General features: G+C 36.9%; 104 protein-coding genes and 1 riboswitch (2 of these 105 cut by a window edge). Of the genes, 28 read left to right on the top strand and 76 right to left on the bottom strand.

The annotated features are described in order from the left end of the window. Together murB and ACORJQ_RS07065 are read left to right on the top strand one after the other, a co-directional pair. Positions 1 to 270: the end of a UDP-N-acetylmuramate dehydrogenase gene (gene murB / locus ACORJQ_RS07070; RefSeq protein ID WP_321323189.1), read on the top strand. It extends 753 nt beyond the left edge of the window; 270 of the gene's 1,023 nt are visible here — the last part of the coding sequence; the start codon falls outside the window, past its left edge; its stop codon occupies positions 268 to 270. 96 nt (positions 271 to 366) lie between these two features. Then, positions 367 to 984 (top strand): START domain-containing protein, encoded by a 618-nt coding sequence (locus ACORJQ_RS07065; RefSeq protein ID WP_321323187.1) that lies wholly within the window; start codon positions 367 to 369, stop codon positions 982 to 984. A gap of 85 nt (positions 985 to 1,069) precedes the next feature. Here the strand turns inward: ACORJQ_RS07065 and ACORJQ_RS07060 are convergent, their stop codons facing one another. After that, entirely contained in the window at positions 1,070 to 2,203 is a 1,134-nt protein-coding gene (locus ACORJQ_RS07060; protein WP_321323185.1) for a mechanosensitive ion channel family protein, read from the bottom strand. Then, entirely contained in the window at positions 2,204 to 3,274 is a 1,071-nt protein-coding gene (nagZ, locus tag ACORJQ_RS07055; RefSeq protein WP_321323184.1) for a beta-N-acetylhexosaminidase, read from the bottom strand. Positions 3,275 to 3,419: 145 nt separating this feature from the next. Between nagZ and ACORJQ_RS07050 the strand changes: the two genes are divergently transcribed. Further along, complete coding sequence (locus ACORJQ_RS07050; RefSeq protein ID WP_321323183.1) at positions 3,420 to 3,869, top strand: MOSC domain-containing protein; 450 nt, start codon at positions 3,420 to 3,422, stop codon at positions 3,867 to 3,869. A 182-nt stretch (positions 3,870 to 4,051) separates the two neighbouring features. Here the strand turns inward: ACORJQ_RS07050 and ACORJQ_RS07045 are convergent, their stop codons facing one another. Together ACORJQ_RS07045 and ACORJQ_RS07040 are read right to left on the bottom strand one after the other, a co-directional pair. Beyond that, a complete protein-coding gene (locus ACORJQ_RS07045; protein WP_321323181.1) occupies positions 4,052 to 4,780 on the bottom strand; it encodes a DUF4395 domain-containing protein in 729 nt (242 codons plus the stop codon). 177 nt (positions 4,781 to 4,957) lie between these two features. Continuing rightward, a complete protein-coding gene (locus tag ACORJQ_RS07040) occupies positions 4,958 to 6,874 on the bottom strand; it encodes a 5'-nucleotidase C-terminal domain-containing protein (protein WP_321323180.1) in 1,917 nt (638 codons plus the stop codon). A gap of 215 nt (positions 6,875 to 7,089) precedes the next feature. On the opposite strand from ACORJQ_RS07040, the gene ACORJQ_RS07035 reads away from it, so the two are divergent. Together ACORJQ_RS07035 and ACORJQ_RS07030 are read left to right on the top strand one after the other, a co-directional pair. After that, positions 7,090 to 9,402 (top strand): sensor histidine kinase, encoded by a 2,313-nt coding sequence (locus tag ACORJQ_RS07035; protein ID WP_321323178.1) that lies wholly within the window; start codon positions 7,090 to 7,092, stop codon positions 9,400 to 9,402. Next, entirely contained in the window at positions 9,399 to 10,007 is a 609-nt protein-coding gene (locus tag ACORJQ_RS07030) for a response regulator transcription factor (protein WP_321323176.1), read from the top strand. The genes ACORJQ_RS07035 and ACORJQ_RS07030 overlap by 4 nt, the downstream gene beginning before the upstream one ends. A gap of 13 nt (positions 10,008 to 10,020) precedes the next feature. Here ACORJQ_RS07030 and ACORJQ_RS07025 read toward each other — a convergent pair whose 3' ends face one another. Genes ACORJQ_RS07025 through ACORJQ_RS07015 form a run of 3 tightly spaced genes read right to left on the bottom strand, consistent with a single transcriptional unit; the run spans position 10,021 to position 12,266 of the window. Then, positions 10,021 to 10,821: an ABC transporter permease gene (locus ACORJQ_RS07025; protein WP_321323174.1), complete on the bottom strand. Its 801-nt coding sequence runs from the start codon at positions 10,819 to 10,821 to the stop codon at positions 10,021 to 10,023. A 36-nt stretch (positions 10,822 to 10,857) separates the two neighbouring features. Beyond that, positions 10,858 to 11,781: a nickel ABC transporter permease gene (nikB, locus tag ACORJQ_RS07020; protein ID WP_321323173.1), complete on the bottom strand. Its 924-nt coding sequence runs from the start codon at positions 11,779 to 11,781 to the stop codon at positions 10,858 to 10,860. Beyond that, entirely contained in the window at positions 11,778 to 12,266 is a 489-nt protein-coding gene (locus ACORJQ_RS07015) for a L,D-transpeptidase family protein (protein WP_321323171.1), read from the bottom strand. Before ACORJQ_RS07015 ends, nikB begins: the two co-directional genes overlap by 4 nt. A gap of 220 nt (positions 12,267 to 12,486) precedes the next feature. Further along, positions 12,487 to 12,568: riboswitch (cyclic di-GMP riboswitch) on the top strand. A gap of 111 nt (positions 12,569 to 12,679) precedes the next feature. On the opposite strand from ACORJQ_RS07015, the gene ACORJQ_RS07010 reads away from it, so the two are divergent. Continuing rightward, positions 12,680 to 13,393 carry a DUF2202 domain-containing protein gene (locus ACORJQ_RS07010; RefSeq protein WP_321323169.1) on the top strand — a complete coding sequence of 238 codons (714 nt, stop codon included), beginning with the start codon at positions 12,680 to 12,682 and terminating at the stop codon, positions 13,391 to 13,393. Between the two features lie 137 nt (positions 13,394 to 13,530). On the opposite strand, the gene ACORJQ_RS07005 is transcribed toward ACORJQ_RS07010, so the two are convergent. From ACORJQ_RS07005 to ACORJQ_RS06985, 5 genes are all read right to left on the bottom strand, one after another. Continuing rightward, positions 13,531 to 15,078, bottom strand: a complete 1,548-nt coding sequence (locus ACORJQ_RS07005) for an ABC transporter substrate-binding protein (protein WP_321323167.1) — start codon at positions 15,076 to 15,078, stop codon at positions 13,531 to 13,533. 48 nt (positions 15,079 to 15,126) lie between these two features. Next, positions 15,127 to 16,527, bottom strand: coding sequence for a TolC family outer membrane protein (locus ACORJQ_RS07000; protein WP_321323165.1), 1,401 nt, complete (start codon positions 16,525 to 16,527; stop codon positions 15,127 to 15,129). Continuing rightward, entirely contained in the window at positions 16,514 to 17,011 is a 498-nt protein-coding gene (locus ACORJQ_RS06995) for a CYTH domain-containing protein (RefSeq protein WP_321323164.1), read from the bottom strand. The genes ACORJQ_RS07000 and ACORJQ_RS06995 overlap by 14 nt, the downstream gene beginning before the upstream one ends. 72 nt (positions 17,012 to 17,083) lie before the next feature. Next, positions 17,084 to 17,977, bottom strand: a complete 894-nt coding sequence (gene cysM, locus ACORJQ_RS06990) for a cysteine synthase CysM (RefSeq protein WP_321323163.1) — start codon at positions 17,975 to 17,977, stop codon at positions 17,084 to 17,086. 81 nt (positions 17,978 to 18,058) lie between these two features. Next, the gene (locus ACORJQ_RS06985; protein ID WP_321323161.1) at positions 18,059 to 18,958 is read right to left on the bottom strand and encodes a prenyltransferase; all 900 of its coding nucleotides are present in this window, start codon (positions 18,956 to 18,958) and stop codon (positions 18,059 to 18,061) included. Between the two features lie 300 nt (positions 18,959 to 19,258). On the opposite strand from ACORJQ_RS06985, the gene ACORJQ_RS06980 reads away from it, so the two are divergent. After that, on the top strand, positions 19,259 to 21,781 hold the full coding sequence (locus ACORJQ_RS06980; RefSeq protein ID WP_321323159.1) for a methyl-accepting chemotaxis protein: 2,523 nt from the start codon (positions 19,259 to 19,261) through the stop codon (positions 21,779 to 21,781). 164 nt (positions 21,782 to 21,945) lie between these two features. Here the strand turns inward: ACORJQ_RS06980 and ACORJQ_RS06975 are convergent, their stop codons facing one another. The 5 genes from ACORJQ_RS06975 to ACORJQ_RS06955 form a co-directional block, all read right to left on the bottom strand. Further along, entirely contained in the window at positions 21,946 to 22,854 is a 909-nt protein-coding gene (locus ACORJQ_RS06975; protein WP_321323157.1) for a hypothetical protein, read from the bottom strand. Positions 22,855 to 22,879: 25 nt separating this feature from the next. Then, complete coding sequence (locus tag ACORJQ_RS06970; RefSeq protein ID WP_321323155.1) at positions 22,880 to 23,545, bottom strand: glutathione S-transferase family protein; 666 nt, start codon at positions 23,543 to 23,545, stop codon at positions 22,880 to 22,882. Between the two features lie 157 nt (positions 23,546 to 23,702). After that, positions 23,703 to 23,960: a YfhL family 4Fe-4S dicluster ferredoxin gene (locus tag ACORJQ_RS06965; RefSeq protein ID WP_321323153.1), complete on the bottom strand. Its 258-nt coding sequence runs from the start codon at positions 23,958 to 23,960 to the stop codon at positions 23,703 to 23,705. A 4-nt stretch (positions 23,961 to 23,964) separates the two neighbouring features. Beyond that, entirely contained in the window at positions 23,965 to 25,443 is a 1,479-nt protein-coding gene (gene yegQ / locus ACORJQ_RS06960) for a prephenate-dependent tRNA uridine(34) hydroxylase TrhP (protein ID WP_321326854.1), read from the bottom strand. Positions 25,444 to 25,606: 163 nt separating this feature from the next. Further along, positions 25,607 to 26,131: a DNA-deoxyinosine glycosylase gene (locus tag ACORJQ_RS06955; RefSeq protein WP_321323151.1), complete on the bottom strand. Its 525-nt coding sequence runs from the start codon at positions 26,129 to 26,131 to the stop codon at positions 25,607 to 25,609. 167 nt (positions 26,132 to 26,298) lie between these two features. Between ACORJQ_RS06955 and ACORJQ_RS06950 the strand changes: the two genes are divergently transcribed. Then, positions 26,299 to 29,025, top strand: coding sequence for an EAL domain-containing protein (locus tag ACORJQ_RS06950; RefSeq protein WP_321323149.1), 2,727 nt, complete (start codon positions 26,299 to 26,301; stop codon positions 29,023 to 29,025). Between the two features lie 100 nt (positions 29,026 to 29,125). Here the strand turns inward: ACORJQ_RS06950 and rimO are convergent, their stop codons facing one another. Continuing rightward, positions 29,126 to 30,499 carry a 30S ribosomal protein S12 methylthiotransferase RimO gene (gene rimO, locus ACORJQ_RS06945; RefSeq protein WP_321323147.1) on the bottom strand — a complete coding sequence of 458 codons (1,374 nt, stop codon included), beginning with the start codon at positions 30,497 to 30,499 and terminating at the stop codon, positions 29,126 to 29,128. An 81-nt stretch (positions 30,500 to 30,580) separates the two neighbouring features. Then, complete coding sequence (locus tag ACORJQ_RS06940) at positions 30,581 to 30,805, bottom strand: hypothetical protein (RefSeq protein WP_321323145.1); 225 nt, start codon at positions 30,803 to 30,805, stop codon at positions 30,581 to 30,583. Between the two features lie 235 nt (positions 30,806 to 31,040). Between ACORJQ_RS06940 and ACORJQ_RS06935 the strand changes: the two genes are divergently transcribed. After that, a complete protein-coding gene (locus ACORJQ_RS06935; protein WP_321323144.1) occupies positions 31,041 to 32,093 on the top strand; it encodes a carbohydrate porin in 1,053 nt (350 codons plus the stop codon). A 118-nt stretch (positions 32,094 to 32,211) separates the two neighbouring features. Here the strand turns inward: ACORJQ_RS06935 and ACORJQ_RS06930 are convergent, their stop codons facing one another. Then, the gene (locus tag ACORJQ_RS06930) at positions 32,212 to 32,634 is read right to left on the bottom strand and encodes a CopD family protein (protein WP_321323142.1); all 423 of its coding nucleotides are present in this window, start codon (positions 32,632 to 32,634) and stop codon (positions 32,212 to 32,214) included. A 434-nt stretch (positions 32,635 to 33,068) separates the two neighbouring features. Between ACORJQ_RS06930 and ACORJQ_RS06925 the strand changes: the two genes are divergently transcribed. Then, entirely contained in the window at positions 33,069 to 33,548 is a 480-nt protein-coding gene (locus tag ACORJQ_RS06925) for an FKBP-type peptidyl-prolyl cis-trans isomerase (RefSeq protein WP_321323140.1), read from the top strand. Between the two features lie 106 nt (positions 33,549 to 33,654). Here the strand turns inward: ACORJQ_RS06925 and ACORJQ_RS06920 are convergent, their stop codons facing one another. Beyond that, positions 33,655 to 33,867, bottom strand: coding sequence for a hypothetical protein (locus ACORJQ_RS06920; RefSeq protein WP_321323138.1), 213 nt, complete (start codon positions 33,865 to 33,867; stop codon positions 33,655 to 33,657). A gap of 189 nt (positions 33,868 to 34,056) precedes the next feature. Between ACORJQ_RS06920 and apbC the strand changes: the two genes are divergently transcribed. Then, positions 34,057 to 35,145, top strand: coding sequence for an iron-sulfur cluster carrier protein ApbC (gene apbC / locus ACORJQ_RS06915; RefSeq protein WP_321323136.1), 1,089 nt, complete (start codon positions 34,057 to 34,059; stop codon positions 35,143 to 35,145). Between the two features lie 211 nt (positions 35,146 to 35,356). Here apbC and hybE read toward each other — a convergent pair whose 3' ends face one another. From hybE to ACORJQ_RS06870, 9 genes are all read right to left on the bottom strand, one after another. After that, positions 35,357 to 36,013 (bottom strand): [NiFe]-hydrogenase assembly chaperone HybE, encoded by a 657-nt coding sequence (gene hybE / locus ACORJQ_RS06910; protein ID WP_321323135.1) that lies wholly within the window; start codon positions 36,011 to 36,013, stop codon positions 35,357 to 35,359. Beyond that, positions 36,013 to 36,528 carry a TorD/DmsD family molecular chaperone gene (locus ACORJQ_RS06905; RefSeq protein ID WP_321323133.1) on the bottom strand — a complete coding sequence of 172 codons (516 nt, stop codon included), beginning with the start codon at positions 36,526 to 36,528 and terminating at the stop codon, positions 36,013 to 36,015. Before ACORJQ_RS06905 ends, hybE begins: the two co-directional genes overlap by 1 nt. Before the next feature lie 225 nt (positions 36,529 to 36,753). Beyond that, on the bottom strand, positions 36,754 to 37,683 hold the full coding sequence (gene nrfD / locus ACORJQ_RS06900) for an NrfD/PsrC family molybdoenzyme membrane anchor subunit (protein ID WP_321323131.1): 930 nt from the start codon (positions 37,681 to 37,683) through the stop codon (positions 36,754 to 36,756). Positions 37,684 to 37,686: 3 nt separating this feature from the next. Continuing rightward, positions 37,687 to 38,517, bottom strand: coding sequence for a 4Fe-4S dicluster domain-containing protein (locus ACORJQ_RS06895; protein ID WP_321323129.1), 831 nt, complete (start codon positions 38,515 to 38,517; stop codon positions 37,687 to 37,689). Positions 38,518 to 38,529: 12 nt separating this feature from the next. Next, positions 38,530 to 41,334, bottom strand: coding sequence for a molybdopterin-dependent oxidoreductase (locus ACORJQ_RS06890; RefSeq protein ID WP_321323127.1), 2,805 nt, complete (start codon positions 41,332 to 41,334; stop codon positions 38,530 to 38,532). Between the two features lie 298 nt (positions 41,335 to 41,632). After that, positions 41,633 to 42,391, bottom strand: coding sequence for an Aq_1264-related membrane protein (locus ACORJQ_RS06885; RefSeq protein WP_321323125.1), 759 nt, complete (start codon positions 42,389 to 42,391; stop codon positions 41,633 to 41,635). A gap of 363 nt (positions 42,392 to 42,754) precedes the next feature. Beyond that, positions 42,755 to 43,198: a YcgN family cysteine cluster protein gene (locus tag ACORJQ_RS06880; protein WP_321323123.1), complete on the bottom strand. Its 444-nt coding sequence runs from the start codon at positions 43,196 to 43,198 to the stop codon at positions 42,755 to 42,757. Between the two features lie 54 nt (positions 43,199 to 43,252). Further along, the gene (locus ACORJQ_RS06875; protein WP_321323122.1) at positions 43,253 to 43,933 is read right to left on the bottom strand and encodes a TIGR01621 family pseudouridine synthase; all 681 of its coding nucleotides are present in this window, start codon (positions 43,931 to 43,933) and stop codon (positions 43,253 to 43,255) included. A gap of 100 nt (positions 43,934 to 44,033) precedes the next feature. After that, positions 44,034 to 45,110, bottom strand: a complete 1,077-nt coding sequence (locus ACORJQ_RS06870; protein ID WP_321323121.1) for a DNA alkylation repair protein — start codon at positions 45,108 to 45,110, stop codon at positions 44,034 to 44,036. A gap of 167 nt (positions 45,111 to 45,277) precedes the next feature. Here ACORJQ_RS06870 and ACORJQ_RS06865 point away from each other — a divergent pair, with 167 nt between their 5' ends. Beyond that, positions 45,278 to 45,724 carry a hypothetical protein gene (locus ACORJQ_RS06865; protein WP_321323120.1) on the top strand — a complete coding sequence of 149 codons (447 nt, stop codon included), beginning with the start codon at positions 45,278 to 45,280 and terminating at the stop codon, positions 45,722 to 45,724. Between the two features lie 104 nt (positions 45,725 to 45,828). Here ACORJQ_RS06865 and ACORJQ_RS06860 read toward each other — a convergent pair whose 3' ends face one another. Then, positions 45,829 to 46,734, bottom strand: coding sequence for a LysR family transcriptional regulator (locus ACORJQ_RS06860; protein WP_321323118.1), 906 nt, complete (start codon positions 46,732 to 46,734; stop codon positions 45,829 to 45,831). Positions 46,735 to 46,903: 169 nt separating this feature from the next. On the opposite strand from ACORJQ_RS06860, the gene ACORJQ_RS06855 reads away from it, so the two are divergent. The 3 genes from ACORJQ_RS06855 to ACORJQ_RS06845 all read left to right on the top strand — a co-directional run bounded on the left by ACORJQ_RS06855 (position 46,904) and on the right by ACORJQ_RS06845 (position 50,986). Further along, complete coding sequence (locus tag ACORJQ_RS06855; RefSeq protein ID WP_321323117.1) at positions 46,904 to 47,764, top strand: pirin family protein; 861 nt, start codon at positions 46,904 to 46,906, stop codon at positions 47,762 to 47,764. A gap of 154 nt (positions 47,765 to 47,918) precedes the next feature. Further along, complete coding sequence (locus tag ACORJQ_RS06850) at positions 47,919 to 49,769, top strand: cyclic nucleotide-binding domain-containing protein (protein WP_321323116.1); 1,851 nt, start codon at positions 47,919 to 47,921, stop codon at positions 49,767 to 49,769. Continuing rightward, positions 49,766 to 50,986 carry a GNAT family N-acetyltransferase gene (locus ACORJQ_RS06845; protein WP_321323114.1) on the top strand — a complete coding sequence of 407 codons (1,221 nt, stop codon included), beginning with the start codon at positions 49,766 to 49,768 and terminating at the stop codon, positions 50,984 to 50,986. The genes ACORJQ_RS06850 and ACORJQ_RS06845 overlap by 4 nt, the downstream gene beginning before the upstream one ends. Before the next feature lie 98 nt (positions 50,987 to 51,084). Here the strand turns inward: ACORJQ_RS06845 and ACORJQ_RS06840 are convergent, their stop codons facing one another. The 3 genes from ACORJQ_RS06840 to ACORJQ_RS06830 all read right to left on the bottom strand — a co-directional run bounded on the left by ACORJQ_RS06840 (position 51,085) and on the right by ACORJQ_RS06830 (position 52,932). Then, entirely contained in the window at positions 51,085 to 51,591 is a 507-nt protein-coding gene (locus ACORJQ_RS06840) for a GlcG/HbpS family heme-binding protein (RefSeq protein ID WP_321323113.1), read from the bottom strand. A gap of 51 nt (positions 51,592 to 51,642) precedes the next feature. Then, positions 51,643 to 51,966 carry a DUF4156 domain-containing protein gene (locus ACORJQ_RS06835; RefSeq protein WP_321323111.1) on the bottom strand — a complete coding sequence of 108 codons (324 nt, stop codon included), beginning with the start codon at positions 51,964 to 51,966 and terminating at the stop codon, positions 51,643 to 51,645. A 99-nt stretch (positions 51,967 to 52,065) separates the two neighbouring features. Next, complete coding sequence (locus ACORJQ_RS06830; protein WP_321323110.1) at positions 52,066 to 52,932, bottom strand: hypothetical protein; 867 nt, start codon at positions 52,930 to 52,932, stop codon at positions 52,066 to 52,068. Between the two features lie 314 nt (positions 52,933 to 53,246). Between ACORJQ_RS06830 and ACORJQ_RS06825 the strand changes: the two genes are divergently transcribed. The 5 genes from ACORJQ_RS06825 (at position 53,247) to ACORJQ_RS06805 (ending at position 58,333) form a co-directional block, all read left to right on the top strand. After that, complete coding sequence (locus tag ACORJQ_RS06825; RefSeq protein ID WP_321323108.1) at positions 53,247 to 53,900, top strand: class I SAM-dependent methyltransferase; 654 nt, start codon at positions 53,247 to 53,249, stop codon at positions 53,898 to 53,900. Positions 53,901 to 54,198: 298 nt separating this feature from the next. After that, positions 54,199 to 55,275 (top strand): alkene reductase, encoded by a 1,077-nt coding sequence (locus ACORJQ_RS06820; RefSeq protein WP_321323107.1) that lies wholly within the window; start codon positions 54,199 to 54,201, stop codon positions 55,273 to 55,275. A 517-nt stretch (positions 55,276 to 55,792) separates the two neighbouring features. Continuing rightward, positions 55,793 to 56,404 carry a DUF938 domain-containing protein gene (locus ACORJQ_RS06815; protein WP_321323105.1) on the top strand — a complete coding sequence of 204 codons (612 nt, stop codon included), beginning with the start codon at positions 55,793 to 55,795 and terminating at the stop codon, positions 56,402 to 56,404. A gap of 408 nt (positions 56,405 to 56,812) precedes the next feature. Beyond that, positions 56,813 to 57,463 (top strand): peroxiredoxin, encoded by a 651-nt coding sequence (locus ACORJQ_RS06810; RefSeq protein WP_321323104.1) that lies wholly within the window; start codon positions 56,813 to 56,815, stop codon positions 57,461 to 57,463. Between the two features lie 354 nt (positions 57,464 to 57,817). Further along, complete coding sequence (locus ACORJQ_RS06805; RefSeq protein ID WP_321323103.1) at positions 57,818 to 58,333, top strand: DsrE family protein; 516 nt, start codon at positions 57,818 to 57,820, stop codon at positions 58,331 to 58,333. A gap of 102 nt (positions 58,334 to 58,435) precedes the next feature. Here ACORJQ_RS06805 and ACORJQ_RS06800 read toward each other — a convergent pair whose 3' ends face one another. The 17 genes from ACORJQ_RS06800 to parA all read right to left on the bottom strand — a co-directional run bounded on the left by ACORJQ_RS06800 (position 58,436) and on the right by parA (position 75,192). Beyond that, positions 58,436 to 60,160, bottom strand: coding sequence for a bifunctional protein-serine/threonine kinase/phosphatase (locus ACORJQ_RS06800; RefSeq protein ID WP_321323102.1), 1,725 nt, complete (start codon positions 60,158 to 60,160; stop codon positions 58,436 to 58,438). 122 nt (positions 60,161 to 60,282) lie between these two features. Then, positions 60,283 to 61,092: a formate/nitrite transporter family protein gene (locus ACORJQ_RS06795; RefSeq protein WP_321323101.1), complete on the bottom strand. Its 810-nt coding sequence runs from the start codon at positions 61,090 to 61,092 to the stop codon at positions 60,283 to 60,285. A gap of 442 nt (positions 61,093 to 61,534) precedes the next feature. Further along, positions 61,535 to 62,233 carry a dUTP diphosphatase gene (locus tag ACORJQ_RS06790; RefSeq protein WP_321323099.1) on the bottom strand — a complete coding sequence of 233 codons (699 nt, stop codon included), beginning with the start codon at positions 62,231 to 62,233 and terminating at the stop codon, positions 61,535 to 61,537. A gap of 157 nt (positions 62,234 to 62,390) precedes the next feature. Continuing rightward, complete coding sequence (locus tag ACORJQ_RS06785) at positions 62,391 to 62,864, bottom strand: DUF2127 domain-containing protein (protein ID WP_321323097.1); 474 nt, start codon at positions 62,862 to 62,864, stop codon at positions 62,391 to 62,393. Positions 62,865 to 62,953: 89 nt separating this feature from the next. Next, the gene (locus ACORJQ_RS06780) at positions 62,954 to 63,496 is read right to left on the bottom strand and encodes a lipocalin family protein (RefSeq protein WP_321323096.1); all 543 of its coding nucleotides are present in this window, start codon (positions 63,494 to 63,496) and stop codon (positions 62,954 to 62,956) included. Between the two features lie 132 nt (positions 63,497 to 63,628). After that, a complete protein-coding gene (locus tag ACORJQ_RS06775; RefSeq protein ID WP_321323095.1) occupies positions 63,629 to 63,916 on the bottom strand; it encodes a hypothetical protein in 288 nt (95 codons plus the stop codon). A gap of 420 nt (positions 63,917 to 64,336) precedes the next feature. Then, positions 64,337 to 65,251: an alpha/beta hydrolase gene (locus ACORJQ_RS06770; protein ID WP_321323093.1), complete on the bottom strand. Its 915-nt coding sequence runs from the start codon at positions 65,249 to 65,251 to the stop codon at positions 64,337 to 64,339. Between the two features lie 288 nt (positions 65,252 to 65,539). Then, positions 65,540 to 65,920 (bottom strand): SpoIIAA family protein, encoded by a 381-nt coding sequence (locus ACORJQ_RS06765; protein WP_321323091.1) that lies wholly within the window; start codon positions 65,918 to 65,920, stop codon positions 65,540 to 65,542. Between the two features lie 197 nt (positions 65,921 to 66,117). Next, entirely contained in the window at positions 66,118 to 66,576 is a 459-nt protein-coding gene (locus tag ACORJQ_RS06760; protein ID WP_321323090.1) for a hypothetical protein, read from the bottom strand. 89 nt (positions 66,577 to 66,665) lie between these two features. Continuing rightward, the gene (locus ACORJQ_RS06755) at positions 66,666 to 68,015 is read right to left on the bottom strand and encodes an APC family permease (protein ID WP_321323088.1); all 1,350 of its coding nucleotides are present in this window, start codon (positions 68,013 to 68,015) and stop codon (positions 66,666 to 66,668) included. Positions 68,016 to 68,406: 391 nt separating this feature from the next. Continuing rightward, the gene (locus tag ACORJQ_RS06750) at positions 68,407 to 69,273 is read right to left on the bottom strand and encodes an AraC family transcriptional regulator (RefSeq protein ID WP_321323086.1); all 867 of its coding nucleotides are present in this window, start codon (positions 69,271 to 69,273) and stop codon (positions 68,407 to 68,409) included. 232 nt (positions 69,274 to 69,505) lie between these two features. Continuing rightward, complete coding sequence (locus tag ACORJQ_RS06745; protein WP_321323084.1) at positions 69,506 to 70,429, bottom strand: DMT family transporter; 924 nt, start codon at positions 70,427 to 70,429, stop codon at positions 69,506 to 69,508. A gap of 394 nt (positions 70,430 to 70,823) precedes the next feature. Then, the gene (amt, locus tag ACORJQ_RS06740) at positions 70,824 to 72,656 is read right to left on the bottom strand and encodes an ammonium transporter (RefSeq protein WP_321323082.1); all 1,833 of its coding nucleotides are present in this window, start codon (positions 72,654 to 72,656) and stop codon (positions 70,824 to 70,826) included. A 317-nt stretch (positions 72,657 to 72,973) separates the two neighbouring features. Next, positions 72,974 to 73,630: an oxygen-insensitive NAD(P)H nitroreductase gene (gene nfsB, locus ACORJQ_RS06735; RefSeq protein WP_321323080.1), complete on the bottom strand. Its 657-nt coding sequence runs from the start codon at positions 73,628 to 73,630 to the stop codon at positions 72,974 to 72,976. A 254-nt stretch (positions 73,631 to 73,884) separates the two neighbouring features. Further along, entirely contained in the window at positions 73,885 to 74,196 is a 312-nt protein-coding gene (locus ACORJQ_RS06730) for a hypothetical protein (RefSeq protein WP_321323078.1), read from the bottom strand. A 58-nt stretch (positions 74,197 to 74,254) separates the two neighbouring features. Further along, entirely contained in the window at positions 74,255 to 74,563 is a 309-nt protein-coding gene (locus ACORJQ_RS06725) for a hypothetical protein (protein WP_321323075.1), read from the bottom strand. Continuing rightward, a complete protein-coding gene (gene parA, locus ACORJQ_RS06720) occupies positions 74,560 to 75,192 on the bottom strand; it encodes a ParA family partition ATPase (protein WP_321323074.1) in 633 nt (210 codons plus the stop codon). Before parA ends, ACORJQ_RS06725 begins: the two co-directional genes overlap by 4 nt. Before the next feature lie 368 nt (positions 75,193 to 75,560). Between parA and ACORJQ_RS06715 the strand changes: the two genes are divergently transcribed. After that, complete coding sequence (locus ACORJQ_RS06715; protein ID WP_321323072.1) at positions 75,561 to 76,736, top strand: DEAD/DEAH box helicase; 1,176 nt, start codon at positions 75,561 to 75,563, stop codon at positions 76,734 to 76,736. 151 nt (positions 76,737 to 76,887) lie between these two features. Here ACORJQ_RS06715 and ACORJQ_RS06710 read toward each other — a convergent pair whose 3' ends face one another. The 3 genes from ACORJQ_RS06710 to ACORJQ_RS06700 all read right to left on the bottom strand — a co-directional run bounded on the left by ACORJQ_RS06710 (position 76,888) and on the right by ACORJQ_RS06700 (position 79,228). Continuing rightward, on the bottom strand, positions 76,888 to 77,361 hold the full coding sequence (locus ACORJQ_RS06710) for an HAD family hydrolase (RefSeq protein ID WP_321323070.1): 474 nt from the start codon (positions 77,359 to 77,361) through the stop codon (positions 76,888 to 76,890). A 182-nt stretch (positions 77,362 to 77,543) separates the two neighbouring features. Next, positions 77,544 to 78,053 (bottom strand): DsrE family protein, encoded by a 510-nt coding sequence (locus tag ACORJQ_RS06705; protein WP_321323069.1) that lies wholly within the window; start codon positions 78,051 to 78,053, stop codon positions 77,544 to 77,546. A 341-nt stretch (positions 78,054 to 78,394) separates the two neighbouring features. Then, complete coding sequence (locus ACORJQ_RS06700) at positions 78,395 to 79,228, bottom strand: mechanosensitive ion channel family protein (protein ID WP_321323067.1); 834 nt, start codon at positions 79,226 to 79,228, stop codon at positions 78,395 to 78,397. A gap of 563 nt (positions 79,229 to 79,791) precedes the next feature. Between ACORJQ_RS06700 and ACORJQ_RS06695 the strand changes: the two genes are divergently transcribed. Further along, on the top strand, positions 79,792 to 80,043 hold the full coding sequence (locus tag ACORJQ_RS06695; protein ID WP_321323066.1) for a hypothetical protein: 252 nt from the start codon (positions 79,792 to 79,794) through the stop codon (positions 80,041 to 80,043). Positions 80,044 to 80,464: 421 nt separating this feature from the next. Here the strand turns inward: ACORJQ_RS06695 and ACORJQ_RS06690 are convergent, their stop codons facing one another. Next, positions 80,465 to 82,657, bottom strand: a complete 2,193-nt coding sequence (locus tag ACORJQ_RS06690) for a TonB-dependent receptor (RefSeq protein WP_321323064.1) — start codon at positions 82,655 to 82,657, stop codon at positions 80,465 to 80,467. A 385-nt stretch (positions 82,658 to 83,042) separates the two neighbouring features. On the opposite strand from ACORJQ_RS06690, the gene ACORJQ_RS06685 reads away from it, so the two are divergent. Beyond that, positions 83,043 to 83,252 (top strand): cold-shock protein, encoded by a 210-nt coding sequence (locus ACORJQ_RS06685; RefSeq protein WP_321323063.1) that lies wholly within the window; start codon positions 83,043 to 83,045, stop codon positions 83,250 to 83,252. 116 nt (positions 83,253 to 83,368) lie between these two features. Here the strand turns inward: ACORJQ_RS06685 and ACORJQ_RS06680 are convergent, their stop codons facing one another. From ACORJQ_RS06680 to ACORJQ_RS06595, 18 genes are all read right to left on the bottom strand, one after another. Continuing rightward, on the bottom strand, positions 83,369 to 85,009 hold the full coding sequence (locus ACORJQ_RS06680) for a sensor domain-containing diguanylate cyclase (RefSeq protein WP_321323061.1): 1,641 nt from the start codon (positions 85,007 to 85,009) through the stop codon (positions 83,369 to 83,371). A gap of 438 nt (positions 85,010 to 85,447) precedes the next feature. Continuing rightward, positions 85,448 to 86,797, bottom strand: a complete 1,350-nt coding sequence (locus tag ACORJQ_RS06675) for a GGDEF domain-containing protein (protein ID WP_321323059.1) — start codon at positions 86,795 to 86,797, stop codon at positions 85,448 to 85,450. 17 nt (positions 86,798 to 86,814) lie between these two features. Beyond that, positions 86,815 to 87,624 (bottom strand): substrate-binding periplasmic protein, encoded by an 810-nt coding sequence (locus tag ACORJQ_RS06670; protein ID WP_321323057.1) that lies wholly within the window; start codon positions 87,622 to 87,624, stop codon positions 86,815 to 86,817. Positions 87,625 to 87,903: 279 nt separating this feature from the next. Further along, a complete protein-coding gene (locus tag ACORJQ_RS06665; RefSeq protein ID WP_321323055.1) occupies positions 87,904 to 88,032 on the bottom strand; it encodes a hypothetical protein in 129 nt (42 codons plus the stop codon). Positions 88,033 to 88,284: 252 nt separating this feature from the next. Beyond that, the gene (locus ACORJQ_RS06660; protein ID WP_321323053.1) at positions 88,285 to 88,953 is read right to left on the bottom strand and encodes a rhodanese-like domain-containing protein; all 669 of its coding nucleotides are present in this window, start codon (positions 88,951 to 88,953) and stop codon (positions 88,285 to 88,287) included. Positions 88,954 to 89,117: 164 nt separating this feature from the next. Continuing rightward, positions 89,118 to 89,327, bottom strand: coding sequence for a DUF3820 family protein (locus ACORJQ_RS06655; protein ID WP_321323051.1), 210 nt, complete (start codon positions 89,325 to 89,327; stop codon positions 89,118 to 89,120). A 216-nt stretch (positions 89,328 to 89,543) separates the two neighbouring features. Further along, positions 89,544 to 90,011 carry a hypothetical protein gene (locus ACORJQ_RS06650; RefSeq protein ID WP_321323050.1) on the bottom strand — a complete coding sequence of 156 codons (468 nt, stop codon included), beginning with the start codon at positions 90,009 to 90,011 and terminating at the stop codon, positions 89,544 to 89,546. A 358-nt stretch (positions 90,012 to 90,369) separates the two neighbouring features. Next, positions 90,370 to 90,702 (bottom strand): DUF1840 domain-containing protein, encoded by a 333-nt coding sequence (locus tag ACORJQ_RS06645; RefSeq protein WP_321323048.1) that lies wholly within the window; start codon positions 90,700 to 90,702, stop codon positions 90,370 to 90,372. 360 nt (positions 90,703 to 91,062) lie between these two features. Next, positions 91,063 to 92,103, bottom strand: coding sequence for a DUF2955 domain-containing protein (locus tag ACORJQ_RS06640; RefSeq protein ID WP_321323047.1), 1,041 nt, complete (start codon positions 92,101 to 92,103; stop codon positions 91,063 to 91,065). 8 nt (positions 92,104 to 92,111) lie between these two features. Continuing rightward, positions 92,112 to 93,179 carry an HlyD family secretion protein gene (locus tag ACORJQ_RS06635; RefSeq protein ID WP_321323045.1) on the bottom strand — a complete coding sequence of 356 codons (1,068 nt, stop codon included), beginning with the start codon at positions 93,177 to 93,179 and terminating at the stop codon, positions 92,112 to 92,114. An 8-nt stretch (positions 93,180 to 93,187) separates the two neighbouring features. Beyond that, on the bottom strand, positions 93,188 to 93,664 hold the full coding sequence (locus ACORJQ_RS06630; RefSeq protein WP_321323044.1) for a MarR family transcriptional regulator: 477 nt from the start codon (positions 93,662 to 93,664) through the stop codon (positions 93,188 to 93,190). Between the two features lie 304 nt (positions 93,665 to 93,968). Next, complete coding sequence (locus ACORJQ_RS06625) at positions 93,969 to 94,736, bottom strand: hypothetical protein (protein WP_321323043.1); 768 nt, start codon at positions 94,734 to 94,736, stop codon at positions 93,969 to 93,971. Positions 94,737 to 95,054: 318 nt separating this feature from the next. Continuing rightward, a complete protein-coding gene (locus ACORJQ_RS06620) occupies positions 95,055 to 96,158 on the bottom strand; it encodes a hypothetical protein (RefSeq protein ID WP_321323041.1) in 1,104 nt (367 codons plus the stop codon). 31 nt (positions 96,159 to 96,189) lie between these two features. Next, positions 96,190 to 97,047 carry a hypothetical protein gene (locus tag ACORJQ_RS06615; RefSeq protein ID WP_321323040.1) on the bottom strand — a complete coding sequence of 286 codons (858 nt, stop codon included), beginning with the start codon at positions 97,045 to 97,047 and terminating at the stop codon, positions 96,190 to 96,192. A 109-nt stretch (positions 97,048 to 97,156) separates the two neighbouring features. Next, positions 97,157 to 98,929: a dihydrolipoyl dehydrogenase gene (lpdA, locus tag ACORJQ_RS06610; protein ID WP_321323039.1), complete on the bottom strand. Its 1,773-nt coding sequence runs from the start codon at positions 98,927 to 98,929 to the stop codon at positions 97,157 to 97,159. A 12-nt stretch (positions 98,930 to 98,941) separates the two neighbouring features. Continuing rightward, entirely contained in the window at positions 98,942 to 100,276 is a 1,335-nt protein-coding gene (gene aceF / locus ACORJQ_RS06605; protein WP_321323037.1) for a dihydrolipoyllysine-residue acetyltransferase, read from the bottom strand. 168 nt (positions 100,277 to 100,444) lie between these two features. Continuing rightward, positions 100,445 to 103,105 carry a pyruvate dehydrogenase (acetyl-transferring), homodimeric type gene (gene aceE / locus ACORJQ_RS06600; protein ID WP_321323035.1) on the bottom strand — a complete coding sequence of 887 codons (2,661 nt, stop codon included), beginning with the start codon at positions 103,103 to 103,105 and terminating at the stop codon, positions 100,445 to 100,447. A gap of 493 nt (positions 103,106 to 103,598) precedes the next feature. Next, positions 103,599 to 104,090: an RNA pyrophosphohydrolase gene (locus ACORJQ_RS06595; protein ID WP_321323034.1), complete on the bottom strand. Its 492-nt coding sequence runs from the start codon at positions 104,088 to 104,090 to the stop codon at positions 103,599 to 103,601. Positions 104,091 to 104,458: 368 nt separating this feature from the next. On the opposite strand from ACORJQ_RS06595, the gene ACORJQ_RS06590 reads away from it, so the two are divergent. Further along, positions 104,459 to 105,112, top strand: coding sequence for a histidinol-phosphatase (locus ACORJQ_RS06590; protein ID WP_321323033.1), 654 nt, complete (start codon positions 104,459 to 104,461; stop codon positions 105,110 to 105,112). Between the two features lie 285 nt (positions 105,113 to 105,397). On the opposite strand, the gene ACORJQ_RS06585 is transcribed toward ACORJQ_RS06590, so the two are convergent. Both ACORJQ_RS06585 and ACORJQ_RS06580 read right to left on the bottom strand, forming a co-directional pair. Beyond that, complete coding sequence (locus ACORJQ_RS06585; RefSeq protein WP_321323030.1) at positions 105,398 to 107,785, bottom strand: Lon protease family protein; 2,388 nt, start codon at positions 107,783 to 107,785, stop codon at positions 105,398 to 105,400. Between the two features lie 222 nt (positions 107,786 to 108,007). Further along, positions 108,008 to 109,225: an ammonium transporter gene (locus ACORJQ_RS06580; RefSeq protein WP_321323029.1), complete on the bottom strand. Its 1,218-nt coding sequence runs from the start codon at positions 109,223 to 109,225 to the stop codon at positions 108,008 to 108,010. Between the two features lie 199 nt (positions 109,226 to 109,424). Here ACORJQ_RS06580 and ACORJQ_RS06575 point away from each other — a divergent pair, with 199 nt between their 5' ends. The 4 genes from ACORJQ_RS06575 (at position 109,425) to ACORJQ_RS06560 (ending at position 113,022) form a co-directional block, all read left to right on the top strand. Further along, positions 109,425 to 110,438, top strand: coding sequence for a 1-aminocyclopropane-1-carboxylate deaminase/D-cysteine desulfhydrase (locus ACORJQ_RS06575; protein WP_321323026.1), 1,014 nt, complete (start codon positions 109,425 to 109,427; stop codon positions 110,436 to 110,438). A 250-nt stretch (positions 110,439 to 110,688) separates the two neighbouring features. Beyond that, entirely contained in the window at positions 110,689 to 111,813 is a 1,125-nt protein-coding gene (locus tag ACORJQ_RS06570) for an NAD(P)/FAD-dependent oxidoreductase (RefSeq protein WP_321323024.1), read from the top strand. A gap of 142 nt (positions 111,814 to 111,955) precedes the next feature. Then, on the top strand, positions 111,956 to 112,342 hold the full coding sequence (locus ACORJQ_RS06565) for a DUF6858 family protein (protein ID WP_321323023.1): 387 nt from the start codon (positions 111,956 to 111,958) through the stop codon (positions 112,340 to 112,342). A 188-nt stretch (positions 112,343 to 112,530) separates the two neighbouring features. Then, on the top strand, positions 112,531 to 113,022 hold the full coding sequence (locus ACORJQ_RS06560) for a hypothetical protein (protein ID WP_321323022.1): 492 nt from the start codon (positions 112,531 to 112,533) through the stop codon (positions 113,020 to 113,022). A 202-nt stretch (positions 113,023 to 113,224) separates the two neighbouring features. On the opposite strand, the gene ACORJQ_RS06555 is transcribed toward ACORJQ_RS06560, so the two are convergent. After that, on the bottom strand, positions 113,225 to 115,343 hold the 3' portion of the coding sequence (locus ACORJQ_RS06555) for a bifunctional diguanylate cyclase/phosphodiesterase (protein WP_321323021.1). 146 nt of this gene lie beyond the right edge of the window; only the last 2,119 of its 2,265 coding nucleotides appear in the window; its start codon lies beyond the right edge, outside the window; its stop codon occupies positions 113,225 to 113,227.

Below are 115,343 nucleotides of genomic sequence, written 5' to 3'. Positions count from 1 at the left end.
TTTGAAACTCTTATTCAAGAATATCCAGAAATCCCTCACCATAAGACACTTGAAGGAAACTATAAAATTCCTGCTGCTTGGTTAATTGAACAAACGGGTTGGAAAGGTCGTACACATGGTAAATCAGGTGTTTCAATTAAACATGCTCTAGTATTGATTAATTTAGGCGGTGCAACAGGTACTGACATTGAAGAGCTTTATCATCTTGTTCAAGATGACGTAAACCACAAATTTGGAATTCATTTAGAACCAGAAGTTATTATTTTATAAAGACTTTTTAAGAGATTTTATATAGGTCTTATTGCCAACCGATAACTCTCTATGATTCTGAGTTGATGACCTATACAGGCAAGCAGGATAAATAAAATGAAATTTGCTACCCTATTCACCGCTCTATTTGTTACTAGTCTTAGTTACAGCAACCAAGTTTACGCATGGGATTTAGAACCTACAGATGAAGCAAGTCCTGTTAAAGTTTGGACTCAGAGTGTAGAAGGATCAAGCTTTAAAGAGTTTAAAGGGCAAGTAAACATCAATGCTCCAGTAAATAAAATACTGAACGTGATTCGTGATACCGACAACCTACCTAAGTGGTATTACAATACCAAACAAGCCAAACAGCTAAAAAAACTCAGTGATTCTCAAGCTCTTAGTTATACCGTTACCAAAACGCCATGGCCTGTTACAGACCGAGATTCAGTCACCCTCTCAACCCAATCATCATTAGATAACGGAGGTTATCTAATTGACTTACAAGCCCAGCCTAATGCGTACCCTAAACAACCCGATAAAATTAGAGTTCCTAAAATGCAAGGGTTTTGGAAACTTGAACCCGTTGCCAAAAACAAAACAAGCGTTACCTTACAAATTGCTGCAGAACCTGGTGGCGAAATACCAAGTTGGTTAGCAAATTCAATGGTGATTGATATGCCCTTTTACACCTTAACTAATCTTAAACAACGTATTGAACAAAATCCAAAATAAACCCTGATTATTTACGAGCTTTGATATCAACCTGCTTTAAAAACCATCAGGGCTCATTTATGTATATCACCAAAATGACTAAATATTACTGTTTATCGCTACTAACCGATTGGTTGTTTAATCCTTCCAATCCCTGAATAGATTCAAGATGTAAAGTACGGGTAGGAAATGCCATTTCTGCACCATGCGATTCAACAATATCACTCACCTTAAGCAAAACATCTTGTTTAATTTCATGAAACCGTATCCAGTCTGTTGTTTTGGTAAAGGTGTAGATAAAAAAGTCTAAAGAAGAAGCCCCAAAACCATTAAAGTTAACTATTAAGGTTTGATTATTATCAATATCATGATGCTCTTTTAACATGGTTTTCACATCTTTAATAATGTCATGCATCTTATGTACATCTGCATAACGAATCCCCATTGTCTCTTTAATACGACGGTTGCTCATTCTGGATGGGTTTTCAATTGAAATATTAGAAAATATGCCATTTGGAATATACAACGGGCGTTTATCAAAGGTTCGCACAATAGTCATTCGCCAACCAATTTTCTCTACGGTTCCTTCTATCTCTTTATCAGGTGAACGAATCCACTCTCCAACAGTAAAAGGCTTGTCCATATAAAGCATAAGCCCGCCAAAAACATTACCTAACAAGTCTTTAGCAGCAAAACCAATGGCAATACCACCTACACCCCCAAACGCTAACAGGCCTGTTAAACTGACTCCAAAGGCATTTAAGAAGAAAAGAATCGTAATAATAAAGGCAAGCAGTTTGATAATTTTGGCAAAGGCCTCTACCGTGACTTCATCTAAACGGTCATCTTGGCGAGCAACCACTTTTAAATTTTGCTCTAAACGCTGCACCAAGCGTATTACAAACCAACCGAATGAGAGCGTTAAAATCGTGGATTTAAAAGAGAGAATGTAAGGCACTAAGTCAGTATAAAAACCAAATTGAGAGATGGTGGTGGTTAAAGCTAAAATTAACCCTGTTACCCAAATAAAGAAAGATGCTGGCGCACGTGCAGCATCCACAATACTGTCAATCCAAACATAACCACTGCGTAATAACTTAACGTGAACAATTTTTAAAATATAACGCTGAGTAATATCGGCCACAATAGTAACCGTTAAGATAGATAATATAAGTAACAACCAAACTTGGCCACCAAATAAAGCGACTAAGTTTGTCCAAACATCAGTTAACCATTCCATTTAAATCAGTTCCTGTTGATCTTCTTGTTGATTCAATTTATTTACGGCCGATACTGCCGCTTGCCAAAGCGGTTCATATTGTAATTTAGCGTATTCAAACTTACCATGTGCATGTAATCGAATGAGGCGTGCATGCGATAAAATATCTGCATGCCAATGAACCTTCGATAATACTTCATCAGCAGCAATGGCATCATTACATACCAAAACCAAATCACAACCTGCTTGTAATGCCTTTAAGACTCTTTCAGCTGCAGTTCCATATTCAGTTGCAGCTTTCATACTCATATCATCACTAATAATCGCACCTTCAAAATGGCACTGTTTACGTAATACTTCTTTTAGCCAAAATCCCGAAAAACCTGCTGGATTTTTATCCATTTGCGGATAAATAACATGAGCCGGCATAACGGCATCAATGCTATTTTCAATTAAACGCAAAAACGGTTGAATATCGTGGCGCTGAATTTCAGTAAAAGGTCGATTATCTATTGCCACCTCTAAATGGGTATCAGCTTCTATAAAACCATGCCCTGGAAAATGTTTAGCTACTGATGCCATACCCGCTTTACGCATACCATTCATAACATGAAAGGCCAAATCACCTACCGCAATCGGATTAGCATGAAAAGCTCTATCACCAATCACTTTACTACCGCCATAGTCTAAATCAAGCACAGGGGCAAAACTAAAGTCTACACCCACCGCTAAAAGTTCAGCGGCAAGTAACCAGCCAATTTTTTCTGCCATCTCAAAACTGTATTTTTTGTCTTGTTCATATAATTCACCTAATACACGCATAGGAGGTATATGAGTAAAACCAGCTCTAAATCTTTGTACTCGTCCACCTTCGTGATCAACCCCAATCAATAATTTTGGGTGTCTTAAATCATGTATTTCATGGGTAAGTTTTATCAACTGCTCTACAGATTCAAAATTGCGGCTAAAGAGTATAACACCTGCAACCAATGGATCCATTAGGCGATCAATTTCATGGGATTGAAGTTCTGTGCCTTCAATATCAACCATTACACTGCCTAGAGACATGGATTTACCTGCGATGTGCTTCATAATTGCCCTTTAAAACGTTTTTATCATTCATGTGAATTTCAATTGCACATATCATACCCAAAAATGAAAATAGAAACACAAGCTTAACCGTATTGTCATATTCAATAATTATAATTTCTGAGATACAAAGAATAAGGATACATAGATGGCTAAACTGATTGGTATAGCAACACATAAAGAATCGAGAGGTTGCATCACCTCTCACGAAGAAATTTTTGTCTCTTTAGACAAAGGATTAGAAGGTGATTTTCAAGGGCAAAAAAACCCAAATACTCAAGTCACTTTATTATCTTTAAAAAGCTGGCAAAAAGCCTGTAAAGAATGCTTAACAGAAATTGATTGGGTAGAACGCCGTGCAAACTTATTAGTAGATGATATGGAGTTTTCAGATTCAATGATTGGCGAGCAAATACAAATTGGTGAAGTACTATTAGAAATCACCAAAGAGACCGACCCCTGTAACCGCATGGAAGCATTGCAGCCAGGTTTAAAGGCCGCAATGACTCCAGAATGGCGTGGTGGTGCTCGTTGTAAGGTATTGCGTCAAGGCTATATTAAATTGGGCGATAAAATCACTATTTTAAAACGTTTTTAACAAATCTGATCATATAGATCTGCTTATAAAATATAAACATCTACACCTAATCTACAAGCACTTTTCACTTACTAACTGCTTATTTAAATTTAATCATTTAACAATTTACCAGGCCTGGTAAGTTGCTTCTAACCATTTAATTTAATGAACAGCAACATCGACTTAATTGTAAAAGTTTAAACTTAATCACCAGAGGCATTCGATTGCTTATGCTTTTTAGCAATCTCTTCCCAATTAATATTATTACAAGCAACGCACTCCTCTTTAAGCAATCCCATCCACACTAATAATGAATGTAACTTACATCCCGCACAAAATCCTAGCGTCGCCTCTAACCACATAAAAGCGATACACAGCCAAACTAAGCTTGGAATCCAATTAGTTAGATAATTTTCTGTTTCTGGCAATAACTGACTGCCCCATAAACTGTTTATAGCAGAAGCAAAACTATCTGGATTAAAATACATAATGCATAGAAATATAATGGTTGCCCCAATACTCCAAGCAAAACGTTTTGGCACTAAAGGTTTCCATACGGGTTCTACATTTCTGGCTAAAAAGCTACTCAGTAAAATAGTCGGTGAAAATCGTGATGTAAAAATAAACATCCCTGCAATCATATCGAGTAAAGCAAAAAACAGTACCCAAGTTTGCAAAGTGTAATCGTAAGTTCGCTTAATCCCCTCAAGACTGTAAATAATGTGCCCATCAAAATCTGTATTATAGGTATCTACAATACTATTAGGATCAACAATCCATTTAGAGGTGTGAAGCACATCAAACAGGGTTAATCCCATATATAAAGGAACCACTAACATAATCCCTGCTCTAATTCGCACCGCAACTTCATTGATAAAAATAGCGGATTCATTTGTATCTCTAAACCAAGCTTGTTTAAATAGTTTTAGCATGATTCATCCTTTCAATAATTCTCTAAATCGTTTTTAGCGAATAATTTTCTCTGAACAAACTTTAATATTTGAGACCTTAGCAATATGTAATCACCAAGGACTGATGTGTTTTATTTTTAAACCTTGTTCAAATTAAATTCTGCTAATTCATATAGATAAAACTAACAGTTAACTAAATCAAGAAGGTACTTTAGTTGAATAATCTTCTATACCTGGGTTGCCATCTACACCATTTAATTTTGGAGTATTGAACTTTTTCAGCTTTGTATTTGCCTTATTGGCTCTTAAATAATCTGCTACAACATCCCATACAGGTCGACCACTCCCCATTGTTTCAACTTGGCCCCAACCAGCAACACTATAGGTTTTATTTAGCTCTATTTTTGTGCCATCGTCTAAACGCAAATCGGTAATTCGCTGTCCAAAAGGAGCTTGTGGTGTACAGGTATAGTCCATACCTCCAACACGCACCATATCGCCACCTGATTGTAAATAAGGGTCTTTTTGAAAAATGTTTTCGCTCACACCTTCTAAGATGTCTTTTATTTGAGCTCCCGTCATGTCAGCTTTATAGGTTTCGCCGTAAGTCATGGATGTTTCATCCATTACCCGCTCCATGGTAATCATTTCACCAGCCAATACCGACGTACCCCAACGAACTCCTGCAGATAAAGCAATTTGTGTTTTATGTTCGTGACGAAGAGCATTAACAATGATTTGATCCCAGGTTCCCATAAAATTACCTCTGCGATACAAGGTATCTTCAGCAACGGCTAACTCTTCACCCAAAATTTCCTCATAGGTTTTACCTAAACGTGAAGCATTAAATGCATATTTTGGATTACGTGACTCAATAATCGATTTGTCATAAACGGTTTGTCTAAGTCTATTAATAAACAAGTCCACCGATCTATCTGCAGGCAATAAATTAGAAAATACTGGAAGAAGCTGATAATGCACGCCAAGTAATTTTCCATCTTGAATGTCTAAATCCATACAACCAACAAACTTACCGTTAGAACCGGCATTCGTTACATGGCAAACCTTTCCTTCTGGGGTTTTTACCGGAATAGTTTGCGGTACACCATCATGCGTATGTCCGCCAAAAATGACATCAATACCACTTACACGCGAAGCCATTTTGATATCCACATCCATGCCGTTATGCGAAATCATTACAATAGCTGAAACTTTTTCTTGTTCACGAATTTGATTGACCGTGTCTTGTAAGGAATCTTCACGCAGGCCAAACGACCAATCAGGAAAGTTAGATTGCGGGTTAGCATTGGCTGTTCTTGGAAAAGCTTGACCAACAACGGCGATACGCTCACCGTTAATCACTTTTATCGTATATGGTTTAAAAGGAAGAGCTCTATCCTCATCATACAATCCTGTACCATCATAACGATTAGCCATATCAGAATATTCACCACCAAATAAGGCATCTTCTTTAATTCGAATATTCTGTGCAAGAAACTCACCATTGAATTTATGAACATTTTTTAACACTTGTTCTTCTGGATAAGTAAATTCCCAGTGGCCAGTCATAACATCAACACCTAAAAGGTTAGATGCTTCAACCATATCTTGGCCTTTTGTCCATAATGCAGTAGCAGAACCATGCCATAAATCACCACCATCCATCGTCAAGGTATTTTGCTGCCCTCCTGCCTGTTTTCTTAAAAGGTCTAACAAGGTTTTAATATGAGCAAAACCGCCCACTTTTCCATATTTATGAGCTGCTTCTTCAAAATTAAGAAAGGTAAAAGCATGTGCCAAAGGTGTATTTTCTTTAATACCCAGTTTTTTTAATGCTTTATGACCAACAATATGAGGCAACTTCCCATAAGCAGGACCTACTCCTAAATTGACATTGGGTTCACGAAAATAAATAGGCTTTAATTGCGCATGAGTATCGGTTATATGCAATAACCTAACCTGACCTTTCATTGGCACTTTATATAAGTCAGGAGATGATTTCGATTCATTTCCTACACTTGATTGTGGCTCTTGAGCAGATACAGACGTTGGTAACAAACCCGCAGCTGCGGCCATTGACATGATGTGTAAAAACTCACGGCGATTTAAAGACATATGAAGACTCCCTTGAGGTAAGTAATGTTGTTTCAAACTTCGGGGAGTAGTCTATTATTTTAAGTAAGGCGTGTTAATTCGGGTGGTTACTACAATAACTAGGGATAACCCTAGGTGTATTGGGGTTGGATATGTATTAGACTATTCAAATGTTAATACACTCTTACATATCTAAAAGAAAAAACCTGTTTATCTGGCAGGTAATGTGCATTTTTATGCTTGTTTTACCTATATTTAATAAGGCATGTGCAGATACCATTTCAATAGGTGTATTTAATCAACACAGCACAGCTTCGGATATTGCTTTTTGGAATAAAACAGCTAATTACCTTTCTACTCATATTGAAGGGCTTGATTTTGTCATTAAACCAATGGGGCGAGAATGCTTAGACAATGCAGTAGATAAAAAACAATTGCAGTTTATTATTTCAAGCCCTAACCACTTAGTGCAATTAGTCGCCAATGGCGCAAAACTTATCGCTACTTTACAAACAGAATACCATGGTAAGACACAAGATTATTACGCAGCCACCGTCATTGCCAAATCCGATAAAAAAACATTCAAAACCCTTTCAGACCTAAAAAATCTAAGTGTTGTAGCTACCTCGCCTTTTGAATTTGGTGGCTATCAAATGATGAAACGGGAATTCATGCTTACTGGTATAACGCCTGATAGAGATTTTTTTGAACTCCGTTTTACTAATGGTTCACAAAAGAATATTGTTCGAGCTGTTTTATCTAATGAAGCGGAGGCAGGAATAATACGCTCTGGCTTATTAGAAAAGATGATTCAAGATGGTGAGATAGAGAAAGATAAAATCAAAATTATCGGTACTAAAACAAACCCAAGCTATCAACTAAAACATAGTAGCTCTCTCTACGCTGAATGGGGAATAGCCACCCTTTTTAATACTGATGTTGCTCTATCTTTGAAAGTCGCAACCACGCTTTATTCTATGCCAAAGTCAACGTCTTCACAGGATTACATCAGTCACTATGGTTGGACAAAACCTGGCGACTTAACCACGGTAAAAGGCCTATTAAGAGCACTAAAACTGCCGCCTTATTCACCCGAAAATAAAATTAATTTAAAAACCTTGTTGCATGAATATGCGGTTGAAATCAGTCTAATTTTAGCTTTAATCCTGGTGTTAATTTTGTCGATTACCCGGGTCAGCCACATCAATCGTAAGCTGGCACAATCTCAATTAGAACTCGATCAACATAAAAATAACCTTGAGCAAGAAGTTATCGAACGAACCCAAGAACTATCACGAGTAAATAGAGAATTAGAAGAGGATATAAAGGCACGTGAAAGTGTAGAAGCGACTCTTAGACGAAGCCGCCAGGCCTTACAAAGTTTCTATGAGATTTCGGTTAATTACAGTTCAAGTTATGCCAAAAAAGTAGATCAATTAATGGTTTTGGCACGTATTCATTTTCAAATGGATGCCACCTTCCTTTATAAAGTAGAAACACCAAGCAAGGACAATCCGATGGGATTAACATTACAGTCTTTTGATGGTGACCGTCATTATGAAAAAGAAGCCTTAAATTGTCTGCAAAAAATTGATTATCAAGCCAATAACAACCAAATTCAAACCTATGAAAATACGCAGTGTAATAAACGTTTACAAAGCATTATGATCAATATCGATGGGCCTTCGAACAGACTTCTACTACTTATCGGTGACCTGATTAACCATTCAGAAATCAGCAGTGTAGACCAAGAGTTACTTCGCTTACTAACGCAATGGATTGCATCAGGGATTGAACGTCATGCAATTGAAGAAGAACGAGAAATTTATCGATCCCAACTTGGAAAAATTACGCGTTTATTTACCGTAGGTGAAATGGCAACGGGTTTAGCACATGAAATTAACCAGCCTCTTACGGCAGCGGTAAATTACATTAGCGGTAGTTTAAGACGTTTAAACGGAAAAGATTCTGAAGAAATAAAGCTAGGATTAACTCGATCATTAGAGAGTTTAAATCTAGCATCCAACATAATTAAACGCCTAAGAGAGTTTGTACAAACAGGCACGCCTCAACAACAAGAATTTGACCTTATTAGCTCAATAAATAAAGTTTTAGATATTCTTGGTGCCGAGGCCTATCAAAACACCATTAAATTGCTTGCTCCATCTTCAGAGTCCCAAATTATGGTCAAAGGTGATAAAACTCAAATTGAACAAGTCATATTAAATCTTGTTCGTAATGGTATGGAAGCGGTTAATAGCAAGGATGGCTTTGTTAGTATTGATTTAAAAATTTTAAATCACGATGTAGAAGTTAGTGTCATTGATAACGGCTCAGGTGTAAATGAGCAAGAAATGCAAAATATATTCAATGCCTTTCACTCATCAAAAACAGAAGGTATGGGACTTGGTCTGGCTATCTGTCGTAGTATTATTGAAGCACACAACAGCCAACTAAAAATACAAAACAATCACCCAGGTTGCCAGTTTATGTTTACCCTGCCACTCGTCTCTAAAAGCAAAACCCTAATAGAGGAAAGTAACACATGATAAAAACATCTGTTTATATTGTGGATGATGATCAGCAAGTACGTGAATCACTCGCCTGGTTATTAGAGTCGGTTCAGTTAACCACACAATTATTTGCTAATGGTCATGAATTTTTAGAACAGTTTACGCCAGGTTTATCTGGTTGTGTTGTGTTGGATGTGCGAATGCCAGGTATAAATGGCATGGATTTACACAAATCAATCAAAGAAATTGATGAACACTTTCCCGTCATCATTGTCACCGGACATGCCGATGTACCAATGGCTTTGCGAGCTATGAAAGAAGGTGCATTCGATTTTATTGAAAAGCCCTATAATGACCAACATTTACTTGAGCGTATTCAAGCAGCGATTCATCATTATGATGATATTCAAAAACAACACGAGAAAGACCAAGAATTAAGTACGCTATTTAATCAGTTATCAAAACGAGAACAACAAGTTTTAACTGAGATACTAAAAAGTGTTCCCAATAAACGCATTGCAGAGAATCTATGCATCAGCATTAAAACAGTTGAAGTACATCGTGCAAATCTAATGTCTAAACTACGAGTAAAAACCATCACAGAACTGGTTCGATTAGCCATTAAAGCAGACAAAGCTTAATTAAAAACGAACCCTACTTAGTTGTTCTGGTTCTCACATCTAAATAATCACGCCATTGATCACCAATCAAGTTCACGGCTAAAACAACTAACATTAAAGCCAAACCTGGTGCTAAAACCAAATGCGGTGCAACCAATAGATAACGAGTACCTTCTTTAATCATGCTTCCCCATGAGGCATCAGGCGGTTGTACTCCCAAACCTAAGAATGAAAGACCAGCCTCAGAGATAACCGCTCCTGCAATACCAAATGTTGCCTCAACCCCTAATGGAGCTAAAATCAGTGGTAAAACGTGCCTGTACAGCATAATAGGCACAGGAACCGCTAGAGATCTTGCTGCCAAAATATGTTCTCTATGCCTAATACTTAAGGTTTGAGCTCGTGATAAACGAGCGTAACCTACCCAGCCAACAACCACTAAGGCAAAAACAACATTTTCAATACCAGGGCCTAAAACTGCGGCTAAGGCAATAGCCAACAATAAACCTGGAAACGCCAAAAACACATCTATAATTTTGGTAACAACACGGTCAAACCAACCGCCTAAATAACCACTCAACACACCAATAGAGGTACCAATAATGGCAGAGAAAAACACCACTCCAATCGCTACAAAGAGTGAAGTCTGGGCACCTAAAATTACTCTTTGCAAAACGGGTCTACCAAGTTCATCGGCTCCTAACCAGGCCTGGTAATTTGGTGAGCTTAAAAAGAGATTAAGATGTACATTATTAGCTCCATCACCAATAAAAAAGCCCGCTAAAGCCATTAAAAGCCAAGCGGCAATAATGATATAACTTAATATTCTTAGCATAGGCTTATAACTCTAATTGCGAAAATAACACTCATGTTAATTTGCCACTCTAATTCTTGGATCTAACCAAGCGTAAACCAGCTCAGTTAGGCCGTTTATGGTTATGTAAGCAACACTAATAATTAAAATACAGCCTTGTACCACAGGGTAATCTCTACGCTGAATAGATTCAACCAACAACTGTCCTAAACCAGGCCAATCAAACACGACTTCTGTAATAACGGCTCCACCCAATAAAGTTCCTAACTGCAACCCTAAAATAGTGACTACAGGAAGTAACGCATTAAATAATGCATGTTTACCATAAACGATTGAAGACGGTAAACCTTTGGCTTGTGCAGTACGAATATAGTCTTCATGCATGACTTCTAACAAAGAGGCACGTAACATACGAGCAAGTATTGCTGCTAAGGCCGTACCTAATGTAATGGAAGGCAATACCCAAGAAAAAGGTTGTTCCGCCCCGCTGACTGGTAGCCAGGCTAGGCTCAGTGAAAACAATAAAATCAACATAGGACCTAACCAAAAGTTAGGAATAGAAACCCCTACTAATGAAACCGTCATTGAGAGATGATCAGGCCATTTACCAGAACGTAACGCAGCCCATAAACCAAGAGGAAAAGAAATCAAGATTGCAATCATTAATGCCATAACAGCTAGCTTTAATGTCATGGGAAAACGCTCTGCTATTAACTCAGAAACTGGTTGCTGAAAAAAGAGAGACTGACCTAAATCTAAATTTACCAGGCCTGTTAAATAATGAAGGTACTGAGTCCAAATAGGTAAATGTAAACCTAATTGCTCTCTTAGGGCGGTTTCATCTGCAGGACTTGCCCAGTCACCCAGCATGACAGCTACCGGGTCACCTGGAACAAGGTGAATCAAAAAGAAAACTAAGGTGCCAACTATCCAAGAGACAAATAAAACCGAGCCAATTAGCCGTAAGATATAAGCAATCAACAGATAATCTCCACAGGAGTTGAAACCTCAACTAAATCAAATAGCTCCATAATATCTTGATTACGCATTCTTATACAGCCATGTGACAATGGAATACCCATAGGTTCAGAATCTGGTGTGCCATGAATATAAATATAACGTTGCATAGTATCTACCTGCCCTAAACGATTCACACCAACTTGAGTACCAGAAAGCCATAATATACGAGTTAAAATCCAATCTCGATTTAGCTGAACATTGGCTAAACCTGGTGAATACACTTCACCAGTAGGTCGCCTACCAACAAATACGCTATTAAGCGGCTGGTCATGGCCTATTTTGGCTCTAATAATATGATGTCCTAAAGGTGTTTTACCAGAACCTTTATCACACCCAATACCATTCAATCCCGTGCTAATCACATAAGACTTAACAGGCGTTAAGCTTGCCGAATCAATTACATCAAGCGTTTGTTTGGAAATAGATACAACAACAGAATAGGTCAAAGGTAGTCACATGATGAGTTAAAAACGCCTCTATTCTACCTGTCATTGACATGGCTTTAAATCTCTTTAGGTGATTTTTTAATTTGATTTATCAGGATGCATTTAAAAGTTTTATGTAAAAAAGTCACATTTCACCCTAACAGGTGATATTTATTCACAAAATTAGATTCTAAACTAAGCCTAACTCAGCAAAAACACCAAACACCATTGCTGAGGTAAAAACTTGTTGTGCCAAACTTGTTGTGAAGCAAGGACGGAAAGCCAAGGGTCTTAATGATTAAATAAGACAGCCGGTTGCCAAATAGAGAGAAAAAACATCTGAATCTCTTCTAAAGTCCCTTCCCTCATTTTTGACCGTTAATTTCAGTATCAACTTATCAATAAAGATAACTAAGATATTAAAGAAGGTAAAAATGAAAACACCAATGATTAAAACCACTCTAATCTCACTTGCTCTTTTAGCCATGAGCAGTCCTTATGCTTTAGCTGGAAAGTGGAGCTCACAAAACTCAACGCAAACCAACCAAACAGCCACAACTTCAGCTTTAACAAGCTTTGAAGAAACCAGCCTAAAGTTTATGCGAGAAGAAGAGAAATTAGCACGTGATGTTTATCTAACGCTTTACGACGTTTGGGGAATGCCTATTTTTCAAAATATCGCTAGCTCAGAACAAAAACACACCGATTCTGTTGCGAACTTACTTGTCAAATATGGGATTAGCGACCCTGTAACCAATGACGCAATTGGTGAATTTACAGACCCTGCATTTACTGAACTTTACGCCGCATTAGTCAAAACTGGATCAGAAAGTTATGAAGCTGCATTAATGGTTGGAGCAGAAATAGAAGAGCTAGACATTGCTGACTTAAACAACCAATTAAATATTATTAAGAAATCAGACATTGTTAATGTTTACAACAACTTGCTTAAAGGTTCAAAAAACCATTTAAGAAGTTTTTATAGTTTAATTGTTAACGGTGGATTTGAATACACGCCTACACATATTAGCCAAGAAGAGTTTGATGCTATTGTTAATTCAAGTTCAGAAACTGAAAATACTAATACCTCTGAAACAACTAGTAGCACGACTAACACTACAACTAGAGGTGGACGTCGTGGCCGATAAATAAAAGCACCAGCTATTTGCATAGCTTTTATTTCTTTCAACTGAAACCTCTTTTAGTCACTAAACAATATGTGTTAAAAGAGGTTTTAATTTAAGCTACATTAATTGTAAATTTACACTGACTGTAAATGCCATTTTTACTGTTTTGTTAAATTTAACAGCCCATCTAATCGACCATCAGCATAGAGTTGATAGCCTTTCATATTGTTACGCATTACCGAATATTGATCTTCATACCAGAGCGGCATAGTTGCTAATGTTTTTTGCAAATAACGTTGTAACTCTTTATAGAGTTTTGCTTGCTCCTCTAGACTTTGAGCTTTACCTGCTAAACGGATAAGTTTGTCTGCATTGGCATCCTTGTAACGCCCCCTATTTGCCCCTTTTGGAGGAATTGCATCAGAATCAAACACATACTGAAAAATATCCGGGCTTTTAATTCCAACCCAAGCCAAACTATATAATTGAAAACGCCCTTTTTTAATATCGCTGTAAAAGGTACCCCAGTCATAACTTTGTATATTTAAATGAATCCCGATTTTTTTAAGTTGCGATTGGTAAATCGTAGCTAGACGAATTCGCGTTGGATCATTTGAGGTTTTATAACTTAACTCGATAATCGGGTCATTGTTTTCATCCATTTTTACCAGGCCTGGTAATTTGTCTAGGTCTAGTGTTTTAAGCAAGGATTTGGCTTTTTGTGGATTATATTCATACTGCGGCATATCTTGCACACCACACCAGTGTTCTGGTACCAATAAACCACCTGCCAAACGTGCATGTCCAGAAAACATCGCATTAATAATCGCTTGTCTATCAATGCCATGAGCAATGGCGGCTCGTAACGCAAATTGTGAAATTAGAGGATCTTCAAAGTTAAAACCAATATAACCAAAGTTTGTGCCACTGTGCCAATCAACCCTTAACTCAGGTTGCTTTTGGCAATATTGAACCAACTCAGGAGAGAGATCATTTTGTACAATATCTAACTCACCTTTTTTAAGCTTTAACACTCTTACTGTGGCATCTTTTACAGGAATAAAAACTAAATCTACTTGGTCTTTAAGTCGTTTTATAACCAGCCGTTGTTCTGTTAAGGAAACAAACACACAATCACCCGAACCAATCGGTTGTTTTTGAAACTCATGTTGCTGTTCAATCAACGACTTAGGCAAGATACCAATCACTAACCGACCTACAAAAAGAGCGTCTTCTTTATCTAAAACAAACTCAACTTGCTGCTCATTAAGCGATTTTACCGAGATAATACCTTTCAAAGATCCACGATGAGCAGAACCAAAATCTGGATCTAAAATACTTTGATACGTTGCTACAACATCTTCTGCGGTTAACGTTTGTCCGTCATGAAACTTAGACTGCTCTTGCAAGGTAAACACATATCGAGTACTGGTTATTTGTTGCCAGGTAGCTAAATCGGGGATGGTTTCAAATCGATCATTAAAATCGATTAGTTGACGATAAAGTAAGCGGTTAATTCGGCTAGATAATGCATCGGTGGCTTTACGAGGGTCTAACATTCTAGGGCGAGAAGTCACCCCCACAAGAATCTCATTTTTGGGCGGTGCTGAATAGCAAGCGGCCAGGCTGGACACAGATAATAAACCGCAAGATTTAAGCCCATTTTTAACAAATTGGCGGCGGCCAACGCTAAGTTGTATACCCAAGCTACACAACCTTACACATCAATTTTAAAACAGGTAACAACATAAAAATCAGTTAACCGACTTTAATAAAGGTTCGTATTTCATGATATCGTCAACCGTTAAATCACCCAAACTAGCTTGTAAGTTAAGCTCGTTAAGCACTTGATTATGAATGGCTTCTATTAAATTTTTATGAGCACTGGTTTGATTGGTTCTAGCGGTTAAGACTTCTAGCATACTTTTTAAACCAACCTTGTAACCTTCCTCTGCCGACTCTAAAAATGCATCGTTAGACTTTACCGCTTCACGAAGTGCCGCAATCAATTTATGGCCTTGCTCTAAATTACGTTTTTGAGTTCTTACGTTTAGCTTGGCACTCTCTTTTGCGTCTCTTAAAGCTTCTTGAGATGCCATAGTTTTGTATTTTGCCGCAGCTACTTGAGAGTTAGTCCCCCCGCCAGAATATAAAGGCATGGAAACGACAACACCAACAGAAGTGGTATTTTTATCATTAAAATTACTGGTATAAGTAGTATTGTAATCAGAATATGCGCTGTCTGAATATTTAGCCTGCAGAGCAACCGTTGGCCAATATCCACCACGCTGTACTTCAATTTCTTCAGCTGCACTAGATAATTGAGCCTCAGATTGCTTGACCTGAAGGTTGTTGGTTTCAGCCTGTTTCACAAGATCTTCTACAGAACGCGTTTCTTGAGGTAAAACCACGTTAGACATTAACTCTTTTAAACCGTGATTTTCAAAACGTGTAACGGGTTGTCCAGTAAGTTTAGATAAAGCTTCTAAAGCCACATTTAAACTATTTTCGACACTAATGGTTTCTGACTTTGACAGGTCATAACTTGATTTGGCTTGCAATACATCTACTTTACTCGAAAGCCCTAGTTCAGCAGAAGCCTGTGCGGTTTCATAGTTAGTGTAATCAGCTTTTTCTTTAGTTTGAGATAAACGTAAATTTTGCTGAGCTAATAAGACGTCAAAATAGGCTTTAGTAACACGTAAAATCAAATCTTGTTGAGCATTTTTTAAAGTGGCATCGGCTAAGTCGATACCGTATTTAGCTTGTTTATATCGAGCCCAAGATTCGTGCTGATAAAGAGATTGGTTCAAAGTTACCGACAAATCACGAGCATGGTTATCTGCAGCATCGAAGCTACTATCCGTTACAAAGTAGCTACCATCAGCAGTAATTTTTGGCAATAAAGCAGATCTTGCCGTAGCAACAGATTCAGAATCAGCATTAAATTGCGATTCGGCTTGAGCCAATTTAGCATCGTGCTGTAAGGCCATTTGATACACATCTTTCAAACCTAAGTCACTTGCATAACTTAAACTCGAGCTCAAAGCTAAAACAGCACCGACAATAGCTGAATAACGAAATTTAACCATTTGCTGTTTCAACACTTTGTGAGTCAAATTAGCTTGAACACCATTTAATTTACTGTTTTTCATCTTCGCTCCAATCATTAAAAGGTCGTTTGCTTAAACTAATGTTGTAAAAACGTACCTCTTCTGTCACTTCTCTGCCCGCCCATTCTGGAATAGTTACTCGGTCTGCTTCAGATTCCATCTCAACTTCACCAATTACCAGGCCTGCATTATCACCTAAAAACTCGTCAATTTCCCAAATATGGTTATCAACCTTTACTAAATGGCGGTATTTCTCAATAACTGGCCCAACAGCAAGTGTTGCCAACATTTTTTCTGCATCAGAGTAAGGAATATCATATTCATATTCATCACGGCTTAAACCAATCTCTAGGCTTTTAATATTCATATTGGCTTTATCACCTTCAAGTCTGACTCTAACAGAGCTTTTACCAGAAGTGTCGGCGATATCATTTAGATAGCCTTGAGCAAAATGCGTCTTTTTATAGGCCAATGCTTTCCAATCTTGATTTTTCATTAAGAACTTACGTTCTATTTCTCTTGCCATGTAACGGATTTCCTAGCTATGTTTTGAAATATTAATTTAACCGAGTATTTTAAGTGAATCAGAATACTTATCTTAGGAATTATACACACCTGTAGAGAGATAGCGGTCGCCACGATCGCACACAATTGTGACGATTACCGCATTTTCAACTTCATTAGCAACCTGTAATGCGGCCGCCAAAGCCCCGCCAGATGATACACCGCCAAAAATCCCTTCTTTTATTGCTAGTTCACGCATAGTGTTTTCGGCTAAGGTTTGAGACATATCAATAATACGGTCAACACGGGTCGATTCATAAATTTTAGGCATATATTCAGCTGGCCAACGTCTAATCCCTGGAATCGCTGCACCATCTTCTGGTTGTACTCCCACAATTTGCACATTAGAGCTTTGCTCTTTTAAGTACATTGATGTTCCCATAATGGTTCCTGTGGTTCCCATGGCACTCACAAAGTGAGTTACTTTACCTTCAGTATCATGCCAAATCTCAGGGCCTGTTGAATGATAATGTGCCAACGGGTTATCTGGGTTTGAAAATTGGTCTAATACAACTCCCTCGCCATTAGCGGCCATTCTATCGGCTAAATCACGTGCACCTTCCATGCCTTCTTCTTTAGTCACCTCAATTAATTGAGCACCGTATGCTGCCATAGAGGCTTTTCGCTCCATACTCATATTATTTGGCATGATTAATTTCATTTTATAACCCATCATTGCCGCGGCCATTGCCAATGCAATACCTGTATTGCCGCTAGTCGCTTCTATTAAAGTATCACCAGGAGCAATATCGCCTCTTAACTCAGCCTGTTTAATCATATTGACAGCAGGTCGATCTTTTACAGAACCGGCGGGGTTATTTCCTTCAAGTTTAGCTAATACAACACTATTGGTAGAGTTATTAACAATTCGCTGTAATTTAACAAGTGGTGTGTTTCCAACAAAATCCAATAATGTTTTATAGTGCATTTTTTTATCCTAATAATGATGAAGTTTGCAATATCTTAACCAACTTTAGTCATTTAAGTTGAGCAAGATTATTTCAATTTTTTACGTTTTAGCTAGCCATAAACCTACTGCAATAAGCATAGGTGTTAACAGATTTATTATGACATTCATTGTTAAGGCTGGCATAAGTTTATCGAGCTGTTGATAGTGTGTTAAAGCAATTATAATCATGGGTAAAGCTAAAATAAAACCAATCCCTCCAAGCAATAGAGTATCTGGCAGGTCAAAGTAAATCATAGATAAAATCAGGGTAAATAATGCCAGTAATTCAAATAAGCTAAAAATATACATTGATTGCTTTACACCAACTTTCATCAGTATATTAAAACGTCCTACTTTCTTGTCTGCCTGTAAATCTGGAACTTGGTTAAGTAAAAGCAAATTATTCACTAAAAAGAATGGAACCATAGATAACGCTAACGCCAACAATGAAAAGTGACCGGAAAAAACAAAATAACAACCCAATAGCATTATTGGCCCAAATGCCAGGCCTGGAGAAATCAAACATAGCCAAGGATATTGGGTAATCGTATTTGTATAAAATATAACCAGTACTATACCTAAAATTCCTAACGGTAATATTTGCCAACCAATGGCATAAACAATATACAAACCCACGACAAATAAAATAACCATTATAAATTTAAAGGTATTCAATACGCTTTTTGCCGCCTGAGGATTTTGTTGTAAAGAGCCACTGCCACCACTAAAAGGGGTTTTATGGGTAATAAAGTCAAGACCTGAGAGATTATCTTGATATTCATTTAATAAATTCACTGCAGCATGCGATAAAACGGCTGCTAACAAGGTTATTAAAAATAATGACCAGTGCCAAACAGCTCCTTCAAAATGTGCGATGGAGGCTGCAAGTGTTACTATAGACAGGCTTAATATTAAAAAACTAGGTCTTGTTGATAAAAATACCGTTTTTATATGGCTCACGCCTGCTTCCTTTGAGTGATTGGCATCAACTGTGCTTGCTACCAAATGAACAAAATGCCAAATTAAAATAATTCTTTGTCATTTTATAGTGATACCTATTTAACACAACCGAAATTGCACAAAACTACACTCATGATTTTAAAGGTCAGAAGCCATGCTTAATAACTACTCATTAAAAACAAAGGTTCTCGTTTTCTCCTATCTATTGGAGTTATAGCGTCTATTATTTTAGGAGTGGTGATTTACAACACCTCTATTGTTCCAATCAAAAAGAAAGAAGAGCAACGGGTTATTAGTCAAATGACCGGCTACATAAATGCTCAAATTAATCTAAAAGTTCAAGCCGGAATTTTAGGATCAACCGCATTATCAATAGAAAAAGGTTTTGTAGATGCCCTTGAGGTTGAAGAACGAGCGAACATTATTCCGGTTGTTACAAACATACGTAATCAGTTTAAAAACCAAACAGGTTACAAAAATATTCAAACACAGATAATTACCGCTGATGGTAGAGCTTTGGTTAAATCTTGGGATGCAAATAGTTATGGACAAAACCTCACTAACAACCCAATTATTAGAGATGTAATGAAAGAAAAGCAAGCATACGGTTCTCTAGGCATTGGTGCGAGAGGTGTTTCTGTTATAGCTATTTCACCTGTGATTCATGATGGTGAGTTTTACGGAATGATTGCCATGATTCAAGGACTGGCTTCAGTGCGTAAAGCATTTGAAAAAGACCATGAAGGCAAATGGGTCATGTTAGTGGATAAAGACTATATTAAAAAACGTTACGGTGATATGCCTGTTATCGATAACAATACGTCATTCTCTAAAAAATACATCTTAGCAAATAATAAATGGTTTCCTAAAGAGGTTGTTGATTTCGCTAAAAAATCCTTTAAACCTGTAGATGGCAAACATAATTCTGTCTATGCCGCTGGCAATGAGATGATTATTGACATCCCTGCTTTAGATGCAGCTGGAGAGGTTTTTGGACGTAATTTATTTATTATCGATAAAGCAAAATATGACGCACCTATTAATGCAGCCATTACATCAGCACAAATTTCTTTAGCTGGAATTATTCTTGCCATCTTATTACTCACTGTAAGTATTATTATGATTGTTAGCCGCTTAGTTATTAACCCTCTTAAAGCGGTACAAGAAACAACTGCAAATGTACTACAATCGGGTGATTTCAGCATCAGAAATACGGTTTCATCAAATGATGAAGTTGGTAAAACGTCTGAAGCAATCAATAAACTTTTGGATCAAATTAGTCTAGCGTTAAAAGATGCCAACCAAACCGTGCACGCAATCTCGCAAGGTGATTTCACTCATCGTATTACTGGTAGCTATAATGGTGATTTAGACGCCTTAAAAACAGGTATTAATTCAAGTACAGAAGCTATTTCATCGGTAATGAACCATCTTTCAGAGGCGATGCTTGCCATGAAAGAAGGAAACTACAATACACAGATTAATGTGGGTAATTCAAAAGGTAGTTACAAAGCCATGCTTGAAAATGCCCAACAAGCCTTTAGTGAAACTAACTTGGTTATTTCTGAAATCAATCATGTAATGATGGAAATGCAACAAGGTAAGTTTGATGCCCAAGTCCAAATTGAGGCTAATGGTGATTTAAATATTCTTAAAACCCATATTAATGAGTCCTTGCAGAGTTTAAATTCGGCCATTAAAGATATTTCACAGGTTGTAACAGCATTAAGCTCTGGTGATTTAACTCAAACCATTGTTAATCAGTATCAAGGTGACTTACTGTTACTTAAAGATGCCACAAACCAATCTATTAATAGACTATCTGGCATAGTTTCTGAAGCCGTGCAATCAGGTGTTGTGGTTAATAATGAAGCCAACAGCCTATCTCAAGATGCCACTGTTCTAAGTGAAAAAGTTCAACAGCAAGCAGCGGCTATTGAAGAGACTTCGGCCACTATGGAAGAGATGAATGCCGCGGTTCAAAACAATACAGAAAATGCCTTACAAGCTTCAGAAGTTGTTGAAAAAGTACAAACCGAATCTGAACAAGCGAGTGAGGTTATGAATCGCACCATTGAAGCCATGAACAGTATTCAAGCTTCAAGTAACGAAATTGCAGATATTGTTACCTTAATTGACAGTATTGCTTTCCAAACCAACTTATTGGCGTTAAACGCAGCGGTTGAGGCAGCTCGTGCAGGTGAACACGGTAGAGGATTTGCTGTGGTTGCAGGAGAAGTACGTGCCCTAGCTCAAAAATCAGCTGATGCGGCTAAAGATATTAAAACCTTAATTGATTCTAGTGTTCAGAGAATTGGCCAAGGAACTAAACTTGCCAGTGAATCCGGTGATGTTATTCGTGAGATTACACAATCAATTAATGATGTTGCAGAAATGATTCACCAAATTAACAGTGCATCACAAGAGCAAGCAGAAGGTGTTTCTCAGGTTCACCAGGCAATTAGTGATATCGATTCTGCCACCCAGGCTAATGCAAGTTTGGTTGATAAAACGACTATGTCAGCCAACAATATGCGTCAGCAGGCAAGTGATTTAAATAAAAACATGTCTTTCTTCAAAACAAACTTAACGGCAAGTAACATGGTTAAACCAGCTAGAGATTATGGCTCTGAAGAAGTGAAGTCAGTAAAACATACTCCAACTTCTATTGAAGCTAATAAGCCAAAATCACAACCTAAGTTACCAGAAGTTAAAGCAACTAAAGTAGATACGGCTAAATCAGCTATAAAGAGCCCTATGGACTCTAAGTCGAAAGAACATGACTCACCAAAAGGCAATAGTGATGAATGGGCAGAATTTTAAAAAGAAGAGAGTTTAAAATCTATGATTGTTTACTCACTTAAAGATTAAACCCATTTAATTAAGTTAAATAATAAAATGCCCTTGTTCTATTTCAAGGGCATTTTTGTTTGTAACCTCTTATTTCTCCAAATACTTTAATGAATAATCCATTCAAACTAAATAAGCTAATCAGTTAACAAATACCCATCTAAACGTGTAAACCAACCCCTTAACCAGCGTTGTTCATCTCTCTGTATTGGAGCAAGTTTCACCCTTAAACTCAAACGAGTTTTAGCAGACTTTACAAACTGTTGTAACAAAACCGTTGAGTCCTCATTTAAAATATTAGGTTGAAGTAGCATGTCTGATAAAACAGAAAACAGCCCCCATTGCTCACCTTGATATTGTTCTGAAGCATTACCCACGCCTTTAAAGTTAATGTAATCAATCACAGCAAACCGCCCTTCTTTAAAAGCAAATAACTTATTCAACATTTGCTGATAATCCTTAGCGTTTTTAGCTTTGCTACCCGTCATTTGTTCAAGTGCTTTGGACAGCCTAAGTTGAGATTGCTGAATAATAAACTCTGCTTGATAAGGTTGGGTTTCTAATAACCAAGTTCTTAACTCCTGCATTGGCTTATTTGACCAGGCCTGATAAAACTCATCCTTAGTTTGCCATGGAGCTTTAAACGGTTTTAATTGCGTTAACCAAACAGGCGGCGTTTTGTATTGAGAAACAAAAGCGACCATTTGAGGGAAGGTTTCTTGAAATGTCTGTTTTACCTGGCCTGGGTACCAAATAAAATGGCCTATACCCAATGATGGAAAATCCTCACCCTTGCCCCAATAGGTTAAATATTTTGGATTTGCTGCACATTCGTTTTGATAAATACGCTGACCAATCCAGGCCGATTCATCTTTTAAAAAAGACGAATGACTCACAAATAAATTTGAAAAAGCTTGGTTAGAAACTTGGTTATGCAATGAATCTTCTGCAAAACAAGTTTGTATAGGAGAAGTGAGTAAAACAGAGGTTAGAGAAAAAGACAGCAGAGGATATTTAATTAAGTGAGTTAGTGATAATTTGATCATCTGCATGTCTTTTTAAGAGTGTATTTTATTCTTTTAAAAGCGTGGCTAGATAACCATCCATATGTTTCATCATGCCTTTATACATTACCGGTAATTCAGGCACTACAGACTCTTTAACACTCTCCATAGCCAATAATTTTTTTGACCAATTAGCAAGCTTTGGTGTTTCAGCTAATACATCGACACCCGTAAGGTTTTTAATAAAGTCGATACGCATAAACATGGGAGCATAAGCCGCATCAATCATATTAAACTCTTCACCGTTAAAATAAGAGCCACCAGAATGCACCGCTTCGAGTTGTTGCAGTTTTTGTAAAACCACACTGCGTTTTTCATTTGAAATCGCCTCGTCTTTATGGGTAACCATTGAGTGCATTGCCATTAAAATATCGCCACCAAAACTAATCCAAGCACGGTTTTTGGCTTTAATTAATGGGTCATTGGGTTGCAATGAAGGCGGTGTGATTTCATCTACATATTCTTGAATTACAGAAGACTCAAATAGTACCTCATCACCCACTTTTAAAACCGGAACCTGCCCTAAAGGAGAAACCTCTTTAAACCATTCTGGGGGATTATTTAAGTCAATATAGGTAATATCGAAATCAATATTTTTTTGCTTTAAAACAATCACGGCTCTTTGAACAAATGGACATAGCTTAAAACTAATGAGCTCTAATTTAGGTGTCATGGCAATTCCTTGTATTTACACACTTTCAAGTAGTAATTTTTAAAACATCTTAACCGTTATGCAGATTCAGGTAAACCTTGCCGCATATTTAAAATAGTCAGCCTAATTTTAGACAAAAAAATGCCACATTAAATGTGGCATTTGATTTAGACATTTTTTAAATTTTATCGCTTTTAACAAGTTCAGTGAACTTCTCATAAAGCGTATCGTGATCTTCAACTCTATCTGGATCGGTAATAATGACATCCAAAGGACATACACTAATACAGGTTGGGTTATCATAAAACCCAACGCATTCAGTGCATAAATCAGGGTTGATTTCATAGATTTTCTCACCCATATAAATTGCTTTATTTGGGCATTCAGGCTCACACATATCGCAATTAATACAGCCTTTAAGAATCTTTAACGCCATGAAATTATCCGTTTGCCTTTGCCGCAGAGCGATTAATTAAATCTTTAGCTTCTTGCTCTTCTTTAACTTTTTTAGCGGCCGAATCACGCTTAACATCTCCACCCCAAGATTCATTACGCATCACTAAACAAAACTTAAGTACAGATTCATCCAAGTCTTTGAATGGGTTAGGAATTCTAACCAACCAACCAGAACCTTTAGCACAATCAACCACTTCATCATGGTGTGTTTGCATATGGTCTAATACCATAGAGACATTACCTGCAGGACTCATGATTTCAATTGAATCACCTACGCAGAATTTGTTTTTAACATCTACTTCTAAGAATGATTTACCATTACGTTCAACCACCCCTGTCACTTCACCTACAAAACGTTGGCGTTCTGATTTAGAGACACCATATTCATAGTTTTGGTATTCAGAATGCACGTGACGACGCAAGAAACCTTCGGTATAACCACGGCTTGCTAAACTCTCTAAATCAGTTAGTAAGGTTTGATCAAACTCTTTACCCTCAAGGGCATCATCAATCGCTTTACGATATACCTGGGCAGTACGCGCCACATAATAATGTGATTTGGTACGACCTTCAATTTTAAGTGAGTGAACCCCCATATCAACCAATTCAGGAATCAGTTCAACGGCGCGTAAGTCTTTAGAGTTCATGATATAAGTACCATGTTCATCTTCAAACGCAGGCATCAATTCGCCAGGTCGCCCTTCTTCTTCAAGCAACATGGCCACTTCTGTGGTTTCACCAATGCCCAATGTAGGTTCTTGCGTGACGGTTGCTTCTGGTGAATAGCTTGTTACTTCAGGTGCTTCACGCTCAGTACTACCAGTTAAGTCTGTGATATTGGCCACTTCAATGCGTGGTGTACCAACAATATCACCAGTTACATCTTCTTTCGCTTCATAGGTGTTGTAGTTCCAACGACAAGCATTAGTGCAAGTTCCTTGGTTAGCATCACGTTTATTAATGTAACCAGACAATAAACAACGACCTGAATAGGCAATACATAAAGCACCATGAACAAACACTTCAAGCTCCATCTCTGGTACTTTTTCACGGATTTCACGAATCTCTGCAATCGATAATTCACGAGACAATACCACACGACGTACGCCGTTTTGATACCAGAATTTAACCGTAGCCCAGTTCACTGCATTTGACTGAACCGATAAATGAATCTCTTGTTCTGGAAACTTTTCATGCACCATGGCAATTAAACCTGGGTCAGACATAATCAAGGCATCTGGCTTCATCGCTATGACTGGTTCAATGTCTTTCATGTAGGTATTTACTTTAGAGTTATGTGCGGCAATGTTACTCACTACATAAAACTTCTTACCTAACTCGTGGGCACGAGCAATACCTTTTGCTAAATTTTCTTCATCAAACTCATTATTTCTTACACGTAAGCTATAGCGTGGTTGACCTGCATAAACGGCATCTGCTCCATAGGCAAAGGCGTATTCCATGTTTTTAAAGGTACCGGCTGGTGATAACAGCTCAGATACAACTTTTTGATTTTCTGCTTCCAAGGCAAATCTCCAAAATAATAAGTTGATGAAAAAATTAGATTTGTAAATTTAGGTTATCAAATTTAAAGATTTGAGTGCTAAATTGATTAAGAGCGGTATTTTATACTAAATGAGATAGTTTTTCTTGCCAAAACAACTGTTTATCTTTAGTTGACATAGCGGCATTAGCAGGACTGGTTGATGGCAATACAAGATACTCAATATCCGAAGGAATAGATTGCTTGTTAATCACGTGCTGTTTAAAAAGTTGTTGGGCTTTTTTACCATTAAACACTACAGTTTTAAGGCTGGTAAAACGCTTAAATAGAGTTTCAAAATCATTAGCAACCGGTTGTTTAATCGCACTGTCCAAGCTACCAACCCTGTCACAACTGGCTAACACATCCCAAAGCACCAGGCCTGTTGTTTTTATCAAATTCACTTTATCGGCTTGGGTTTCAACTGACTTACTGGTTATGCTTTGCATAATAGGCCAAAAAAGATTTCTTGGGTGAGCATAGTAAAAGTTCTGATTAAGGGATTCAACGCTCGGCATTGTTCCCAATACCATCCATGTTGGTTGGTAAGAAACAATTGCTTTAAAAGATTCACAATACTCGGTGTTCGGTCTATTTGCTCTATTCATTTTGCTATGGCCTAAACATGCATCCTTATGAAAAACAAGAGATTAGCGAATTATTATATATAGAACATTACCTATATTCACCTAGTAAAAGTAAGGTATTATAATTCGCACATTACTAACTTTTCTTAAAATTTATTTTGTTAAGTCGATTTTATCAAGGCAATTCGATGTTAAAAATACAAAACTGGTTGATTTATACAATACTGTTTTCTCAATTAATCATACCTAGTCTTGCACACGCTACAGAAAAAGTTTCTATTGGTATTCTTGCATTTCGTCCTATACCGATTATTGAAGCAAAGTGGCAACCCTTAATTAATTACCTCAATCAAACTATTCCAAACGTTAAATTTGAATTAAAGGCATTCAACTATGGAGACTTAGAAGATGCCATAAAACATAAAAGCATCGATTTTGTTTTCACCAATTCTTCGCACTACATTCAATTAGCTCATAACACCAATCTTTCTGCGCCTCTTGCGACATTAATCAATAAAAAAAGTGGGCATGCTGTACGTAACTTTGCAGGCAGCATTCTGGTAAAAAATCATAATAAAAACATTCAAACCTTAAAAGACTTAATTGGAAAAACCATTGCAACACCCTCCACAAAATCGTTTGGTGGTTACAAGATGCAAGCTTATGAGCTCTTAAAATCTGGCATCAGAGTACCAGATGAAATTCATATCAAAACCACCAAAATGCCTCATGATAACGCCATTATTGCATTACTAAACGGTGAGGTTGATGCGGCTTTCGTTCGCAGTGGTGTTTTAGAAAGTATGGAAAAACAAGGTAAGATTCAACATAATGACTTGAAAGTACTTAATCTCCAGGAAAAAAGTGATTTCCCTTTTTTACACTCAACTCGACTCTACCCGGAGTGGCCATTTGCTTCAATGCCATATGTTGGAGAAGGCCTTGCAGCAAAAGTTGCCGGAGCACTCTTAGCTTTACCCCATAATGGTAAAGTAGCACAAGCAATCAATATTCAGGGCTTTAGAATCCCTGCGGATTACGAGCCTGTTAGAGAAGTATTAAGAACCTTAAAAGTCTACCCATATGACAATATTCAAGAAATTACATTTTATGACTTATGGTCTCAGCGTAGAACAGAAATTATCAGTTTAGCTTTATTAATCACCATAATTATTATTCTAATAATATTAGTATTTGCCACCAATAGACGCTTACATGAAAGCTATCAAAAACTCGAAAAAAACAATGAATCTTCAAAGATTGCTGCTGTCGCCTTCGACACTCAAGAAGCGATTTTTATTACCGACAAAGATCAAAATATTATCAAAATAAATAATGCTTATACACGTTTAACAGGTTACTCAGCACAAGAAGCAATTGGTCAAACCCCTAGACTCATTAAATCAGGAAATCACAATAATGAATTTTATAGAGAACTATGGGAACATTTAAACACCCATGGATATTGGCAGGGAGAAATTTGGAATAAAAGAAAAAATGGTGAAATGTTTCCTGTTGGTCAAACTATAACAGCCATAAAAGATGAAAACGATGAGGTAACCCACTACGTATCTACCTTTGATGATATTACCTCATCCAAAGAAAACGAAGAACAAATAAAAAAACTCGCCTTTTATGACCCACTAACAGGCCTAGCAAATCGTCGTCTATTGAATGATCATCTAAAACAGGCAAGAGCTTACAGTACTCGACATAACAGTTATTTTGCCCTTCTATTTATCGACCTAGATCATTTTAAAAACTTAAATGACACTTTAGGCCATGATGTTGGTGATTTACTGCTTATTCAAATTGGCGAGAGATTGGTTCAAGTTGTCAGAGAGGGGGATACAGTATCAAGAAATGGTGGTGATGAATTTGTCATTCTCCTCGAAGGTCTTGGCTTCAAGAGTGATGAGGCTGCTAAGCATGCAAAAATTACTGCAGATAAAATCCTTAAACAACTCTCTCAACCTTTCTTGAATAAAGGTACTGAATACCCTATCAGTGCCAGTATAGGCATAAGCCTTTTTACCGACAATAAAGAAAGTATTGAAGATATGATGATTCGTTCCGATTTAGCGATGTATCAAGCAAAATCAGAGGGACGTAATACTGTCCGATTTTTTGACCCCAGCATGCAAGAATCCATTAGAGTCCGAAGCCAAATTGAAAGTGAATTACGCCATGCCATACAATTTGAAGAGTTTGTCGTTTTTTATCAACCCAAAGTAGACATTCATGAAAAAACTGTCGGTTATGAAGCACTGCTGCGCTGGCAGCATCCTCAAAGAGGCTTATTACTTCCCAATGAGTTTATTCAAATCGCTGAGGAATCTGGATTAATTGTGAAAATTGGACAATGGGTTATTCAAAAAGCCTGTAAACAACTTTCAATATGGTCTAAAGATGAAGACACTAAACACCTAACAATTGCTGTAAATATCAATGAACAGCAGATTAGTCGTCATGATTTTGTAGAAATGGTTTGCCATGCTATCGATACCTATCAATGCCCTCCTAATCAATTAAACATAGAAATCACCGAAAGCTTGTTGATGAAAAACATGGATAAAGTAGTCGATAAAATCAATCAACTTAAAGAGCTCGGCATTACTTTTGCCATAGATGACTTTGGAACAGGCTATTCTTCATTGAATTATTTAAAACAATTACCTATCGACTGGCTAAAGATAGACCGTTCATTTGTTGGAGATATGCTTAAAGACTCCAATGATGAAGCAATAGTAAGAACAATTTTAGCCCTAGCAACAGCCTTAGGTTTAAGAGCGATCGCTGAAGGCGTAGAAACCAAACAACAACAAGACTATTTAATCGAATTAGGATGTCCAATCCTTCAAGGTTTCTTATTTGATAAACCTAAGCCTATTGAAGAACTCTCTTTTAATTCTTAATTTTTTTGAAAACAGACGATAATAAAAAGCCCTAGCCGACTGCATTAAAAGATAGTGCTTTATTAAGCTAAGCTAAATCTAACAAGCTTAATTAGAGTTCTCATCCAAGTTCAATATATGAACTCTCTTGCGCTACAAACTCATCTACTGGTTTTGCCCACAAATCATATTCATCGGCACCAATAATTTCTACCGTGACAAATTCACCCGGCTGTAAGTGAAAAGCATCATCAATAAAGACCATTCCATCAATTTCAGGAGCATCAGCCATTGAACGGGCTACCGCACCTTTATCATCAATTTCATCTACCAATACTTTCATGACCTTGCCAACTTTAGCCTGCATTTTTTCAGCACTAATACGTTGCTGTAATTGCATAAAACGGTCATAACGCTCTTGTTTAATCTCATCTGGTACTTGCTCAGCAATGTCATTCGCCACCGCTCCTGTCACTGGAGAATATTGAAAACAACCAACTCTATCTAATTGGGCTTCTTCTAAAAAGTCTAAAAGATCCTGAAACTCTTCTTCCGTTTCACCAGGGAAGCCAACAATAAAAGTAGAACGAATTGTTAAATCTGGCACAGCTTCACGCCATTTTTTAATACGTTCAAGAGTTTTCTCAACATTACCAGGGCGTTTCATCGCTTTTAAAACACGAGGATTTGCATGCTGTAATGGCATATCTAAATAAGGTAGGATTTTGCCTTCTGCCATCAGAGGAATCACTTCCTCAACATTTGGATAAGGATAAACATAATGTAAACGAATCCAAAACTCATCCACGCCACCCATTTCACCTAAGGCTTCAGATAACCCGACCATAGAAGTTTTGGTTGGACGTCCTTCTGCAAATTCTGTTTTGTATTTTACGTCTACACCATAAGCGGCTGTATCTTGAGAAACCACTAATAACTCTTTAACACCAGCTTCTTTTAAACGTTTGGCTTCATTAATGACATCGGCCACAGGACGGCTCACTAAATCACCTCGCATTGAAGGAATAATGCAAAAAGTACAGCGATGATTACAACCTTCGGAGATTTTTAAATAAGCAAAATGTTTTGGCGTTAATTTAATACCTTGAGCTGGTACTAAATCAATAAATGGATTATGTGCAGGCGGTGCAATAACGTCATGTACTGCAGACAATACCTCTTCATAAGCTGCAGGGCCAGAAACCGCTAAAACCTTAGGATGTACTTCGGTAATTTCATCTGCTCTAGCGCCTAAACACCCTGTCACAATGACCTTGCCATTTTCTTGTAACGCTTCGCCAATCGTATCTAAGGACTCTTGCACCGCACTATCTATAAAACCACAGGTATTTACAATCACTGTATCAGCATCTTGATAGCTATTGGTAAGCTGATAACCTTCAGTTCTTAACTGAGTCAATATACGTTCGCTATCAACCGTTGCTTTTGGGCAACCTAAACTAATAACGCCAACTGTAGGTTGTGATTTAGACATAACACCATTCTCTTAATTTTTTGAATGGGCGTATTTTAACTGATTTACCCAAATTAAGAAAAAATTGATTCGAGATATAGTCTATTGCAAAGAAAAATCAATATCTTTTAAAACAAAACGCACTGCTGGAGAATAACAAGTATCTCTGTGTTCACAACTTTGGCAAGCTTTGGGCACACTCATTTTTAAACAAAGCTTTTTTAACTCATTACGGGTTTCAATATCTAAACTCATGATATCGCAAGGCCTTAAAACTCCCGAAACAAGAAGTTGCTCTACCAATTCAAGACTTAACTGAATTTTCATAATTAACTCCTATTTAATACCGCTAAACAAATAAAAATAATTCTCATTTGTAATTGACAAAATAGTAGCGGATTCTTTACCATATGTAAATAAGAATCATTATTACCATTAAGTAGAAATTAATATGCTTTGTGCTGGCAGCCCACCTTTTTTCTTAAATACATGTAACTTAAAGTCAAAGTTAACCATCTTATTAAAATCAGCTATAGCCGCTTTAAGCGCCTTAGCTTCGCCAATGGTTTATAGCTTTCAACCAACAAGTATTGAAGGTGGCATTAACGTTATTCAACAATACGCTAATCAAGCTGTACTCAAAGCTAACACAACGGTTTCAGCTGATTTAACCCTCTTACAACCCACACAAAATGGTGCGTTTACATTACATATAGAGGCCTCAAGTACACCAAGCAAAAATGGCATTTCTACGCTTATTCAAGATAGTAACGCTGATGCGGGTTCGTCTTTAAATAATAAAGAGCAAGGACGTATTCAGGTGTCAGAGCTTAATTATAGACACGACATTAATAGTCAATTAAACATTACATTAGGCTTAGTTGACGCAACCTCTTTTCTTGATGGCAGTGAAATTATGAATGATGAAAACCATAATTTCATTAGTGCATCTTTGGTAAATAATCCTGTAATTGACTTTCCTGACTATGTACTCGGTAGTGCAATTGATTGGCAAATAACTCAAGAGATTTCTACTCGACTTTTTGTATCATCAACCCACGGTATTGCAGACAACAATAGTCGTAACTATGCAAGTTTGTTTGAAATGAATGAAGATAATAAAGGCTTATTTAGTGCTATTGAATTTCAATATAAAAGCGATAATTTTTTTATAAATACGGGGGCATGGCTACATAATGGTAAACATGAGGCTTTAGATAACTATCAAAATCTTATCCAAAAAAATAATTTATCTAACTACGGGGGCTATTTAACCAGTGGTTATCTCTATAAGGATCATCAGCTAGAAGCTCGTTTTGGTATTGCTAATCCAGAAGTCTCTTCAGCAGCTCAATTTTTCTCAATCGCCTATCAGTTAAATACAGTAAACGGAAATATTGGCATTGGTTACACTGAAACCCTATTTTCTGAGCGTTTACCAATTGCTCAACAACCTGCACAAACAGTTGAAACTTATTGGAATGTGCCCATTAATCAAAACTGGCACATTACGCCTTCATTACAATGGTTTAAACATCCTGTTTATGATGCAGAAAATATACAAATTGACTCTTCGGTATTTACAGCAAATGTTCGCCTAAGGTATGAGTTTTAAGTGAATGTAGTACTTAATTTATTTAACTTTTATGTAACCTTATGTAACAGCAAAAAACAAAAAAGCCGTTTTACCAGGCCTGGTAAAACGGCTTTTTATTAAGATGGTTGCTAATTTATTAAAAAGGCTTAACCACCACCAAAATAAGAATAATGGTTACTAAAACCAATGGAATTTCATTTGCCCAACGATAATACACACCGCTGTGATCTAAATGCCCTTCTTGCATCTCTTTCATACGCTTTTTAGTCCACATATGATAAGCCAACATTAACAGTACAAAGACAATTTTGGCATGCAACCAACCCATGCCCTGAGCTATAGGAAAATACGCCAACCATAGCCAAATACCCGTTCCAATAGCTAACATCATCATAATCGTCATAAAACCATACAATTTTTTGGCCATAATAGCTAAACGTGTAACGTCTTGTCCGGCTTCTTTACCCTCAACAAAATGTACAAAAATTCTAGGCAGATAAAAAATCCCAGCCATCCAAGACATCATAAATAAAATATGAAACGTTTTTAACCACAACATAGTGTGAACTCCAAATTAAGTGAAAATTGATTGGCTTATAGAGGCCTTTCCACGAGTAAGGTACGAATTAAAAATGTGAAAGAATTTCGCAGATTTCAACCATTTTTAAACGTAGATGCACTCGTGCAAAGGTCTTTATAATACCTGTTTTAAATCAAAAGTGGTTATTAAGCTTTTGGTTATAACGGCACATCTCAAGTAAATAGCCATCTTTACTTCTAATATCTACCATTTAAGAGACTGTTAAGACATTTTTGCTAAAAAAATGAGCAAACTTCAAGGAATAAATACGTCTAAAACATGTACAAATGAAAATGAAACGTTATCATATCTCTCACATATTTTATTCAATTGAATATCTTTTCTACTAAGCTCAAAAAGCTCAAACAGAGTAATGAGTTTATTCAAAAACCTCAAAAATTAGGACAATCGCAATGAGCATTCAAAAAGATAAAGTGGCATTAATCGAATACACGCTTACAAACCAACATGGCGAGCAAATTGATGCCTCAAACGGTAACCCATTGGCTTATTTGCATGGTCATAACAATTTAATTCCTGGTCTAGAATCTGAACTTGAAGGTAAAGCAGTGGGTGATAAATTCAAAACAACCATTGCCCCAGATCAAGCTTATGGTGAACGTGTTGATGCATTAGTTCAAACCGTTCCAAGCTCAATGTTTCAGGGTGTTGATGAACTAGAAATTGGAATGCGTTTTGAAGCACAATCTGAACAAGGAATGCACTCTGTAGAAATCACTCACATTGAAGACGATCAAGTCACTGTTGATGGTAATCACCCTTTAGCTGGTGAAGCCTTAACTTTTGAAGTTGAGGTTGTTGGCTTACGTGATTCTACACCTGAAGAAATTGAGCATGGTCACGCTCATGGTGATGGTGGTCACCAGCACTAAAAGAAACGTTAATTTTTTTAACGCTCTTTAATAAAAAAGCCCCAAATGAATTGGGGCTTTTTTTTACTTAAAATTTATACTGTCTTTACAAAATACTATCTAATCATTACTTAAACGAATATGAATCATAATCAATTCCGTAAACTTTAGGGCATTGACTATCAAACGCCCAACTCAGATTTTGATTCTTATAGGTTTCTACTAACATTACCGTATCTGTTTTTCCAATTTTTTCATTGCTATCAAAAGCCCAAGTATCTGCTAAAACAGCACCTGGAAAAGATAACGCTACTGCTACTAATATCATTATTTTTTTCATTTTTTTCACCTTTATTAAATTTTTCAATATCCATATTAATATTTATTAATACGTAAAGCAACTCATACGTGTAATTTTTTTACATTAATTACTTTGCTTTATTGGTAAACATCAAAATCCTTTATTTTCAATATTCTATAAGCCTTGTACAATCACCTTTTACTTTTACGTTATTGGAATAGACAGATTATGGATAATCACACTCTTGAAATAGTTGGCTCAATTAATGAACCTTACCTTGGAAAAACTCTACAGGAACTTGACGCAGTCACTATTGACAAGAATACAATTCAAATAGCGCTACCCTATCCAGCTAAAGGCAATGAACAAGTATTAACTCAAACAATTCAAGAAGCCTTAATGAACAAAGAGCCTCTCAATATCTCTTATTCATATCAAATCAAACCATCTCAGCGTATCCCTAAAGAACAACCAGCCCTGGTAAATGTTAAAAACATTATTGCGGTTTCTTCAGCAAAGGGAGGTGTTGGTAAATCAACCGTAACCGCAAACCTGGCATTGGCTTTAGAAGCAGAAGGTGCAAAGGTAGGGGTTTTGGATGCGGACTTATATGGCCCAAGCCAGGCAAAAATGTTTGGTATTGATAATGAGAGGCCAGAAATTAACGGCGATAAAATCAAACCTATTGAAGCTCATGGAATACAAATAGCAACGATTGCCAATCATATTACTCGTGAGGACACCCCTCTCATTTGGCGAGGTGCACAACTAGACTCTGCACTTAAAACCTTACTGTTTAGCACTGAGTGGCCAGAACTGGATTATTTAGTGATTGATATGCCTCCTGGCACAGGGGACGTGCAATTAACGATTGCACAACAAATTCCTGTTTCAGGTGCCGTGGTTGTTTCTACTCCGCAAGAGATTGCGTTATTGGATGCAAAAAAAGGCCTAAAGATGTTTCACCAAGTTGAAGTGCCTGTATTAGGTGTTGTTGAAAACATGAATATGTTTATTTGCCCAAAATGTGGTCATGAAGAACACATTTTTGGTCACGACGGTGCCCAATTAATGTCATTACAATATATGGTGAATTTTTTAGGTTCATTACCTTTAGATAAACGCATTCAAGAAGAAACCGACAATGGCAATCCAACGGTTGCCGCTGAACCAGAATCAAAAATAGCATTAAGCTTTAGAGAAATTGCTCGCAAAGTAGCATCTGCTCTATATATTCAAGATTCTCAAGCACCGATTGTACCGCAAACTGAAGAGCAGTTAAAAACCGCTAAACAAACGATAAAATGGAATATTTAATAGCTTTTAACATCTATTTAAAAACTGCTTATTAACTATTGATTAACTATTTAAGACTTACTTAATTCCCGTATTTTTACAATAAAATAACAGCCCAACTCAAAACAAAAACGCCCTGACATTGATGTATGCAGGGCGCTATTTTGAGCTATTTTGAATTAAACTTTGTTTTGAATTTAGCTATATAAATAAAACATAATTTAAATTGAATTTAAATCCATTTAGACAAAAAGCCCCTGCGATCTAATACTTCGTTTTCATCAATAGTTGATGATTGCTTTTCAGAAGACTTCATTGCGGCTTCTTTATCCAGTTCTGTTTTAGCTAATGCTTCTCGTTCTATCTTTTCATAGTGTGCTTTTCTAAAAGCAATCACTTCTGACCAAGCATCAAACGCACTTTCATTATTGGCGTATTTGTCCATGATTTGCACCAATGGTTGCAATAAATAATGCCCTAGTTGAGGGTGATAATTTAAGTTCGCTTTTTGACTAGAACCGCCAATAACAAAACTTTTTAACGGCCCTATCACAACATAGTCTTGATTAGCTCGCTGTTGGGCTAACCATTCAGCTTCAATACTTATTTCTGGCTGCTGTAAAACGGGAATATAAATATTACATAACATCCAAGGTGTTAATAAGAATCCTGTTACCCACCCATCCACAAACTTAAGCCCGCGTAACTCAACATTCAAATTATGATTAACACCCATCCACTCTTCTTCAAAGTTTTTGTGATAAGTATTTTCAAATACATCAATAATGAAGTCATGCGCCTCTTGCAAGGTTTTAGCTTCAATTAACTGCCAATCAGAATTACCAGGCCTGGTAATTTCATTGATTGTATCTTCCGTTGAATTGCTCATTATTTCATCTCAAATAACGCTTCTAAACGTTTAGCATAATCTTTATAAAAAACTAAATCTGCATGAATACGAACGGCTTTAGCAAATTTAGGAACCCAGCTGTGTAGGTGCTCTAAAATTTCTACTAAAAAGACTTGTTGTTCGCTGTAATTTTCTAAGACAAAGGCTAAAAATTCTAACTCCGAACCCAAATAATCTGCTGGCAAATCAGCATCAGGTTTATATTGCACTTTGTCATACAAAGCCTTGATTTTATGAGTGGTGTCGCCAATCATACGCCCTTCTGTCCACACTGATTCAAACGGGGCACATTCTGTTTTTGGGTGTCCAGAAACAAATAGTCGAGTATGCTCCATCTGCCATCTTTCTAAAGGAGTCGATTCAATCTCTTTTACCGACTCTTCAGATAACCACTTTAACTGTGGAGCAAGCTCTTGAATCGCTTCCATTGATTCTTCACACGGCTCACCAAGCAGACCTGAGAGAACAACAAGCTCTTGTATTTTTTCTGACATAAACATTCCTTGTTATAGATTTATATCTTGGCTGATCATCAGCACTTTTTTTATTTTTTGTTGAATATTTTGTATTCAAAACACTCACCAAAAAATTGGTAAATAAATTGGAAGAGAGCTTTGACCGAGTAAATAAAACAAAAGCACTCAAATTTGAGTGCTTTTTTACTTAAAATTGCTTTGAATACTCTAGCTTACTCTAGCTTACTCTAGCTAATCTAAGACTTATTTAGGATAAGGCAATTCCCAAATTCCAGCCAATAACATGTAGTGGCGTAGAATATAGCCCCCCATTAATACTAATACCGCTGAAATAATAACAATGAAACCATTACTTGGAATTTTGCGTGTCACCATTGCCAAGTTAATAATAAATGGCACAATTAAACCTGCTACAAAAAAACCATAAGTCCAAATTGGATCACCCCAAAGTAATGCATGTGATGCCTGGCCATTTAAGCTACCGTTTAAAAGGTAGAAAAAGAACCCTGCAACAATAATGATTTCTGAACCAATTAACCAGGTATCGATTAATTCAAAACGGTGACGTAATTCATGGTCATCGGCACGCACAATCACATACTGAATAATTAATAAGGTTGCTAATGCGGTTGAAACTGCAGAAACCGTAAACAACACAGGAATACCAGGATTATGCCACAACTCGACTGCCGGGAATGACTGTAACAACATACCAGTATAAACCGCAGTAAATACAGACATAAACACCGTACCCCATGCCATAAGACCAGCGTACTTAGTACCAAACCATTTAAAGAACTTTAACAGCTGACACCAACCCAAAAATTTTGGCGTAGGAATGTGTGGCAAGGTATAAACAAGCCCCCAAATCATACCAAAAATAATGGACCAAGTACCCCAAGCAATCCAGGCGTCTGGCTTGTTAAATACACCTAATAAAACATGCCATACTGCAAGGTGATCTAATAAGTGATAAAACAGCATTGCTGAACCAATCGATAACATAACAAAACCCGTTAAGTTACCCCAAATCATCAGTAAGGTATTATCCTGACCAAACATTTTTAAACGGTGAACTAAAGTAGAAATAGCCATAACCATCGCACCCATACCACCTAAAAAGAGGTAAACCGCAACTAGCCAGTTCCATTGCTCTTGACCAAAATAGAACATACTTTACGCCTCCACTCTTAATAAGTCTGTAATTTGAGCATCACCAGTTACATTTGCAAATGGGCTATTAGCATCAAACGTTGCGTGCTCTTGAACATGTGCAGCGTGACCATGCTCAGCACCCTCTTTACGCTCAAAGGTTGTGCCGTTTTCACCACCCATTGGATGCAAACCAGCTTCCGAGTTTTGACCATTAAAAGTCTCACGCTCATAATGAATAGTCTGTTTTTTAACGGGAATGTAATACACATTAGGCTTGGTGCCTAAATGTGCCATTAGAGGTTCGGCAATACCCGAATTAATAATTTGCGTAACTGGATCGTTTGGATTATCTAAATCCGCAAACTGACGCGAATTACCTACACAAGTCTCAACACACGCTGGTAAGCGATTGTCTTCAACTCGGTCACGGCAAAAATTACACTTATCAACACCTGGGCGAGTCTTTTTAAGTGACTCTTCACCAAATACCGCTTTTTTCTCAGTGTTGTCATCGTAATCTAATGCGTAACGAGCATCGTATGGACAAGCCAAGGTACAAGCCTGACACCCCATACACATATCATCATCTACATCCACAATCCCGTTATCCATTTTGTAAGTTGCCCCTGTTGGGCAAACCGTTACACATGGTGGGTTATCGCAGTGATTACATAAACGAGGAAAGAAAACACGTGCGGCATCCGCATCAGTTTTACCCTTAGAAATATCATGTACCTTAGTACGCCATTTATCTGACCAAAACGGAGTTTGGTTTTCAACCGCACAAGCTGCCATACAAGCGTTACAGCCTGTACAGGTGTTTAGGTCAATTAACATTGCATAATGAGCCATCCGTGACCTCCTTTAAACTTTTTCGACTTTGATAGTGAATTCTTGCGAACGGAAACCAGCTACAACAGGATCTACTTTGTAACCGATGATTTTATTAATCGCACTACCAAAATTCACGGCACGACTTAAGGCTGCGTTCTCTGTACCAAATGACGAGTACATAAACACAGATTCTGGTTGAACTTGATTGGTAACGTAAGCTTTGCCATCAACATTCAAACTTTCATCTTCAAGATTTGTTAACTTAATTGAATCACCCGTTTTAATGCCTAAATTTTCAGCACGTGTAGGGTTAATCCAAATACCGGTGTAAATATCTTCTTTAAAAATATTGATTGCAGACAGCACGGGGTTATTAGCATTGGTAGAACCATGAGAAACCGTTGGTGATTTACCATAGGTAAAGTAAAACTCACCTTCACCCAGCATACGATCTTGATTGACTTTTTCACCCAAAATTCCTGATGGGAAGTGTGTTGCCAGCACACCAAAGTTTGGAGCACGTGTTGTGCTGTTACCACGAATCATTTCAAATAATCCAGAGTAAAACTCTAAACGGCCTGACTTAGTGGGTACCGGCATTTTTTGTGGCATGGCCGATTCTTCAAGAAGCTCATCCATGGTTTTAATGTAATAAACACCTTTTTCTCGTAGAACTTTTTCAAAGTTTTCTGGTGTTTCACCCACTTCGTGAGCGGCAAGTTCCATACTGACACGACGATAAGCTGCCGCAATTGGATCAGGAGTACCTTTAGCTTGTTCTTCTGCTACATATTTTTTGGCTTTATCCGCTGGCAAACCTGCTAAGTTATCAATCGTATGGTAGTAAGCTTCTACTCCCTCTTTACCAGAGATAATTTCTGTCATTTTGAACATCACATCGGTGACTTCATGGGTATCGTAAATTGGATCAATTGCCTTAAAGCGTGTGGTTAACCCTAAATCTTGGTTAACACCGTTACCATAAATACCTGGTTCATCACGCTCTAAGTAAGTTGAGTTCGGCAAAATAACGTCTGCATAAGCAGTAGTATCAGATGGTAAAACATCCATACAAACCACACACTCAACGTTGTCATGATTTAGCATGTCTTTCCAGTAAGAATCTGGGAAGTAATGATGCACAGGGTTGGCACCATTAATAAAAAACGCCTTGGTTAAATACTGTTCGCCTTTGTACTCCACTTCACCACGAACTGACTCAAACAAGCCTGTATCAGCCATTACAGGCAAAGAAACCCATGGTTTGCCTGCCGCTTTTTGTTGCTCTGCAAAGGCATAAGCCCAAGCTGGCTTACCATGATTAAAGTTTTTAGGGTTACTGAATACATCAACCACCATCTCTGCAAACGGCATACCACCCGTTGTTGCTAATGGATGCATTTGCTGTACACCTTTTTTACGTGCTTCATTGGTAGTGTGTACTTTATGACGAACTTCAGCAGCGTTTATCCAACCACCCTTGCTATCAATACCACCAATTAAGGTTTGTAACATGGCTTGAGTACGGCGTAACATCTGTACATTGTTATAGCGAGCCCCCATCCAGCCTGGATCAATAATCGCAGGTTTAATGTGAGAGTATTCATATGCAATACGTACGATATCCTCCGCAGGAATAGTAGTCGTTTTAGAAGCAAACTCGGGGGTAATATGCTTAATTTCATCAAGCTGTGCTTCAAATACGGTCTGTACTGGATTGCCATTGACCTTAAGTCCTTCTGGCAATTTTAATGATGGGATAACGCGTTTGCCGTTAATATCAAACTCATTCGCATTATCATGTGCTTTAACTTGCTGAACTGAAGCGGTTATTTCATCGTAAATAGAAAAGTTACCATTTGCATCACGAAAAATCTGCCACTCACCTTCCGCATCTTTTTCAATCAAGAACGGTAAATTAGTGTGTTTAATGCAAAAATCTTTGTCGTAATAATCTTTAGACATGATTTCATTCATTAACGCCATGGTAAAGTCTAAATCCGTACCTGGACGAATTCGTACCCACTCATCTGCTTTAGCAGCGGTTTCTGATAGACGTGGATCAAGCACAACAACCTTAGCACCGCGCTGAATCCCTTCTGCGGCACGCACTACACGAGCAGTTGATACGGCTCCCATTGAACCATTATTAGCGATATACATAATGTAACGAGCATTATCAAAGTCAGGTAGGATTTCATCATGAATATTAAAGTTACCTGTAACCGCATCGGTTCCAAGGTGCCCCGTTGTTACACAGTGTTGCATTGGTGAAGCAACAATATTTGGAATTTGGTTGGCCATTGAGAAAGCCACGGCCCAGTTCATATAGAACACGCAGTTAGTCCAACCACCCACAGTAGTCCATTCCCAAGGTTTTACATTTTGAGTATGTTTTGCAATATAGTCGTAAGCTTCATCCCAACTCGCTTTTCTAAAAGCCATCTCACCACGTTTAGAACCTTCAACACGAATCATGGGTGTTTTAAGACGGTCTGTATCGTAAGTTTGAAATAAACCTGATTGGCCACGAGCACAAGCTCTTCCGCGGTTTAATGTTGAGTGAGGATTACCCTCTAATTTCACAATACGACTGTTTTCACCATCCGTTAAGGTACGAATTTCGATATTGCATAATGAAGAGCAAAAATTACAAATTGTGTAATCTATCTTCTCTTTCATCTCTTTACGTTTGCTATCAGCAAACATTAAATCATCCCATGATGGAAGATGAGCAGATGCCAGTTTAGAACTAGCTAAAGCTCCAATTGCTGTTGTTGCAGCAGCACCTTGGATAAAAGTTCGTCGTGTGAGTTTTGGAAATGACCATGCCATAAAACTGTTCCCTGTTTTTGACTAAAATTGCTTTTGAACATCGCAAAGTATAGGCATGCTGTAGGTACAAGAAAAATCACTTATATTAATAAGGGAAAATAAGTTTTATGAATAAATAAACCTAGTAAATACGTGGGATTTAAGCCGCAAAGCTTATTAAGTCGGTAGTTTGACGTTTTTTTATGGACATAAAAAAACCCAAGAAGAGTCCTTGGGTTTAGTAAAACAGGGATAAATCAAATTTTTAAATAAATCTAAATGCTTAAAAATTGATTTCGATTAAGCAAGAGTTTCTGAATTAATTATCTTTCCATGTATTTTCATCAGAAGTTTGACCTCTCCAAGGCATAATCCACATTTGGTAAAGAGATGTAAATAGCATAATCGCTGCCGCCACACTGTAACCAAAACCACCAATAATCACAAAATAAGCAAAGTTTGGATTCATTCGAGTTAACCACCATGAGGCGATATCGACAATTAAGAACGCAAACGGAATAAATATGAGCGTTGCTTTAATCCAAGGTTTAAAACCGACTGCCATTGAGAAAATAAGACCAACAAAGAAGAAAATGAAAGAGATACCAAACAGGTGAATATGAGAAACACGTGTTAAAGAGGTAATATCCGCACCATGATCAACTTTTGCGATATCTTTTATAACATCATATTTGGTAATATTCGGTAAAGTCGGGATGTTTGCATGACACATAGCGCATTTAGCATCAACAATTGGCTTGATGGTTGCAGTCCACTCTTTTTCATCTGCTCCATTTCTTGCCCACTTAATCATGGTGATTCGTTCTTCTGGAGCAGCATGCTCTTTCATAGAACCATTTAATTTACTCTCTAACTTTGAACCACTTCTGTTGCCATAATAGCTATATACAATATCATCAACCGATAAACCAAACTTACCATCTGCCATACCGTGCGTTAACATAATTTGTACACCAGCCATCATCAAACCTAAGCCAACAACAAAGATATACCCTGTAAATAATGCCTTCATAGACAAAGATAAACTCGGCAGATTTAACCAAGAACTGTCCTTCATAATAACTCCATTTATTTTATGTGGTTTTTAGTCGGCTTTATATTACGCTCAAGGATAAAGTTTAGATAAGTAATTTTTTTTATTCTTAAAGAACAAAATTCTTAATGAGAAAACCAACACTAGAGAATAGTGTCTATTGAATAAGTATTATTAGCCAATAGAAAATATTAATTGAAAAAGAACTCGTTTTTTATAAGGGAATAGAAAAATAAATTAATACTATAAAATCAAGCAATTAAAATACAGTAATAGTCAAAAGCTCCTTACATGAAATAATGCGTAAGAAAATTTTAATGCTCCATTAACAGTCTTTTAGGATTAACCATTCAAGTGAGGTTTCTTGCTAAACCTGTGCAGCACCTTTTATGGCTTAGGCATGATGTAATCCTCATAATCTATATCTATTTTATCCACTACTATCGGAATAGATAACAAGCCAACCCCTGCATTTTTAACTGAAAGTCGATTACCAGAAATCAAAGGATGCCAGTCGGCAAGCCCTTGACCTCTATAAATCATCCTATACGCACAAGTGTCTGGTAACCAATCAAATTCAGCGACTTTCTCTTTGGTTAACTGCACACAAGTTGGCACGTTGACCGAGCGGTTAGCATAGTCCTTACATTGACCGGTTTCTGTATCTGAATATGGACACACTACACTGGTGTAAACAATCTCATCCGTTTCATCATCTTGTAGCTTGATTAAACAACACAAACCACATCCATCACACAAAGATTCCCACTCTTCTTGATTCATTTCATCTAAGGTTTTTGTCTCCCAAAAAGGAGCTACTTTATCACTCATATTTTTCTCTAAACTTAATTAAGAAAAGCTAACATCGTTATGATTAAGTTAGCTTTATTTGTTTTTTATGACATTCCACGGCGACTGCCAGGATTCGGTTATTTGTTTTGCTTTATCTTCTAAAAATCGACTACCTGTTAAAGGTAAACAACTGAATTGAAAGCGTTCTGCATTTAAGGTAAATGTAATGGCAAACGCATGCAAGTAACCACGCTCTTCTTGATTAGCTTTGATTTTATCCGCATAACGATAATCACCACAAATAGGTGCCGAAATACTTTTCATTGCCACTCTTAATTGATGAGTTTTACCTGTTTTTGGTTTTAGTAAATAAATTCTCTCACCTGGTTGAATAGACTCACTAATAAATTGTGTTACCGCCGGGTTTTGCATGGTTTTAGTTAACTTCCAATCGCCCCGCCTTGCTGCAACCATATCCCCCTTGATCCAGCCTTGTTTCTTTTTAGGCTTTTGATCAGAAATGGCAATATAAAACTTTTCAATTTCATGCTTTTCAAACATTCTTTGAAAAGCTTGAGCGGTTTTTTTATTTAAAGCCAAAATCACCAGGCCTGATGTCATTTTATCTAAACGATGTACTGGGTAAATCTCACTAATGGCTAACTGCTGCTGAACCAAAACGACCAGGCCTGGTAAATCTTCGCTATGAAAATTTAACCCTTCAGGTTTATTTACCACCACAAAATCATGATTTTGAAAAACAATTGGAATCACTTATTTACTCTTCGTATATTTAATCTTTGATTAGTGTGTTTTTATGTGTGAGATGGATTTCGATTATGGCGATTTTTACTACCTTAAAACCAATTGCATATCAAATCAGCTCAAACTCAGCGGTTTCAATGACTTGACCATTTATCAGCAACTCAATTTTATGCAGGCCTGGTAAATAGTTACGTGTCGTTATAGGTTTAAAGTTATGAGTTAATCTAAAAGCCTTGCTGTTCACGGTATAATCAGACTCCGCCACTTTAAAGACTTTTCTGTAAGGCATTAATCTACTGCGTAAAAAATAGAGTGCATATTCAATTCTTAAAAAACCTAATGCTTGATTAGCTTGTAATTCAAATTCAGCCGTCAATTTTTCGCCTATTTTAACCTGTTTGCTCATACACCAAGCCGTTAAATGAATATGCTTTACAGAGCCATAGCCCATTAACTGTAATGCATGGCTATCTCCCGCTTTTAAAAGGGTTCTTAACGCATGTTTAACAATCCAATTCGTATTGGTATTATTCTGTTTTAACCACTCATTAGCTAAGGCTAACACCCAATCTGGCTCTGTTTTAGAAAAGTCATTGAGTAAATTGGCCACGCTTTTTTGAACATAGCGGCTTTGGTCAGCTTTTAAATTTTCAATTATCGGTCTTACCCACTGTGGATTCTTTGCAATCCAATCAATATGAGTTGCCCAAGGCAATTTAGGCCTGATACCTTCACTGGCTAAACGACGTAAATGGTGGTTATTACTCTTACTCCAAATTAGCATTTGTTGTTTGGTTTTTTCAGGGTAAGCCTGTAAAAAGGCTCTAATTGCAAATTCCGCAGTGCTGTTTTGGGTAAACAATTCTAATGCGTCTATAGAAGTATCAAACTCTTCAACACCATATACTTCAACATAATCTGCAAAAACAAAATGAAATAGACCATCAAACTCAGTTGAAACACACTTCAACAACTCTATTGCATCATTAAAAGAGAGGTTTAGCGTTGTATAAAGCACCGTTGATAAGTGCCTAATTCTCTGTTTTAAACTCAGTTCAGGCCAATCTTGTATAAAAACAAGTGATAAAAATTTGTCAGTATCAAACTCTGAATGATGGTTTTTCATTAAAACCGCCAATTTTTTGATAGCTTTTAAATTAATCTCATCTTTTAATAAATTAGACATTTTCTTTTATATTCAACAAGTTATAAACAATAAATATTAAATCAGTAAAATTGGCACGCCACTTGATATATGATGAATGAAAAATAAAAATATCGCGTTAGGTGTCAACAAAATGTCATTTAGTGCAACCCCAATTGGGAATATTGCTAGGACCAGAGGAGAGAGCTATGTCCAACATGAATACCACCCAGAAGTTACAAACTTGCTTAGATTTTATTGACCAGCGTTTGGAAACAACATCTGAGCAAACTATTCAAATTGCTGAGTTGATTATTGATGACATTAAAAACCTAACCGAAGGTTATCAAAATGCAATTGCTAACGGTAATTTACAAACTCATTCAGAATTAGTGCGTGCCACACAAATGAATTGGGTAAACCAACTTCATGAAATTATTCTTGAGCAAACCAACCGAGATTTAAATGGTCAGGTTATCATTGCCCTTAAAAAGTTTGTTGATAGCTTAAATGAAAACCAACTTAAGTTTCATCAATTTGATTTACCAAGTGCCGTTGCTAGCCAACAACCTGATGAACATGAATACCTCACTCAAGCTGAGATTGATATCTTAATGGGACAACAAAACCTATTTGAAGATAGTCTTAAACATTAAAAGACTTCTATCAATCAAAGCAGTACAAAAATCATTGCCATGAAAACATAACCCTCTTAATTGAGGGTTTTGTTTTTTATAGTTCCTTACCGAAAATAAAAGTTTTACAATTCATCCCACTTTGGTTTACCTGCAAAATAGGCAACTAAGTAATCAATAAAACTACGAGCCGCTGGCGATAAATAACGGTTTTGCTGGTATATCGCGTAACCATGCATTTCAGGGATAGTGTATTCATCTAATACTCTTACTAATTCACCAGACTGTAACTCTTTCCAACAAACAAAACTTGGAAGCACTATCATTCCATGACCAGCAACGGCCATAGATTTTAAAAAGTCACCATTATTTGATTGAAAACGACTTTTAGAGACAAACGTTTCGTTAATACCCTTCGGGTTAATAATTTGAAAATTGCTACTATGAAATAATGAATACTCCAAAAATTTATGTTCAGAAAGGTCTTCAAGTGTTTTAGGCGTTGAATGTTTTTCTAAATAATCAGGACTAGCACAAATCAGCATATTAACTGGCACAATCATTCTTGCTTGTATAGAGCTATCATGAAGCTGACCAATTCTAAAAGCAACGTCAATTCCTTCTTCAACTAAGTCAATATTGCCATCAGACAACTCAACCTTCATGGCTAATTTAGGGTGTTGTTTTAAAAAATCATCAATTACGGATGTCATATGCAATAAACCAAAAGACAAAGGCAAAGAGATACTTAAATGCCCCTCTAAGTCACCCGTATTTTTGAGTATCGAGTTATCTAACTCATGTAAAGAATCAACCAAAGAAATTGCTCTTTGGTAATAAACCCGACCTTCATCAGTCAAATTAAATTTTCTGGTCGTTCTTTGTATTAACTTAGTCTTTAAGCGTGCTTCTAACTCAGAAAGCCTTCTACTCACCGCAGATTTTGCCAAATTAAGTTGCTCAGCAGCTCGGCTTATCCCCCCTGCTTCAACTACTCTAATAAAAACCTGAATATCTTCAATCTGACCCATTACTATATCCTTGTGTATGTGCATCATCGTTCATGGATTGCTCTTATTTTAAACTGCTTTGTTCTAAAAAGAAGAACACTTTATTTAGAAAATAGCCGTTTACCTCATCTCTTTTATTCTTTAATGTAATAACTAACAAAAGAATTTGATTTACAAGGAAGAATTCAAAATGAATACTCAGCAAACTCATGTAATACAAAAAACCAAAGGGATTGTAGCCTCTGATGGTGCAGGTGTAAATTTGACCAGAGTCATTGGTAATCAAGATATCAGCTTTTTAGACCCCTTTTTGATGTTAGATTATTTTGAATCTGAAGATCCAAATGACTATTTAGCAGGGTTTCCATCGCACCCTCACCGTGGCTTTGAAACTGTAACTTATTTACTGGCGGGTAAAATGCGTCACAAAGACAATCAAGGCCATGAAGGGGTAATACAAGCTGGTGGTGTTCAATGGATGACGGCGGGTAAAGGAATTATTCACTCAGAAATGCCCGAGCAAGAAAATGGATTGTTAAAAGGGTTTCAACTTTGGGTTAATTTGCCAAAAGAAGCGAAGATGGCTGATCCAAGTTATCAAGAGTTTACCCCAGACGAAATCCCAACTGAGAGGCGTGGTGAACACACTCTTCTTAAAGTTATAACGGGCAAAACTTCACAAGGAACAGTTGGCCCGGTAATTAATAATTACATTCAACCCTCTATGATGCATGTACAACTTGATGAAAAAAACACGACTTTCACAGAAAATTTAGATCCAAATGCCAATAGCTTTATCTATGTTATTTCAGGTTCTGTTCAAGTTGAAAGTGATGAAATAAGCCCTTTAAATAAAGTTAATTTACGCGAGCTTGCAGTCCTAACACCCGCCCAACAAATTAGTGTGACTGCTTTACAAGATGACAGTGCATTTTTGTTACTATCCGCACAACCCATTAATGAACCGATTGCACGCGGAGGACCATTTGTAATGAATACTCAACAAGAAATTGAACAAGCATTCTCTGATTATAGAAATGGGAAATTCTAAAAACAAAAATTCACACAATTAATAGGCTTTAGTTGCCAGATCCGGTTGTGTTTTTATTCAATACTGTCCATACTTTACTCCAATATAACCAATCATTGCTGTGAAAAATTATTTTCACGGCAAAACCAAAGTTGTAACTCAGTAGGAATATTTTGTGGACCTAGACAGTATCGTCTATTTTGCTTTTCTAATCGGCATTCTCAGTGCCCTTTCATTACCTTTAGGAGCACTCACCACATCTTTCTGGAAACCTGGTGATCGAACCATCGCTTGGTTAATGGCATTTGGTGCTGGTGCATTGCTTTCAGCTGTAACCATCGATTTATTTTCACCCGCGATTCAAGCGGGCATGTTTCTCTATGCGGCAATAGGTTCTTTAGTCGGTAGCCTTACTTATTTGTGGCTTAACTATCAACTAAACCAACAAGGTGGTTTTTTACGTAAAACTGCAACCACAATCCAATACTTCAGAAACCGACAAAAAAGACATCACCATCAATTCATTCTCTCACTAAACCGTTTGCCTTTTTTTGATGCTCTTCCTCAAAACGAACTTCAGATGTTGCTTCATAAAGTACAGGTTAGCAACTACTCTGCAGGCCAAATCATTTACCATCATAGCGATATCCAAAACCAGTTCTACATCATTCAAAAAGGGCAAATCAAACTTCGTGATCCAAACCATCTATTAAAAACCTTTATTGAGTTAACGGCCTCAGACATTTTTGGTCGCATGGCTTTTTTTACTAGTCTGCCCAATGCAACTTTAGCCCAAGCCAAAACAGACGTTACTTTATGGAGAATCAACCGTGACTCTTTTAACGAACTGCTTAGTCAAACAGAAGTTTTACCAAAAGTTTTGATTCAACATTATCGAGATTCACTAGAAATTCGTCGCTATCTCAAAGAACGTCAGCAAATGAGTGATGAGCACGCCGAAAGACATATTGAATTCATAATCAACCTCATACAAAACGAGAAGCGACTTCCAGATACCCGCAATCCCAAAGATACACTTGAACAAGCATTAAACCGTTTACAATCAACCAAACGTTTTAAACTATTTGAAAACTGTGATCCCAGTGTACAAGGGTTGATTGCCAATAAGCTTCAACTACGCAGCCTGCGTTCAGGTCAAACGTTATTCAGTAATCGAAGTGAAGCTGACCGTTTATATTTGCTTGAATCGGGTTCAATCGAGTTGTTGGACCCTTTACAAAAGCGAGAAGACTTTGAATCTTTACAACCAGGAGATTTTTTTGGAGGAATGGCTTTTGTGGTTGGCGGAAAACATGCTTCAACAGCCCTTGCCAAGACCGATGTCACTTTTTGGGTACTGAATAGGCTAGACTTTATTGAGTTACTAGAGAATGTCACGGCAATGCATTCCAAACTACAGTCTTTCTTGAAGACCCGGAATATTCAGGATTATCTAACTCTAGAGCAAAGCTTGCCAGAAAATAGAGCCCAGCAATGGATAAACCGCACGGTCAAACACCTCTTGCCAGGTCAACTTCCATCCCTAAGTGAACTCACCCAGCACACCTACCAACACAAGGCGGCTTATATCGCTATCTGGTTAGGAATATTTTTAGATGGGATACCTGAGTCGTTGATGATAGGCTCGCATCTCACCGATGGGCATGCCTTGAGTATGAGCCTTATTGCTGGTTTATTCCTATCGAACTACCCTGAAGCCTTATCCAGTTCCGCCTCGATGCGTGAGCAAGGTATTCCATTTAAAAACGTCCTATTCGTCTGGACTCTACTTATGCTATTAACTGGTATAGGAGCAGCGTTAGGGAGCATACTTTTAGACGGTGCATCCCCTGAGACTTTTTCTTTCATTGGTGGTATTGCAGCAGGAGCGATGTTAACGGTTATAGCCGAAACCATGCTTCCTGAAGCCTATGTAAAAGGCGGTTCTATCATTGGATTCGTTACCTTATTAGGCTTTCTAAGCACTTTACTATTTAAAGCACTCGACCCAGGCATGGCAATATGAGTTTTTCCAAGTCCCTCCATCACGCAGAAAACCCTCTAGAAAAGATGCACTATCGCATTGAGTTTCATAGTGAGATTTCGCAAATTCCAGCAGAGAAATGGAACGCCCTGGTTGAAAACAATCACCCATTTGTTAAGCATGAATTTTTAAATGCTTTAGAAAAACACCATTGTGTGAGTCCTAAATACGGCTGGGTACCTCACCACTTAGCAATTTATGACCATCACAACGATCTTATTGCCGCAATGCCTTTATATGAAAAGCACAACAATTATGGCGAATTTGTATTTGACCAGGCCTGGGAACAAGCATGGAATAGCATTGGTTTACCCTATTACCCTAAACTTGTTTCAGCCACCCCTTATACACCTGTATTAGGACAACGTTTTTTAGTGGATCCTTCACTCCAACTAGCAGAACAAAAACAGCTATTTAACCTGTTATTTCAATCAGCCACTGATTTTTGCGAACAACAAAACATGAGCGGAACCCATATTCTGTTTGCCAAACCACAACAGCAGGCCTGGTTAAATGAATTGAGTTGCCAAGATCAGTCTCAGCTATATATTCGACATGACTGCCAATTTCATTGGCAAAACCAACAGTATCAAACCTTTGACGACTTTTTAGCCCAGCTCAAACCTAAAAAGCGTAAAAACATTAAGCAAGAACGTAAAGCGATTCACCATTCAGGGGTCACTTTTAGAGTATTAAATGGATATCAAGCAACAGAAAAAGATTGGCAAGATTTTGATTACTTTTACCAAAAGACCTTTTTAGAAAAATGGAGTACCCCAACGCTTAATATCGGTTTTTTCAAAGAAATTGGTCAAACTATGGCAGACAATATTGTATTGGTATTAGCCGACTACAACCAAGAATGTATTGCCGGTGCTCTTATGTTTCAATCTGACACACATTTGTACGGTAGGCATTGGGGGGCGGCTAAAGAGCTTAAACACTTGCATTTTGAAACCTGTTTTTACCAAGGCATAGATTACGCCATTAAAAACGGTCTACAAATATTTGAACCCGGTGCCGGAGGCGAACATAAAATTGCTAGGGGCTTTTCACCCGTAAAAATGCAATCTGCTCACTGGTTAACGGTAAATCCTTTTGAGCAAGGCATACAAAAATTTATTGAAGAAGAACAGCATATTATTGAGCAATATCGCCAAGACTGTATTACTCATTCACCCTATAAAACAAATGAGTAGTTTCATCCATTTTTATAAAATTTATAAAATTTCAGTCATAAAAAAAGAGCCATAAATGGCTCTTTTTAGTTTAAACATGCAGAATCTCTGAAAGGAAATTAAAAAGCTAATCTATCTTCTAGTTTATTTAAAGCTGTCATCACACAAGCTTCATCTTTTTCACCGCCTGGTGCTCCACTCACACCAATCGCACCAATTCGTGCTCCACCACTAACAATTGGCACACCGCCCACCATCATTAATATGCCATCAACATGATTAAGTTCTGGGCGAATATCACCACGTCTGGCTCTAAAATCGCCAGATTTCAAACCCGACATAATAGTGGCATTGGCTTTATCTTCAGCTATTTGTAGAGTAAAACGAGAAGCAAAATCATCTCTTAAGGCAACACGTTGGTTACCATATTTATCTACCACAACAGCACTCACAGAATAGCCTTTTTCACGGCAGGCATTAATCGCTTCTGTGGCTAAATCGCGTGCTAATTCCATGCCTATATTTTTCTCTTCTAAAACATCTTCAGCCATAGTTATTTGGCTGGTTAAAGAGCTACAGAATGTCACTAAACCTAAAATCATGATTTTTTTATTCAGTTTTTTCATTGTTTTCTCTCTTTATGTTTATTTTAAATACCCGCTTTAAAAGATGAATACTTACTTTACACAACGATAAATCGCAAAATCCATTTTGCCATTATGCAACTCAGAAGTAGCCACAATCGTATCGCCGCGCATATTCACGGCTTCATTTCTGGCAACAGCAATTAGGTCTTTTTTAATTGCTTCCTTATCTCGATGATAAAACCCTACTTTATCTAATACCGTAGCGTGGGTTGAACCAAGTTTTTTGCAATCGGTTACTTCATCCGCCGACAATAAAGCAACATTAAACGCACCAGGTAAAGGTTGAATCCAGCTACAAGCTGAAAGAGATAAAACAGCAGGAATAAGCAAGCCAAAAGCTAACAATTTATACATGAGTAATTTCCAAATTATGGGTTTACAACACTATAAACCATCACACAAAGAGTGCAAAGATTTGTATTAAAAAAGCCCTTAATTTTTGATGACATGAGCCTATTTAGTTTTTGACCCCTTCTCAAAATTAACTTTTGTATAAAACGCGAGTGAGACAATAATCAAAGCAACACCTACAATTAAATACAGAGCATATAACATTTGGCTTGGATCATTTAACGCGGTTTTAAAGACCACCATAAGCGCTTCAATCGACAGTGCAATAATGATGGCAGTTAAAAATTTTGAGAGTAAACGAGCCTCGTCCTTTTTATCTGAATAGTTTTTATATACCACCTCCCTTTCTAACAATGTCTTGGCCAAATCAAAAATAGCCAACCCCATTGTTAAGGCGATAATGGGTTTAAAAACGCTCTCTAAACTGTATTGAGATGGGTTAGAAAACTGTAATAAATAGTCATAAAATGCATACCCAATTGACATCACTGAAAAAAACATCAACGACACACCAATACCCAAATAAAAAGACTTAGTCACAAAGTTAAAAGTGGGATGCCTTTCTACCAAACCAAAATGAGACAGTAAACTACTTAAATTGAAATCAAAAAAGAAATAGTGGTTTTCTTTAAAAACCATCAGGGTAATACATGCCTCTCCAGTTGCCGAACTCATATAAGGCTCACTAATAGAAACCCCATCTTCTTTTTTAAACATCTGAGCCGCTAGAAAGCTTCTATTCTTACCGATGACCGTTGTCAGTAACTTACTTTTATAGATATTGGGTGAAGACTGTTTAAAGTTTTCATCACTTATGTAAATTAGCTCTAAGCTATTAAAAACCCCGTAATACCCTTTAATGACATCAACTTCTTCTGATAGATATTGAGCATTGTTGCGAACCGTACCCAATAAAAACTTTTCAATACTATTTTTATGTTCTTGATATATGGTGATAAATTCTTGCATGATAATCTCCTTAATTAAGGGCATTATAGCGACCAAAACGCCAAAATCATTTTCATTTTAAAATTCATAAAGTTACTTTAGGGTGCTAGTTTATAAGCCATAAAATTAATTGATATTTACATATAAAGGTTCTATTTTGGTGCAAATTTAGTACAAATTAAATATTCCATTTAAATGAGTGTTGCTAAAATGTAAAACACAATAAAACAGATATCAGTTATCTTTTGTAAATCAGCGTATAGTAGAACTAACGCCCCCTAGCAATTTGAATGACAGGCTTGTTGCTTTAATACTTTAAATAAAAGGTTCAAGTTTTGCCAGAAATACGCATCCGCTATCAAACCATTGAGTTTGACGATATAGATATCCATTTACGTTGTTTAAAAGACAAACAACAGTTCTCAGATCCCCTTGGAGAAGCAGAAGCAATAGGAATTTCTTCGGCTCAATGGTCTTTATTTGGTGTAATTTGGGAATCCAGTGAAATACTAGCTCAAAAAATGGAGCATTTTGAAATACAGGGTAAACGCATTTTAGAACTGGGTTGTGGTATTGGATTATCCAGCCTATTGCTTAATGCTAGAAATGCCGATATTACTGCTACAGACTATCACCCTGAAGCGGGTAAGTTTCTCGCTAAAAACACCACTTTAAATAATGGTGATGACATCCCCTTCTTACGAACTGACTGGAAAGATGAAAACCTTGGATTAGGTAAATTTGATTTGATTATTGGTTCAGATCTACTGTATGAGCGCAATCATATTGATTTACTTTCAGGGTTTATTGAACGACATTCTGAGCAAGAATGTGAAGTTATTTTGGTCGATCCTGGTAGAGGTAAACATGCTCAATTTAGTAAAAACATGGTCAAGCTCGGTTTTGAACATTCACAATACAAACCCAATGAGACCGATCCAAAAAACGCCGATTTTAAAGGCGTTGTACTAAAGTATAAACGCCTTTAACTCATCCGTTTTACCAGGCCTGGTAATATACTAATTCATATATTGAATGTTGTTAAACTATTTGTAAATCAACCCCCTAAACGTTTTAATAACAGTTTGTCTCTATATTTGCATATCTCTCAACAGTGTTTTCATAAAGTAAGAAGGTTAAGCCTCATCATGCGTGTTAATATTTTTTAAAAACTATATTTATGAGGTTTACCAGTTAAGTATTAAAACAAAGTCATGCAATAGTCATAACACATGAACCACATTACCCACTGAGTCAAACCCAACAAATTCTAAACCGAGGTACATTATGCAAAACCAATATCCAAATCTTTTCACTCCAATCAAACTAGGTGCTATTGATTGCCCAAACCGTATTTTTATGGCACCACTTACCCGAGGTAGAGCTGGTGAAGAACACCTACCAAATGATTTAATGGCAGAGCACTATGCACAACGAGCAAGTGGTGGACTACTGATTGCCGAAGCGACTATGGCGATGGAAGGTTGTAGCTCATTTTGGAAAGAACCTGGTATTTATTCGCAGGCTCAAATAGATGGTTGGAAAAAAGTCACCGATGCAGTTCACGCCAAAGGCGGACGAATTTTCTTACAAATCTGGCATGGCGGACGTACCTGTCACCCTGCTTTGAATAATGGCAAAACGCCAGTTGCACCAAGTGCAATTGCCGTTGAAGATGAAGTACATACTCCTGAAGGTAAACTACCTTATACCGTGCCTAAAGAGCTGAGTTTAGAAGAGATCCCGGCTATTATTGAAGGCTTTAAACAAGCTGCAATCAATGCCAAAGCGGCAGGCTTTGATGGTGTTGAAGTGCACGGTGCCAATGGTTACCTGCTTGACCAGTTTTTACGCACCAGCAGTAATCAAAGAACCGATAGCTATGGTGGACCCATTGAAAACCGTGGCCGTTTATTGTTAGAAGTACTCCAAGCCATAATTGACGTTTGGGGTTCTGATCGTGTCGGTTTAAGAATTTCACCTGTAAACAGTTTTAACAGTATGAGAGACAATGATCCAATTGCATTAACAGAGTGGTTATGTAAGACATTAAATCCTTACAATTTAGCCTATTTACACGTTATGCGTAGTGACTTTTTTGGCGTACAAAAAGAAGACATTCTTTCTGTATGTGAACAACATTACCAAGGCAACATAATTAGTAATATGGGCTACACAGCGGATGAAGCTGAAGCTGCCATTGCTAAAGGTCCTATTAAAGCCGTAGCCTTTGGCGTAAGCTTTTTGGCTAACCCAGATTTACCAGAGCGTATTAAAGCAGGTGCGGAACTGAATCAGCCTGACCAAGACACTTTTTATACAGATGGTGCCGAAGGTTATAACGACTATCCTTATATGAGTTGAGAATTTATACGCTTATAGTGTATGAGTTTAAAACATATGAACTTAAAACGTATGAACTTATAATCTAAAAAAACACACTTAAAAATAAAAAACCACCGAGTCCAAACCAGGTGGTTTTTTTATAAAACCGCTCAGTAAACCCGGTTTTGAATTTTATTTCTAATGCCTAAACTTATTAATATCCTCAGGCTTTCAATGCTTTAACATTGAGTAAAAACACAAATAACGAAATTACAATCGTACCAGAAACAAAACACCCCATAACTTGTTGATAAACAATAAGGTTTGGCAATCACATTGATTGTATTTTTTTAGCCAATTCTACTTGTAATACCACAGGTAAATCACCGATATGATCAAAATGACTATGCATAATAATGATGATGATATTATCTATTTAATAAACAAAAACCTTATAAACAAGAACCTTTACAATTACCAGGCCTGGTAAAATTGACCTGCTTAAAAAGCTTAAATGACTTAAACGGCTCAATACATTGAAACTGGAAACAACAGAATGTCCTTAAATACAATTCAATCTAAACCCTTCTCTTCATCTAGCGAAGAAAATAAACACGTTATTTTAGATTCTATTCAACCTCTGCTAAAAGATTCTAAGAGTGTATTAGAAATTGCCAGCGGTACCGGCCAGCACGCTGTATTTTTTGCTAAAAACATGCCTCATCTGATTTGGCACACTTCAGATTTATTGCAATCTCATGAAGGCATAGACCGCTGGATTTTTGAAGCTCAATTAGATAATGTTGTACGCCCCATTACTTTAAATGTCTCTGAAGACACATGGCCAACCGAAACCTATGATGCCATCTTCAGTGCCAATAGCTTTCATATTATGAGCAAAGAAAATGTGGCTGATTTCTTTAGTAAGCTACCAGCGATTTTAAATTCCACAGGCCTGGTTATTATTTATGGGCCATTTAATTACCACGGTAACTTTACCAGTGAGAGCAACGCCCGGTTTAACGATTGGTTAAAATCTAATAATTCTCAAAGTGGCATTAAAGACTTTGAATGGTGTAATGAGTTAGCCAATAAAGCGGGTTTGGTGCTGATTGATGATATTGAGATGCCTCAAAATAATCGCATTTTAGTGTGGCAAAAATCATAATTTTTTAAACCGCTATTACTGTAGATAAAAAAAATTATTCATTCAATTTCTTGGTCATACTTAGTTCATTAAGTTTTACTTATATATATAAACTTTATAACCCGTTTTAACTTATTCTATGAACTCATTTTCCTCTCTTCGTTTTGTATATGCCTTAATCTCCGGTTTTAAGGCATTTTTTTATCTCCATAAAAATTTATAAATTGGTTTAATTTTTAACATTTAGTTAAATAAGCAGACCGATAGTAAAAAACTATCAAAAACAATTTTATAATCAATTAGACCAAACATTCCAGAATAGTTAATATAGAACCCAAGATTAGCTGAGCTTATATCCATATAAGTTTATTAAGATACAAGATTCCTACTCAGCTAATTAATATTTAATTTTATTCAGGAGATACCTAAATGGAAAACCAAGAGCAAATCATTTCATTACCACGTTTGAACGAAGCGGCACCAGCATTTGATGCAGTTACAACTCACGGCCGTAAAACACTTGAAGATTACAAAGGTAAGTGGTTAATCCTTTTCTCTCACCCAGCTGACTTTACGCCAGTTTGTACCACTGAATTTATGGCGTTCCAAGAACGTAAACCTCAATTTGATGCAATGAACTGTGAGCTTTTAGGTCTTTCAATTGACTCTCACCACTCTCACATTGCTTGGGAACTAAATATTAAACAAAACTGGGGTATGGAGATCGAATTCCCGATTATTGCTGACCTAGACATGAAAGTAGCAACATCATACGGAATGGTTCACCCAGGTGCGGCAGATACTTCTGCAGTACGTGCAACCTTCATTATTGATGATAAAGGTGTATTACGTGCCATGATGTACTACCCAATGAGTAATGGTCGTTCAATGGATGAGTTTGTACGTCTTGTTAAAGCAATGCAAACTTCTGATGAGCATAAAGTGGCGACTCCAGCGGCTTGGCAGCCTGGTGATAAAGTGATTGTTCCACCAGCAGCGACAGCAGAAGAAGCTAAAGCACGTATGGCGTCTGATGACTATGATTGTGTTGATTTCTATTTCTGCACAAAATCTCTATAAGACTGAATTTATTTAGTTTTAGATGTAGAATTATGAGCAAGTACCTTTGCGTGAAATACATGCAAAGGTCTTATCTAATTTGAATACTCTCAAAACCTAAAGGCCAAAGCGATATTAATTGCTTTGGCTTTTTTTTATGGCTTTTATTATTGTCACTTCTTGAACTCTGCACTTCTTAAGCTCTGTTTATCTATGTGTATAAACTGTCTCAATACTAAATAGCTTGTAAGACTGCTAAGTTCTTAGTTACCATGAAGTTAAGCGTAAACAACTACTCGCTACAAAGTCATTTCAATTTTCAACTCAATGGCTTATTCAGTTCACTTTAAATTATTCAAAATTTAGGAGTTGATCATGATAAACATTTCAAAATTTCTACAGAAACTCATCATTACTAGTTCACTGATATTAATTTCAAGCACCGCCTTTTCTGCTGAGCCGCAAATTATCAAAGCTCAATTAACTAAAAACATCAAAGTGGTCTATGACATAAATGAAAACGCTGAAGCCGCAGGTATTGGTAAAGGTCTTTATTATGTTAGAGGATTAATTGAGGCTTACAAAAATCAAGGTATATCACCCAAAGATGTCACCATAAGTGTTGTAGTACATGGCGATGCAGGCTATTGGTTACTAAATGATGAAGCCTACCAAAACTATACCGGCAACCCGTTTGATGTAAACCCAAATGCTAAAGTGGTTAAAGAGCTGCAAGATTACGGGGTAAGTGTTGAGTTGTGCCATGTCACCATGAAGGCTCATCACTGGACCGCAAAAGATATTTTGCCTGGCGTAAAAATGGTGTTTGATGCCTATACCCGCATAATTGATTTACAACAACACGGTTATAGTTATATTAAATTCACTTAATTACAATTGAATTAGATTTAATTACAATACGTCAATATAAATTTACCAGGCCTGGTAAATTCTAAATTGTTCTATTTTTACAGGCCTGGTGATGACGATATGCTATTTATTTATTAATAAATAAACCACTACTGCAAATAAAAGCAGTGAGATACTTTTCCAAAACATAACTGGATCTCGTTCCATAATAGGTGGACGAGCTTGATTTAGAAAGGTGCTGCTAGGATGACGCAGCTCATAAATAAACTCAGAAATTTCTGAATATCGTTTAAATGGATTAGGATGCACCGCTTTTTTAATTGCAAAATCCACCCAAGCAGGAATCGCTCGTTCATCATCTAACACCGTTTGATAACGCAATTTTTGCTGTGCCGTCTTAGTTCTGGCATTCACCACTTTTGTGCCGTAAGGCAATTTACCTGAAAGCATTTGGTAAGCAATTACGCCTAAAGAAAATTGATCGGATTTGACGGTTCCTGGTTCGCCTAAAAAATATTCTGGTGCGGTGTATTGAGCTGTACCAAGTATGTCGTTTCGCTCAAAAGGACTAGTTATTTCCATTAATCCAGCTACCCTCGTTGAACCAAAATCAATGATTTTTACAGTGCCGTTTTGGTCAATCATAATATTGTTTGGCCTAAGGTCTTGATGCAACATTTCTTGTCGATGAAAAGCCCTAAGTCCTTTAGCTAACTGTTCAATAATTCCTCTTACCGTTTCTATGTCGGGTTTAGGGTTATCAATCATCCATTGTGCAAGCGTTTGCCCTTCAATAAATTCTGTCACAACATACAGATAGTGACGTTTTCTATTTGGCAAATAGGCTTTTAAAACATGCTCATTATCAATTCTACGAGCAATCCATTCTTCTAAAAGAAAACGCTCTAAATAAGCTGCGTTGTCTCGATTTTCAGCAGAAGGCGTTTTAATAATGACTTGCGTTTGAGTTTGCTGATCTTTAGCTAAATAGACATGGCTTCGGCTACTGATGTATACCGCCCTTATGATTTCATAACCATCAAAAACCATTCTAGCGTGCAACTGAGGCGAAAATGGTAATTGCGTTACCTGCTCATAAACCTCTTGCTCGTTATAATCTGGCAAACTTTCAACTCTAACAATCTGTATGCTTAGATTATCATCACTACAGTTTGCATAAGCCTTCTCAACTAGGTTTTTAGCGGCTAAATCCAAATCTTCTGCATGGGTGTTAATCTGCTCTATCAACTCTTTGTCAGAAATAAATTCATAAATACCATCTGTCGCCAAAATAAATACATCGCCCTCTTCTACTACAAGACTTTGATAATCTATTTCAAGCTCGTTATTTACTCCTAATGCTCTACTAAGATAACTTTTTTCACTAGATTCCCAAACACGGTGATCATCTGTTAGTTGTTCTAAGTGATTTGCACGTAAATGATAGATACGACTATCACCGACGTGAACGAGATGTGCCATCGTTGATTTAATGATTAAGGCACTAAAGGTACATACATACCCTTTGTCTTTGTTATATCGATACTGACTGTTTTGAGTTTGGGCATGTAACCAGGAATTTGTGGCAAGTAGAACTTTTTTTGCCGATGTTTTCACACTCCAAGAATCGGAGGTACAGTAATAGTCTTCTATAAAGCTTTTTACGGCTGTCTCACTGGCAATTTGGCTTACTTGACTACTACTTATACCATCAGCCAAAGCCACCGTAATCCCTTTAGAATCAAGGGCAAACCCTTCAACAAGGTTAGCCCCATAAAAGTCTTGATTTATAGGTTTTCGCCCCTTATCGGAACATTGTCCAAGGCTTACTTGTAAATTTTTTGCCATCTATCCTCCAAAATAAAAAGTCTCTGAACTAGATGCAGCACAGAGACTTTTCACATTTGCAATAGTTTGGTCATTGCAACCAAATTGTTCACCCCATTTTTGCAATAAGGTGTTATAAATATTTACATTGCACGATCAGGACTTGTTTTAACGTGAGTGTAATATATAGGCAGGCCAACAAAAAGGAAGCCACCAACAAGATTTCCAAGAGCAGTTGGTAATTCATTCCATAGCAGGTAATCCATAACCGTAAAGTCACCACCCATAATCATTGAAAATGGGAATAAGAACATGTTAACGATTGAGTGTTCGAACCCCATGAAAAAGAACAGCATAACTGGCATCCACATCGCAATCACTTTCCCTGTAGCTGAAGTAGAAATCATCGCTCCAACAACCCCCATTGAAACCATCCAGTTACACAACATGCCTCGAATAAACACGGTAAACCATCCGCTTACGCCTTGTGACTGGTAACCTAATGTTCTAGCTTCACCAATGCTCGATACTTTTTTAGCTAAAGCACCTGGGTCAACGCTGAAACCGTAGGTTAAAATAAAAGACATCATAAACGCCACGGTTAAGGCCCCCATGAGGTTACCAATAAAGACTAATCCCCAGTTTCGAAATAAACCGCTCATGGTGGCTCCTGGTCTTTTGTCCAGAATGGCTAAAGGTACCAACATAAAGACCCCTGTCAGCAGGTCAAACTTCATTAGGTACAACATAATAAAACCGACAGGAAACAGTAAAGCTCCTACCAGTGGACTACCTGTTTTAAATGCTACTGTAATAGCGAACATTGCTGCTAAACCTAAAATAGCCCCCGCCATAATGGCACGAATTAAGGTATCTTTGGTTGACATAAAAATCTTAGATTCTCCCGAATCTACCATCTTGGTTGCAAACTCATTTGGTTCTAAATAAGACATACTCCAATCCTCTTAACTTTGTAAAAATGTTTAAACCAGATAAGACCCCTGTGCACAAATCGGCTTAAATTCAATAGGTTTTAATAGGTAGATTGAGTGATACTTTTTGCACCAGCCAAAAAAAAACGCCCTTAAAGCCTGGAAATTTATCCAAACTTTAAGAGCGTCTACACTCCACTTAACCTAACCATGTTAAGAAAAATTTAATCCAAAAAATAATAGCCCTTATTTTTCAATGGGTTAATAAAAAATAAGTAAATATACCTTGTTAATAACTAATAACTTGCACCAAAAAGAACAAATAAATTCGATATGAGGCAGAATTAAGCACTTCTTTGAGCATCATTTTTAATCATGATACATTCAGGTCATAAAAGCCCAAGCTCTTTAATGAATTTAGTTTATCCGCCTTAATAGCATCTCAACATAAAAAAATATTTACTTACAATAATTGGCTATAGGTCTTTTTTAAGCTCATATAAAGCTCATCACCTGAGAAAGATTGCATTTGTTCAATCACTTCAAACATGACTACATTGTCTTCTTTTCCATTCCACTCTTTAATATAGGTTCCCTCTTTATAGCCATGGTCTTGTCTAAATTTATTTAGAACATTTTTGGCCATATAGATTTGGTACATCTGCTCAAAACTAAGCTGTGCAACTTCGCAAGAGTCGAAAAAGGCTTGAGTTAACTGCGATAAATATTCAGCCGTGACTGCATCTTGCTTTAACGCAAGCAACATCATCGCTTCATGTTTTTCTATTTGTTGAATTACCGTTAGCTCATTTGAATCATCAAGTTTATGGTTTTTTAAGGCATCGCTTAATAAATCAGCGGCTTCATCCACCTCAACGTGCTCAAGTGCTAAACTTAATAAAAAATGCCAAATATCGACTAACTCAACTCGCACATTTTCAATATCGATTTCGGCATCCACTGCTTTCCAGTGTTTCCAAGGGTAGCTATCAATAAGCTCTGCGGTTTCCATGACTATGCAACGACGCCAGTTAATCGTTTTGCCTAATTGAGTAACACCACTTCGCCAATCCATGCCGTTGGTCATCTCGTTTAGGGTATTTTGCATGCTTAACATTTCATTAATAACGTTAAGGTTTTGTAAATCTTGGGTATTTGACATGTTCTTTACTCTTTTGAAGTTACCTTATTGAATAAGATAGATAACATTTTGTTTTGAGCATTTGATTATAAAGCGGTAACAAATCATCACAACTTCAATATTAGATTATTTTTAATTATCTGTTAATTGTCTGTTTAATTATCTGTTAATTGTCTGTTTAATTAGGCGTTTTAATAATAGCCCGCTTAGAATGTTGGCTTTTTAATATTGCATACATATACAGCACAATAATTGAGTTAATCAATAAAGCAGAAAAGCTTAATAGGTTGGTATCAGTAATCAATTCATAAATTTCAAAGGGTAAGTAAATCCCCCCGCTAATTAAAGCAAACCATTCTGTCCATCGATATTTATGCCAAAGACCATAAGCTTCAACAAATCGAATTAACGCATACACTAAGGCTCCAAGCGAAACCAACATCAAATTAACGTCTTTTAGATTATCAATGATATGTAACAAAACACTGGGGTAATGACTGGCGGGATTAAGGTGTAAATGGGTTAATAGGTTTTCTGCAATTTGCTGAATATTATCACCAGCTAATTGATGAATACCTAAACTAACAACCAATGCAAGTAAGCCTTTTGATGCCTCAATTACTGCTATGGGCTTAAGACCTTTTTGATTCATTAATGTTTATCCTATTGATTATAATTTATTAAGTGCAAACTATGATTAGAAAGCTTTGCATGATTCTTTTTAAAATAAAGAGACTTAATTTATTTTAGATTTGCGGGTAAATCACAATCTATTATTCTAATCCATTGGTCTTTTTTAATTCCGAGTTGTTGGGCTTTATCATAAAAAGCTTTACATTGACTGGCATTCGGCGTGTTTGATCTGGCTAAGATCCAGGCATAATCTTTGGTTGGCCCAATAATTAAAGCCATGCTGTAATCATCTGCTAATTTAGCGATATTATAGCCACCATAAAAAGGCCCAAAAAATGAAACCTTAAGCCTGCCAACGGTATCTTTATCTACAAAATAAGCTTTTCCTATTGCTTCATTTGCTTTACCTGTTTTGGCATCCACTCCTTGGTTAAGCACCTTAACCCCACCATCATCACGCATTGAATAGGTTGCCGTTACATCGGTTAAACCTTTTTCAAAACTATGATCTAATCGAGCGACTTCATACCACTTACCTAAATAACGTGATAAATCAAACCCTGTAACAGGTTCAACATCTTTAGGTACTTGAGTACACCCAAATTGCATCACAATCAAACTTACCAGGCCTGTCCATTTTAAAAATCTCATACTGCTTATCCCTAATGTATTTACACCATTGAGCTTCTATATTAAAAATCAGTTTAGAATATTTAGGATGATAAGAGAAGTTTTAAAAATAGTGATAACCGAGGTTTGTTAAAGACACTTTGTTAAAGCCAGTTAAGCTTGTTTTTTGCAAAAAACATCTTTGGCTACTTGGTAACCGACAATACCAGCGATAGCGGCGATGGTGCCCCCAAAAAGTTGAGCAATAGGCCACATAACAATCCCATCAACCCGACAAGCAAAAAAATAGTGCTCACACAACAGTGCAATCAAAAGCCCTATCCAGGGAACTAATGCCGATAAAATCAGTCCTAAACGGCCTTTAACAAAATAGGCCAATATAATGCCGGTAATAATCGATGGCGTAATAATCATAAGCCAAGCGATTGCTTCTACTGTCATTGCTTTACCTTTTAACGTTTTGAAACGTGCGTTATTCACTTGATACAGTGAACATAAATGCACCTATTGATTTAAATTCACCTTAAATCATCGCTACCATAAAGTAGCTTTTGCAAGGTAAATGGTATAAATCAAAAAAGAGAGTTTGATATTAGCACAACGCTAAATTTAAAAGATGAAGTAACTTTTACAAAAAAGTAGAGTGATAATGAATAAACAAAAAGACAACAATAAAAAAGCCTGCATACATTGAACAATATGCAGGCTTAGGTTTTTTAAACGTTTTATATGATTGATTTAGCTTTTTAATCTGTACTTTTACCAGGCCTGGTAAAAGCTGTTAAATGAATACTCAATCAATTATTACTTAAACTGTTATTACTTAAACTGTTATTACTTAAACTGTTATTACTCAAGCCGTTATTGCTCAATAAATTCTGCAACCGCTGTGGCAACATCTTCATTAGCAAAATCTAAAAAGAAGTGTGTAGCATCTTCAATCGTTACTGTTTGCACTTTGTCAGAATCAGCAAGCTGTTTCATTTTCTCGGGTAAATCAGCTTCAACAGTATCAGCTGATCCTATAATCACTAAAGTGTCTTTTTTAGCCCCTTTTAATAGGCCAATAGTGTTAAATTGTGGTTTTACATTGTAATAATCTGCAAATGCTGCCGCAGTAACTTGCGCCTTTTTGCAGTAAATAAAATCAATGTCCTTTAACATCGTATCGCCCTTACCTTCTGCAACCAATTTATTGGCTTTATCTAAAATTGGCTGAAGAGGCTTACCGTATTTTTTTTGATAGTCTTCAGCAGCCTGTTGCCCACCTGTTGCTGGCGCTAATAAAACCACTTTTTTAAAGGCATTGCTGTCATGCTCAATGGAATACCAAGCGGTTTGGTTACCACCACGAGAATGGCCCATTAAAGTGATATTTTTAGCACCTTGTTTTTGCAACCAATTTAGCCAAAAATCTATCTCTTTTAGAGCATCAGTATGTTTATGAATATGAGGTACTGCACAATCGTATTCACCATGGCGATCACTCAACCCCAAAGAGAGGTTAATAGCTAAAGAACTAATGCCATGCCCTGCTAAGTTTTTTTGTAACTGAGCATAGGTTGAACGATCTTTGTGAGTAAGCGTACCGTGAGTTAATAAAACAATATCGTCGGCAAAGGTCTTACCATCTGCCATCATTAAATTGGCATTTAGGGTGATGCCATTATGGGTTTGTTTAATTTCTTTAACTTCTGCCGCTTGTACAGAAGAAGCAAACATAGCTATTTGTAGAGCGACCAGGCCTGCAAAAATTGTATTGAATATTTTTTTCATAAGAATCTCGCTTATATGATTGTTTATATTATTATTTTTATAATTTTTTATACCAAAAGCCTATTCAATTTATTAACGTTCATAACGACTAATTCAATATTTTTATCGCTATTTGGTTTATGCATCATAATATTAATTTTTCAAAAAAACCATAAAAGCATGCTTATTCACCATGCGTAAAAAAGCCACAAAACAATAATCAAATGTTAAAGACTATAGATCATTAACGATGTCATTAGCGATGTTATTAACGATAAGTCATTAACTCTCAACCTACTACTTTAAAAATCATTCTTTAAGCCAAGCAATCGCGTCATCAACATTATCAAAAAATTGCACTTCACCCGCAATGAACCATCCCCCTATTTTTGCGACGAACTCTTGCCATTTTTTATTTCCATAAATAGCAATCTTCTCAAACTCGCTTCCATGCTTAAGGCCCAACTTAAAATCGTCCCAGGCCGCACGTGGTTCCCAACCTTCTAATTCCGTTCCATCAATTAAGGCATTCACTTTTGGTTGGTTAACTTCAGCAAGCGCAGAGTCAATCATTGGTGTAATGTGCTCGTAATCATTGTGTGTCAGCTTGCCTTGAACTTTTAATGTTAGGAAAAATTTATCTTCTACTCTAGTGATTCCAACCGATAATCCATGACGTTGATAATTCATTACAAAATCCTCCAAGTTACGTTTAAAAATCAAGTATGAAATAAATAAATATTTAATAAATCAAATAAGCAATTTGATAATAAACACTTAATTAATAACACTTTATTAATAATAGGTTACCAGGCCTGGTATTTTTTAACTTTGAAGAAACTCTGACATCACAAAGCAGAATAAAGCTTTGTTTTACGAAACGTTATTTAACTTTGTAATACTAAATCTGGGTTCACAAATTTAAACTTATAATCGCTCTCTAGCTCCAAATCAAATACATCTTGCTGGGTATTTTTCACATAAAACACCATCCCTTTTTCAAACATGCCAGGGCCAGCAACCAAGCTTTCAAACTCAATCTCTGTTATTTGAAATTCATTAAAAATATTATGAGCAATGGTGCCATTAGATGACCCTTCTACCACAAAGTTATCACACACCAGTTCGTCATTAATACGTTTAAGATTGAATGAAGTGGGCAGTACATCTGATCCAACATGCACTTCTACACCGCCTTGTTGCTTTAAAATTGCAGCTTGTTCAATGGATTCCAATCTTTCTTGGAGTTCATCTAACACGGCAGGCTTGGCATTAACTCTCATATATGAGACGGATTGAAGTTTCTTTAAATCTGCTTTGAGTGATTGGTGGTTTTGATTGGTCATAAATTACAAATCCTATCATGTCGTAATTACATGGTGATACATGCTAATTCATTCTTACAACATCGTATTTAGGTCTAAAAAACGGCTTACTAGACTGTTGATTTATCACTTTTATCATAAGCTCTATGAAACAGGTGCTTACGAACCAGTTTGCCGTACACGGCCTCAAACATAACTGAGACTAATATAAACGAGATAAAAACGACAATGGCTTTTGGATTATTTTGATAGGTATGCACAAGCAAGGCTATTAAAGCCGCAAAACTCACTAAACTAGCAAATATGATAACCACTTTATTAGCATTGATTTCATCCCTTAAACGATACGCTGCCACATTCACAATAAAAAACACCAACAGAAAACTGGCACTGCCAATAATAGAAATTTCTCTTAGACTAATCGAGTTGGCAATTAGAAAACTCAAAACTGAAGTAAGAATAACGCCCATAAATGGAATATTTCTTTTTTCAGAATCCATAACCTTTGGCAGTTCACCCTCAATCGCAATAATATAAGCTAAGCGAGAATTGCCGTAAATAGTGGCGTTAATTGCTGAAAACGTGGCTAATAACGCAGCAACGGATACAACAATAAAACCTACCGTACCTAATGCAGGTTTAGCAGCCACCGCTAAAGCATAATCTTTAGCAGATAAAATCTCACTTTCTGGCACAGTTCCTACTGTAATTAACGCAATCAATACATACAAAATAACCACTAAAATAACGGATCCATAAAATGCTCTAGGCAAATTAACTTTTGGGTTTTTTATGTCCTCAGAAGCGTTAGCAATTAACTCAAAGCCTTCATAGGCTACAAAAATGACCATACCCGCAATCACAATTGACAGCGAGCTACCCCAATGTTGATACGATAAACGTTCAACATCAACAAACGAGGCACTAGCAGCAATCACAATAATCAATAAAACAACTTTAATCACCACAATAATAGTTTCAGATTTACCCACAATAGAGGCACTGATTAAGTTAATTGCAAAGGGCAAAAGAATAGCCAAACTAATAAAAAGATGGTTTAGCCATTGATGATTTAGCCAAAGGCCAGAATCGCCTTTAAAAAAGGTTTGTGCATAAGAAGAAAAAGCCACCGCATACAAAGCAATTGTTACCAAATAACTGAGCCATAGCAGCAAATTGATTGAACCCGATAACAGATTATGATTAAAGGCCTTGTCTATAAAAGTAACTGTTCCGCCCTGACTTTGATACTTAACCGATAATTTGGCGTATGAATAAGAGGTAAATAAAGCGACTACACCTGCAAATAAAAATGCCATTGCCGTTGCGCCATGAGCAAGTGACACGGCTTCACCTAAAACGGCAAATATTCCGCCGCCAACCATACCGCCAATACCAATAGATATCGCACCCAAAAGGCCAATAGTTCTTGTTTTTTCAGACCCCATTTTCTCAGACATTCTCATCCTTCAATAACTAACGGTTTTAACGAATACGCACTAAAACACAATATGATGTAAAGTATCATACCCTAAAATCAGCACAATAAACCTTGCACGACAGCAATAATAAAATCTTAAATACAAACAACAAAAAACCCACTTAACCGATAGCTAGGCGGGTTTATTTTAGGTTTACCAGGCCTGGTAATTTATAAATATAACATCACCTTAACAACATTAATTCACATATCATTTGTTGAGCAGCTTTATTAATTCGCCCAATGATTCCAGTCTATTTTTATCATTAAAATTAAGATTTAAAATTAAGATTTAAAATTAAGATTATGAAAATAACAACAAGGTTTTAGAAAGCCCCTAAACATAAAGACTCAATCGCTTTATGATTAGCCTAAACAATTGGAAGATATATATCTGTTTTAAGCTCTGCCTCATTCCCTTGCGTTTCAATATTTGTGTAATGAAAAAAACAAGGTTCATCTCTCAATTCTTGACCACTTTCGGCCAACCAATCGGCATATAAATAACGTACTTTTTCACCAATATGATTAAGACTGCCTATATGACGTAAGACGGCACATCGGCCACCAGATATTTCCTTGCTAATCACGCCCCATTCATTATCAGGTAAATCAACTTCGATTTCGCCACAAATATCAAACCGAAATGTTTCAGGATTTGACACATCAGGATCACTGTAAACAATCCCAAAACTTCTACTTGAGACTATTGGCGATAACCCCGTAGTTTTACGCCAATCTCTAAACTTTTCTACACTTTTTTCTACGTTTAACGGGTTTCCTAAATGCTCTAGCACAGCCACTTTAGTTTTATCAAACTCAACAATTTTTACATCCATCTCTCTCATCCTTAACATATTATTAGGAGATAACAATTGATGCCAAACACTCCAGTCCGGCATTCTTCTGAATTGTGAGGGAGATTGATTCACCACTTTTTTAAATGCTCTAGAAAAAGATTCCGCATTTTTAAAGTGTGCATCAAATGCAATATCAATAATCTTTTTGTCTGTATTAAACACCAACTGTTGTGCTGATCGTTTTAGTCTATTTAACAAAACATATTGAATAACCGACATTCCAAAAAAGGCCGAAAATTGCCTATGAAAATGGAACTTAGAGAAACAAGCAACCTCACTTAAACTCTCAACGGTTAGGTCTTCGTCTAAGTGGTCTAAAATAAATTTAGAAACATTATTCATCTTCTCTTCATAGCGTGCATAATTTACTTGTGTCATTGTTTCCCTCACAATTTAAAATGCATTTTGAAGTAAATAATGGGTGTAATCTTGACTGAAATTGCTAATGTGATATTACGTTTAATTTACCAGGCCTGGTCACAATAAAGTTTATAACTGCGTGATTTTCTTTCACAAAATATGTCGTAAAAACGGTAAAAAACCACTTGGTATAATTTTTAAACAGGCTTTCAACTGAGTTTACTGTTTAATAGAAAGTTCTAACCGTTGTTTACGGTTGGAGCTTAGATAAACCAAACTTGCCTGCGGCGACTACAAGCCCTAAAAATATCAGGGTTAAACCAATAAAATCAGTTTGTTTCATATGTTCACCAAGAAATATTACCGACAAAACCAATCCAAAGGCAGGTATTAAATGAATAAACGGACTAGAACGACTGGCACCAATCATTTCAACCGCTTTATTCCAAAATAAATAGGCAAGAATAGACGCAAACACCGCCACATAAGCGACCGTTAAAATTAAATCCAAATTAACATGAACAGGACGATTTTGGATAAAAGTTTCTATCAAATAGAAAGGCAAGAGCCCAATTAATCCAATAATAACCGTGGCAGCAAAAAAACCACTCCCGCCAATGCCTGCTGGCTTTTTATGAAGTAAAACTGAATAAATTGCCCAACTAATCACACCACCTAAGACCCAAAGAACTCCTGTATTACTTTCTAAACCAACAAGGTTAGACAAATCACCGTGGGTTAAAACAAGCAACACTCCGACAGCTGAAACAATCAATCCGATAATCTGAAAAAGTTTAAATGCTTGCCCCAACATTAACGATGAAAACAATAAAATAAACATAGGCCCAGACGACAAGAGTAATAAACCATTAACTGCCGTGGTGGTTTGCAAACCTATGTACACCAAGGTGTTAAATGCTCCAACACTAAAAACGCCAAAGGCTATCATTAACCAAGGATGTGACTTCATTACAGGCCACTGTTCGCGTAGCTCTTTCCATGCCCAAGGCACAATAAATACAGCCACTGCAAACCATCGCCAAAATGCCAAACCTATGGGCGGTACACTGGCATGAACCGCACGAGCCAATACAAAATTACCGGCCCAAAATAAGGTGGTAAGTATCAGCAAAAAATAAGCAAGTCGGTGGTTTTGCATATGGTGGTGTGGCATAAGCTTTGTAAGCAACCTTTATTATTAAAAGTAGAATTATTTAGTGTCGCAGTTAAATTTTAACTACGCTCAGGGGTACATTTGCTCTCAATTTTTAGTTGCTTAATTATTGCAATCTAGCTCATTTTTTAACTGTCAATAAAATTATGAGTTGAGATGCTGCCATATTATGAACCATATTATGAACCTAGATATAATGAATCTTGAAGTAATTAGCTGATATATACGGTTAAAGAGTTTTGTATGAGAAGACGGCAATGAGAAATTATGAGAAGTTTTAAATTTTTCAGGCAAAGCCCCATAAAAAAACCCGCTAAACAAAATAGTTTAGCGGGTTTAAAATGTTATTTAATACTCAATAAAGATTAGGATAAATATAAATTTAGTGATTTATTTAGGCTAAAACCCAAGTGCCTTTGCCTCTTCTTTTGGCAACATACATTGCAGAATCAGCTTCTTTAATTAGCTCAGCCACGCCCATTTTGTTTTTCTCATCAAACACCTTTAAACCTACTGAACTATCCACATTTATTAACTTTTTTTCTGAGGTTAAAATGGGCTCACGAATTGCACTCATTAGTTTTTCGGTTAGGTTTCCAACATTCGTTTCATTTTTAACATCTAACACCAAAACCACAAATTCATCTCCACCAAAACGGGCAACCATATCGTCAACCCTTAATATAGACTTTATACGTGCAGCCACAATTTTTAAAATCTCATCTCCTGCATCATGGCCAAATTCATCATTAGCCTGTTTAAAACCATCTAAATCAATAAATAACAAACCATGAACTTTAGGTTCAATTTCAAGATGAACTATGGCCTTTTCAATCTCCGTAAACAAGAGATTACGCTTAGGTACTCCCGTAAGCTGGTCATAGTTTGCTCGGTATTCAATTTCTTTAATTAAGCCTTCGTTCTCATTGGTTAACTTATTAAATGCACTGGTGACATTGTTATAAAACTCTGCGATTAAAGCGGCGTCAGCATAAGGTTCAACAGAGATTTTTTGGTTAAAATCTTGAGATTTAGCTTGCATATGCATCATCTGTGCTAAGTCATGCATAGAGTTTGATGCCTTGTGCTCACTTATATTCATACCAATGATTTCATCTGCTTCACTTGCTCTTAAAGGCATAAATTTATTAGCGATTTTTAAAAACAGATAAGTGATTGAAAAAGCAAAAACCCCTACCGCTATCACCCCCATAAATTGAATCTCTAATTGATGTAAAAATTGATCTGCTGGATAGAAAAAAGCCACTGCAATGGTTCCGCTGATACCAGCAAAAAGGTGAACAGGAATCGCCTCTATGGCATCATCCAATTTAAGCCTAATAAGAACATAACAACCCAATTCATAAGAAAGATAACCCACAATACCAATCAAAAAAGCATCTATAGGTTGAGCCAAGTTTGCGTTGGCGGTAATACAGACCAGGCCTGCAAGAATACCATGCATAATACTGCCAACATCGTAATAACCACGACTCAAACGACTATACACCAACCCAGCTAATCCTCCCACAGCACCAGCAATAAGCGTATTTAAAATAACCATCGCTGTTTGCTGGTTTAATGTAAGCATACTGCCTCCATTAAAGCCTATCCAGCCCAACCAAATAAGAAAAACACCCAAAGCACTAAATGCTAAATTTGATTTTTCAAAACCATTACTCAGCTCAAAGCGCCCTAAACGCGGGCCAATAACCATAATAGCGGCAAGTGCCGCCCAACCACCAACAGAGTGCACTACGGTTGAACCTGCAAAATCCACAAACCCTAACTGGGCTAACCAGCCGCTCTCATTCCAAATCCAATGAGCTTGAATAGGGTAAATCACTAATGAAATCCAAACGGCAATCAATAGATAGGTGGAATAACGACTTCTTTCAGCAATAGCACCAGAGATAATGGTTACCGCAGTTGAGGCAAACATCGCCTGAAACAAAACATACACAATGTCTTGTAAATCATCATTGTAGAAAAATAGATGGTTCCATCCATACCAGCCATTACTGGTTGAACCCAGCATTAAACTCGCACCGAAGGAAATAAAGATGATAAAAGAAATTAAAAAATCGCTTAAATTTTTAATTGCTGTAGATATCGAGTTTTTAGCTCGTGTTTGCCCTGCTTCTAAAGCTGTAAAACCTGGTTGCATTAGTGCGACCAAAATCGCACTCAACAACACCCATAACGTATCCAAGAGCTCTATATTCATAAATACTCAATCAAAAATTTAGCAATAAAATTAAGCATTATAAGCAAGAATAATACCGATAAACACATACACTGTATTAACAATTAGTTATTATTTAAACTTAATTATAAAAGATAAGGATTAGTAGATTCTTATATAAAATATGGTGCAAAAAGCACTAAAACAGACAAGCTAAAAAAAGTAAGTACAAAAATGGGTAAGCAACTTTAATAAAATTAAGGTTGAATTATAAATAAAGACTTATTGATCAAGTAATTAAAAGTAGTTTTCTACTTAAAAAAACTGGCTGGTTTTGTTAACCAGCCTTGTATTAAGATTTATTTTAAGACGGTAAAAACGTCTTCTTCTGGCAATCTAGATTTTGGTAATGCCGCGTTAAAATCGTCTTCATGACGATACCCCAAAGCAATAATAGCCACTGCAGTGTAGCCTTTTTCATTTAGGCCAAACTCTTTATTCATTACTGCTATATCAATACCTTCAATGGGCACTGCATCAATCCCTAACACGCCAGCCGCTAATAGAATTGTGCCCATATTTAGATAAACCTGTTTTTCCATCCAACTTTGCGTGTCGTTTAATTCCTTTCTATGCAAATCCGCATAAAAGGTTCTTACCTTACCAGCCAACTCTTTGTTTTCTGGCTGAGGAAAACGTCCATCCTTATCTTCATTTGCTAACAAGTGCTGCAAATAGTCGTCACTCATTTCAGTTTTAGAACAGAACAAAATAACATGAGAAGCATCTAACACCTTAGATTCATTGGCACCATAAACACCCTGTGTGCCTTTGGTCAGTCTTTTTTTGGCTTCTATGTTATCGGCGATAATAAAGTGCCAAGGTTGAGAGTTAACACTAGAAGGGCTAAATCTCAACAACTCTTTAATCTGCTCAAAATCTTCATCTGCTATACGTTTGCTGGCATCAAATTTCTTTGTGGCATAACGCTTTTGAGCAATCTCAACTAAATTCATCAAATAACCCCCTTACTAAAAAACTAAAGCAACTAAAACAGTGCAAATAAAATACTATACTTCATTTTTGTCCAGAAAATAAACACACATAAAACAAATAAAAAACCCGCATAAACTAAACGTTTAGCGGGTGCTATTGTGCAACGATTTATAAAGCCAATCCATTATGGATCTTACTCGTATAAACCTTACTCGACTGACCAGACTACCAGGCCTGTAAATTCTATTGTTTGGGAATTATTTAGTTCAAAAAATTAAATTAAATGCTCTGTAATCAATGTAGTCACAAACTTTTCATTAAAGTCATAATTAAAAGTGTCTTCAATCCACTCTGGGCTATCAATATTACCCAACTCATCGGGTTCATAAAAGGCAAACCCTACTTTAAATTCATCCGCAAATTGTGCAAACATCAACACAAACTTTTTACGGTTTTGCTTATTCACAATCGTACAAGAACCATTGTCGTTAATTTCAAACGCAATTTCTGTAGAATCTTGTTTTTGCATATAAGCATTAACAGCAGCCTCAACTACTTTATAAACATCATCGTAACTTTTAACCACTTAAAACTCCTAACTCAATACAAAACGGCCATTTAATTCTTTACAACTTACCTACTTGTTAATCAGGCCACACTCTATTTGATGGCATTCTCGTTACAGTTTCAGTCGTTTGTTTTTGAGAACCACTACTTGAAGCGGTTTTGGTGGTTGTCGTTGTTTTTGCTGTTGTTTTCTCAGCTGGTTTAGTTGTTGTTTTAGTTGCAGTCTTAGCCGTAGGCTTCTTGGCAACTCTCTTGGTTGTTGCTTTTGGCTGGCTTGTAGTGGTCGCTTTTGGTGTTTCTTCGACCGTATTTTCATCAGTCGTTTTATTGTCTTTTGCTCGACGAACACTTTGAGCTAATTTAGAACCTGTTGTTGTATTAGTCATAATAACTCTCCAATGATTTCATTTATTTCCTCTACGGCAGGTTCACCACGCTTTCCAACGCAATAAACACTTAATCCATCCACCGCTGCATTACGATAAACCGCACGACGCCTTATGCCATTTTTTAATGCGGTAATATCAAATTCATCTAATGCCTCTTTCATTGCACTTGATAAAGCACTGCGTGGTTCTAACTGATTGACCACGATATAAGGTTGCAACTGACGATTTTTAATCTTAGCTTGCTCAATGGCTTCTATAATACGAATACTCGCCCATAAATCTACAGGCGACGGCAGTACAGGAATTAAGACCGTTTTAGAGACTTGCATGGCTAACTGCATTACGCCAGTTTCTAACGTTGGTGGGCAATCAATTACCACAAAATCATAATCTTTAGCGAACCGTTCAACTTCACGAACTAAATGACCACCAACAGAGATAACCGATACAGGAAAAGGTTTGTCCTCAGCAGCCATATTACTCCACTGCACTGCTGACCCTTGAGGATCGGCATCAATCAGTAATACTCTACCGCGTTGAGATAAGCCCGCCGCAAAATTCATACTTAGCGTAGTTTTACCTGTTCCACCCTTTTGGTTCGCAATAGCAAATACATGTGCAGACATAACTCTTCCAAACTTAAGTTTAAGTGTTTTTGTTAAAAAACCGCTTACTAAAAGGATTTTTAGAACCCTTAAAATTAAACGTTAATTCATTACAGCTCAAAAACTTGCTAAATACCAATAGGGTTCTTCAATACATCCAATAGGGTTTTTCAATATTTTCAATCAATTTTGCTTAACGATAAAACCTGGTAAATATCACAAAAAATAAAATCAAATAAAATGCTAAAAAAATCATTTATGACGGGCTTGCTCTATAATGCCTTTTTATAACTCTACTCAAATCACTCCCTTTAATTTAAGTCTAACTCTTCAAGCCCTTTCTCATTAACAAAAGCGGCCTAGTCATTCTTTATAACCCTGAGGTTTTTATGTCATTTTCACAACTTGGATTAAGTGATCCCCTTTTACAAGCTATCTCTGAACTTGGTTATAAAACCCCTACAGATATTCAAAAACAGGCAATACCGATTATTTTATCGGGTAAAGATTTAGTGGCTGCAGCACAAACCGGCACAGGAAAAACAGCCAGCTTTGTTTTGCCTCTATTAGAAAAATTAAATACTAATGAAGAACTGCGTTCAAAGTCTATTCGTGCATTAATTCTAGTACCTACACGCGAACTTGCGGTACAGGTTGAAGCCAATGTTAAGCAGTATGCAAAAAATCTCAATCTCTGTTCTCTGGCTGTTTATGGAGGTGTCGCTTCTCAGCCACAAAAACAGCAACTAGAAAAAGGCGTTGATATTTTGGTCGCCACTCCAGGCAGATTGTTGGATTTAGCTTATCAACGTGATCTGTATTTTGATGATTTAGAATTTTTAGTATTAGATGAAGCCGATAGAATGCTGGATATGGGTTTTATTGACGATCTTAATAAAATCATTGACCGCTTACCAGGTGACCGCCAAAGTCTACTCTTTTCTGCAACTTTAACGGATGATGTACGTTACCTAGCTGACACGGTGTACGATGATGCTGCAGAAATTTCTGTATCACCAAAAAAGAAAGCCGCACCTAAAATTAACCAATGGTTAATCACCGTAGATAAAGATAAAAAATCCGCTTTATTAAGCCATTTGATTAAAGAGCAACAATGGAATCAGGCACTGATTTTTGTAGAGAAAAAACATTCTGCGGCAAAATTAGTAGAGCAATTAGCAAAGCGTGGCATTAAAGCAGAGGCCATTCACAGTGGAAGAAGCCAAGGCTCTCGCGAAAAAGTCTTAGCAGACTTTAAATCCGGTAAATTGGCTTTTTTAATTGCCACAGGCATTGCGGCTCGTGGAATTGATATTGAAGATCTCAGCCGCGTAATTAATTATGACTTACCTTACCCGGCAGAAGATTACATTCACAGAATTGGTCGTACAGGCCGTGCTGGTAATTCAGGTGAAGCAATCTCATTTGTTTCAAAAGACGATTTTAAAAACCTGTGTGCTATAGAAAGCCTGTTAGGACACATTATTCAACGTAAAGAGATTGAAGGGTTTCCGGTTAAAAAAGTGGTTCCTATTTCGATACTTAATTATCGTGGCTCAAAATAAGTTAAATTTTTTACATTTAAACAAAATTTACCAACCTCTTTAAAAGTGGCGACACCAGGCCTGGTAAATTTGTTTTTTATTTTTCTTTGTTAAAGATTTTCTTTGTTTAGCTGTTTCTTTGTTTTGCAGTCTCTTTATTTAGCGGTTTTTATCATCCATTTCTTAGGGAGGCAATAATTCGTTTAGGTTGCAGCAAGGAATCCAAAACATCTTCAATAGAGGTAAACACTAAATCACTGGCCATAAGGGTTTTGGTCGCACAGCCCTCTTCTTGCATAACAACAATTCCTAGAGCCGCCTCTTTAAGCATAAAGGCATCATTAAACCCATTACCAACAGCTATGCAAGTTTTGGCTTGAAGTTGCTCAATGTAATTCTGTTTTTGTTTATCTTGGTGACTTTTTTCAATCACATGAATTTTAATAAAATCACCTGAACAAGCCTCATGAACCGATCCATGAGTATCGGCTGTAATCACATGAATCTGCAATTTTTCTGACAAAGCCTGCAATTTAGAGAGAACCCCTGTTTTAATCAAACCATCACAAGCAATGGTGCCGTTATAGTCTAAAACTAGGTGCTCTAAAGTAAGTTGGTTATTTCCTGGGATTTCTATATTAAGCATTTATATTCCAATCTATTTTTATGTAGCTTCATTATCAATGAATTAACGCCTAAATAAATCATAAATATAAAAAAGCCTGCAAATGCAGGCTATAAATTTAATTTAAAAAAGTGGTTTTCTTTTTTATACAAATTTTTTAATTATTTTTTTAGTGATTTTTTGAAGAATATTTCTATCCAAAACTAATCATACACTGGCACTAATTGGTAACCTTGCGCTTGCCAGCCCATTACAGATAAAAATCCAGAACGTACCACTTTAATACCAGGCAAAATCGTTGCATTATCTACACCAAAAGCGGCGGTAGCGGCAGAACAAACCTCCATTTTGACACCCAGTTTATTTAAACGTGCTATTTGTGCAGCCACTTCTTTTAAAACTGGACCATATTCCATTGCAACTTCTTCAGAAGGCTCGGTGGTAATAAACTTAACGGCTTTAGCAATAAATATGATTCTCTGATGAGGTTCCACGCCCTCTTTAATTAAGTTGGTTCGGTTAGATTCAATCCCTTTTAAATAAACCAGCATCATATTGGGATTAGATTTACGAATATCATAAATAACGTGCATGCTTTTTAGACCCTGCATGGCTTCTTTATTATTTAAAGCTTCAGCAGAACTTGGCATTGAAAAAGTTAAAACAAAAAAGGTAAATAAAAGTTGCAAAAAAGCAGCTCGAGATAAAGACATAATCATGCTCTCCTAGGTAGATTAAAAACGGATGTCTAAAGCAGATTAGCCTATAAAAATACGGTATTCCAATTACTTTAACTTATGCAAACCAGGCAAATTCTATAATCATTTTTCAATCAACTTTTTTGGCTAGATTTTATGTACAAAATAAAAACGGTTTACAACATTTTGCATGGATTTTACCAGGCCTGTAAAGAATATACAGGCCTGGTAAAATGGAAAAGAATTTTTAATACTCGTGATTAAAACATTAATCTAAAAATAAATAATAGATAAATATTTCAATGAGTTACTTACAATAATCAACATGGACTTAGGTGTCATCATATTGAATTCAATTACTCTTCACCTTCTTTTGCCATAATGATTTTGCGATGCGGGAAAGGTATTTCAATATTTGCTTCATCCAATGCCTTTTTAATTAACTCTGGCACTGTAAACAAAACATCAAAATAGTGTTCTCCATTACAGAACGGACGAACAATGAAATCAACCGAACTATCATTCAAAGTAGATACTTCAACAAAAGGAGCCGGCGTTTTTAAGATATGGGGGTGATTTTCTAACACTGAATTAATCACTTTACGCACTTCGTCGGTGTTTTCTTTATAGGCAACACCAAAAGTCATGTCTACACCGCGAATATCATGGTGCGAATGGTTAATGATTTGACTGCCCCAAATCTGACTATTAGGAATAATAATCTGCTGGTTATCAAACGTTTGTAAAATAGTGGTAAACAAATCTATTTCAGTAACGTTACCAAACTTACCTGCCGCATCAATAAAATCGCCCACTTTGTAAGGTCTAAACATTAGCAACATCACTCCAGCTGCCAAGTTGGTTAAAGTACCTTGTAAAGCTAAACCAATAGCCAAACCTGCTGCACCTAATAAAGCAATAATAGAGGCGGTTTGTATACCAAAACGGTTTAAAACGGCAATAATGACAAATGCTAAAATAATGTATTTTGCTACATTGCCTAAAAAACTAAACAAAGTGTCATCTAAATTTTGATATGTTTGAGCTGCTTTAATAATAATCGCTTTTACTTTGTTTGCCGCAAAGAGGCCAACAATTAAAATTAAGACTGCAAACAATACATTCGTAGAGCCTTCTAAGACCACTGGAATATATTGATCTATATTTAATTTTTCTATTAAATCTTGCATACCTATACTTTTCCTCTAATTTATTTTTATAAATAGCCTGATTTTCTTAAGGCTATAAACGATATGATACACCACTAAAATACGTTATTAAACTCAATAAATAAGCCTCTTAACCTAATAAATAAGCGACTTTAACAAATACTAATAAATAACCATAGATTGGTAAAACTGAATTTGGACTATTCCGTAAACGAGAACAGTATTGACTCAAGCCTATGGATATGGGGTTATGGATATGGGGTTATGGATATGGGTTTATGGATATAGATTACGGATACTGGTTCTTTAGCGTATTTATTCAGCTCTTCATTGACCACTTCATAAATCACTCCATAAATCACTTCAATACACAATTTTGAATACAGTTTGATTTTGCATTTACCTGGCCTGGTAAATACAAATTCTGTCGTAACTACTCAAACAATGAAGGACTGCTTTCTTTTTCTTATCAAAAGTCATGATTTTTCAAGCAATTAAGGCTTTTTATTGCCATAAGATAGATTGCTTAAAATTCAACATGCAATATTGAAATGAAATATAAGGATTATTAAATGGAGCACAACATGGAAGCAACACAAACACTGTATTCACCAGGCAAACAAGCGTTTAAAAAAGCACTTATCTTTAGTATTCCTTTATTTATTGTTAACTACATTATTGTTTCTCATCTTATTCAAGATATTGGTTTACCTTTCTTTTTATCACATTACCAAACGGCGTTTTACTTACTCTTTAATATCGTTTTAGATGTTATTTTGTTTAATGTGGTTTTGATGCAATTTCACAAAATTGAAAAACATCGCATACAGTATTAATGTTAACTAGCCTCTAATTGCCAAAAAACATTTAAACCCGGTGGCCGTAATTTTGATTTAAATACCTTTGACTTGAAGTTTGTAAATTCAAATCTGAAAGCAAGTTACAATTTCACTGAATCACGTTCTTTCGGCTAACGGGTTTAAGGTAATATCCACTTGTGTTTAATAATTGTCGACAACATCAAGCCATGCTCTGAAAAGAACTTAAGCACTGATTGATTATCAACCAAACAATTAAGTAAGCAATTAAGTAAACAATTAATAAGCATAGAAAACTAAACAACAAAAACAAATAAAAAACCCCGCTAAACATACTTTGTTTAGCGGGGTTTTGTGTTTTTACCAGGCCTGGTAAATTTATTTCATTTTACCTTGCCTGCGTATTATAAAGCTCTAACTCTTTATATTTAAATTCCAGTTAGAACTTAACATTTAAGCCAGCATAAAAGCTTCTGCCTCTACCTGCTACTGAAAGCAGTGGAATACCTGTCATAGACATTGTTTTGCCCTCACCAGTATAAGCACCACCTGTTGGCAAATCATAAGCGTGGTTAAATAAGTTCTCTACACCAAAATCAATACGTGTGTTTTTCCAACCATAACTCGCTCTTAAATTAACCAAGGTATAACCTGCTGTTTTAAGTTCATTGCGAACTTCAGAAACATCAGTTTTGTCACTGACCAATAACCATTCAACTGCGTTATTCCAACCTTTCCATTTTTGCATTACTGTCACTGTGGCATTAAGCGGCATAATGTTATAAAGATTATCATCCGTTTCTAAGTTTGTACCGCGAGTATAATTTACTTTGGTTTTAACCTGCCAATCACCATAAGCACTCTCTGCAAGTTTACGATTTGCTGCAATATCTAAACCATAAATTCGGGCTGATTGGTTAGTGTACTTCAATACATTAAATGTACTGTTACTTGTTAATGCCACTGCATCAATATAATCTTCAACATGCGAGAAGTACGGCATAATTTGCAAGCCCCAATCTTTCTGGTTTGCAGCATGCCAATCAAAGTTTGCACTAACGGTATAAGCGGTTTCAGGTTTAAGATTAATATCACCTACATAACCATTACCATCACCTACAAAGTTATTCATTACCGCAGCCATCGGCCAAGTTGACCAAGTGTATCTCTCATATAAATCTGGTGAGCGAACTTGACGTGCAAGGCCCATCTCTATATCAAAGTTATCACTGTCTTTATAACTGGTTAAGGCAGTTACATTAATATTATGATCAGTAACAGAACGATCTGATGCATTAAAAGCCGCTGCTTGAGTCGCTTCATTAGTGGTCATCGTCATCATACCTTTAGTGAAGGTATCAGAATCGTGATATCCATTAACGTCATCCGCATTCATATTCACCATTTCATAACGTGCACCTATACGAGTTTTCCACTTATCAACCTCTTTAGTCCACTCAGCAAATGCCGCATAACGATCACGCGTACCATTATTGATGTTCCAAAAAGTATTTGGACTCATACCAACTGATGCAGGGTTTGGATCCCAATAGTCATCCAAGGTAAATTGTTGAAGTTCCGTTCCCACATTTAGCTCACTCGATGAATCAAGTGGAATAATTGCTGAGACTTTTGCACCTATTGTGTCACTGGCAGTATCCATTGGCATTTGTGTTTGGATTTTATAATCCATAAAGGCCATTTCATGGTCAACTCGCTCTTTATAAGCGGATACTTTCAACTCACCCCAATCCAATGATTTGTCGTAAGACAGGTTTAATTTCGTACTATCATTATCTGTCATATCCATACGCTGATTTGGATATTGCTCGTAAGGAGCAGACTGCTTAGTAACAGTTGCTTGAAAAAGGCTATCATCACCTTTATAGGCAAAACCAAGACTGTGGTTAATCACTTCATAAGCGGTTCCAGCCACTTCATCTTTATCGGTTGTAGTACCTTCTGTTCCAGAAGTAAAATCGGTACCTGATGTAGATTTAGTCGTCGTGGTAAAGGTTTTAAAATCACTCGCCGCATAATAGTTTTCAGACGTTGCCGCATTGCCTTTATAAGTCAGACTCAGCTTATCACTGGCTGTAGTAACCGAAACATTGCCACCTTTAGCATTTCCATTGCTACGGTAATAAGCACCTATTTCACCCTGGGTAACCGTTTCTGATGTAGGGGCAAAGTAAGGCGTATCTGACTTCACTAAAATACTGCCACCAATACTATCTCCACCTACACTTACTGGTGTAATACTTGGGTAAATTTCAATCGAATCAACCTGTGAAGGCGAAGTATAAGACAATGGTGTATTCATATGATTTGGGCAAGACGACAATAATGGCATACCGTTTAATTGAACGTCTAGACGATCATCAGCAATACCACGAATAACTGGAAAGCCAGAAATACCACCCGCTTGATTTACCGAAACAGTCGGAGATTCAATCAGAATATCTGCAACATCACTACTTGAGCTAACTTTTGATTCAATATCATCTTTAGATATTTTTTCTTTGTTAATCTCTTGCGAACTTCCAATAACTTCGATTGGTGGAAGTTCCTGGGCATAAATCACAGGCGACATCATAGTCGTGATGATTGAGGCAATAATTTTCTTTTTCATGACGGTTTACTTCTTGTCTTTGAGTTAATTTTAAAGATAAGCATTTTTATGCATAACGGGGTCAAAAACAATGTGACAAATTGTCGCACAATTAAAACTTATACCCTTATTAACCCAGCTTAACCATTGTATGAGAAACGACTAATGGACAAGCTCCTGTACAAAAAGTTAACAATCAAAAATAAAAAATATAAACCTCGACATTAAGCAGTAATCTATGTATAGTCAGTTCCAGCAAGAAAGAAAGCCTACAATTTATATCCTACATTTCGTTGTTTTATTCGTATTACCCGTCCTGAAGTTTTTAAAGTAAAGTCAAAATTCCACTGCTATACAAGTCATATTTTTTATGACGCAAATCTATTAAAAATACAGGTACATTATTATGTCTAATACAGTAAAAGGAACCGTTAAGTGGTTCAACGAAGCAAAAGGTTTTGGTTTTCTAGAACAGGAATCTGGTCCAGATGTTTTTGCTCACTTCAGTGCAATCTCTGGTGACGGTTTCAAAACCCTTGCTGAAGGTCAACAAGTTGGGTTCACAGTAACTCAAGGTCCTAAAGGTCCACAAGCTGAGAACATCGTTGCTATCTAATCAATAGCCACGGTTTCAAAAGCCAATAAAAAAAGGAAGCAATTGCTTCCTTTTTTTGTGTCTAAAATTTGAGTGATTACTCTATTAACGCTTTCAGTTAACCTTTAATCATATACTTATCTGGCCATATCAGCTCGGTAATTGTTTTGCATTTTACGTTGTCGTTTATTTTCGTACATACGCATATCCGCCAAATGTTTTAACTCTGATGTGTTCGTTACCTCATGCCTAAAGGCTACACCAGAACTCACACCAACATTATCAAAACCAAGTTGTTTCATTTCATCAACAACATTCTCAATTAAAGTCTGCACCCTTTTCTCATCACCATCGGTGCAGATTACTGCAAACTCGTCTCCACCCACTCGATAAATACAGCCCTCTTTATCCATACCTTGAAGCATTAATTTAGCAAAAGTTGTTAACATCTCATCCCCCTTTGCATGCCCATAACGATCGTTGTAGTACTTCAGATTATCCATATCAACATAAGTTAAAGAGGAGTGTTGTGCCATTGCATCCAATTGAGTTTCTAAAGCATGTCGATTTGGAATTTGGGTCACAGCATCGGTATGAGCCAATTTATTACTATGATCTAACCGTAGTAACATACTCATTCGCTCACGGTAAAGTTTACCAACCTGATAAGTGAGTACCAGTGCAAGCAGAATAGCTTCTACTGCAATAGCTGCCAATCCATAGTGCTCAACGTAAATGGTATCTGAGCCCAATTTAGTTGGCAAAGTGGCCATGCTCGCAAGGGCGATGAAAGCCACCAGAGCAACTAAATATAAACGTGCCACAACACTACCTTGAATAGAACAAGTAACACCTGCTACTAATCCATATAATAAAAAACCCCATACGCCATAGCGAGCCATCTCATTCACCCAATGTGGTGACAAAATTGCATACAGTGCAAATAAAGCCAGAACAATAAGGGTCGCGATTCCCCAGATATAAAGTTTTTTGTTTTTTCTTGGGTGTATTTCCAAAAGCTTCATAACGAAGAGTACATAAATAAAATTAGAAATAACGATGGGAAAGGAAATCAGATAAAAATTATGCAGGTTAAATAGCTGGGAAAGAACCTGGTGAGCCCCCGCATTAAATAACAAATTAGAAAAGATAAATAAAGCGTAAAGAATCTCTGTATTACGCGAACGAGCAAAAGAAAGTGCTCCGTAATAAATTCCCATCGACAGGAAAATACCAATACCAATCAAGACTATGGCATTGCCAATTTTAATCTCCTGCTCATAATTGGCAAGGTGATCAACAAAGGGAACTGGTTCAGCAATAAAATAAGGGGAAGATACTTCTGCAAGCAGTTTATATTCCCCTGGTTTCAAATGAAATGTTCGCCCATGGCGAAGAAAAAACGGGTTTGGCTCACTACTGCCACTACCACCAGATGCATTGGCAATCAGTCTATTTTTTTGGTCGTAAAGATAAAAAGAAAAATGGTCTATCGTGGATGTATTTTTGAAATCGACCACATAAAAGTCATCTCGATTTATCTTCACCTCGCCAGAATATAAGTAATGACCACCTACTAAGGAAATATCATCCACTTTTTTTAGATTATTTATAGACTCGGGGTGACGAGGGTCAAACTGCTGACCTTTATCAATGCTATACAACTGCCAAGTAATATTTGGGGCTTGAGCATAAACTCGACTAGTAAATACTAGGCTTATTAGCAAAATTGTAAAAAGCAATGCCTTGTTAAGATTGAAACAGTTGCAATGGTTCATTCTTTTTTCCTGAAAGAATCCTTGAAAATAGAAAAATTAAATTCTCCAAGCATACTTCAACAGAACCATACCCAATATGCAATTTGATTTAATTTAGCCTACCATAAATGATTAGATGTACTCATTTAGTGCCGTCTAATACAGTAAAAAACCGTTATGTGGTTCAACAAACAATGTATTGGTCTTCTAGAAAAGGAATCTGATTCAGAGATTTTTGATCATTTTAGAGCATACTCTGGTGATGGTTTCAAAAGCCAATAAAAAAGGAAGCAATTGCTTCCTTTTTTTGTGTCTTTTATTTGAGTTCTAAATAAGTTCTGAACCAATCATAAATAACAGTATTTTTAAATTTACCAGGCCTGGTTATTTATGACATCAAATCAATCGAGCCTGCCCTATTGATCGAATTATTAATATCTGTTGTTGTCTATTATTTGTTCAAGACACTGAGTTAAGCTCACTGTAACAGACTACTTGGTTCCTACCTCGATGCTTAGCTTCATATAGTGCCTGATCCGATAAAGCTAAAGCTTCATCCAAAGTGAAAGCTTTTGTATCGGCTTCAATTACACCAAAACTAGCACTACTGGTAATGATTTGTCCCTCGTATTCCACTTGAATAGCCATAAATGCCTGACGAATTTTTTCCGCTAACTGCTTAGCACCCTGTTCATCTGTTCTGGCTAGAATCAGGGCAAATTCTTCACCGCCAATTCGCCCAGTCAAATCTGAAGTACGAACAAGCGATGAAATTGTTTGAGCAAAAGTAGCAAGCACTTTATCTCCGGCCGAGTGCCCATAAGTATCATTGATTGTTTTAAAGTGGTCTATATCCATCATAATCATACTCAAATGATCACCAGTACGTGTGGCCTCATTAAATAGATGATTGCCTATTTCAAAAAAAGCACGACGTGTCTTTAAGTTGGTTAACATATCTGTAGAAGCAAGTACTTCAGCTTCATCTTTCGCCTTTTCAAGCTGATGTGTGCGAACTTTAACCATTTGATCTAGTTCGGCATTAAGCGTTACCAATGCCTGCTGTTTGGTATTTAGCTCTTCAATCATTTGGTTATAACTGCCTTTCAGAATCTGTATTTCATTCTTATCAGACCAAGGTAGCTCTAAAGTGATTGGTTTAGGTTCATTGATATCTTGATTCTTAATCTTATCGGTAAACTCATTGAGAGGTTTACCCAAATAACGCTTGATGAAATAAAAAATAATTAACCAAAGTGCAAAGGTTTTCACAACTGAGTTAATCAGAATCAAAAAGAAACCGTATTTAACTCGCTCAAAAACAAGACGTTCATTAGAGTAAAGGGTCACTTGCCCCAAATATTGCGGTTCTTTGAAAGCGGGCCCGTTATAAGTGATTGGAAAAGTGTGACCGAAGAGAGAAGATGAACCCAAGCCGGTCTCTGTTGGTTTAGAAAGCTTTCCTTGGCTGTCATAAAATACTGGACGTGCTTGATCATCTAATACCGCACCGATTTTATAATTCATTTTGTGATCAACAGATTTTACTTCAACGCCCACAACAATCGGGATGTTGTAAACACCTTTTAAAATGGATTCAAGTAATTCTTCATTATAAGTCCAGACAGAGTCGCTTATCCCCTGGCTAAAAGTAGCTGGCAATAACTGGATTTCTTGGTAGAACGTTTTTTTAGTGTTCTCGTACTCTTTGTATAGCTGAATGGTGGTAACCAGTAGCGTGACAATAAAATAAAAACCAAAAATAACTACTAATAAATGTAGTGCAATGGAATGCCTATATTTGAACATAATCGTCTAACTTAAACTTATGGTTGCCAATCTTGGATACCATAAGTCGCCAGGATTTTTTGCAACTCACCACTTTTACGCATTTTTTCAATTTCCTCTTCCAAAATCTGAGCATATTGCTTAGATTTTGGAAGTGCTGGAGAAAAGCCTGTATAAACATCAATCACCGCGGCAGTCATGCCAGAAACCTTAACCTGATCAGCATGTCCTATCTGTTGTATTTTGTATTCAAGAACCATCTTATCATCAATAACCGCAGTCAAACGCCCCGCCAACAACATCTGCAACAGTCTTTCTAGAGGTTTTTCGCCCGTGATTTCCAAAACATTGTTAGGGTGTTGATTTATATAATCCATAACCACAGGATCAACATAGTCATACCCTTTAATCACACCGATCATTTTAGCCTTCTTAAGTGAGTCTACTCCTGTATAACGCCAATCATTATCATTGCGACTAAAGAAAGTGCTATTGCTTATTCCTTGAACCGTTTTTGGAAAGACAAAATCGGGTGCTTCCTCTCTAAAGCAAGCCATCGTCCCATCTAATTTGCCTTCTCTAACCAGTTCTAGGCCTCTAGAATATGAAACCTCTACAAACTCAACTTTATGCCCTCGACTTTGCATAGCCGCAACCAAAAGATCACCCATATAACCAACTTTGCCATCATTCTGAGCAGCAATACAGTCGTAAGGACACCATTCATCCGTTGCAATTCTTAAGGTATCCGCCATGCTTTGTTGAGGCACAAACAAAATTAAACTGAAAATAAAGGTTACAAGGTGTAAATTAATCTTTCGCTTCAAAGTAACAATCTGGTTCATCATCGAGACTCTTTAAATATATTTAATATAAAAACATCCTTCATCGTATCGTAAACAACACATAGTTACCAACAAACTTAATCACCTCCTAAAAAAATAATGCATAGACTTATTTACCAGCAAGATAATTCAGCGTTGAAAAACATTTCTTTCCTAATTTTAAGCCATAAAAAAAGCCGAGTTACCTCAAAAGATAACTCGGCTTTTTATAATCGTTACTTTTTTATAATCGTTACTTTTTTATAATAATTACTTTTTTATAATAATTATTTATATAGTCAACTAAGCACTAACCATTGGCAATACTATTTGATTGATCAATGTAATTGGAGCTAACAAAAGTAATGCAGCAATAATGCTGTATTTAAACCATGCCGAAGCTTTAATACTTTTTTGTGTTTTATCAGACATTTTTTTCACCTATTTTTATTTCGGGCAGAATCTTATAATATTTTCTTATTGAAAGAAATTAAAATAACTTATCACTGAACAAAAACAACCTATAGGTCTGATTGTCTACTTTTACTTCTTTACAGACATAAAAAAACCCGCTTAACAAACTGCTAAGCGGGTTATTGTTTGTAAACGTTTATCTCAAAAAAAATTTACAGGCCTGGTAATGACCTTTTAATTAAGATAAACGCACCCGTATTTTAAGGTTTATTATGGTTTTACGGTTGTTAATCCAAGAGCATTCCAAGCTTGCATTCCGCCTCTATACCAAAAAATTTTATGTGCCGGATAACCCATACTCACCAAGGTTTTAATATTGGTTGGCGATTGTCCACACCAAGGGCCGTTACAAAACATAACAAGGTCTTTTGCATTAGAAAAATCCCAAATTCCGTCTTCCACTTTGGCACCAAAACGATCGGTTAAAATCCCTTCAACCACAAAGGCTTCAAAGCTTGAAGATTTTCTATACAGTTGAGTCCATGGAATATTAATCGCTGTAGGAATGGTTCCCTTAGCCACCCAGTCAGGCGTTCGTGAATCGATAATTAATAGACTTTTATCACCATCTGATTTGCGTTTAAGAAAATCCAACATCTCCAACTCACCAATTGTAGTTACCCCTGGTAATAAATTCATAGGTTGAACACAAAAAGGCGGGCAGTTTCTTGATGTTAATGCGTAATCTTCAATGATGGTGTTTTCGGGATTTTGATTACGCTGGACGACTATAGGTTTACCGTTGTGCATTAGCGTTACAGAGCCTATCTTATCAGTGATTTTCACTTTCAAATCACTTTTAGAATTTTCTGCAGACCATGCTTGAACTGAAAAAAGCATTACCAATGTTGTGCATATCAATACTATTTTATGAGCCATGTTATTCTCCTTCAATGAGATTGGTTTGACTATACGTTCAGTATCGATATTAACAGAGTTGGATGAAAAACCAAATTCTTCACCCTTTGCGAAAGAAAATATAAAAATGAATAAGATGAACAAAAAACGTAAAAAAGAACTTTACCCCCTTTTCTGCTAATAGCTTATTTTCTTAACGGGTCAAGAAGTTGCTTTAAACCATTGTGATCCAACTCATGCATTAAAGCCAATAACTGCCCTAAATTACCAGGCGGAAAGCCCTCACGTGCAAACCAATTAAGGTAATTTCCGGGTAAATCAGCAATAAGTCTACCCTTGTATTTTCCATAAGGCATCGTGACTTCAACGAGTTTTTTTAAGTTTTCTGGATTCATAAGTTAACGGATAGAGAAACATCTTTCAGTAAAGTTTGAGAGTAGCGTACCTTTCCTTAATACAATTTACCAGGCCTGGTAACTTTTAATTGATTTGGGTCAAAGTAAAATTAAATCAATAACTTATTGAAAATAATAGATAAAGTAAAAATAACTTTACTCTGACCCCAATTATTTCAATTATTAGTTAAGTGTTACATTAATCCAATAATAAGCTTATACACTCTTTTTCTCAGTCTTCTCGATTGTTGCACTCAGTTTTTGATAAACCCCTAACCCCACAATTAACACAGCAGACACCACAATAAGTAATGCTGGATACAGCAAAAGCGTAAGATCCTTCGTGCCTGCTTTAAATATATAAACCAAACCTTCAATACTCACGGCAATGGTAATGATGACAATAATTTTTGTAATAGTGCGCCTGGCCTCTTCAGGGTTACGAAGTTCTTTATTTAAAAAAACCTCCTCCTCCATCATATATTGAGCAACATCAATAATCGCCGCAGCTATGATTATTGCACCAACTGATTGAAGCATTAACGGAATAAAATCAATCGGTTCGTCTATTTTAGAAACAACCTCATAAACAGACCAACCCATAATAACCAGCGATAAAACAACAAGAATGACAGACGCGATTAGGTGCACGCTAGAGAAGAGAATATTAAATATTTTTTTCATTATGTAACCTTTATGAATTGTTCAAACCATGCCCTTTAATAAGGGAGAGAATGAAATTAAATAATACATATAAATCAGTATCATACATGATAAAGATACATAGTCACATTAATAAAAAACCCGCTAAAAAACAGAGGCTTATTAAAAAAACAACCAGGCCTGGTCGTTTTTAAATAGGGTTTAGATTGCCATTATGAATGGCTTATAACTGAGGTCAGAGTAAAGTTATTTTTACTTTATCTATTATTTTCAACAAGTTATAGATTTAATTTTACTCTGACCCCAATTATTCATAGATTTAATTTTACTCTGACCCCAATTATTCGATTTAATTTTACTCTGGCTCAAATTATTTTTATTAAATTGAAATTCCAGGTTCAGTGGCTCCAGCTTTATCCCACATAACATCACATTCTTGCTCAGCAGCTGCCTTTAATAATTCAATTAAAGGCATCGCTCGACTTTGCTGACTAACGCTCTGATCATCCCAAGCACTCTTATTGATTTCAGTGCTGGTACCTGCATCAACTTTAATTGCATTGGTTAAACGATCAAGAACTGCAGGAACATCCTCAGCTAGGATTGCACCAGGTATTGTTTCACTGTGCCCCATTTTTTTTAGCATGAGTTTTGCAACATCACCAAACATCGTTATCCCAGCATGTGCTTCAGTTCGAAAAGTGACTAGCATCGATTTTCTCCTTGTCCAATTCAAATAATTAAGATCAGATTAAAATTAAATAACTCTAAAGCTATTCAATCATCATACACATAAAACTACGAATTGGATTTATATAACCCAATATAAAACCAGCATAATAAAACTACTAAGCGGGTTCATTTACATAACCTACTAGGCCTTTATACCCCCTTGCGGGGTGTGGTAGCTTAATACTGCTATGTAATTTGGGTAATGTAAGTGGGGTTAGAGTAAAGTTTGAGAATAGCGTACCTTTCCTTATTACAATTTACCAGGCCTGGTATGCCCTTAGAACAACAATTTGTTGGCGTAGAATAAATCCAATTTAAAATGAATCTTCTGATGCACCGTTTATGTTGTGGCTGCTGAGAAACTCGTTGACTTAAATTGATTAAGTAAATAATGCATAAAATATATGGCAATTAGTGTTCCAATAATTGCTACGGTAATACTGCTAACACGATATAAAGAACTGTAAACCAAATCATTTTGTGGTGTGAGATACATGCCAAAAAGAACCGCTAAAGTAGTCATCGCACTAAAGCCAACACCTGAACCTGCTGCTTCTTTAACATGCCATTGACCAAATATTAAAGTACCTAGCCATAAAAACATAATCACAAACAGTAATGTATCTGACCAATTTTGTAGTAAAAGTTGAACAATAAGTGCATAAGATACACCAATCATAGACCCTATTGAGCGTTGTCTGGCGTAAGTTAAAGAACCGTTCCAGTGCATAGGAAATAGCAATAAAACGGTAGTTACTTGGGCTGAAAGTGAATCATAAAGATCAAAAACTTGAAACGCTACAAAAGATAACGTTGCAACACTCGCACCCATAAGGGCTTCATGCCTAATTCGATTTGTCTGTTTTGTATCTGGTTTTTTTGGTGCATTTTCAGCCTTGTCTGGAATAACTGTTATCAATACAAAGGCAATAATGATAGAAATAATACTGGCAATAAAATTCGTAAATATCATGTCATTGATATCCGTATTTTGGTAACTTGCAAAATGCAGCATAATGCTTAAACTTACCGTGCCTGTTGCTCCAAATAAAAATAAACTTCCTTTTGACATACTAATAAAACGGTATAAAAACAGCACAAAAACAATCGGAATCATCATTCCTGGATGTGTACCAAATAGCCCGCCTAAAATACCAACTTCTATCCCCGTTATGGCAGAAGAAAAAAGTAATTGACGTGCCGCATGGCCATTCATTTTAGGAACTAACCCCAATAATAAAATAGGGAATATCGTAAAAAACACGCCGTAATCCCAACCCAATATTTTGCATACTGCAAAACCTAAGGTTGCTCCAAAAGCAACACGAATACTGCGTCTTAGCATGTTCTCTGTTAAGGGAATATCTTTAAGAATAATCATGTTAATTCTCAATAGATATAATGCATAAGTGCAATGGCTTTAATCTGTAATCTCGCTAAAAAACCGTACAAAACATTATTAGGCCTAATCTGTACGGTTGCTAAAGAACCTGTTGCTAACAGAGGCAAGGTTTTATCATCTAGTTTAAGGTGCAATCTCATCCTTTGAGCATCACGAATCCAACGGTTTGATTTAATGGGTGTGGCTAAAATACCATTTGCATCAAACTGCCCTTCACTCACCCCTGCATCACGACTGGTAACGGTCGCTTTAAAAATTTCACCAGGATCCGAATCAAAGGTAACCCAGGCTTTTGTTTGATTAGTCACTTTTTGAAGTGTTTTTTCACGGAAGTCGGCAATAATATCAACACCATCAGAAACAAGTGCCAATGCAGGCTCATTGCGGTTAACCATACTGCCAGGCATTAACTGCAAATTAGTCACAATACCATTTTGTTCTGCATGAACTTGAGTATAACTAAGGTTTAATTTAGCTTGTGCTATTTGGTTTTTAGCCTCGCGCAATTTAAGATTTTTTTGGTCAAGACGACCCCTGCTAACTTTAAGTTTTAATAATTGGGCTTTAGAAGCCATAAGTTGAGCTTTAGCTGTGGTTACATCCGTGTCGGCTTGTGTTCTTAATTGTAAAGAAACCCCCTTAATTTTATACAAAGCATCCAATCTTTTTGCATCTCGTGTTGCTTGAATTAATGTGGCTTTATTTGCCTCTATTTGGGCGATAACTGCTTTGATAGAAGCATCTAACTCTGCATTATTTTGAATGGCTTTCTGTAAAGCCAGCTGTGATGTTTCTAGAGCTAATTGGTAAGAAGATTGCTCAATACTAAATAAAATATCGCCCTTTTTTACGGCTTGATTATTATGAACAAAAACGTTGTTTACCCGCCCACTAATTTGAGGGGCAACTTTAACCACATTACGAGTAGCCATTGCTTCAGTTGTAAGAGGCATCTTTAGATCAGAGAACATAAAATACCCTAAAATAACTAAAAATAAGACCATAGAATATTTTACAAGACGAGCAAATTGTTGATCTGGTGTCACTTTTAGCATTCCTTCTATTACTTCTTAGTTTCTGTAGATTCTGCCTGAATCTTTTGCTGAACATTTTCAGAAATACGCTCAACAACCGAATCAAAAACCCCCATCTCTTCGGGCGTTATTCTCGACAAAAGCTCTGTTCTAGTTTGAATAATTCTGGCTTCCATCTGTTTTATAATGCCCCTACCTTCATGCGTTAAAATCACAAGACGTACCCTTTTATCATTTGGGCTAGTATGTCGCTCAATCAAACCTTGTGCCTCCAACTGTCCTAAAGTTCTCATTAAAGAGCCAAGTTCAATTTCTAAGGCATCTGCAAGCACTTTCTGACTAACATCGCCACCCATTCGCCACAGTTTCCACATTGCCGTCCAACGCGGGTGCGTTAAACCTAAAGGCGACAGTTCGTTATCAATAATACTGCGCCACTGTCTATGAATGTAGCCTAGCTTTTCTACTAATGAAACGTGATTAGATTGCTGTAGATACTTTTTCATAAAAACAACTTCTTATTAGTTAGCTTGCTAAGTATTATATTTAACTTAGCAAGCTAAGTAAATACTCAAAAGTAATTAGTAGTTAAAAATAGTATTGTGCTAACAAAGAAAAATTAGATGATAAAAAAAGGATAAAAATTGGTATAAAAAACGCCGAAAAAACTCACAAAAAAACCCGCTAAAAAGCGGGTTAAATGGTTAAAAAAACTTACCAGGCCTGGTAAATCTTAAATAAAAGGATAGGATTCCCTTTTATTCTTTCAGTCGCCTTATCCTCCAAAAAGGGCTCTGCCCCTTTTATATTTCAATCCTTTACTGATTTTAAATAAGGCTGGGTAAAGATTTTATTTTCTATCACAGCTCCCTTTGGAATTTCTGTAACAAATGAGCCTTCTTTAGTCATAAACGCTACCTTGTCTTTTGACTGTGCTACAAAAACTCCTTTATAAATCACATTACCACTAAAGTCTTTTAAAACTTTACAGTTACTCCAGCGTTCACCCTCCTTAGTAAAACAGCCTTTTTCTAAAAACTCCGTGATAGTTATATCTGCTTGCTTTCCACCTCGTTTATAAGCATCGGAAGGAACTAATACCCAGGTAGCCATAAATAAGATTGGCCCAACAAATACAACCATTGAAAAAGCTGTATTCTTTAACTCGGCATATAGAAATAAATATAGCTTTTCGACTTTCTTAATTAAGCTTTTCAATATCTCTTTATATCGCGGTTTTATTCTAAAAATTACAAAAATAAAAGCGAGTAAAACTACTAAACCAATAAACATGAATACAAACCAGTTCAATAGATTTTCTCTTTCTGCCATTCTTACTAGGTCGGCTATATATCTTATGACATCAATCCATACAAACGATAGATAGTAAAAAGCATGGAGGTATAATTCTTCAGTAGACGGTTCGAAACTAATAGAACTAACACCGTACGCACTTAGTGAACCTTGATAAAATGCATTACCAATAATATAACCAGATAAAGAAAAAATCACTCCCATTATTGAGAGCAACAAAACAATAAGATTAAAACGCGACTTTGCCTTATGTTCTTCTGACAATGCTATGCCCTTTGCTATATAGAGTAGATAATGTACTGATTGTACCGAACAATACGTAATACACAAAAGAATCTTCTGAATCAATTTTAGAAAACAACTAGGCCTGGTAACTTAATAAAACCAAATGAATAGATTCTGGCTCTATTGATTTTATAAAAAATACAATGCCCATAAAAAAACCGCTTAACAAAAATGCTAAACGGTTTTTATAAATTACCAGGCCTGGTAAATTTTAAGAAGCAAATCAATCAAGTCTACTCCCCAAAGATTCTTTGAGAAATAAATTAATCGAATCTAACCCCATTGATTAATAATTAATTATTTTTCAGGTTTACTACCCTTAAAATCAATTTTCTTTAGTAATTCTATAATAACTTCATGAGTCCCTACTGGGTATGAATTATCTAAAGAACTTACCTGCTCTCTATTCGCAAATAATTTTTTCGCAACTTCAACTTTTATTTTATGTTGTTCCTCTTCAGGTAAAGATGCTATATATGGCGTTATTGCTTTTAAGTCAAGCGATGTTTGCAAGTGATTATAGTGCTGTAACCTGTGTTTAGTTGACTCTCTTGCTAAATATGCAGCAGGAACTGAAAGCATTAATGCTAAAATCATTCTAAACAAAGAGTTTTGCCACTCAAAATTGGTAGTTGTTGTTTCCCAAAATGAATAACCTACAACAATGACTATCAGTACCATAATACCTAAAGACGAATACCTCAACCAATCAGCCATACCCATTTCAGATTCAGCACTTTTTTCATAATCTCCTGCAATGGCTCGTCCTGAAACATGACCAAGTATTTCATTAATTTGATTTTCTTTAGATTTTAACAATTCTAACTTTTCTACATATAAGTCTGAAATTTTTTCTAGCTCTGTTTTGACATCTCCCTCCAAAACCAAAACCTGGCTAGACAAACCTTCAATTTTTCTCTCTGTTTTCTCAATTAAACTTTTGACTATATTACTTCTTTTATCAAGCTCTTCAGAAGACTTACGTAATTTCTTGAAAAGTAAATCCGAATCTATATCCTCGTCTTGAAGAATTGAAACAGGAGGAAGACTGAAGTTTTCATTTTCAATAATAGTGTTCTCAATAAAATTACGATATGATTTTGCATTTCTCAATAGGTCTTCACCCAGCTCCCTATTGATTGGACTATCAGAATAAGATTTTTTTAAACTTTGACCTAATAGTTGAGCATAGACCGTTACATTTTTAGCCAATTCTGAAAACTCATAAATATTTTCTTCGCCAATTTCTTCAGGCAACCTCGCATAGTGATCATAAAAAGACTTTACAGCATCAAATACTGCTCTAGAAGAAGGCTTCCCATCAAGTTCAATTCTTATTTCATCAACAATATCTTTTAATTGATGTACCCCATGAAACGCTTTTGTTATGAAATTTTCCATTTTTTTATCCATTTAGAAGGAATTACCAAATTCAATCAATTGATAAATTAAGTTCACCTTGTTTTTTTCTCATTAGCTCATCTAATACACTATATATTTCTACTCTATGGTATGTATTTTGAACCATAACAAAAGAATTCCCATCCGTTCGTGATGATGATTCTGGGCCTTTTATTACATTCATTTTTGTTAATAACTCACCCGCTAAACTTGTAAGGTTTTGTTTAAGATTTGGATAATATGGCATATATTCCCCATCAAGTTTTTTTTCAAGAACAGCTTGTCTAATAGTTATAAATTCATTAGCTTTGAGACCCTCAGGCAGATGCTTTTCTATATCCGTTAATTTATCGTTCATGTCGGTAATGACAATATCATGTTCAGTCAATTTTACATCATGCTTAGTAAGCAAAGGTTTAGTGTATGAATCTATAATGTTCTCAAGAGCTTGTGTGTCATTTGCTATGGAAGGTACTAAATTTATTGCCAACTTTTCTTCTTGAAGCCTATAACCCCAACTCAAAAGATTATCGTAACTATCATAAAAATCATCAATATCTTTCTTCGTAAATCTTGATGACGAATCATACGCACCGTTATGCCATTTTCTATCAAATACTCTTAATTGCTCGGCTACAATTGGCCATCTATACACACAGATACCTTCAAAAGTTTTCTCTGCTAAGGACCTGTCCTTTTTAGCCCTTAGCGTGGAAGTTCTACCTAATCCAGATTGAAACCAATCGACCATTTCTTTAGGCACCTTCAATGCTTTTGCCCATGATTTGGCAGAAGCATATACAATACCTTCATCGCTCACTAAGTAATTCATTGATTCATTATTGGGTGTAACACCTTTAACTTTCTTCGCGTTAACAATATCTTTCATTTCATTCAAACCTTAAAAACACATACATAAGCTTAACAAATAAAGTATATACACACTTAAGCTAAAAAACCGCCCTAAGGCGGTTTTTTAGCTAAGTAAATCCTTGATATTACTTCTTTTTCTTAGGTGGCATTAGATCTGTAATCGTCCCCTCCGCCATCTCTGCCGCGAAACATAATGTTTCACTCAGCGTTGGATGCGGATGAATCGTCAATCCGATATCTTGCATATCTGCACCCATCTCAATCGCTAGCATGGCTTCGGCAATCAGTTCACCGGCATTTGGCCCAACCATTCCACACCCTAATAAACGGTGTGTTTTGGCACAGAACATGGCTTTGGTTAGACCTTCGTCACGTCCTAGACTTAAGCTACGACCAGACGCCGCCCAAGGGAATGCGCCTTTTTCGTACTCAATGCCTTCGGCTTTAAGTTCTTCTTCTGTTTTACCAGCCCAAGCGACTTCTGGATCAGTATAGGCCACTGATGGAATAGACATTGGGGTAAACGCACTTGGCATACCGTTAATGACTTCTGCCGCCACTTTACCTTCGTGTACTGCTTTGTGTGCTAACATTGGCTGACCAACGATGTCACCGATGGCGTAGATATTATCGACATTAGTTTCTTGACGTTCATTGACTTCAATGAATCCCCAATCGTTAACAGCAACACCGGCTTTTTCAGCATCAATCAGTTTACCGTTAGCGGCACGACCGACTGCAACCAACACACGGTCAAACATATCGGTTTCTGGGCAACCTTTACCTTCAAATGTCACTAATAAGCCTTCTGGTTTGGCTTCTACATTGGTGACTTTTGATTTTAGGTAAACGTTTTCATACTTTTTCTTGATTTTCTTAAGTAAAGGCTTGGTGATGTCTTTATCCGCACCAGGGATAATAGTATCGCCAAGTTCTACCACAGTGATTTTTGACCCTAAAGAGTCATAAACCTGTGCCATTTCTAGACCGATGATACCACCACCAATGACCAATAGACGTTCTGGAATTTCTTCTAGGGCTAATGCTCCCGTTGAATCCATAACACGTGGGTCATCATGTGGAATAAATGGTAATTTGATAACACGTGAACCTGCGGCAATAATCGCTTTTTCAAACGCAATGGTCTTGATTGAACCATCATCTGCTTCAACAGCAACGGTATTGCCTGAAGTAAATTTACCATAACCAGTAACAACTTCTACTTTACGAGCTTTTGCCAGGCCTGATAAACCACCAGTTAGTTTATTGATAACGCCGTCTTTAAATGCACGAATTTTATCAATATCAATTTGAGGCTCGGCAAAAGTAATACCGTGTGCGCCCATCTCTTTGGTTTCATTTAATACCACAGACATGTGCAATAAGGCTTTAGACGGAATACAACCGACGTTTAGACACACACCACCGATATTGCTGTAACGCTCAACCATGACCACTTTTTTGCCAAGGTCAGCCGCACGGAAAGCCGCAGTGTAACCACCAGGGCCTGAACCCAAAACAAGGACTTCACATTGAATATCCGCTGGAGGTAAATCACTTGCAGAAACCGCCTGAGGTGCAGGTTTTTCTTCTTTTTCTGGTTCTGGTTCAGCTGGTGCAACACTCTCTTCTACATTGGCTAAAACGGTGTCGTGTGCGGCAATTTCCATGGTTCCTAAAATAGAACCTTCTTTTACCTTATCGCCCACTGCGGCAGAGAAAGAAACCACTTTACCTGCAAAAGGTGCTGGGATTTCCATCGTCGCTTTGTCTGATTCTAAGGTGACTAAAGAATCATCTTGAGCCACTTCTTCACCTGCTGAAACCAATACTTCAATAATATCAACTTCGGCAAAATCACCGATGTCAGGAACGACGATGTCTATAATTTTACTCATCTTAAGCTCCTATTAAAGAATTAGCTGACGTAAGTCAGTTAGGTAGTTGCCAACCGTAGTGGTGAAACGAACGCCTTCTGCACCATCAATCGCACGGTGATCGTAAGAAACACTGAAAGGCATGATTAGGCGTGGAATGAATTCTGAACCATTCCAAACTGGCTGCATTTTGGCTTTAGATAGACCCATAATCGCCACTTCTGGTGCGTTTACGATTGGCGTGAACTGAGTACCACCAATACCACCTAAGCTAGAGATAGTGAAAGTACCACCCGCCATATCAGCAGGCCCTAACTTACCATCACGTGCTTTAGCAGAGATTTCCATTAGGTCACGAGAAAGCTCGTAAATGCCTTTTTTATCAACGTCTTTCACCACTGGAACCATTAGGCCATTTGGTGTATCTACTGCAATACCAATGTTGTAGTAAGATTTTTTGATGATTGATTGTCCATCAGAAGACAGTGAAGCATTAAAGCTTGGGAAGTCTTGTAAAGCTTTTACCACGGCTTTCATTACAAAAACAAGCGGTGTTAATTTAACGCCCTGCTTCTCAGCAGCGGCTTTTTGATCTTTACGGAACTGATCCATTTCAGTAATGTCAGATTCGTCAAACTGAGTAACGTGAGGTACGTTTAACCAGCTTGCGTGTAGGAACTTACCAGAGATTTTCTTGATTCTGCCTAGCTCTTCGGTTGTGGTTTCACCAAACTTGCTGAAATCAACTTCTGGAACTGGTGGAATACCTGTGCCACTCATAGCTGCTTGACCAGGTGCCGCAGCCTGACCACTCATGACCGCTTTAATTGCAGCTTCAACGTCAGTTTGTACAATTCTGCCTTTTGGCCCTGAACCTGCAACGTTGGTTAAATCAACACCTAATTTACGAGCAAAGGCTCTTACAGATGGAGAAGCGTGAGATTTTGCACCCATGTCTTGAGCATTAACAGGCTTGTTAGCCGCTGCTGCAACAATTGGAGAGGTCTCAACCGTAGCGTGATTACTTGGTGCTGGCTTTGGAGCCGGAGCCGCTTTTGGAGCTTCTGGTGCTGGTTTTTCTTCTGCTTTTGGTGTTTCAGGAGCTTGAGGAGTTTCTGCCGCTGCATCATCTGAGACATCAATATCTAAAACATAATCACCCTCTGAAACACTGCCACCTACTTCAACACCAATTTTGGTTATTGTTCCAGCAAATGGTGATGGAATTTCCATCGTCGCTTTATCAGATTCTAAGGTTAATAATGAGTCATCAACGGCAACCGTATCGCCTACTGAGACTAAGACTTCAATGATTTCAACTGCGTCAAAATCACCAATATCTGGAATCGTAATTTGTTGTATCGCCATGTCAAAGTTTCCTTTGTATGGAGGCCTTAGTATTTATATTATTTACCAAGGTCTCAAAAATTCGGTATTCGGGCGTTTTTACTAACTTGTTTTTCTTAACTTGTTTAAAACGCCCTAATGAAAAAGCCTTTAGAGTAGAGTGAAACTCGCTCTAACGGCTTGCAACATTTAAGCGTGTACTGGGTAAGCTTTGTCGCTATCAATGCCATATTTAGTAATGGCTTCAGCCACCACTTCTGGCTTGATTTTTCCCGCATCAGCTAACGCTTTAAGTGCTTCTACAACCACATATTGGCTGTTAACTTCGAAGAACTTACGTAGCTGTTCACGCGTATCAGAACGACCAAAGCCGTCTGTACCTAATACATAATATTCACCAGGAACATATTGACGAATACGCTCAGGGTAGTCACGGATGTAATCCGTAGCCACAATGAATGGCCCTTCAGAACCTTGTAACTTCTCAGTAACAAACGGTACTTTAGGTGTTGAAGTTGGGTGCATTGTGTTCCAACGCGTTGCTTCAACTCCATCACGACGTAGCAAGTTGAAACTTGGTACACCCCAGATATCGGCAGCAACATTCCAATCATTTTCAAGCATTTCAGCGGCTTGAATAACTTCACGGAAAATCGTACCTGACCCCATTAACTGAACACGGTTTTTGTGTTTAGCGGTTGAGTCTTTAAATTTGTATAGACCTTTTAAGATGTCATCTTCAGACCCTTCTGGCATAGCAGGGTGTGAATAGTTTTCGTTCATCGCGGTGATGTAATAGAAAACATCTTCTTTCTCATGGAACATACGTTTGATACCGTCACGAATAATAACAGCCATCTCAAACGCAAATGTTGGGTCATAAGAAACACAGTTAGGAATATGATCATACTGAATTAAGTTATGACCATCTTGGTGTTGAAGACCTTCACCTTCAAGCGTTGTACGACCTGCCGTACCACCAATTAAGAAACCACGTGCACGAGAATCACCCGCTGCCCAAGCTAAGTCACCAATACGTTGGAAACCGAACATTGAGTAGTAGATGTAGAAAGGAATCATGCTTACGCCATAGTTAGCGTAAGCGGTAGAAGCCGCAATCCAGTTAGCCATTGCACCCGCTTCGTTAATCCCTTCTTCAAAAACTTGTCCGTTTGAAGATTCTTTGTACCACATCAACTGGTCGTTATCCATTGGCTCATATAACTGGCCTGCTGGATCGTAGATACCTACTTGGCGGAATAGACCTTCCATACCGAAAGTACGTGCTTCATCCGGAATGATTGGCACAACACGTGGCCCGATAGTCTTGTCACGTAACAGGATAGATACGATACGCACAAACGCCATAGTGGTTGACATTTCACGGTCGCCAGTGCCTTCCGTTAACATTTTGAAGGCATCTAATGCTGGAACTGGAAGTGGCTCTGCGTTGTCTTGGCGAGATGGTAAAGAACCACCTAAAGCTTCACGACGCTCTCTCATGTACTTCATAACGTCTGAATCTTCGTCAGGCACATAGAAAGGAACTTGTTTTGCTAAATCTTCATCTGAGAATGGAATCGCAAAACGATCACGGAAATATTTATAACCTTCGTAATCCAATTTTTTCTGTTGGTGAGCAGTGTTAGCTGATTCACCGTATGGCCCCATTCCGTAACCTTTAACCGTTTTAGCCAAGATAACCGTTGGTTGACCTTTTGTCTCTTCTGCACGTTTATAAGCGTTGTAGATTTTACGCGGAGAGTGACCACCACGAGAAAGCTTAAAGATTTGGTCATCAGTCATGTCGGCAACTAGAGCTGCAGTTTCAGGGTATTTACCAAAGAAGTGTTCACGAACAAAAGCACCATCTTTCGCTTTGTAAGCCTGGTACTCACCATCAACGACTTCACCCATACGCTCAATCAGTTTTCCAGAGGTATCTTTTTGTAAAAGACGATCCCAACCAGAACCCCAAATAACTTTAGTTACTGCCCAACCAGCTCCACGGAACACACCTTCAAGTTCTTGAATAATGCTGTCGTTACCACGAACAGGGCCATCTAAACGCTGTAAGTTACAGTTAATAACAAATACAAGGTTGTCTAGTTTTTCACGTTTAGCTAGCTGTAATGCACCACGAGATTCTGGTTCATCCATCTCACCATCACCTAAGAATGCCCAAACCTTACGGCCATCAGTCTTAGCTAACCCACGTGCTTCCATGTATTTCATAAAACGTGCTTGGTAAATAGCCATTAGTGGCCCAAGACCCATAGAAACTGTTGGGAACTGCCAGTAATCACTCATTAACCAAGGGTGGGGATATGAAGATAAACCGTTACCGCCTACTTCTTGACGATAGTTTCTTAGTTGTTCTTCATCAAGACGCCCTTCCATAAAAGAACGAGCATACATACCAGGTGCCGTGTGCCCCTGGAAGAAAATCATATCAGCACCTTTTTCGTGCTTAGGACCTTTGAAGAAGTGGTTCATACCTACTTCATATAAAGTACAGCTTGATGCGTAAGATGCAATGTGACCACCTACGCTAGTATTCTTGTTTGCTCCCGATACGATTGCCATCGCATTCCAACGTAACATGGCACGCATTTTTTGTTCAATGCCAACGTTACCTGGATAGTGTGCTTGTTCTTCTTCGGCAATGGTATTGCAATAAGGAGTATTTGCTGCATATGGAATATCAATTCCATGCACACGCGCTTTTTCAATTAAAGTCGCAATGATGTGCTGTGCTTTATCTGATCCTTCAAAAGAAACTACTGCTTCTAAGGCGTCTAGCCATTCTTGAGTTTCTTGTGGATCTTGGTCAACGAAATTTTCGCTCATATGATGATTACCTCAATGGGTTGGATAATTTTTCTTCAGGTGCTGGGTAAGCCTGAAGGGGTTCGATACAACGTAGGTCTTACAATGTACCGCCAACAATTGTTACTTTGGGTTCCAGCTACTTAGTTTTCCAAAGCATTCTCTTAGTGGGCACTTCTTAAGTTGCCCTTTTGTAAGTCGCCATGAACGAACGGCAAACAGGGTGAAAAAGAGACTAAAAATTTGGTGAATAATAACATTTTTTTAACAAAAATCACATTGTAAGCCGCTTGAATTCGCAGATTAGGCTTAAACAAATCATAAAAGGCTTATAAACTATTGAAAGCTAATCATTTATTAGCTATCAAGCATTAAGAACAAGTATTTATGAAACCTAGCCATGCTTAACAATATCAATCACTTATATTTTTACCAGGCCTGGTAAAAACGCAATTTTAGACATAAAAAAACCACTTAGACTGTTGTAAGCCTAAGTGGTTTTAGTAAAAAAAGATCACTTGTGATTCAACCAAAATGTATTAATGGAATCTTCCAACTCTGTTAAAGCTTGATGATAAACCGCCTGTTTAAAACTGACTACTTCTTGAACAGGACGCCAATAGTCAACCCAATCCCAGTCTTCAAATTCTGGTGTTTCATGCTGACTAAGATTAATTCGGTCTGAGTCACCTTCTAACCCTAACATAAACCAAATCTGTTTTTGACCAACACAAACGGGCTGGCTGTAATGCCTAATAAGGTGTTTGGGCAAATCATAACTAATCCAATCTTGTGTTCTGCCTAAAACACGTACATCAGATGGGTCTAAACCCACCTCTTCTTTTAACTCTCTAAAGACGGCTTGTTGTGGTGTTTCGTTTTCACGAATACCACCTTGTGGAAACTGCCATGCATCTTGTTGAATGCGTTTTCCCCAAAAAAGCTTGCCCTCTTTATTTACAATTATGATACCGACATTTGGCCGATATCCATCTGAATCTATCATGAGAACCTTAGCCTAAAATTTTTATTTGTTTAATAGTGCCTAAAATTTGTGGTTTTTTCAATCCAAATTCACTGGTTTGTTCATATTTAATTACTATTTTGGGTTTGCAAACACAATTTACATAGTGTTTGCTTGTTTGTATAAATGGTTTAGATTACGATTAGCACCGCAATTATTTTACTTAAGAGACCTTTGCACGAGATCATAAATGAGTAAAAATGGCTAAAATCCTACTGCTTTTCGTTCTAAAACTTGTCAATAGCTAGCTATTAACTGCATTTTAGGCCTCAACCCGTAGGATTTTTTCACATTTTTCTTTCCTCCAGATTCGTGCAAAGGTCTCTTAAAACCACAATATCGAGAACTTTATGGCTCTGGCAATCTTTGATTTAGACAACACATTAATAGGCAATGACAGTGATTTTCTTTGGGGAGAGTTTTTAGTAAAAAATGGTCATGTAGATGCCAAAGAATTTGCCAAACAAAATGCTCAGTTTTATGAAGACTACAAAGCAGGTACTTTAGACATTATTGCCTACCAACGCTTTGCCCTTAAACCATTGGGTGAACAGAGTGCCGAAACGTTAGCCAAATGGCATAAAGAGTTTATGCAAACCTTTATAGAACCGATTGTGTTGCCAAAAGCCCTGGCTTTAGTTGAAGAGCACAAAGCCAAAGGTGACCGAGTGATGATAATTACCGCCACCAACACCTTTGTTACCCGCCCTATTGGTGAGCGTTATGGAATTACTGAGTTGTTAGGCACTGAAGGTGAAATAGTTAATGGACGTTACACTGGTGAAATAGCAGGTGTTCCGACTTTTCAAAAAGGCAAAGTCACACGCTTAAATGAATGGCTAAAACAAGAAAATGAAACTTTAGAAGGTAGCTTTTTCTACTCGGACTCTTTTAATGATTTACCTCTACTAGAAATAGTAGATCACCCTGTCGTCGTTGATGGTGATGACAAATTGCTTGCCATTGCCAGACAGAAAAATTGGCCGTGCATCAGCTTAAGATAAATTTTAGATATGTTTTAGATAAATTTTAGATGGGGTTTATTAGGTAAACTTAAGACAATCAAGCAAATAAAAATTACCAGGCCTGTAAATCCACAGCTTGCGGGGTTAGGCACATTTCTTTTCATTTGTTAATTACAGCTAAAACATAAATAGAAAAAGCATAAAACTAAACAGTTTACAAACACATCAAATAAAGTAACCCGCAAATATTGCACAACCAATCATGGGGTTACTTCACTTTTATTTTTTAATAGCATGAAAAATCAAATTGAGATTCACTCAAGATTAAGATTTTTCATTCATTGCTTCTAAGGCTTTTAACACTCTATCGTTAACACTGTTTTTAGTAAAATGCCCTTTCTTGGTCATTTTACCAGCTTTAACACCCGTAAACAGGGTAATAGCGTCATCAATGTGGCTCATGGTATAAATATGAAAACTACCATTTTCTACCGCATTTCTCACTTCCGTATTTAACATTAAGTGGCTGGCATTTGATTGTGGAACAATCACCCCTTGCGTACCCGTTAAACCACGTTGTTGGCAAATCTTGTAGAAGCCTTCAATCTTCTCATTTACACCACCAATCGGTTGAATTTCACCAAACTGATTGATTGAACCTGTAACAGCGATATCCTGTCTCATTGGTAATTGAGCAATCGAAGAAATTAACGCCAAAAGTTCTGCTGAAGAGGCTGAATCACCCTCAACTCCGTTATATGACTGTTCCATAACAATTGAGCCACTAAAACCTAACGCCCGCTTTTTCATATAACGTCCGCGTAAGTAGCCAGATAAAATCAACATACCTTTTGAGTGAATCGGCCCAGCCATTTCTACTTCACGTTCAATATCCACAACCCCTTCATCACCTGCAGAAGCTTGGGCGGTAATACGCACGGGTTGACCAAATGATTGTTTACCAACGGTTAAAACCGTTAAGCCATTAACCATACCAACGTGCTCACCTTCGGTAAGAATCAATACCTGCTGTTCTGTAATAGCACGGTGGTAATACTCTTCCATTAATCCGGTATGAAACTCGCGCTGTAAGATTGTGTCTTCTATGGTTTGACGATTCACAGAATCTTCACCTTTAGCACGAGCAAAGGCATTGGCTTCAGCTAAGACATCACGCAATATGGCTTTATTACTGTATAAACGACTTTCATCTTCTGCCATACGTGATGCATGTTCAATTAACCGCTCATAGGCTGATATCTCTACAGGTAGATCATCCCAGTCCATAATTTCAGAGGCAAGCTGTCTGGCTAAAGTCAATTCATGTTCAGGAGTTCTTGAAAGCTCTACCTCAAACTCTACTTGAACTTTAAACAAACGGCTAAACTGTGCGTCTATCTCTTGCAAAGCATAAAAATGTGTTGCTTGACCCACTAATACTAAAGTTAAATTAAGTGGAAAATCAGGCAGATGGTAAGGAGCAACGCTACTAGAAGACGGCACTTCAAAACTTAACTTTTTACTCATTAAGGCCGCTTTTAAACTTGACCAAATCTCAGGATCTTTTAATAAAGACTGAATATTTAAAATCAAATAACCACCATTGGCTTTTTGCAGTAAACCAGCCTGATGGCTCATAGCTAAGCTAACCGTATCGGTTGCAGTTGCCGCCGCTGAATTGATTGTGTAACCAAATAGCTTAGGCATTGAAGCATTTTGCTCATAGATAATAGGAGCGTGTTTCAAGTCTCTATGATCAACTAATAGATTCACTTCAAAAATTGACAATCCTTGTTGCTCAGACAACAATTCATCCATACTTGACTGATTGCTTGAAGTCACTTCATCAGAATTTTGATCCCAAAACAGATGCAATTTAGACACAATACTTTTTTGCAATGAATCCAAATATGCCACGATTTCTGGTGTTTTTGCAAACTCCATTTTCAAGGTTTGAATAAGTGGCTCTAAATGCTCATTTGCAACTTTAGTGTTAAGCTTTTTACCCGCATCCATATATTCATGCTGTAAAAATGGGAAGTGCGTCAAACCTTTATTTAAGGCTTCTTCAACCTTATCAAACGCTTCAATAAAGTGTTTTTGCGTGGCTTCATCAAAGTTTTTTAACTCTGCCGCACGATAAGGTTTATCGTCCACAATTGCTGCTAAAACAAAACTATTTTCTGTTTGAGTAATGGCGATACTTAGTTCTTCGGCAAGTTCAAATGCGGGTTCTAAAACCGCTTCTTGCTTTTGATTAAGTTCGTTTTCTAGCATTTGACTACGCAGCTGGTAAGCATGCCCATCAAACAACACCGGAAGCTGAGTTCTTAGCTGAGTAACAAATGATTCAACGGCCGTTTTAAACTCAATACCCACACCTGCTTCAAAGTGCAAATATTGGGTTTTATTGGATTCGCTAAAGTCTGAGACTAAGACGATATCATCAGGTATCTCTTTTTGTTGAGCAGACTGCTTTAACATCGCTTTAGTCATGCCTATACGACCAATACCCGGCTCACCCATAATAAAAATATGGTTGTGATTGCGTTTCATATGCAATCCAAAATTAAGGGATTGGTACGCTCTTGGATGAAAGTACTGCATAAAATCTAAGATTTCAGCGTCTTTACCTTTGGTTTTGTCTAGTTTAAATTCAAACTGGCTTAAATCGGTATAACGATACAACTGTTGGACGGATAGTTTTTGCATAGAGTTAATTCAACTTCTTTTTATTATTATTTTACTTATCTAAAAGTAGGTTTTTTGCAAAGGATTAATGTAAATAATCAGCCATAAGATAAGTGTCATTTATTATGAGTATCACTATAACAAAAAAGCCCGCAACACAGTGCGAGCTTTTTGTAACAAAACACATTTTAAAACGAATTAATCGCTTAATATTCGTGACTGTATATATTTATATATCTTCACTTAATAATCTTCACGTGGCGGATTAGCATGAATTTTATGAATTGTTAAATCCGCACCTTGGTACTGCTCGTCTTCACTCATACGGATTGGCAAGACTTTATTAACTAACAGGTAAACTAAATATCCACCAATAAAAGCAACTGCAACTCCAATAACTATCCCAATAAGCTGAGAAACGATTGAAACCCCGCCTAAACCACCTAAGGATTCAGAGCCAAAGATACCTGCGGCTATTCCACCCCATACACCAACTAAACCATGTAAAGGCCAAACCCCTAAAACATCATCAATTTTTAAGGTTTTCTGAGTCCAAGTAAACGCTTTAACAAACAAAGCACCTGCCACTAAGCCAATTACCAATGCTCCTAAAGGGCTAACAATATCTGATCCGGCGCAAATCGCTACCAGGCCTGCTAAAGGTCCGTTGTGAACAAAACCTGGATCTTTGTCGCCTACAAAGGTAGCCGCTAAAATACCTCCTACCATTGCCATTAGTGAGTTCATAGCCACCAAACCTTGAATTCCTTCAATAGACTGTGCAGACATCACATTAAAACCAAACCAACCCACGGTTAAAATCCAAGCTCCTAAAGCTAAAAATGGGATACTTGACGGTGGATGAACATGGCGAATTTTACCGTTTTTATCATATCGATTATGACGAGCACCTAAAACCATAATCGCGGCCAATGCAATCCAACCCCCTACACCGTGCACTACAACACTACCTGCAAAGTCATGAAAGCCGGCACCAAATTTTTGTTCTAACCAAGCTTGTATACCAAAGTTACCGTTCCAAGAAATCCCTTCAAAAAACGGATATATAAATGCCACGATTAAAAAGGTAGACATCAATACAGGGTAAAAACGTGCACGTTCTGCAATACCACCAGAAACAATGGCTGGTATAGCTGCTGCAAAAGTCATTAAAAAGAAAAACTTAACCAACTCATAACCCGATTTCTCAGTCATTGCCTGAGTAAGCTGCCCGTCAATGTTAAACCCTAAAAAGACACCGTAAGCGACGCCATAACCTACAAAAAAATAAGCAACGGTAGAAACCCCTAAATCACTCATTATTTTAACCAAAGCGTTCACTTGGTTTTTATGTTGCACGGTACCTACTTCTAAAAAAGCAAATCCTGCGTGCATAAATAGGACAAGTATTGCACCTAATAAAATAAACAATACGTCCAAACTTGTTGTTAACTGTTCCATCTGTTTCCTCACCAAACTCAGTATTCAATATTTAGTTATTAGTATTAATCAAACCTATAAAAATACCGAGCTAAACACCAAAAATCAGGTCATGCTAATGCAACCGATTCGATACAATAGATAATCAATCGAATGATTCATTTTTTCATTATTTTAAATGCCAAAAAAACGGCGCGTAAATTGTACCAAACTTACCCCAATGAAAGCACATAAAAAGCACTATTGCAGCCCTTTGACTCCTTTATATTCAGACTTATACTCAAAATTTGGTGTTGAGGTTTGGATGAAACGTGATGATTTAAATCACCCAACCATTCAAGGTAATAAGTGGCATAAATTAAAATACAATCTAGAACAAGCCCAGAAATTAGGTAAATCAACCCTAATTACTTTTGGTGGTGCTTTCTCAAACCACATTGCCGCAACCGCAGCCGCCGCAAATAGTTATGGCTTTAAAAGCATTGGTATTATTCGTGGTCAAGAACTGGCTCAAAACCCACAAAAATGGAGCCATACCTTAAAAACGGCCCAACAGAACGGGATGCAATTTGAATTTATTGACCGACAAACTTATCGTAATAAAGATTCGCAAAACTATTTAGACGCACTACAAAGCCAATACCCAAATAGCTATATCCTGCCAGAAGGCGGCACTAACGACCTTGCCATCTTAGGCTTTGATGAGTTGATGCAAGACATTCAACAACAATGCCCAAATTGGACACACCTATTTTGCTCAGTTGGAACTGGTGGAACTTTTACTGGACTTAGTTACTTTGCCAACCGAATACCTCAAACAGATAAAATCCAAACCAAAAAAGTAATAGGCGTTGCCGTTTTAAAACAAGCTGAATATTTAATTCCGCAAATCGAAAATTGGTTAGCTAGTTTATCGTTAGTTAGTTTATCGTTAACTAGTTCAGATAATGAAAAACCTGATTTTGATAACAACATCGAGCCTGATTTACATCCCGATTTAAATCAAAAAAACTGGCAACTACTTAGCCAATATCACGATGGCGGTTATGCAAAAAAATCTAAAACTGGTGAAAAATTTCAACAAGAATTTGAAGAAGAGTTTGGTATTTTGCTAGATCCCGTGTACACATCAAAAATGCTATTTGCATTTTATGACCAGCTCAAAAAACAAAATATTCCTAGAGGTTCAAAAGTTGTTTTACTGCATACAGGTGGACTTCAAGGGAGAAAATAAGTTATAAAATTCATTAAAAGTATAAGCTAACCAATTGATTTAATTTTAATTAATTAAAACTTAATATAGTTTTTAATTAGCTTTCACTGTTAAAGTAACTTGTAAATACACCACTTTAAACAAGGATTTAAACCAACTTGATCATAAGTTTTTTTTGTTATCATTCATTCATAAATTTAAATCAAATTCACAATACAAGACCATAAGACTATCTTATAATAGGTCAAAAATTACTAATGGATTATCACTCATGAACATAACGATTTTAGGCACAGGATTTGCCGCTCTTACGGCAATTAAAGAAACTCGTAAAAATGCACCCTTAGCAAACATTACCGTTATTGCTCCTCAAGAGTCTTTTTTATATTACCCAAGTTTAATCTGGGTGCCGTCAGGACTTCGTAAAGGTGAAGATCTTCGCATTGATTTACATAATTTTTTCAATCGTCAAAAAGTTCAATTTATTCAAGCGAGTGTTGAAAATGTGATTAATGATGGTCGTACCGTAGTGACCTCTGAAGGTGAATACCATAATGATGGTTTAATTATTGCCACAGGCGGTCGTTTTATAAAGAAACTACCTGGCATCGAACATGCCATTACGCCTTGTGAAGGAATTGATGCCGCAAATAAAATTAAAGAACGTCTAAATGGAATGAGTGGCGGAACCATTGCGATCGGTTTTGGAGGCAATCCTAAAGAACCTTCTGCTATGCGTGGTGGACCAATGTTTGAGTTTTTATTTGGTATAGACAACCTGCTTCGTCGCCAAGGTCGTCGTGATAAATTTAAAATTATATTCTTTAACCCTGCTCCAGAACCAGGTAAACGCCTTGGGCCAAAAGTGCCTGGCAATCTCGTCAAAATGATGGCTAAAAAAGGCATTGAAACTCATTTAGGTAACAAAATGGTTGGTTTTGAAGCAAATAAAGTCAAAACCGAAGGTGGAGAATTTGATGCCGATTTAATCCTGTTTATGCCAGGAATGACAGGGCCTGCTTGGTTAGCAAACTCTGAATTGCCTAAATCAGAAGGTGGCATGATTGTAGCCAATATGTTTGCTCAAGTTGAAGGTTACAACAATGTATACGTTGCTGGTGATGCAGGTAGTTTCCCTGGCCCTGACTGGCAAGCAAAACAAGCACATGCTGCGGATATCCAAGCGGTCACTGCATCAAGAAATCTTGTGAAATCACTCAATGGTCAAACCAACTTTGAAGAATTCAAGCATGAGTTAATTTGTATTGTAGATACATTAACCCACGGTATCTTGATTAAACGTACAGAAAAAGGCACTACTCTACTTCCTCCTTGCCGTTTACTGCATATTGGTAAACGTCTGTTTGAATGGATGTATCTTCGCCAGTACCGATAAGATCAACAACAAAAACTATTACAGTTTGTGACTAAATTTTTTAGTTACAAACAATTCATCTTTTATAAAAACAAAACTCTAACTTAGCCAGTAAAGCCCGCTTTATTGGCTAAGTTAGCTTTGCTACATTAAGGAAAACAACATGCAACAAAAAATGTTTAAAGAAAAATACCCAATTTTTACTCTTGAATTCACTAAAGCAGAGTCTAAATTTGATTCAGTACCAGCTATCTTAGACTTCTTACACGCACAAGTAGAAGCAGATCCTAAAGCGGTTAACATCGCTCGTTTTGATCACTTTAGCCACACAAAAAGCATTAATGGTGAAATTGGTGAAGGCATTGTAGATGCACAAAACCTAGTTCTTTGTTTTGGTTTTCAACTACCGTCTGCGGATCCAGTAGCTGTTCGTCCACGTTCAATTGGTGTAACCGATATGGGTGACCGTTTTATCGTGAACTTTATGGAAGCTCCAAACCCTATCGCTAACGACACGATGGAAGCTTGGGTAAAACAACTAGTAAAATAGTTCAAAAGCCCACCAAGAAAATACAAAAAGCCTCAAACAACCCAGTTGCTTGAGGCTTTTTAGTCTATAAAAAACATAAATCAAAACTCTTAAGACTCACTCAATCTCTATTCGCTTTCAAAACACCCTGCATATCCAGTAAACTAATGTTACTCAGGATTTTACAATGAGCCCTTATTGGAAATTATATGGTTACTTACAAACTAAAAAACGTATTTAAAACAATAAACAAATTACTGCTTATAGCTGTTTTCATCCCCTCTTTCAGTCTGTTTTCAGTAAATACTTTCGCTAATGAGACTAGTGAAACAGCCGAAACCAATAACATTGAGCAGCCAGAACTTCAATTACATTCAGATTTAGTCATAAAAGCGTTACAGCTAGACTTTTACAATACGCGTTGTCGTGGCATAAGCGTTGCCAGAAACTTTAACAAAGTGAATCGTTTGTACATCACCAAATACAGCATCACCGCCAATAACTTCATAGAAGAATTTATTAACCCAGATGCACGTGCCGAAAAAGAGGCATTAGAAATTGATTTTAAGAAAAACCTAAATAGACTAGGCGGCTGTGCAAAAGCCAAAGATCAAGATTGGATAAAGGACATACACGATACCTTTAGAGAACTATACAAAAAAGCAGAAAAATCTGCCTGGTATCCAGAAAAGAGCGAATAAGCTACAGACGCATATCCATGCAAACTACTCTGCTTAAAAGAACAAATCTATCAATATCTATCAATACCTATCAATACCTATCAATATCTAAACCCAATTTACCAGGCCTGGTAAATTGGGTTTAATAATTTACTTTCAAAACCTCAATGGGGTCAAACCTCAATGGGGTCAGACTCGATTGATCTAATTCCTGTTATATAGGCTATTTTTTAATAAAAGCTTCTAGGTCTTTTATATTGATTGGTTTAGAGAAAAAGTAACCTTGATATAAGTCACATTCAAAATGAGTTAATTGCTCAACTTGTTCTTTTGTTTCAACACCTTCCGCTAAGGTATGCATACCAAATTCATTTCCGATATTGATGATATTCTTCACTAAAGTAGCATCTTTTGAGTCATCTAAAATATCGTCTACAAAAGCTTTGTCAATTTTAAGCTCTTGAATAGGAAGTTGTCTTAATAGACTAAGAGATGAATACCCCGTTCCAAAGTCATCTAATGAAATAGAGATGTCTTTTCGACGGAATTGGTGAAGCATTGAAAGAATAAAATCGATATCCTCAATAAGAAGCGATTCAGTAATTTCAAGCGTGATGTACTTAAATGGAATACGACTTTTTTGTACACAAGAAATGAATTCTTCAAAAAAGTTTTCTTGCATAAACTGTTTAATGGAGACGTTAATGGATATTTGAAAACGACCATTTAATTTTTCTTGAAGCATCCCAATTTCCGTTAATGCAAGGTTTGTAATACGTTGCCCTAGTAATGGCATAAGGCCAATTTCTTCGGCAATGGGAATAAATTCATTAGGTGGCACAAATCCTAAATTAGGGCTCTGCCAACGAACAAGGCACTCAACCCCATGCAGTTCTCCATCTTTATTTACTTGTGGTTGGTAGTTTAGATAAATTTCATTATTCTCTATGGCCGTTCTCAAGTGGTGCTCAATAGCGGATCGTTTTTGTGATTTTAACTGCAAATTTTCAGAAAAAACCTCTACCCAATTTTTGTAGTTTTTTGCCTCATATAGAGCTAAGTCAGCATGGCTCAATAAATTGCTTAAAGTACAGCTATTCCCTTTATCCCTAGCAATACCAATACTTGCACCAATAGTGAAATTAATGCCATCAATTAAATAACTGACGCTAATTGTCTCAATAATTTGTTTTGCGATATTAAAGTCATGTTGTGTTTGATTTTTCATAACCACAACAAACTCATCACCACCAAAGCGAATAATGTATTGAGCATATGACGAAAATGTTTTAAGTCTTTGTGTTACTTGAAGAAGAAGCTTGTCGCCCGCAGTATGCCCAAAAGTATCATTAATATGCTTAAAATTATCTAAATCAACAAACAGCAAACTAATATCGTTGGCTTGTTCGGTTAGTAGTTTGGGAAACTCTTTTTCAAGATAGTATCGATTATATAATCCTGTTAAAGGATCGTGATCAGCTTGATACTGAAGTTTATTTAAGGATGAGGCTTCGTTATCATGAATACGTTTTACTAGCCAAATAAATATAAGATGAACAATCAAAAATATTAAAAGATAAACTTCAAGATAATGTACAAAATCATTTCTTAAAAATGAATCAGCCTGCTTTAGAGTAATCCAAAGATCATATTTTGAATTGTATATTAAAGAACCAATTACAGGCTCTTTAGTTAAGGTATCTATTGCTTCCCCGCTAACGGCAGTATCAGGTAACTTCAATTTGATTTCTTTAAGAGTAAACCCGTACTTATCAACCATCACCTCGTTTATTGATTTTAAATCATCGTCTGTAATAGCGTTTTCATAAGCTTTATGAAAAAAACTTTCATCAATATCATTGACATAAACTCGATATTTGCTCCGAGCATTAATCATAGCAAGTCTTAATTCATTCTGTTGAGGTAAACCATTTACCTTAGCTAGATCTTTTACTTTTAAACCTGTCGCCATGACAGCAATCGGTTTACCGTTCTGGTCACGCAAAGTTTTTCTTAGAGGTATCACCCAATCATTAGCACCGCTGAAAAAATAGGTTCGTCCTATGACCATTTTGTTACTGTTAAGAGTGGCGTTAAAGTCTTCTTTAGTATCAGGGATTTTAAGTAGGTTTGGTAAATGAGAGACATCAAGATTGCCACTGACGGCAATAAAGTTTCCTTTAATATCTAGAAGACCAAAACCCACTAAACTTGGTTTAGTAGCCAGCATTTTTTTTAATAGATAATGAGTTTTTTCAGTATCGGTATATAAATCATTTTCAAGTAAACGCGAACCTAAAATATCAAGAAGTAATTCATTTTCAGTTAGACTCGATTCAATA

It is taken from the genome of Thiomicrorhabdus sp. (genome assembly GCF_963662555.1).
Classification (GTDB): domain Bacteria; phylum Pseudomonadota; class Gammaproteobacteria; order Thiomicrospirales; family Thiomicrospiraceae; genus Thiomicrorhabdus.
Note: the sequence above shows the minus strand (reverse complement) of the source record. Positions and strands in the feature narration are given on the sequence as shown.

Excerpts from the sequence above, each read along its gene's own strand:
- ACORJQ_RS07065 (WP_321323187.1), top strand. The coding sequence starts at position 367 with ATGAAATTTGCTACCCTATTCACCGCTCTATTTGTTACTAGTCTTAGT.
- ACORJQ_RS07060 (WP_321323185.1), bottom strand. The coding sequence starts at position 2,203 with ATGGAATGGTTAACTGATGTTTGGACAAACTTAGTCGCTTTATTTGGT.
- nagZ (WP_321323184.1), bottom strand. The coding sequence starts at position 3,274 with ATGAAGCACATCGCAGGTAAATCCATGTCTCTAGGCAGTGTAATGGTT.
- ACORJQ_RS07050 (WP_321323183.1), top strand. The coding sequence starts at position 3,420 with ATGGCTAAACTGATTGGTATAGCAACACATAAAGAATCGAGAGGTTGC.
- ACORJQ_RS07045 (WP_321323181.1), bottom strand. The coding sequence starts at position 4,780 with ATGCTAAAACTATTTAAACAAGCTTGGTTTAGAGATACAAATGAATCC.
- ACORJQ_RS07040 (WP_321323180.1), bottom strand. The coding sequence starts at position 6,874 with ATGTCTTTAAATCGCCGTGAGTTTTTACACATCATGTCAATGGCCGCA.
- ACORJQ_RS07035 (WP_321323178.1), top strand. The coding sequence starts at position 7,090 with ATGCTTGTTTTACCTATATTTAATAAGGCATGTGCAGATACCATTTCA.
- ACORJQ_RS07030 (WP_321323176.1), top strand. The coding sequence starts at position 9,399 with ATGATAAAAACATCTGTTTATATTGTGGATGATGATCAGCAAGTACGT.
- ACORJQ_RS07025 (WP_321323174.1), bottom strand. The coding sequence starts at position 10,821 with ATGCTAAGAATATTAAGTTATATCATTATTGCCGCTTGGCTTTTAATG.
- ACORJQ_RS07010 (WP_321323169.1), top strand. The coding sequence starts at position 12,680 with ATGAAAACACCAATGATTAAAACCACTCTAATCTCACTTGCTCTTTTA.
- ACORJQ_RS07000 (WP_321323165.1), bottom strand. The coding sequence starts at position 16,527 with ATGAAAAACAGTAAATTAAATGGTGTTCAAGCTAATTTGACTCACAAA.
- ACORJQ_RS06995 (WP_321323164.1), bottom strand. The coding sequence starts at position 17,011 with ATGGCAAGAGAAATAGAACGTAAGTTCTTAATGAAAAATCAAGATTGG.
- cysM (WP_321323163.1), bottom strand. The coding sequence starts at position 17,977 with ATGCACTATAAAACATTATTGGATTTTGTTGGAAACACACCACTTGTT.
- ACORJQ_RS06980 (WP_321323159.1), top strand. The coding sequence starts at position 19,259 with ATGACCGGCTACATAAATGCTCAAATTAATCTAAAAGTTCAAGCCGGA.
- ACORJQ_RS06975 (WP_321323157.1), bottom strand. The coding sequence starts at position 22,854 with ATGATCAAATTATCACTAACTCACTTAATTAAATATCCTCTGCTGTCT.
- ACORJQ_RS06970 (WP_321323155.1), bottom strand. The coding sequence starts at position 23,545 with ATGACACCTAAATTAGAGCTCATTAGTTTTAAGCTATGTCCATTTGTT.
- ACORJQ_RS06965 (WP_321323153.1), bottom strand. The coding sequence starts at position 23,960 with ATGGCGTTAAAGATTCTTAAAGGCTGTATTAATTGCGATATGTGTGAG.
- yegQ (WP_321326854.1), bottom strand. The coding sequence starts at position 25,443 with ATGGAATACGCCTTTGCCTATGGAGCAGATGCCGTTTATGCAGGTCAA.
- ACORJQ_RS06955 (WP_321323151.1), bottom strand. The coding sequence starts at position 26,131 with ATGAATAGAGCAAATAGACCGAACACCGAGTATTGTGAATCTTTTAAA.
- ACORJQ_RS06950 (WP_321323149.1), top strand. The coding sequence starts at position 26,299 with ATGTTAAAAATACAAAACTGGTTGATTTATACAATACTGTTTTCTCAA.
- rimO (WP_321323147.1), bottom strand. The coding sequence starts at position 30,499 with ATGTCTAAATCACAACCTACAGTTGGCGTTATTAGTTTAGGTTGCCCA.
- ACORJQ_RS06940 (WP_321323145.1), bottom strand. The coding sequence starts at position 30,805 with ATGAAAATTCAGTTAAGTCTTGAATTGGTAGAGCAACTTCTTGTTTCG.
- ACORJQ_RS06935 (WP_321323144.1), top strand. The coding sequence starts at position 31,041 with ATGGTTTATAGCTTTCAACCAACAAGTATTGAAGGTGGCATTAACGTT.
- ACORJQ_RS06930 (WP_321323142.1), bottom strand. The coding sequence starts at position 32,634 with ATGTTGTGGTTAAAAACGTTTCATATTTTATTTATGATGTCTTGGATG.
- ACORJQ_RS06925 (WP_321323140.1), top strand. The coding sequence starts at position 33,069 with ATGAGCATTCAAAAAGATAAAGTGGCATTAATCGAATACACGCTTACA.
- ACORJQ_RS06920 (WP_321323138.1), bottom strand. The coding sequence starts at position 33,867 with ATGAAAAAAATAATGATATTAGTAGCAGTAGCGTTATCTTTTCCAGGT.
- apbC (WP_321323136.1), top strand. The coding sequence starts at position 34,057 with ATGGATAATCACACTCTTGAAATAGTTGGCTCAATTAATGAACCTTAC.
- hybE (WP_321323135.1), bottom strand. The coding sequence starts at position 36,013 with ATGAGCAATTCAACGGAAGATACAATCAATGAAATTACCAGGCCTGGT.
- ACORJQ_RS06905 (WP_321323133.1), bottom strand. The coding sequence starts at position 36,528 with ATGTCAGAAAAAATACAAGAGCTTGTTGTTCTCTCAGGTCTGCTTGGT.
- nrfD (WP_321323131.1), bottom strand. The coding sequence starts at position 37,683 with ATGTTCTATTTTGGTCAAGAGCAATGGAACTGGCTAGTTGCGGTTTAC.
- ACORJQ_RS06895 (WP_321323129.1), bottom strand. The coding sequence starts at position 38,517 with ATGGCTCATTATGCAATGTTAATTGACCTAAACACCTGTACAGGCTGT.
- ACORJQ_RS06890 (WP_321323127.1), bottom strand. The coding sequence starts at position 41,334 with ATGGCATGGTCATTTCCAAAACTCACACGACGAACTTTTATCCAAGGT.
- ACORJQ_RS06885 (WP_321323125.1), bottom strand. The coding sequence starts at position 42,391 with ATGAAGGACAGTTCTTGGTTAAATCTGCCGAGTTTATCTTTGTCTATG.
- ACORJQ_RS06880 (WP_321323123.1), bottom strand. The coding sequence starts at position 43,198 with ATGAGTGATAAAGTAGCTCCTTTTTGGGAGACAAAAACCTTAGATGAA.
- ACORJQ_RS06870 (WP_321323121.1), bottom strand. The coding sequence starts at position 45,110 with ATGTCTAATTTATTAAAAGATGAGATTAATTTAAAAGCTATCAAAAAA.
- ACORJQ_RS06865 (WP_321323120.1), top strand. The coding sequence starts at position 45,278 with ATGTCCAACATGAATACCACCCAGAAGTTACAAACTTGCTTAGATTTT.
- ACORJQ_RS06860 (WP_321323118.1), bottom strand. The coding sequence starts at position 46,734 with ATGGGTCAGATTGAAGATATTCAGGTTTTTATTAGAGTAGTTGAAGCA.
- ACORJQ_RS06855 (WP_321323117.1), top strand. The coding sequence starts at position 46,904 with ATGAATACTCAGCAAACTCATGTAATACAAAAAACCAAAGGGATTGTA.
- ACORJQ_RS06845 (WP_321323114.1), top strand. The coding sequence starts at position 49,766 with ATGAGTTTTTCCAAGTCCCTCCATCACGCAGAAAACCCTCTAGAAAAG.
- ACORJQ_RS06840 (WP_321323113.1), bottom strand. The coding sequence starts at position 51,591 with ATGAAAAAACTGAATAAAAAAATCATGATTTTAGGTTTAGTGACATTC.
- ACORJQ_RS06835 (WP_321323111.1), bottom strand. The coding sequence starts at position 51,966 with ATGTATAAATTGTTAGCTTTTGGCTTGCTTATTCCTGCTGTTTTATCT.
- ACORJQ_RS06830 (WP_321323110.1), bottom strand. The coding sequence starts at position 52,932 with ATGCAAGAATTTATCACCATATATCAAGAACATAAAAATAGTATTGAA.
- ACORJQ_RS06820 (WP_321323107.1), top strand. The coding sequence starts at position 54,199 with ATGCAAAACCAATATCCAAATCTTTTCACTCCAATCAAACTAGGTGCT.
- ACORJQ_RS06815 (WP_321323105.1), top strand. The coding sequence starts at position 55,793 with ATGTCCTTAAATACAATTCAATCTAAACCCTTCTCTTCATCTAGCGAA.
- ACORJQ_RS06810 (WP_321323104.1), top strand. The coding sequence starts at position 56,813 with ATGGAAAACCAAGAGCAAATCATTTCATTACCACGTTTGAACGAAGCG.
- ACORJQ_RS06805 (WP_321323103.1), top strand. The coding sequence starts at position 57,818 with ATGATAAACATTTCAAAATTTCTACAGAAACTCATCATTACTAGTTCA.
- ACORJQ_RS06800 (WP_321323102.1), bottom strand. The coding sequence starts at position 60,160 with ATGGCAAAAAATTTACAAGTAAGCCTTGGACAATGTTCCGATAAGGGG.
- ACORJQ_RS06795 (WP_321323101.1), bottom strand. The coding sequence starts at position 61,092 with ATGTCTTATTTAGAACCAAATGAGTTTGCAACCAAGATGGTAGATTCG.
- ACORJQ_RS06790 (WP_321323099.1), bottom strand. The coding sequence starts at position 62,233 with ATGTCAAATACCCAAGATTTACAAAACCTTAACGTTATTAATGAAATG.
- ACORJQ_RS06785 (WP_321323097.1), bottom strand. The coding sequence starts at position 62,864 with ATGAATCAAAAAGGTCTTAAGCCCATAGCAGTAATTGAGGCATCAAAA.
- ACORJQ_RS06780 (WP_321323096.1), bottom strand. The coding sequence starts at position 63,496 with ATGAGATTTTTAAAATGGACAGGCCTGGTAAGTTTGATTGTGATGCAA.
- ACORJQ_RS06775 (WP_321323095.1), bottom strand. The coding sequence starts at position 63,916 with ATGACAGTAGAAGCAATCGCTTGGCTTATGATTATTACGCCATCGATT.
- ACORJQ_RS06770 (WP_321323093.1), bottom strand. The coding sequence starts at position 65,251 with ATGAAAAAAATATTCAATACAATTTTTGCAGGCCTGGTCGCTCTACAA.
- ACORJQ_RS06765 (WP_321323091.1), bottom strand. The coding sequence starts at position 65,920 with ATGAATTATCAACGTCATGGATTATCGGTTGGAATCACTAGAGTAGAA.
- ACORJQ_RS06760 (WP_321323090.1), bottom strand. The coding sequence starts at position 66,576 with ATGACCAATCAAAACCACCAATCACTCAAAGCAGATTTAAAGAAACTT.
- ACORJQ_RS06755 (WP_321323088.1), bottom strand. The coding sequence starts at position 68,015 with ATGTCTGAGAAAATGGGGTCTGAAAAAACAAGAACTATTGGCCTTTTG.
- ACORJQ_RS06750 (WP_321323086.1), bottom strand. The coding sequence starts at position 69,273 with ATGACACAAGTAAATTATGCACGCTATGAAGAGAAGATGAATAATGTT.
- ACORJQ_RS06745 (WP_321323084.1), bottom strand. The coding sequence starts at position 70,429 with ATGCCACACCACCATATGCAAAACCACCGACTTGCTTATTTTTTGCTG.
- amt (WP_321323082.1), bottom strand. The coding sequence starts at position 72,656 with ATGAATATAGAGCTCTTGGATACGTTATGGGTGTTGTTGAGTGCGATT.
- nfsB (WP_321323080.1), bottom strand. The coding sequence starts at position 73,630 with ATGAATTTAGTTGAGATTGCTCAAAAGCGTTATGCCACAAAGAAATTT.
- ACORJQ_RS06725 (WP_321323075.1), bottom strand. The coding sequence starts at position 74,563 with ATGACTAATACAACAACAGGTTCTAAATTAGCTCAAAGTGTTCGTCGA.
- parA (WP_321323074.1), bottom strand. The coding sequence starts at position 75,192 with ATGTCTGCACATGTATTTGCTATTGCGAACCAAAAGGGTGGAACAGGT.
- ACORJQ_RS06715 (WP_321323072.1), top strand. The coding sequence starts at position 75,561 with ATGTCATTTTCACAACTTGGATTAAGTGATCCCCTTTTACAAGCTATC.
- ACORJQ_RS06710 (WP_321323070.1), bottom strand. The coding sequence starts at position 77,361 with ATGCTTAATATAGAAATCCCAGGAAATAACCAACTTACTTTAGAGCAC.
- ACORJQ_RS06705 (WP_321323069.1), bottom strand. The coding sequence starts at position 78,053 with ATGTCTTTATCTCGAGCTGCTTTTTTGCAACTTTTATTTACCTTTTTT.
- ACORJQ_RS06700 (WP_321323067.1), bottom strand. The coding sequence starts at position 79,228 with ATGCAAGATTTAATAGAAAAATTAAATATAGATCAATATATTCCAGTG.
- ACORJQ_RS06695 (WP_321323066.1), top strand. The coding sequence starts at position 79,792 with ATGGAAGCAACACAAACACTGTATTCACCAGGCAAACAAGCGTTTAAA.
- ACORJQ_RS06690 (WP_321323064.1), bottom strand. The coding sequence starts at position 82,657 with ATGAAAAAGAAAATTATTGCCTCAATCATCACGACTATGATGTCGCCT.
- ACORJQ_RS06685 (WP_321323063.1), top strand. The coding sequence starts at position 83,043 with ATGTCTAATACAGTAAAAGGAACCGTTAAGTGGTTCAACGAAGCAAAA.
- ACORJQ_RS06680 (WP_321323061.1), bottom strand. The coding sequence starts at position 85,009 with ATGAACCATTGCAACTGTTTCAATCTTAACAAGGCATTGCTTTTTACA.
- ACORJQ_RS06675 (WP_321323059.1), bottom strand. The coding sequence starts at position 86,797 with ATGTTCAAATATAGGCATTCCATTGCACTACATTTATTAGTAGTTATT.
- ACORJQ_RS06670 (WP_321323057.1), bottom strand. The coding sequence starts at position 87,624 with ATGATGAACCAGATTGTTACTTTGAAGCGAAAGATTAATTTACACCTT.
- ACORJQ_RS06665 (WP_321323055.1), bottom strand. The coding sequence starts at position 88,032 with ATGTCTGATAAAACACAAAAAAGTATTAAAGCTTCGGCATGGTTTAAA.
- ACORJQ_RS06660 (WP_321323053.1), bottom strand. The coding sequence starts at position 88,953 with ATGGCTCATAAAATAGTATTGATATGCACAACATTGGTAATGCTTTTT.
- ACORJQ_RS06655 (WP_321323051.1), bottom strand. The coding sequence starts at position 89,327 with ATGAATCCAGAAAACTTAAAAAAACTCGTTGAAGTCACGATGCCTTAT.
- ACORJQ_RS06650 (WP_321323050.1), bottom strand. The coding sequence starts at position 90,011 with ATGAAAAAAATATTTAATATTCTCTTCTCTAGCGTGCACCTAATCGCG.
- ACORJQ_RS06645 (WP_321323048.1), bottom strand. The coding sequence starts at position 90,702 with ATGCTAGTCACTTTTCGAACTGAAGCACATGCTGGGATAACGATGTTT.
- ACORJQ_RS06640 (WP_321323047.1), bottom strand. The coding sequence starts at position 92,103 with ATGATTATTCTTAAAGATATTCCCTTAACAGAGAACATGCTAAGACGC.
- ACORJQ_RS06635 (WP_321323045.1), bottom strand. The coding sequence starts at position 93,179 with ATGCTAAAAGTGACACCAGATCAACAATTTGCTCGTCTTGTAAAATAT.
- ACORJQ_RS06630 (WP_321323044.1), bottom strand. The coding sequence starts at position 93,664 with ATGAAAAAGTATCTACAGCAATCTAATCACGTTTCATTAGTAGAAAAG.
- ACORJQ_RS06620 (WP_321323041.1), bottom strand. The coding sequence starts at position 96,158 with ATGGAAAATTTCATAACAAAAGCGTTTCATGGGGTACATCAATTAAAA.
- ACORJQ_RS06615 (WP_321323040.1), bottom strand. The coding sequence starts at position 97,047 with ATGAAAGATATTGTTAACGCGAAGAAAGTTAAAGGTGTTACACCCAAT.
- lpdA (WP_321323039.1), bottom strand. The coding sequence starts at position 98,929 with ATGAGTAAAATTATAGACATCGTCGTTCCTGACATCGGTGATTTTGCC.
- aceF (WP_321323037.1), bottom strand. The coding sequence starts at position 100,276 with ATGGCGATACAACAAATTACGATTCCAGATATTGGTGATTTTGACGCA.
- aceE (WP_321323035.1), bottom strand. The coding sequence starts at position 103,105 with ATGAGCGAAAATTTCGTTGACCAAGATCCACAAGAAACTCAAGAATGG.
- ACORJQ_RS06595 (WP_321323034.1), bottom strand. The coding sequence starts at position 104,090 with ATGATAGATTCAGATGGATATCGGCCAAATGTCGGTATCATAATTGTA.
- ACORJQ_RS06590 (WP_321323033.1), top strand. The coding sequence starts at position 104,459 with ATGGCTCTGGCAATCTTTGATTTAGACAACACATTAATAGGCAATGAC.
- ACORJQ_RS06585 (WP_321323030.1), bottom strand. The coding sequence starts at position 107,785 with ATGCAAAAACTATCCGTCCAACAGTTGTATCGTTATACCGATTTAAGC.
- ACORJQ_RS06580 (WP_321323029.1), bottom strand. The coding sequence starts at position 109,225 with ATGGAACAGTTAACAACAAGTTTGGACGTATTGTTTATTTTATTAGGT.
- ACORJQ_RS06575 (WP_321323026.1), top strand. The coding sequence starts at position 109,425 with ATGAAAGCACATAAAAAGCACTATTGCAGCCCTTTGACTCCTTTATAT.
- ACORJQ_RS06570 (WP_321323024.1), top strand. The coding sequence starts at position 110,689 with ATGAACATAACGATTTTAGGCACAGGATTTGCCGCTCTTACGGCAATT.
- ACORJQ_RS06565 (WP_321323023.1), top strand. The coding sequence starts at position 111,956 with ATGCAACAAAAAATGTTTAAAGAAAAATACCCAATTTTTACTCTTGAA.
- ACORJQ_RS06560 (WP_321323022.1), top strand. The coding sequence starts at position 112,531 with ATGGTTACTTACAAACTAAAAAACGTATTTAAAACAATAAACAAATTA.